Source organism: Vibrio sp. NC2 (genome assembly GCF_025195005.1).
In the GTDB taxonomy this organism is placed as follows: domain Bacteria; phylum Pseudomonadota; class Gammaproteobacteria; order Enterobacterales; family Vibrionaceae; genus Vibrio; species Vibrio splendidus.
The window spans coordinates 177,321-292,663 of the sequence record NZ_JANVFC010000002.1 but is presented as its reverse complement, the minus strand read 5'-3'; the positions used below and the strand labels follow the sequence as shown (position 1 = coordinate 292,663).

Genomic DNA, 115,343 nt, shown 5'->3' with positions numbered 1-115,343 from the left:
CATCTTTATCATCAAAACCAGTAAGTGCGTTGAAATCCTCAACAAAGGCACCGTTTGCTTTACGAGCCTCAAAATATTGCACTTCACCATTAATAGACACGTTAGGTAACACATCATAGTCAACGCCAATTAAGTAGCTGTTCCCCTCTAAGTGTTCATTGGAGTCAAATTGTGCGCCATAAACGACGTAAGGCGTGAATGACCCTAAGTGGTAACCAAGACTTGCGTACATGGATGAAGAGAAGTCGCTGATTTGCCCTTCACTGGCAAGTACAGCTTGACCAAATTCGTATTCAGCACCTAACGACCAAAGTTGGATGTGTTGGTTGTCTGCTGTTGGAAGTGAACCGATGTTTTTAATCTTCACGGTTTGGTCAAAATTGGAATCGAGGAATGACAAATTCCAACGATAATCTTCTCCACTCAATTGTAGATTGGCACCAAACATTCGATTTGTTTCAAATTCAAGCTCAGTTGTCGAATTGAAGTCGACTTCATTGTTATCTTTAATACCAAAAAATGGAGAGAGTAGTAGGGTAGCTTCATCGCTTACATCATGAGTCCAGCTCACTTTTATGCCATTGAAAGCTGTGATTCCGAGCACGCTGTTATACACCTCTGTCGGTGGCCTTGCTGTCATATAGGCTTGGCCTACATAGTAGTACTCAGAGGCAAGGAACAGTGGCAGCCTCAATCGTCCAATACTTACATCGAAGTCGTTAAACTCGTATCCGAGGTAAGCCCATTCGAGTTGAGGGTCACTCCAATCATACTGGGGCGGTTTGACAACTTGCACAGAAGCTTTGAATGAGTTGTAGAAGTAGTCTAACTGAACCCCAAATGTGGTATCGCAGTCGTAACAATTTTCATCGGTAAAACCACGATTGATGATTAAAGGGTTATCGTTATCTGAGGTTGCCCAAGAAGTAGAACCGAATCCGCTTAACGAAAAATTATCGGTAAGTTCAATAATCGCAAAAGCCGGAGAGGCAACTGAAGCACACAGTACTGACGTAATTATTCTTTTCATATTATTTCTCCGAACTTATAACGTAGAGAATGTTGGCATTTTGAGGAACCGAAGAGAGTGGGGAGTAACCAATACGGTTTGGTTTGTCATCAAGCCAGTCCACTAAGCTGTCGGTTGACGCCGTTTTGATTTCTCTTGGATAACGCGCTTTTCCTGAAAAAGATAAACCAGCCCAGTGTGCATTCATTTGAGCGGCATTTTTTCCAAGCAAAAGCTGATAAAAGTCCTCTCTTTCGGCACTGTTCTCAGGCCAATCAGACAGTTCAACACGTTTGCCATTGAGGCGTTTAGTTTTCCCTCTATAGAGCTTTCGCGCTTTGTTTATTGATATCTCTTCAAAACCGGAATCTAAAGAAAATATGGCATAATCTTCAGCGGCGTGAGCAGGGCTGAGAAGAAGCAAGCTTCCTAATAGCCCTACCGCGACTGGCAACATGACTCTGCGGGGAAGTGTTTTTATTGTTCTAATCCAATCCATGGGTATCTCCTAACAAGTCGCACTTTCTATTTGATGGAATAGCTTTTCTTTTCTTACGGGCTTCGCTACATATCCATCCATGCCTGAATCAAAGCACTTTTGAATATCATCGTCGATAACACTGGCGGTTAACGCGATGATAGGAGTTTTGCTTAAGCCTAGGTTTTTCTCATGTTCTCTGATCTCTTTGGTCGCAGTGAAGCCGTCCATAACGGGCATCATGCAATCCATTAAAATAATGTCGAAGCTACTGTCGTTTTGGTACATGTCGACGGCGATTTGTCCGTTGTCGGCGATTTCAAACGCGTAGCCGGCCTTTGTTAACATCACAGAAGCGACTTTTTGGTTAACTCGATTGTCTTCGACGAGCAGTATTCTTTCAGATTTACTCGGAACCGTGTTTTGTACTCTTTCTTCTGGCAATGTTCGCTTAGCTGCAGCATTAAGAATCGGCGTTACGGTCGCGGGTTTTTTCGTAGATTTAGTTTTGTAGGCAGCAGGAAGTGGCATCGCTTCAACGGCGGCAAGTACTTTTTCTTTTAGCATTTCAAATTTGAATGGCTTTGGTACATAGTCATCCATACCTACGTCGAAACACTTTTGAATATCATCATCAATCACACTGGCGGTTAAGGCGATGATAGGGATACGGCGCGTGGCGTTGGTCTCTTTTTCAACGCGTCGAATGTTGCTTGTCGCTTCAAAGCCATCCATGACGGGCATCATACAGTCCATCAGTATCACTGCGTAATGAGGGTTTGCGGTGAACATGTCCACAGCTTCTTGACCATTATTAGCGAACTCGAATTCAAAACCACTTTTACCGACATGAAGCCCAGCAATTTTTTGGTTGATCTTGTTGTCTTCGACAATGAGGATTTTGTGTTGGATCTCTAGAGGTTGCTGGCTTGCCTCTGAAAGCTCAGCTAAACCCTGCGTATCACAGAGCTCAATAGCTTTAATCAAACGTAAGCCGAGTAGGGGTTGTGCGACTTGTGCAGTAACGCTGTCGCCAAGATCCGCAGGCTCACTTAAGAAAGAACGTATCAAACAGATAGTGATGCCATTTTGGTGCAGCTTAGCTAAGTTATCTGCGTGGGTATTAGCTAGGAATGCATCATCTTCAGCGAAAACGACAGTAATCGGTTTATTGTGTTTCTGAGTCGCGAGTTGTTCGGTCATCGCGGAAGTGTTATTCGTTCGCTGAGTTACCTTTAAGCCATAAAGGTTAAGGTCGCATTCTATTCGTGTAGAAAGCATGTTCTCGTTACCTAGAACATAAATGTCAGCGGTTGCCGTGCTTGGTTTCGGTAGCATCATGTCAACGGGTAATTCTAAGTCGAAGTAGAAACAGCTGCCTTCCCCCTTGACTGAATCGAGCTGAATCTGGCCACCCATCAGTTCGACCAACTGTGTACTGATGGCGAGGCCAAGACCAGTACCGCCAAATTGACGTGTAGTTGAGTCATCTTCTTGAGCAAAGGGCTCGAATATTTGCTTCTGTTGTTGCTTGTCGATACCAATACCTGTGTCGCGAACGGCAAATCGAATGGTGACATTATCATCAGATTGTTCGAGTGTTTTGATCGACAGTGTTACGCCACCTTCAGCCGTAAACTTCACTGCATTCGACATAAAGTTCATTAGAATCTGTCTTAAGCGGTGATCGTCGATCATTACGCGAGCTGGTGTGTCTGGGCTGATATCAACGTTAACCGATATTTTTTGCTCTTTGGCTTTTGGCGCAACAATAGAGGCTATGTCGTATATCGATTCTCTAATCGACGCCGAGTGCGGGCTGATTAACAGCATGCCAGATTCAATCTTCGAGAAGTCTAAGATATCGTTGATCAAGCTCAGTAGCAGTTGGGATGAAGTTTCAATCGTATCCACATAATCACGCTGTGTGGGTGTGAGTGGGGTATCTGCAAGAATCTCGGAAATACCAATAACGCCATTGAGTGGGGTACGAATTTCATGAGACATATTGGCCAAGAAGCTGCTTTTCGCTTTGCTAGCTTGTATTGCGTGGTCTTTCGCTTCTTCAGCGTCTTCTTGGGCTCGCTCTGCGTCTTCTTTCGCTATCGTAAGCCTCTCTTTTGCAAGTTCTCGCTCGATGGTCAATCGTTCAACTTGCTGCGCAAATAGACTGAGTTCGTCTTTGCCTTGGATTAACTTATCCAAAGAAGGGCGAGTTTCGTCATTTTCGCTTTTTAAGAAAGCTAACACTAAATTCAGGTTGTTAGTGACTTGTCTCGCTAAGCTTAGGGTTAAGCCCATAACAATCGTTGCGAGCAGGGCAACGATTGAAATGAACAGAGTTCGCTGTATTTGTGCGTCATAGATAGCTTGCTCAACTTCTTGTTGGAATTCTTGTTTAATCACGCCGCCAAGGCTTTGTAATAAGTTAAGTCGAGCACTCATCGCCTCTAAGCCGACAGAAACTTCTTTAGGAGTCAGTTGGCTGATTGCGTTTAGGTCGAGTAGCGCGTTTCTAATCTCTTGGCTTTGAGCGAATACATCGTTTCTGAATACTTCAACCATCAGTGACACTTGATGTTCGTTGGCATTCAATGAAACAAAGCGTTCTAAGAACAATTGCTGTCTTTCACTCAAGGTTTCAATCTGTTCTGCAAGTTCTGGATCGTATTCTTGGCTGCTTTGGAATATCTCAATCAGAGAGGTACCCAGCTTAAATTCTTCGTTTGACCAGAACATCAGCCATTCCAGTTGTTGCAATGCGGTGAGGTGTTGTTGAATTTCCCGCTTGGTGTTTTCGAATGGGACTTTTTCTATTTCGAGCAGTAACTGCTTGTATAAGTCGCTCTGCCACTCAAGGGCATCCAATTTATCGTAGCTGTCAGTGGCTTGCATTGTCGACAAGGTTGCTTCGCTGAAGTCGGCAACCAGTTGATTCATTTCATCAGAAGCATCCAAAAAAATGATTGGAGACAGGTTTTTTAATTCAGCTTTTACTTGATTGCTTTGATTTTCAAACTCCTCAGGGCTAGAGGCCAGAGTGCTTCTATAAAGAACCGAGATATCTTGAAGGTACACAGATAACTGATTGGTTCGTTCAAAATCGGTCAACTGAGTCGTTAAAATATAAGCCTGTCTACCTGCAAGGAAGAGTAATAATGAAATGGGAAGTAGAACTAAGCCAAAGAGTTTATGTTTGACTGAAAGGTTATTCCAGACCGTAATCGCCATATAAGGATCCATCCAACTGTTTTTATATAAAAACAGTAGAATAAAAATGCCGATATGGAAACTTTGAAACCGCAAATTTAATAGAAGTGTGGGAGGGGTATAAGTTCTTGTGATTCCAGAGCTTATTTTGATATACGTTATTTTATTAGTAATTTATAGCGTTTGGCAGTTTGTTTAATTTTATGCTTATTGATGAATAACTTAAAAAGCGTACTAATGAGGACGATTGTTATCGAGGCTTAATTCGAAAAGAAGTTGCTTTAAAACCGTTTTTGCAGAGGGTTCTAATGTCCAAATACCGAGCATTCTGTTTAGTGCAGCGCGATACACTCTGTTTTTGAGTAGGAAGGCGAGTGTGCTCGTATCGTTGTTAAAAACGTGTGTTTGTATGATTGTGAGCTCTGGTTTATTTGCGATTTCAATTTTCTGTAGGTTGAAAGCAGGCAGGAATGAACACTCGTACCAAATCTCAATGATCTCTCGAAGTTCGATTTCTTCTTCAGGCACGTCACAGCCCTGAAATATATGATTCTCAGGAATTGCGGATAAGTAAGCAACATCAAGCTTGTCTGCAACGAATGTGTACATTTGTTTCCTTGTTACCTGTGGTATTGGGTCGAATCATCTCTCTCACTTATGATTTTGTCAATTACATCCATGTCGCGAAATGACGAATTGTGAGTAAGCGTTATGATTTAGCTCAAACTGTTTAAGTATTTGTCTGTTAAGCCAAAATATTTCAAGTTTCCATCTGGCTCTAGAACCAAACTCATGTTGGAAGTGGCGATTAAGCCGGGATCGTTAGTCGAAAAAATGACTGTTTTATTCAGCAACTTATCGCTAAACAAACGGTTAAAGTATTGCGCGTTTTCTTGCTCGGCACCGTTGAAGGGCTCATCAATGATTATCAGAGATTGCTCACAGTTGCCCAAGCCAAGGGCCAAACGAAGCTTTTGCTGAATTCCATTTGGAAGACCTTTGCACTTATCGACACTCAATTGAGTCGCTAAGCCTTCTGGTAGCCATTCGTCCAGTTCGAAGAAGCTCACCATCTCTTGCATCTTCTCTGTTGGAATGAGGCCGTTATGCAGAATGAAGTTGGTTTCTAGTGAGCCTTCAAAAATATGCAGGTTAAAAGGGATGTAGTTAATTGAGGTGCGATAACGGTAGCTATTGAACTGCTTGATGTTGTAGCCGTCAACGGATACTGCGCCTTGATAGCGATCCTCTAAGCCAGCAATGATTGAGATGAGTGTTGTTTTCCCACAACCGGTAGGGCCACAAATGACGACTTTTGCACTGGGTGGTATCTTAAAACCAAGGTTGGTTAAGCCGGTCGCCGCACCTGTGTAACGATGACTGACACCACTGCCAACAATACTACCTTGGAACAAGCGAATAGGCGGGCTCTTCTCTAAGGTTAATTTGTCATCATTCATCGACATCAAGTTATTGATCTGTGCGGACGAAGCCTTAATCGACTGGAATTTAGAAATTGAGTTGTAGATACCCATGATCGGACCTAACGCCTTCCAAACCAATATCACTGTCGCGAGCATTGCACCCGCATCAGAAGTCCCTTCCATTACTCCGATTACTGCGGTCACGATACTCGCAGTACCAATCACCTGAATCAAACTGCCGCCAGCGGCCTGAATCTTACTGTTAGTCACGGCAACGTTCTCGGCATCACTGGTGCTTTGCATATGTGAAGCACTGAATCGAGATTGAACGACACGAAGTAAAGGCAGGCCTTGGATAGTTTTGATACCACGAAGGATTTCATTCCATTGATACGAGACCATCGCATTGGCGCGCGAGCTTTTGGATGTGGCTTGCGAGTAGATATAGCGAGAATACACACAGAACACCAACATCAAGATTAAGCCACCCATCACTACAAGCGCTGCCGTACCCGACATCAGGGCAATCGCGATGATAAATACAATCACAAATGGCATATCAAAATAGCTAAGCGTTGATTCTGCGGTCACTAAGCGTCGGAAGGTATCGATATCTTTCAAACGAGCTAACTGGGAAGAGACCCCAGCAGTGGATGTCATCGCATAAGGTAGCCACAGCAGCTTAGATATAACGGCTTGCGAGATGTGCACGGCGAGATCTTTACCGGATGTGGCAATGATGTTGACCCGCATCTTTTTGAAGAAATACTCCGAGAAGCCAACAATAATGGCAAATAAGGTTAACCAATAGAGTGTGGCTTGAGAGCTCGAAGTCAGTGCGAAGTTATACACACTCATAATAAAGAATGGCTGTAACGCGCCCAGTATACTGATGACAAAGCTGAGAATGATCAGGCTTTTAAGTTCATTGTTGTAACGATAGAAAGCGTATTTTATCCAATTGCTTCTGTCTTGCGATTCCGGCGGTGGTTCGCGGAATAGACGAGAATATTCGCTAATCGAAATCAGCAAACAGGGCTTTTTACACATTGGGTATTCAATGGTGTTGTTGTTTGTGTAATCAAACAGGAGTAACTTTCCATCTTTAGTACCTAAGAAAATGGCGCTAAGGTTCTCTATCTCAATAAAGCATGGGTGAGGGTACTGATCGATATTCTCGAGAGTCTTTAGCTTGGTCACATCACAGCGGTATCCAAGACGCTCTATGGTCGCAGTAAAGCTGTCACTGTCTTTTTGTTTGGGAATAAAAGCGTCACTGAGAATAGACGGCGTGCCTTCCCATTCCAGTGCAATTAAGGTGTAAGCTAAGCCACGAATCAGCGGTGACTGACTGTAGCGTTCATCATAACCACTTGCTTCAAAGTCCAACACCCGCTGCGGAACATTGTTGAAATCAACTAGGATGCTCATTGATCACCTCCGGTAAGTTTTACGCGTTTGAGGCGGTGGTTTAGTTTGTCCATCTTATTACTGGCGATGATTAGGATTTTGTCATTGGCACGATAGGCGGTACTGGTCAGCACCACTCGTGCAAATTCCTCATCATAGACACAATCGATATCATCAAATATCAATACACGCTTACTGGCGAGTAGAGCGCGAACCAATAATAAGGCGTAGCCAACTTGGCGAGAGAATGGGTTACGCATATGGCCTTTGAGTTCTGTATAAAACCCTGCAGGAAGCCCATCGATTTGTGCCTTGATGTTCATGGTTTCACACAGTGCAAACGCCGTGTTATTCAAGCTTGGGCGGAAACAGGTTAGGTTATCGATAATCGTCCCTTCTACGAAAGAACTGGTCTTATCAACCATCAGCACGCTGTTGCGCCAAACGTTGTAGTTGACGTCATCCAGAGGCGTGTCATTAATCATGATGTCCAGTTTGTTATCGCTGTTCTGGCGAGTAATACAGTTGGCAAGGTGTGTTTTGCCTGAGCCACTTTTCCCTGTAAGTAAATAGGCTTGCCCAAGTTCGAACTCGATACGCTGTTTTTCAGAATACTTAACCGAAATACGTTCAACCTCTGTTGTCTCATGCTGATGTTCAACCGAAGCCGCCAGATCAAGCAGTTCGGCGATACGTTGTATATGGAGTTTGTTTAACTCCCAACGGCTCGCGGTGCGCATCACTTGTTGGTAAGGCGCAAAATAACGGTTGGTTAGCATGATGATCGCGGCCATGATGCCTTGGCTAGATTCCATATTGATAACGGCCGTTGCCAGTACCACAACAACACAAGCTATAGAGAGCTGTTGGATGAGCGCCAATATTAGGCTGAAGTTCGATTCAATCTGTTCGTATTTGATGTTCTCAACTTCGCGCTCTTCAACCATTTGTGTCATCAGGCTTTCAACGCGGTATTCCATATTTCGAGCTTTGATATCAAGCGGGCTTGAGATGATCTCAATGATTTTGGAGGTGGTTAACCCTTCGATGTCTGACTTATTCTGCAAGCTACCAATCTTTTGTTTGGAAAGGCTCCACGCAAAAATAGCCAAGATGACAGAGGCAATCAGAAGGGTAATGCCAGCCCATATGTTGATGAGTCCTATGATGAGGATAGTGATCACGCTGACGGCAAGGTTGATAAGCGCTCGAACCGACTCTCCACCAAAGAAAGTCTTAAGTTCAGGAATGGTTGAGATTCGTTCTAGGTATTCGCCCGGTTCTAAACGGCGGAATTTAGAGATCTCAGCCAAACAGATGGATTGAAATACCTTGTTGGTTAAGTTGGTCTCAAACTGTCTCATGATGACAGAGGAAATCTTCTCTTCCTGATTTTTTAAGTGATAGTCGAGGAAGATAGAAATCAAGATAATCGCGAACAACAAGAACAGCGTATCTTGGGCTTGGTTGGGTAACACTCGGTCAAAAATGATCAGAATAGAGAAGGGCAGTACCAAGCCAAACAGGGTCGATATTATCGTTGAGAAAGTCAGATAACACTTATCTGCCATATTTATCTTTTGCGAAAATTGCTCAGTTTGCATTACGACCTCCTTTTCTCAATGATTCCGTTGAGAGAAGGTGTTTAGGCACCAATTCTTGATTGTTTCGCCCTTCAATATCACTCATCAATTGCATGATGCTCTCTATCGATTGAATCGAAAGCACGCCTTTAACTTGCTCAAGCTTGATGGTCTCGATGATGTAGTCGTATCGAGCGCTTTCGTAATCTCTTAAGGCGCTGAACAGCTTACTTTCCGCCGCCAGCAAGTCGGTGATGGTACGCGTGCCTAATTGGTAGGCTCTTTGGATCCCTTTATAAGAGGCGTAGTTGGCGCGAATGATGTTTTCGAAACTGCTTATAGACTGCGAGAAATCGTTAATGTTGAGCACTGAGGTATTCACGCTGTTACGTGTGGTATAAAGCGAATCTTGGTAAAGCAGCTCAGTACGTTCGATGGCCGTCGATGATTTTTGATAGCCATAGTAATCAGAACCACCCGACAAGATAGGCACTGCGAGGTTTAAGCCAACACTGGTTGAGTTACTTTCACCTGTGGCTGTAATGTCGGTTTTATCGTAGTTATTGGCGTCATCATGTCGATAGCTGGCTGAAAGCGACACGGTCGGTAAGAAGTTCGAACCGCTCTCTTTTAAGCTTCTGCGGCTTCTCTCTACGTTTTTCTTTGCCACCAACAAGTCGTTATTCAGCTTTAACGCCTGATCCATGATCGTCCGTTGCTCGGTTTCGTTTATCTCTTTTAGCGGTACGCTTTCGTATATGTCTTGCGACGGAGTGATAGGGTATTGAATTTGAATAGAGAGCCCGTTGAGAATGACACGTCGATCTTTTTGCAAGGTTCTTAAACGGTTCGAAACACCTTCTTTCTGAGCAATCACTTCGTACAGCTCACTGGCTGCGGTATTTCCTAACTCCACATTGCGTCGCATTTGATGTTCACGCGTTTCAGACGATTTGAGCTCAACTTTGGTCGCTTTAATTTGGGCGTTGTTTTTCAAATACTCAAAGTATTGAGACCCGATTTCCGAAATAGTGCTTTGGATTTTGTTCTCATGCTTCACTTCTTCGATATTGAAGTCGAGCTTTGCCGTCCCATATTTAAAAATGTCGCCAAGATTGAATATGGATTGCGAAAGAGAAAGGCTGTAGCTGTTTGAGTTATAGCTAGAGGTTTCATCGGGAACGCTCGATAGTAAGGTTTCATTCTCGTTCCATGTCGTATCGGCTGCACCATTGAGTGAAGGCAGAAACTTAGAGCGACTGATCCCTATGTTGTATTCGTTCTCTTCCACACCTTTATCACTGGCGCGAAGGGATAGGCTGTTTTGCAGGCCGAGTTCTACCGCTTCAAGCAGGGTAGTCGCCGATGCCGAAGGTGTCGTGCTTAAAGCAAGCGCAGCCATGATGCTGCTAGTTAAGTTTTTGTACCGCCACATACTTGTTGATCACCTTGATTATTTGGTCACTTTTATAAGGTTTGCTGATCACGTAATCCATTCCGGCTTCGATACAAGCCTGGTGTTCGTTACTGCTGGTCAATGCGGTTGCACCTATGATGGTACAAGGGTTCTTCTCGTTTTCTTGTTCAAACTGGCGAATACGTTTTGTGGCTTCAATACCGCCCATACCCGGCATGATGCAATCCATAAAGATGATGTCAGAACGTTTATTCATGAAGTGTTTCACTGCGTCAGCGCCATCGCCAACCATTTCTGGTTCATATTCTTGCTTGGTAAGGATTCGTTTAAGTAAAATCTGCTGAACTCGGTCATCTTCTACGATTAGGAATGAGCTGTTCTCCATTTGTTCTTCTGATGCTTCCGCTTCCATAATGGTGAGCAAGTTAGGAATAAACTCATAAGGAATCGCAGGGGAGTTGATGATCTTATCGACGAAGCTGTGACACTCTTGCGCATGCTGAGTGTTGGTTACCGATAACAGCAACTTGGTATTTGGGTGGTTCTTAAGTTGAGATTTCACTGTTTTACTCAGTGACGGTAACTTGTTGGGTTCGAAGGTATCGGTGAGCATAATCGCATCGTAATCACCAAAGGTCTTCGCCGCTGAAAATAACTCATTGGCAGTCCGAATTTCGGTGATGTCCAGCCCCAAATTACTGAGCATTTTCTTCATCACATCGATGCGAACTTGAGTGTTGGCGCACAGCAGTAAACGTTTGCCGTCGAAGCGAGTCTTTTCTGTGTGGAAATTCTTCGCCTTGAGATCAAGCTCAATCTGAAAACGTTCCTGCGTACCCGATTGGAACCAGTGACTTTCGTAATACCCGTAATCTTTTAATACGCTTTTTGCTAAGTCGTCTGTGCTTGCGGTGTGGTCCTTGTGACTGCTCCAATGGAGTTTATTGAGCTTGGCTACAGAGACATCTAACGTTGAAAGGAAGTTTAGATTGATGGTAACTCGGGTATTTTCCATGTCTGAAGCCGCCCCAGATTCAATCGTCACAAATAGTTTCTTATTTGATTTGAGTTGAATGGCATTTGAAAGCTGTAGGAACAATATCCAGAACAAGCTGGTGGATTGGCCTTCTACGCGATTGGGTAAGTTGTCGGAAATAAAGCAGTCCAGTTGGCTTTCATTACGTTGTACTTTGGCACTAATATGAATCATTAATTCAGATAGCACGCTCAGCAGAGAAAACTCTTTCGACTTGCTTTCCGTACCCTGTGAAATCAATCGATTATAGTTTTCTGCTAGCTCAGATAGGGTGCTACATGCAGAGGTAATATCCTTCGCCATCAATACGCCATTTTCATCGGTTTCTTGAACCAGATATTGGACACCACCGTTAATGGTGTTGGTGATCCCACGAATCTCATAGCCGATGAGTGCATACAACTGTTTGTAGAGATCGTTATTGCGCTTTTGGTCTTCCAATTTACTGAAGATCAGTTTGAGATGAGAGTAGATCTGACGCTGTTTGGGATTGATGCTCACTTCATTTAGAAGCTCTTCAAGCCTTTGTAAATCTAACTGTTTTAGTTCTTGATACAGTGCATCGAACTCATAGTCGATTTCGCGTTCGTTAGAGCTGGATTTCTTCAGTTTCAACATGGCGACAGCGTTAGATAGAACCGTTATCACAGCCAGTATTACGACCACTATAAACAACCAAACGAAGAACTCGTTTTTCTCAGACATCAAATCGCTCGCATGGTTGTTAAACATGGTGCGGTAGTTGTCATCCATCTGTAGATAGTTGTTGGTCAGTGATAGATATAAATCGAGTACATCGGCACGTGCTTTAGCGCTATCGGTGAAACGGTTAATCGCTAATTCAAGTTGAGTGTATTCAGTAGCGCCAACCAAGCTGAACTCAGTTTTGTTCAAAGAGGCTAAAGATCGAAATTCATCTATTTCACGCTTCAAGTTAACTAGATTGAATTCGTTAGTACCACAAGTGTCGTTACTTAAGCACTGCTGCAGAGTTTGAATATCTTGTTCGATGGTCTGATTAAGCTTCTGAGCTTGTATGAGCAGTGGGGCACTTTGCACTTGCGCGACTGAATCTACTTTTGACCAAGAAAAGTATAAATAGAAAGCGAGCGCAGCCAGTACGATGCTAAACAATATGCTCAGTCGCAGGGCGGGTACAGAAATATTGTACGAAGGTTTTCCGCTCATTGATTACCTCTCATCGAAAGCATCTTCGATGGCAGACATCACTGGCTTCGCTGCGTATTCGATCACGCGACGCGAACCTGTTTTTACATCGGCGGTAAATTCCATATAAGGTGATAATTTGTATTGAGTGCCTCCTCGTTCAAGAAAGTTTCGGTCAATTTCAATCTCTGCTAAATAGAATTCGGCGTCTTCTTCTTCATAAGACGAGCGGCTGATTGAGGCGATGGTTCCCTCAACAAATCCGTATTTTGCAAAGTTATAGGTATCCATTTTCACTTTCACGGCCTGACCAATTTCGACAAATCCCATGTCTTTACGTGGGATCTTCGCTTCACCGTGAAGGGAGTTATTGATCGGTGCAATATCGGCGATACTTTCTCCTGGCGGAATTACAGCAGAACGGAAATTGAAGTGCAGTTTGTCGACCACGCCATCGACTGGTGAGTAGACAACTAGTCGATCAACCTTGTCGGAATGTTGTGGTTGTAAGATACGTTTTAGCTTGAGATCTTTATTCGCTTGAATGATTTGTGCTTGGTACTCGGAGTTTCGATTTTCAACCAAGTCACGGTGTTGTTTTTCCAGTTTGTCGAGCTGAAAACGTTCGTTCATGACCGACTCATCAAGGTTCTCAATCTCACGTACCATATTGGATTCTTGTACTTTCATGTTGAGGACGTCGACATAAGACGCCATCTCTTCTTTATAAAGCGTGTTTTTAATGTTGAGTTGTTTGCGAATGAGCGATAGTTGGTTCTCTGAACTTTTACGACGCTTAAGCATTGACCTAATCAGGGAGTTTTTGTGTTTAATATCGTGGGTAATGAGCTCTTCATTTGAACGGTTTTTAGAGAACTCTTGTCGCCATGTATTCATGTTGACCTGAACTTGTTCTGGAAATTTTTCGATATAAGAAGCGAAGTTGGGTTCTACCATGTCGCGTAAGCTTTCATAACGAATCTTATCGAGCTCTATCTGAATAATCTCAGTATTCACGGTATCGAGTTGTGTGTTGCGGTCTAGTGAGCGAATTCGTGCGATCGGCTGTCCTTCATAAACGACTTCTCCTTTTCGGACTAACATCTCTTCCAATATGCCGCCTTCTAGGTGTTGAACCTTCTCAACGTCAGATTCCAACAACAGTTCACCACGTACAGAAACGACGATGTCGATACGCGCTTGTGATGCCACGGCGATAGCGACTAAAGCGAGTAGGAATATGATGAGCAACGTTTTGTGAACACTGGTCATGGCACTTGCAAGCACAATGGTGTCGTCAGCTGTGACCTTAGAAGCCTCATTATTAGAAACGAGCGCTTTTCTTAAGTGATGTTCTATTTGGTTATTGCTCATGACTACCTCGATGACTTGTCATCTATTACTTCCTTAATGTCCAACAAGTGATTGATTTGTCGATTGACGTTGTGCAATTCAGTTTTTACATCCTCTAAAAGATCTTCTGGTGCAGGGAATTCGTGCTTACTCAAATGTTCCAATTTGGCCATTTTGGGTGGCAAGTCTTGATCGCACAGTAAAGTTAAGATGGTCTTTAATCTCTTTGAGTAGTTGTTGAGTTCATCAAAACGGTCACTTTTATGGAGCGTCTCTATGTTGATCGCTGCGTCTGAAAAGTCCTTATAAAAATCGCCTAGTAGCAATTGAAGCCCTTTGTGGTTGTTGTCGATTGAACGCAGCAAACTCGTCATGTCTATCATCATTCCACCGCTGTAATTGCTTTAATCACAATAACTAAGGATGTTTAAAGGTAGTTTTCAAATTTTTTTTGATTCTTTATGTATAAAAAGAAAAATATGAAAAATGTTGTATAAAAACTTGGTTTTTCAAAATGGTGTCCTTTAATGCCTCTAAATACGATCAGTTAGCTAGTAGCAACGGAGGCTGTAATGGCAGGCGAAAATAACCAAAACAACCAAAATGAAGATCTCAATGACGCGGTAGAACAAACGGACACGAACGACGCGGGTACGCCCTCCCAACAGCAGAATCAACAAAATCAACAAAATACGATTGCGTCGACAATAGCGACGGGTGCTGAAAACACGGATGCGGCCGACGAGGTTAATCAGGCTTTAGAAGACAATCCGAGTGGCGCAGGTAATGCTGAAGATGCGTCGGCTTCTGGTGCGGCTGTTCAAGAAGAGACGCCAGAAAGCGATGGAGATTCAGACGCAGCACAATCCAATGTAGTCGACAGTGTGGCTTCTGAAGGAGGAAGTGCTGAAAGCGCATCCGGAAGTGGTGGTGGGGATTCTGGTGCAGGCGCACAGGCAGTAGGAGGCGGTGGTGCAGCCGGATCTGAAGGGGGAGTTGATGCAGAAGGCAATCAAGACCAAGGTCAAGCAGTACAAACTTCAGCAGCATCAAGCTCATCAACAGATTCTGAAGGGTCACAAGGTGGTGATAATCTAGACTCGGAAACCGCAGAAGAAACGTTTGCAGTCGATGTTCAGGACCAAAGCGGTGAAGCAACGAATCAAGTAGAAGATGATTTTGATTCTGAAACGACGAGTGAAACTTTCCAAATCAATGTAGAAAGTGAAAATGATGCGCCAGAAGCAGAACAAGATCTGGCTTACATCATGGATGAAGATGGCTCCATAACATTCACTCAAGAACAATTACTCGAATACGCAAGTGATGTAGATGGGGACGAACTGGTTGCATCTAACGTTCAAGTTGGTGCTGATGCAACCGTTCAAGACAATGGTGACGGTACTTTCACAGTAGTTCCTTCAGCTGACTTCAATGGTGAACTTGACCTTACTTTCGACATCAGTGACGGCCAAGAAACGATTAGCAGCGCAATTGATTTAACGGTACGTCCGATTAATGACGCGCCGGTTCCTGAAGATAAAACGTTTGAAATAGAGGAAGATGGCACACTCATCTTCACTGATGCAGACCTATTAACAGGCGCTACAGACATTGAAGGTGACAATCTTACTGTTGAAGGTGTGACCTACGACGGTGGCGACGGTATTCTTACCGACAACGGCAATGGCACGTACACCTTTGCGCCAAATGAAAACTTCAATGGCGACGTAAACTTCGGCTTCGATGTGTCTGACGGTACCGATACGGTGTCAGCAAACATCGACGTAAGCGTTACGGCGGTTGATGATGCGCCGGTATCGGGCGACCTTGCTTACTCAGTCGATGAAGACGGTTCGATTCGTTTAAGCCAAGAGCAACTTTTATCACAAGCGTCAGATGTTGAAGGCGATGACCTGACGGCTAGCGGCCTTACAGTTGGCGGTGATGCAACAGTCGTTGCGAACGATGATGGCAGTTTCACCATCACGCCAGATGATAACTTCAATGGCGACATCGATATCAGCTTCGATATCTCTGATGGTACTAATACGGTTCAAGCTTCAGCTGACCTGACGGTTAACCCAGTTAATGACCTGCCAGTACTACAAGATCAACAGTTCAGCGTGGAAGAAGATGGCACACTTATCTTCACTGATGCTGACCTATTAACCGGTGCTACAGACATTGAAGGTGACAACCTAACGGTTGAAGGTGTGACCTACGATGGCGGCGACGGTATTCTTACTGATAACGGTAATGGTACTTACACATTCGCTCCAAACGAGAACTTCAATGGCGACGTAAACTTCGGCTTCGATGTGTCAGACGGCACCGATACGGTCTCTGCAAACATCGATGTGAGCGTAACAGCGGTTGATGATGCGCCAGTGTCTGGCGACCTAGCGTACTCAATTGACGAAGACGGTTCGATTCGTCTAAGCCAAGAGCAGTTGCTATCGCAAGCGTCAGATGTTGAAGGCGATGACCTTACTGCCAGCGGCCTCACGGTTGGTGGTGATGCAACCGTTACTCAAAACGATGACGGCAGCTTCACGATTACGCCAGATGAGAACTTCAATGGCGACATCGATATCAGCTTTGATATCTCAGATGGCACCAATACCGTTCAAGCTTCTGCAGACCTAACCGTTAACCCAGTTAACGACCTGCCAGTCCCTCAAGATCAACAGTTCAGCGTTGAAGAAGACGGCACACTCATCTTTACTGATGCAGACTTGTTAACAGGCGCTACTGACATTGAAGGTGACAACCTAACGGTTGAAGGTGTGACCTACGACGGTGGCGACGGTATTCTTACTGACAACGGTAATGGTACTTACACCTTTGCTCCAAACGAAAACTTCAATGGCGATGTAAACTTCGGTTTTGATGTGTCAGATAGTACCGATACGGTGTCTGCAAACATTGATGTGAGTGTTACGGCGGTTGATGATGCGCCTGTATCGGGTGACCTAGCGTACTCAATCGATGAAGATGGTTCGATTCGTCTAAGCCAAGAGCAATTGCTTTCTCAAGCCTCTGACGTAGAGGGCGATGACCTTACGGCCAGCGGCCTAACGGTTGGTGGTGATGCAACGGTTGTAGCTAACGATGACGGCAGCTTCACGATTACGCCAGATGAGAACTTCAACGGTGACATCGATATCAGCTTTGATATCTCTGATGGTACCAATACCGTTCAAGCATCAGCAGACCTAACGGTTAACCCAGTAAATGATTTACCAGTACCTCAAGATCAACAGTTCAGCGTTGAAGAAGACGGTACACTTATCTTCACCGATGCAGACCTGTTAACAGGCGCTACCGACATCGAAGGTGACAACCTTACTGTTGAAGGTGTGACCTACGATGGTGGCGACGGTATTCTTACTGATAACGGCAATGGTACTTACACCTTCGCGCCGAATGAAAACTTCAATGGCGACGTAAACTTCGGCTTTGATGTGTCTGATGGCACCGATACGGTCTCTGCGAACATCGATGTGAGCGTTACGGCGGTTGATGATGCACCAGTGTCTGGCGACCTAGCGTACTCAATCGACGAAGACGGTTCGATTCGTCTAAGCCAAGAGCAACTTTTATCACAAGCATCAGATGTTGAAGGCGATGACCTTACGGCTAGCGGCCTAACGGTTGGTGGTGATGCAACGGTTGTAGCTAACGATGACGGCAGCTTCACCATCACGCCAGATGAGAACTTCAACGGTGACATCGATATCAGCTTCGATATCTCTGATGGTACCAATACGGTTCAAGCATCGGCTGACCTAACCGTTAACCCAGTAAATGATTTACCAGCACCTCAAGATCAACAGTTCAGCGTTGAAGAAGACGGTACACTTATCTTCACCGATGCAGACCTGTTGACAGGCGCGACAGACGTTGAAGGTGATAACCTGACGGTTGAAGGTATCACTTATGAAGGCACTGATGGCGTACTGACTGACTTAGGTGAGGGCTCATACAGCTTTGCTCCAAACGAAAACTTCAATGGTGATGTTAGCTTTAGCTTCGATGTGTCAGACGGTACAGATACGGTGTCTGCAAACATTGATGTTAGCGTGACTCCTGAGAACGATCCGCCAGTTGCGGGCTCAACGTCCTACACGGTGAATGAAGATAATTCGATTACCATTTCTGATGCACAACTATTGGCAACATCTTCAGATATTGAAGGTGATGTATCGATAGACAGCGTGACGTACTCTGGTAGCGACGGTGTCCTCGAAATCAATGGTAACGGTACTTACACCTTCTCGCCAAATGAGAACTTCAGCGGTGAAATTGCACTGGATGTGGTTGTTGCTGATGAAGATGGTGCGACGGACGCGACGACCGCGGGTATCAATGTTCTTGAAGTGAACGATCCGCCGGTTGCAGGACCAACGTCGTACACCATTGACGAAGATTCAGTTCTAACATTCAGTGAATCACAAGTACTACTTAACGCTTCGGATGTGGAAGGCGATGTCGAACTTGTTGGTATTAGCTACGATGGCCCTGAGGGTATCTTCTCAGTAAATGGTGATGGCACTTGTAGCTTCGCTCCGAATGAGAACTTTAATGGCCAAGTTCAGCTTGATGTGACCATTCGTGATGAAGATGGTGCAGAAGTTGATACCGTCATCAACGTGGATGTTCTGCCAATCAACGATGCACCAGTATCGGGTGATTTGGCTTATAACGTAAACGAAGACGGTTCAATCACCTTGAGCCAAGATCAGTTGTTGTCTCAAGCGTCCGATGTTGAAGGCGAAGACCTAACCGCGAGCGACCTAACGGTTGATGGTGATGCGACGGTTGTAGCTAACGATGACGGCAGTTTTACTATCACACCAGATGAGAACTTCAATGGTGACATTGATATTCAATTCAACATCACTGATGGTACTGACACAGTTCAAGCAACCGCCGATCTTACTGTTAACCCAGTTAATGACTTGCCAGTTCCTCAAGATCAACAATTCAGTATTGCAGAAGACGGTACGCTGCAATTTACAGATGCCGACTTACTTACCGGTGCCACCGATATTGATGGCGATGACTTAACCGTTGAAGGTATTAGCTATACAGGTGGTGATGGCGTACTGACCGACCACGGTGATGGTACTTATACCTTTGCGCCAAATGAAAACTTCAATGGCGATGTGAACTTCAGTTTCGATGTGTCTGATGGCACAGAAACCGTTAGCGCTAATATTGATGTGAGTGTGACTCCTGAGAACGATCCGCCAGTTGCGGGTTCAACCTCATACATGGTCAACGAAGACAATGCCATCACAATTTCTGATGAACAGTTGCTAGCAAACTCTTCTGACGTTGAAGGTGCAGTGTCGGTTGACAGTGTCACTTACAGCGGCACAGATGGTGTGTTCCAAGATAATGGTGACGGCAGTTACACCTTCCTTCCTAATGAAAACTTCAATGGTGATATCAGCCTTGACGTTATTGTTGCCGATGAAGACGGTTCGATTGATGAAACCACTGCGGGCATCACCGTTCTAGAAGTGAATGATCCACCGGTTGCGGGTCCAACGTCATACACCATTGACGAAGATTCGGTTCTGACGTTCAGTGAATCTCAGATTCTTGTGAACGCTTCGGATATCGAAGGCGATGTAGAACTTGTTGGCATTAACTACGATGGCTCTGACGGTATCTTCACTGTAAATGGTGATGGTACATGCAGCTTTGCACCCAATGAAAACTTTAATGGTCAGGTTCAACTGGGTGTGACCATTCAAGATGAAGATGGCGCGACGGTAGAGACACAGATTAATGTTGATGTACTGCCAATTAACGATCCACCAGTATCGGGCGATTTGGCTTACACCATCAATGAAGATAGCTCCATCACGCTAAGCCAAGAGCAATTGCTAGCACGAGCAGGTGATATCGATAGCGACAACTTAGAAGCTATCAATCTATCTACTGATGAAAATGCGACCATCCAACACAATGATGATGGCAGCTACACCATTACACCTAACGCCGACTACAACGGTGACCTAGATCTGAACTTCGATATCATCGATAACGATGGTGGTTCAGTTCAAGTTGGCCTAGACATTACCGTGAATCCGGTTAATGACTTGCCACAAGCGCAAGATCAACAGTTCACGATTGAAGAAGACGGTACCTTACTCTTCACCGATGCTGACCTGCTTGCAGGCGCGTCAGATATTGATGGTGACGAGCTGTCGATTGAAAACGTGCTCTACACAGGTGCAGATGGTGTTCTTAGCGATAATGGCGACGGCACATACAGCTTTGCACCAAACGAGAACTTCAATGGTGATGTTCAATTCTCATTCGATGTCTCTGACGGTACTGATTCAACATCAGCTGTTATTGATGTCAGCGTAACGCCTGAGAATGATCCACCAGTTGCAGGTTCAACATCGTACACCGTTCAAGAAGATGGCCAAATCACGATCAGTGATGAGCAACTATTGGCAAACTCTTCCGATGTAGAAGGCGATGTATCACTGTCTGGAGTATCGTACTCCGGTGATGACGGCTCTTTTGTTGATAATGGCAATGGTACTTACACCTTTACGCCAAATGAAAACTTCGATGGTGATATTTCACTAGACGTTGTTGTCGTTGACGAAGACGGTGCAACCGCAACTACAACCGCTGGCATCGATGTTATTGCTGTGAATGACGGCCCTGAAACATCTGGTATTCAGGCTGAAGTCGACGAAGATAATTCAATCACCATTACTCAAGAGCAGTTACTTGCGAATGCGACCGATGTTGAGGGTGATGAGATAACGGCAACTAACCTACAAACCAACGATCCTGACGCGACGATTGTTGCGAATGACGATGGTTCATTCACCATTACGCACACAGAAAACTTCAATGGCGAGTTAGACTTCACATACAGCATCAGTGATGGTGAAAATGAAGTTCTGACGACACTCGACTTGACGGTTAACCCTGTCAACGATGCGCCGGAAGCGGGCGATGAAATCTTCATCCAAGCACAAGAAGACCAAACAGTTGGTGTGACACTTCGTGAAGAACCAGCACTACGTTTAGACCAAGCGCCAGAAAACGGCATCATTGAAGCGAATGTGAATGACGAATGGGTGGTACTGGAAGTAGGACAAGAAGTTCCTGCAGATACCGAAGTCCGCTTTGTTCCAAGTGAAGATGCTCTTGCTGAAGGTACACACACCACACAAATCGGTACGTTTGACGATAACGCGAGTGTGGATGATTGGGGTACAGAAGTTGACCCTTATACGCGTGAGTTCTCAGATGGTGACTTAACGGTAACCGTTCAAAGTAACGATGACCCTCTTGGTGCCTGGAATGGTAACACCCACATTGGTCACGGACTTGGTGATACAGACCGTCAAGGCCTGAGTGGTGATGAGAAACTGACTGTTTCGGTTGAAGGTCAAGACATCAATGAAATCAGTTTCCACCTAGATGGTTTGGGTGGTTGGTTCATGGAAGAGTCTCGTCATTTTACAGAAGTCGAAATCAAAGCGTTCAATGAGGAGGGCGACCTAATTGACTCGATGACTTACCACAAAGAAGACCGTGGTACTTTCGAGACAGATTACACGCTAACGGTTGATCAACCAGTGTCTTACTTTGAGCTTGGTACCGTGCAAGGTAATGGTACTTACGTCGTTCAAAACATGACAGTGTCACAAACATTTCATGATGAAGCGGTGTTTACATCGATTGGTGTAGACGGTTCAGAAATCACCGAAACGGTTGAGTTGAACATCCATGCGGGTGACAACGAAATCGAACTAACGGCTGATCTTCCGAATATTACTGTCGATACCGATGGTTCTGCCCAGTTTGCTTCGGTTGTGATTACCGAAGAGCAACTACTGGCGCAAGCATCTGATATTGATGGCGACGACCTTGATATTGAAAATCTAGAGCTGGTGGGTGAAAACTCAGAGCATGCAACACTCATCGATAATGGTGATGGTACTTGGACGGTAACGCCGGATGAAAACTTCCATGGTGAAATCGAACTCGGCTACCAAGTTACCGATGGTGAGCTAACAGACAGCAACATCATCAACATCAACTTCGAATCGGTGAATGATGCGCCAATCGTTTCTGGCCCGATTGTTCTATCGACAGACGAAGATGAAGGTATCACGTTCAGTGCGGATGACTTGCTAGCGAACACCACAGATGTGGAAGGCGATACGCTGTCTATTTCTGACATCACTTACGGTGGTGACAACGGTGAGCTAGTTGATAACGGCGATGGTACGTTTACCTTTATGCCGAATGAAAACTTCAATGGTGAAATCGACATCGACTACAAGGTGTTTGATGGTACTGATGAAGTTGCAACGCATTTAGACCTAACCGTTGTACCGGTCAATGATGTGCCAGTTCCTGGTGAGCCATTGCACACACAAATGCTTGAAAACGGCTCCATGATCATCGAAGCGAAAGACCTATTGTCTGGTGCGACCGATGTTGATGGCGACATTCTTCATGTTGAAAACCTATTACTTGCAGACCAAACGCAAGGTACCTTAACGGATAACGGTGATAATACCTTTACCTTCGAACCTGCAGAGAACTTCTCTGGTGAAGTGAATCTGACTTTCGATATCAGTGATGGTCAAGCAAGCGCGCCAAGTACTGCAAGAGTTGACGTTGAAATTGTCAATGAAGGCCCTGAGGTGAGTGGTCCAATTGAAGTCGCTGTTGATGAAGATGGTTCAATCACTATCACTCAAGAGGATCTGTTAGCGAATGCAACCGATGTCGATGGCGATAACCTTGAAGCGGTTAACTTTGCGACCAACGATCCAAATGCGGTTGTTGTAGAAAACCCAGACGGTAGCTTCACGATCACACCAAGTGCAGACTTCTTTGGTGAGATTGAATTTACTTACGATGTCACTGACGCGATTGAGACCGTGGCTGCCAACCTCAACTTAACCGTAAATCCAATCAACGATGCGCCAGACGTTCCAGACATGTCTTTCATTACGGAAGATGGTCAAGCGATTACTATTACCGAAGCTGAATTACTGGCACAAGCGACAGACGTTGAAGGTGATGAAGTGTCTGTGGTGAATGTGACGAGCGCAAGCGACACGGTAGAAGTCACAGATAATGGCGATGGAACATACACATTAACACCAGAGCAGGGCTTCTTCGGTAACGTTGACTTAGCGTTTGATGTGAGCGATGGCACTGATGTGGTTGCCGCAAACATCGACCTAAAAGTTGAGTTCGTCAACGATGCACCAGAAGCGACGCCAATGGTGGCTGATGTCGACGAAGATGGTTCAATCCTCGTTACACAAGAAATGCTGTTGGAGAACGCGAGCGACCAAGATGGCGATCAGCTATTTGCTTCTTCGCTTGAAACCAATGATCCGAACGCCAGCATTGTAGACAATGGTGATGGCACGTACACAGTGACACCTTCTGAAAACTTCAACGGTGATATTGCATTCACTTATGAGGTGAGCGATGGTGAGCTGAGCACGTCTAATAATATGACATTGACCGTGAATCCGGTGAATGACATTCCAATTGTTGCCCCAGGCATGTACCACATCGAAGAGGATGGCAGCATCCTGTTCACTCAAGAAGATTTGTTGAGTGGTGCAATTGATATTGATGGCGACGACCTAAGCGTTACTAGCATCAATTACTCTGGCGATGAAGGCACTGTCACCGACAATGGTGACGGCACGTTTAGCTTCGTTCCTGAAGAGCATTTCAGTGGTGATCTGCAGTTCAGCTTTACTGTGACAGACGGTACGGATGAGGTTGAACAAGACCTCAACGTCCATATTGAAGCAGTTGCGGATGCGCCGGATCTTGTGATAACCGATGGCGACGGCGTTAATGTTGATGACCAAGCTATTTTGGTTGAGCCAGGCGGCATTGTTGAGCTTAATATTGCGGCTGCGCTAGTAGACCAAGATCTATCAGAAACACTGACGGTAACGGTGGATGGTGTTCCAGAAGGTTCGGTTATTCAATACGATAATGAAGGCGTTCTGAATGACCAAGAAAACGGTATCACCAGTTACAACGATACTGAAATCACAGTAACGTTTGAAGGTGAAACCGCGGGATACCAAAACGCAGCGGGTTACTACAAAGTCGATGAAGACGGCAACATTACAGGTGTTGAAGTTGTCTACGAGAATGCATCACAAGTGGGTGGCGGCGGTGACCTTGTCCCTGGGCAAGATCAGTTCAGCTTCCAAGTCGAGGAAGGTGAGAGTTTTAACCTGTTCTTAATTCCAAACGGGCATCAACACAATGACTTTGACGCGATGCAAGACGGTCAGTACGAGTTCCGTGCTGAGGATGGTTCACCAGCGAACATGGATACGGTTGATCCTCAACTTGTCTTTGTTGCTGCTGATGGCACTGAAACCGTGGTGCAAGGGCAGAATGGTGACGCGATCTTCCATGGTGGTTCAAGCTCTCAGCTAAACCAAGATGGTATCGAACATACTCGCACGACGGTTAATGAAGACGGCGAACTGGTTTACGGCTTTGAAGATTTGTATGGCGGCGGTGATGCTGACTACACAGATTTCAACTTCACAATCGATGTGGGTGAAGTGAACAGCCAAATCTACAGCGGTGAAGTGACCGTTGGCCCTGATGGTACGGTGAACTTACCGACAACGGCTATCGAAAATTCACTACAAATCCAGTTACCAGAAGACTTCAACGAACAGCTTGAAGTTCATGTAACTGCAACCGCAACAGAGCTATCGAATGATGATTCTGAAACGGTCTCTCAAACCATCTACATTAATGCGACAGGCGCGCACATTGAGCACGCACCTGAAGCGCTGCCTGTTGCAGCAACAGTAGAAGAAGATGGTTCTATCACCATTACGCAAGAAGACTTGTTAGCTAATGCTCGTGATCTCGATGGCGACCAGCTGACGGCTCTGAATTTAGCAACCAATGATGAGAGCGTAACTATCACAGATAACGGTGATGGTACGTACACATTAACGCCAGATGCTGACTTCAATGGCGATGTTAGCTTTACGTTTGATGTGTCTGATGGTGATGATGTTGTCTCTACCAATCTGGAGTTAACGGTTTCACCAGTGAACGATGGTCCAGAAGCACAAGACCAGGCATTCACAGTCGGCGAAGATGGCGTGTTAACCTTCAATGACCAAGACCTATTAACAGGTGCAACGGACATTGAAGGGGACGACCTAAGTGTTGAAGGTGTAACTTACACTGGCGCAGATGGTGTCCTAACCGACAATGGCGATGGCACATACAGCTTCGCTCCAAACGAAAACTTCAATGGCGATGTGAACTTCTCGTTCAATGTATCAGATGGTACCGATACGGTAAGCGCCAACATTGATGTAAGCGTGACGCCAGAGAATGACCCTCCGGTTGCGGGTAGTACGTCTTACACGGTTCATGAAGACAACTCTATTACGATCAGTAACGAACAACTGCTAGCGAACTCTTCGGATATCGAAGGCGAAGTCGCAATTGATAACGTGACTTACAGTGGTAGCGACGGTGTTCTGGAAATCAACGGTGACGGTACATACACCTTCTCGCCAAACGAGAACTTTAATGGCGAAGTTAGCCTAGATGTTGTCGTGACGGATGAAGATGGCGCGACCGAAGCAACAATGGCGGGTATTACTGTCCTTGAGGTGAACGATCCGCCAGTTGCTGGCCCAACGTCATACACCATCGATGAAGATTCAGTACTGACTTTCAATGAGTCTCAAGTTCTGCTGAACGCTTCTGATATTGAAGGTGATGTTGAGCTTGTTGAGATCAACTACGATGGCCCAGACGGTATCTTCTCAATCAATGGTGACGGTACATGTAGCTTCGCTCCGAATGAAAACTTCAACGGCCAAGTGCAGTTGGATGTGACCATTCAAGATGAAGACGGCGCTCAAGTTGATACGTTTATTACGGTTGATGTATTACCAATCAACGACGTACCAGTATCAGGCGACCTGGCATACAGTGTTGAGGAAGACGGTTCGATTACCTTGAGCCAAGAGCAGCTTCTTTCTCAAGCAAGCGATGTAGACGGAGACGACCTTACTGCTTCTAACTTGATTGTTGATGGAGACGCGACGGTTGTTGCTAACGATGACGGCAGCTTTACCATTACGCCAGATGCGAACTTCAATGGTGACATTGACCTAACGTTCGACATTAGCGACGGTACAGATACGCTTGTTGCGACGGCTGACCTAACCGTCAATCCAGTTAATGACCTTCCACAACCACAAGACCAAACGTTCAGCATTGGCGAAGACGGCATCTTGAACTTCACTGACGAAGACTTGCTGACAGGGGCGACCGACATTGATGGGGATGACCTATCGGTTGAAGGCGTTACTTACACAGGTGCGGACGGTGTTCTTACTGATAATGGCGACGGAAGCTACAGCTTTGCGCCAAACGAGAACTTCAATGGTGATGTGAACTTCAGTTTTGATGTGTCAGATGGCACGGATACGGTTCAAGCCAACATTGATGTCAGCGTGACACCAGAGAATGATCCACCGGTTGCAGGTAGCACGTCTTACACCGTTCATGAAGACAACTCAATTACCATCAGCGACGAACAGTTACTTGCTAACTCTTCGGACATTGAAGGTGATGTGGCCGTTGACAGCGTGACTTACACTGGCGCTGACGGTGTCTTTGAAGACAATGGTGACGGTACTTACACCTTCTCGCCAAACGAAAACTTCAACGGCGAAGTTAGCCTTGATGTTGTCGTTACCGATGAAGAGGGCGCAACTGAAGCGACCACCGCGGGTATTACTGTACTTGAGGTGAACGATCCACCAATCGCAGGCTCAACGAGCTACTCAGTCAACGAGGACGAAGTTATCACCATCAGTTCAGAGCAACTGTTGGCGAACGCTTCTGATATCGAAGGTGAAGTGGCGATTGATAGCGTTAACTACACAGGCTCAGACGGTATATTTACCGACAATGGTGACGGAACATTCAGCTTCGCACCAAACGCTAACTTCGATGGAGATGTAAGCCTTGATGTTGTCGTTACTGATGAAGAAGGCGCAACCGTAGCAACCAACGCAAGCATTGATGTTCTGCCTGTTAATGATGCTCCAGTATCGGGTGACTTGGCGTACAGCGTGGACGAAGATGGTTCAATTACCTTGAGCCAAGAGCAATTACTTGCTCAAGCGAGTGATGTTGACGGCGATGACTTAACAGCGGCTAACCTGACCGTTGGTGGTGATGCGACCGTCACTGCAAACGATGACGGTAGCTTTACTATCACACCAGATGCTAACTTCAATGGCGACATTGATTTGAACTTCGACATTACCGATGGTGATGCGACGCTTCAAGCAACGGCTGATCTTACCGTTAACCCTGTCAATGACTTGCCAACGGTCGGTGAGCCACAGTTTGTGACTCAAGAAGACACCAGCTTTACCTTTACAGAAGAGCAACTGCTGCAAAATGCGGGCGACATTGATGGCGATAACCTATCGGTTGAAAATGTGGCTTCAGATAGCGGTACTTTGGTTGATAACGGCGACGGTACTTACACATTCGCACCGAATGAAAACTTCGACGGCAATGTGAACGTGACGTTCGACGTGAATGACGGTACAGCGACAGTTCCAGCAGAAGCGACGATTGATGTTCAATCTGTGGTTGATATGCCAGAGCTGTCGATTGCGTCTGACTTGGTCATTGCTTCAGACAACTTCGAGTCTGGCTCAAACGGTTGGAATACCGGTACTGAAAGCTCACAAGGCTTTGAATCAGGTGACATGCTAGGTCGTATTGGTGGCACTGGTGGCGATGAAGCTGTCAGCAAAACTTACGACATTCCAAGTGATGTGAGCGAAGTTAATATCTCGTTCAGTTTCTACGAAATTGATTCTTGGGATGGTGAGTCATTCCAAATCTTTGTCGGCGGCGAAGAGCTTACTTCGTTAGACAACTCGGCGTTCCAAACTCAAGATGGCACGACAACGTTGTACGATTCAGCGGGCAATGAAGTGGGTGAAGTTGTTCACGGCGTGTCGCAAGGTGAAGGCTTTAGTGGTTGGAACGACCAAGCACACCAAATCAACCTAACGGTACCCGTCGAAGATGGCCAACTTGAGTTAGGCTTCGGTTCAACCTTGAACCAAGGTGTGAGTGATGAGTCGTTTGGCATCGATAACATTGAAATCACAGTGTCTGACGCGGAATACCAAATCATTGGTACCGAAGATACACCTGTACCACTCGATATTGATGCCGCTCTAACCGATACCGATGGCTCAGAAAACCTTGCTATCTTGATTGAAGACGTGCCGGAAGGCAGCTCGCTTTCTGCAGGTACCGATAACGGTGATGGCACATGGTCATTGCAACCAGGCGAGCTAGAAGGGCTAGAGTTTATCCCTTCAGGTGACTTCAATGGTGATGTGGTTCTAACCGTGAATGCGACATCGACTGATGTTGATACGGGCACCACCGCGACGGCAACCCAAGATGTGACGATTCATATCTCGCCAGCGAACGATGCTCCAGAAGTTGATGGTGATATCAGTGCTGTGACAGCCGAAGACAACAGCATCACGCTAACTCAAGAGCAGTTGCTAGAGCACGCTGTTGACATTGATGGTAATGACCTATCAGCAATCAACCTAACCACCAATGATGAAAATGCGACCGTTCAAATGAACGACGATGGCAGCTTCACCATTACACCGAGTGAAAACTTCAACGGTAATATCGAATTTAGTTACGATGTAACCGATGGCGAAGACATGGTCGCGGCTGGCCTAGACTTGACGGTAACACCTGTCAATGATGCGCCAGAGCCACAAGACCAAGCATTCACTATTGGTGAAGATGGGGTTCTTAGCTTCTCTGACGCTGACCTGTTAACGGGTGCAACGGATGTTGAAGGTGATGACCTAACAGTCGAAGGTGTGACATACACGGGTGCTGATGGTGTGCTTACCGACAATGGTGACGGAAGCTACAGCTTTGCGCCAAACGAGAACTTCAATGGTGATGTGAACTTCAGCTTTGATGTGTCAGATGGCACGGATACGGTTCAAGCCAACATTGATGTGAGTGTGACGCCTGAGAACGATCCACCAGTGGCGGGTAGTACGTCTTACACCGTACATGAAGACAACTCAATCACGATCAGTAACGAACAGCTATTAGCTAACTCTTCAGATGTTGAAGGTGAGGTTGCGATTGATAGCGTGACTTACACTGGCAGTGACGGTGTGTTCGAAGACAACGGTGACGGCACTTACACCTTCTCGCCAAACGAGAACTTCAATGGTGACGTGAGCTTAGCGGTTGTTGTTACCGATGAAGAAGGGGCAACAGAAGCGACCACCGCGGGAATCACTGTACTTGAGGTGAACGATCCGCCAATCGCAGGCTCAACCAGCTACTCAGTCAACGAAGATGACGTTATCACCATCAGTGCAGAGCAACTGTTGGCGAACGCTTCGGATATTGAAGGCGAAGTGGCGATTGATAGTGTTACTTACACAGGCGCTGACGGCATCTTTACTGACAACGGTAACGGCACATTCAGCTTTGCACCGAACGCAAACTTCGATGGCGATGTTAGCCTAGATGTAGTGGTGACAGATGAAGACGGTGCGACAGTAGCCACCAGCGCAAGTATTGATGTTCTTCCAATTAACGATCCACCAGTATCGGGTGACTTGGCTTACAGCATTGATGAAGATGGTTCGATTACTCTGACTCAAGAGCAGTTGCTGTCTCAAGCCTCTGATGTGGATGGCGATGACCTGACCGCAAGCAACTTAAGCGCAGGCGATAATGCATCCGTTGTTGATAATGGCGATGGCACCTTTACGGTAACGCCAGATGCGAACTTCAATGGCGATATCGACCTAAGCTTTGATATTTCGGATGGTACTGAGTCAATTGTGGCGAACGCCGATCTGACGGTAAACCCAGTCAATGACTTGCCAACGACATCCGATGTTTACGCGAACGTTGATGAAGATAATGTCATCACTATCACGCAGGAGCAGTTACTTGCGAATGCCGCTGATATTGAGGGCGATGACCTTGTCGCTTCCGACTTAACCTTAGTGGGTGACGATGCAACGATTGTCGACAATGGCGATGGCACGTTCTCAATCACTCCAAGCGAAAACTTCAATGGCTACATCGATGTTGCCTACAGCATCAGCGATGGCGACACACCAATTGCCGCTAACTTAGGCTTGACCGTTGACCCAGTTAACGACGCGCCAATTGTTTCTGCTGATGTGGCGATAACCATTGAAGAAGACGGTTCATACACCATTACTCAAGAAGAGCTCCTACAATTCGCGACTGACATCGAAGACGATGACATGACCGCAATTATCGGAGAGCAAGGCGATGAAACAACCGTAACCGGTACAGTGTTGGATGCTGAAACTGGCAATCCAATCGCAGGTGCGGATGTTACGCTAACCGACAACGCAGGTCATTCTTACACAGCGGAGACGGATCAATCCGGTAACTACTCTGTGAGCGGTCCTGTTGTTGACCAAGGTACCGTCACTATTGAACAAGAAGGCTCTATTACTAGCAGCTTCCTGGTTCCAGCAGGCGAAGATACCAACGGTGGCGTAACCGCTATATCCGAAGTACTTGAAGAAACAGATATGCGTATCGTGGTCACATGGGGTGACAGCCCACGTGATATGGACAACCACCTATGGCTCTACGATACAGAGAATGGCAGTGAGCTAGACCATATTTACTATCGCGACATGAGCCATGATTTGGGTGAAGGTAATGTCGTTCAGCAAGATGTAGATGACACGAATGGCGGTGGTCCTGAAACCATCACTATTCCAAATTATCAAGATGCTGACATGCACTATTCAGTACACAACTACACCAGCAGAAGTTGGGATGTAGATGGTGTTGAAGATGTACAGGTTCAGGTATTTGTAGGCGATACATTGGTTGAAACCTTCAGCCCAGATTTATCTGATAACCCATCAGGTGACCATTGGCATGTATTTGATATCGTGAACGGCGTTATTGTTCCAAGCCAAGATGTAGGCAGCGAGAATGCGTTTGATTTACCAACGGCAGAAGAAGCGCTCGCGAATGAAAACGGCATTGATATCTCTGAATTGCTAACCGACGATGAAGGTGATGACTCTGGTGAGACGGGTGGAAACGAACCAAGTGTTGGAGATGTTTCCATTGAGAACGCTCTTATCACTGACAATGGTGATGGTACTTACACCATTACACCGGAAGAGAACTTCAATGGTGAATTCTCGATTAGTTACAACGTGGACGATGGCAACGGCGGGGTTACGCCTGCGGAACTAGACGTTACTGTAACAGCAGTTAACGACCTTTCGGTTATTTACGACCACGACTACACCATTAATGAAGATGGCTCGCTGACCTTTACCGATGAACAGCTATTGGCTGGTGCAACGGATATTGATGGCGATGACCTTTCTGTCGAGTCGGTTAATTACGAAGGCACCGACGGTGTGTTCACGGATAATGGCGATGGCACTTACACCTTCGCTCCAAACGAGAACTTCAATGGTAATGTCGACCTAACTTACGATGTCAGCGATGGCACTGATGTTGTATCGGCGAATATTGATGTTCAAGTGGTTCCAATCAACGACGTACCGGTAGCAGGTTCTACAACTTACAGCGTTGAAGAAGACGGCAGTATCACGCTAAGCGATGCACAACTTCTGGCGAATAGCTCGGATGTTGAAGGGGAAGTGTTTGTCAGCGATGTAAGCTACAGCGGCACTGATGGTGTATTCACTGATAATGGTGATGGTACTTACACCTTTGCTCCAAACGAAAACTTTAACGGTGACATCAGTCTTGATGTATCTGTTATGGATGAAGATGGCGCAACCGCTGAAACAACCGCAGGTATCGATGTCATTGCTGTTAATGACTTGCCGGTTGCAGGTTCAACGACCTACAGCGTTGACGAAGATAACGTGATTACCATCTCTGAAGCACAGCTTCTTGCGAACAGCTCAGACATTGAAGGTGATGTATCCGTTAGCGACGTTTCCTACTCAGGCGCAGACGGTATCTTTACTGACAATGGTGATGGTACTTACAGCTTCGCACCAAATGAAAACTTCAACGGCAATGTCAGCTTCGATGTCACCGTTGCAGATGAAGACGGTGCAACCGCTGAAACCACTGCGGGTATTGAAGTTATCGCGGTTAACGACGCGCCAGTGTCAGGTGACTTGGCTTACTCAGTGGATGAAGATGGTTCAATCACGCTAAGCCAAGAGCAACTGCTTGCTCAAGCATCGGATTTGGACGGCGATGATCTTACCGCGGCTAACCTAACCGCGGGTGATAACGCTACCGTTACGGCAAACGATGATGGTTCATTTACCATTACTCCGGATGCCGACTTCAATGGTGATATTGACCTAAGCTTCGACCTTTCTGATGGTACTGAAACAGTTGTTGCAACGGCCGACCTTACTGTGAATCCAGTGAATGACATCGCAGTTGTTGAAGATGTCGCTTACACCATTGAAGAAGACGGTTCACTTACCTTTACTGATGAGCAACTGCTAGCGGGTGCTTCTGATATTGATGGTGATGAGCTTTCAGTTGCCGATGTGTCTTACACTGGCGCAGAGGGTGTGTTCACCGACAATGGCGATGGCACTTACACCTTTGCACCGAACGAGAACTTCAATGGTGACGTAAGTCTGGACTTCTCGGTATCTGACGGTACAGAAACGGTTGATGCAAATATCGACGTAACGGTAACAGACGTTAACGATGCACCAGTGGCAGGCGCAACGTCTTACCAAATGAACGAAGATGGCACCATCACATTGAGCCCTGAGCAGTTGATTGCTAATAGCTCCGATGTGGACGGTGAGGTGTCGCTTGATAGCGTGAGCTACTCAGGTGCAGACGGTATCTTGGTTCAAAATGAAGATGGTTCGGTAACGTTCGCACCAAACGAAAACTTTAACGGCGACATCAACCTTGATGTGACGGTTATTGATGACGACGGTGCGACGGCTCAGACTACCGCTGGTATTGAAGTTATTGCTGTTAATGACGCACCAGTGGCCGGAAACGTGGCTTACTCGGTTGATGAAGATGGTTCAATTACGCTATCTCAAGAGCAGTTGCTGGCTAACGCATCCGACGTTGATGGTGATGCACTGACCGCAAGCAACCTATCTGCAGGTGACAATGCGACCGTAACAGCGAACGATGATGGTTCATTTACTATCACTCCGGGTGCTGACTTCAACGGCGACATAGACCTAAGCTTCGATGTTTCAGACGGTATCGAGACAGTCCAAGCTGGCGTAGACCTAACCGTTAACCCAGTGAACGACTTACCAACGGCTGCTGACCAGAGCTTTACCGTTGAGGAAGATGGTACGTTAACCTTCACTGACGCTGACCTATTAGCAGGCGCTGCGGATATTGATGGTGATGACCTATCTATCACGGATGTGTCTTACACGGGCGCAGAGGGTGTGTTCACTGACAACGGTGACGGCACTTACAGCTTTGCTCCAAACGAGAACTTCAATGGCGATGTAAACCTTGGCTTCACAGTGTCTGATGGCACTGAGACCGTCGATGCCAATATTGATGTAACGGTAACGGATGTTAATGATGCGCCGGTAGCGGGTTCTACGTCTTACCAAATGAACGAAGATGGCACGATTACTATTAGCCCTGAGCAGTTGATTGCTAATAGCTCTGACGTTGATGGTGAAGTGTCGCTTGAAAGCGTGACTTACTCAGGCTCTGACGGCACCTTGGTTCAAAACGATAACGGGTCTGTGACCTTCACGCCAAACGAGAACTTTAACGGTGATATCAGCCTAGATGTGGTCGTGACCGATGATGACGGTGCAACTGCAACAACAACGGCAGGAATCGAAGTTCTGGCTGTGAACGATGGACCTGAATCTGAGGATGTGAAACTAACCACAGCCGAAGACAGCACCATTCTTATCACACAAGACATGTTGTTAGCTCAAGCTACCGATATCGATAACACCGCAGATGAGCTGTCAGCTTCGGGTCTACAAATCGACCCTAGCTTAGGTGAGTTGCTAGACAACGAAGATGGTACTTGGTCATTTGCGCCAAACGAAAACTTCAATGGCGATGTGCCAATGACGTTTAACGTTAGCGATGGCCAAGAGACAATTTCAGTCGACGGCAACATCGATGTCACGCCAGTGAATGATGCACCTGAAGCACCAATGATTGAGATGCAAGGCGAAGAAGATGTGGTCATGGTGATTGACCCAGCTTACATTGCGGATCAAGTTACAGACCTTGATGGCGATGAGATCAGCATTGAAAGCATCACAGTTCGAGCTCCAGCGAATGCGACCTTAACTCAGCAACCAGACGGCATGTATCACTTAGTGACTACGCAAGACTTTAATGGCTTAGTAGAACTCGGTTATCAAGCTACTGACGGTGAAGAAGTGGTTGATGGCTCGCTGAATGTGGATGTCATTCCTGTTAACGATGCACCGTTTAACGTCGGCAACGCAATGATGACCACAAACGAAGATGGCGCGTTCACCTTCGATGCTGGCGACTTGATGAACTTGTTCGGTGACATTGATACCGCTGACCTTGTTGTTTCTCGCATTATCACCGCAGACGGTGAAGATGGCGGAGAAGTAACAGACAACGGTGATGGTACGTGGACATTCACACCAACAGGCGACTTTGCGGGTGTTTCTGACCTACAAGTTGTCGTGAGTGACGGTGAGTTCGAAACGGTTCTCGATGTTCCTGTGTACGTACGTCCTGTCGCAGATGGCGCGGTTATTTCAACTGACCATGATGGCCCATTAGTCTTCGGCGAAGATGAAACGGGTCACTTGGGACTGAACGTTGGCCTAGTCGATGATTCAGAAACACTAAGTAACTTGGTGATGACAGGTTTCCCTGTTGGATTCGAGGTAACAGATGGTGTGAATACCGTGATGATCACCGAGCCGGGTCAATACATCGACCTGTTCGATTGGGATATCTCAAACATTCAAATGACGCCTCCTGAAGACTTCCATGGTGAGTTCTTCGTAACCGTAAGCGCAACAACGGTTGATTACGGAGATGAGCCGGAAGCGTTTGAAGATGGCATCGATTCTGGTGATTTCGAAACCGTAGCGGGTGATTCCATCATCCTAACGGCGGACGACCTAATCGGTTTGGCTGAGAATGTGGATGCTGACAGCGATGATGAAGTGAAACTGGTTCATCTTGCCGACCGCAGCCAAGGTGAGATTGTCGATAATGGCGATGGCACTTGGACTTTCACTCCAGCACCAGGCTTTACTGGCGAAGCAGACATTGCGTACGTAGTTGATAAAGATGGCGTGCTTCATGATGAGCAAACTGGCGTAGTCGTGAAAGAAGGCGACTCGCAAGAGAATGCAGCACCAGAAGTTAACAGCATCACGACGACGGAAATCGCAGCGGATGCAACCTTGTCGTTCACTGATGAAGACATGTTAGCGAACCTGAGCGATGCAGAAGGCGAGAGCTTGAGCATTGAGTCAGTAAGCTTGATGGAAGGTCAGGGTGTAATTGAGAGCGATAACCAAGGTAACTATCAATTCACACCTGCTGAAGACTACACCGGTGATGTTCAAATTGGGTTTATAGCGACCGATGGCGAAAATCGTATCGAAAGCTTCTTCAATGTGGATATCCAAGGCGGAGATGAAGCTGCGGCGAGCGAAGGTTATGCCTTAGCTGATGATGGTTCACTAACTATCACTGATGCACAGCTGGTGGATGAATTGGGCGTGAGTGATTCTGCACAAGTTGTTGATGTTGCAGACGCGAACGATGCTGGCTTCTTTGCCGAATCAGGTGAAGGTGAGTGGACTTACTGGCCGAACGAAGACTTCGATGGCAATTTAGCGATGAATGTTGAAGTTAACGACGGCGGTGAAGTATCAAGCCACAGCTTAAGTATCCAAGTTGAAGATGATTCAGTACAAAGTGATGAACCACAAGTCCAAGCTGCTCAAGCAACAGAAGAGCAACAAGTGGAAGTGGCTCAACAAGCTGATGACCAAGCTCAAGATGCTGAAACTGAAGACAGTACAGCAGATGTAACCGCGGCACCGGGCGATACCATCTCTATCTCGATTCCAGATGAGGTGAGTGGTAACGAATCGGTTGATTACGCTGATATGTCTGGCTTACCTGAGGGCGCTACTGTGAGCAACGCACTGGATAACGGTGATGGTAGCTTCACAATCAGTGGCAACCTAGAGCAGCCTGTATCCGTTGAACTTCCAGAAGGTTATGAAGGTACTAGCGAGATCCAATTCCAAGGTTACGACGAATTGGGTAGTTCAATAGACGGTGCTAGCGGTTCTGTTGAAGTTGAGGTCGATGATCAATACACCATGCAAGGTTCTACGCAAGAGCAGCAACCGGACATGGCGGGTATGGAATCTGGAGGCAGCGACTGGACAAGTTCAGGTGGTCAAGATCAAGGTGTTGACTTCACGGATGACTCTGGAAGCTTCGATTCAGATTCTCAAACTGGAACCGATCAAGGCAACGACTTCGACCAAAGCTCGATTTAATCGAGAGGGCTTAGTTTTAGTCTGAACCGACATTTAGTCTAAACCAACAAGTAGATAGGGCAGCGTAAAGTTGCCCTCATTAAAGCCATGTAGAGTCATTGATGCATGGCTTTTTTATTTGTTTTGTTTCGCTAAATAAACTTGAGAACAGATAAAAATGTCCTTAATTATTAGAAGAGTTAGTTAGAAAGGAGGGACGACATGCATCGTTATGTCAGTTCACCGCAAGCGTCGAAGTACATCGTGCCACCACCTCAACATCGTGAGTTGTCGAGTGTGGATGTGCCTGAGTCCGAATTAGAGATGCGAGAAATATTGAATAATTGGTTTGCTGATGGTTTAGCACCCATTATTGAAAGTGAAGATGACTACATCTCTGCGAGCGATCACGTTCGATTTGAAAAGCTCAGCGGCACTGTTGGGATGCTGTTGAGAAACAAAGATTATTATTTTGCGGCTAAGCGGATTTTATCTGTGTGGGAACAAGATTGCCTTGAAACCACTTACATCAATTATCTCATTTTACGCAGTGAGCGAGTCACTTCTTTAAGGTAAGTGAATGCTGTGGCATTTGCCAATAGCGATTAGCCATTTAGGGGGCGTGAGCTTACGATCTTTTTGTTTTTCTACCGAATTAGGTAAACAAAACAGGCAAACAAAAAGGGCAAGCTTTGAGGCTCACCCTTAAGGTCCTTTCTTTTACTTACGTTGCTGTTTTGGCTTAACGTTATTTTCAACTGATTCTAAACTGAGTTGCAACTTACACCCAACCATCAAATTTGAGTCGTTTTTGAATCCTCTCAACCGCCTCTTTCTGCATTTGTCTAACACGTTCATTAGAAACATTTACATCCAACATTTGTCCCACCTCAGACAGCGTTTTCACCTTGTTATCAAAGAAACCAAAACGGTGGATGAGCACCTTTTGTAATTTTGGAGGAAGTGTATTGATAATTTGTTCTAGAGCTTGGGTAAAGGATTGATCTTCACAGTCTTTTTGCGGGTCAGGGATATACTCACTTTCACACTGTTCAAGTACTATCGGTGCGTGGCTGATACCAACCGTTGTTGTCACGTCAATAAACCCGCTAAGCGCCACGAGTTGGTCGACACGTTTTGCCTTAACGCCAGAGCTGTCTGACAACTCTGAAATAGAAATCTCTTTACTCATTTTTTTGCTTACATCGAGCTTTTTTGAGGCGAGGCTGTTTATTTCTTTACACACGTGGGCTGGCAATCGAACGGTTCGACCCGTGTTCATGAGTGCGGCTTCAATGTTTTCGCGGATCCACCACACTGCATAGGTTGAAAAACGATAGCCTGGTTCTGGGTCGTATTTGTCGATGGCCTTAATCAAGCCAATGTTGCCTTCCTCGATCAGGTCGAGCAGGGTGAAATTATTGCCTTTACGCTTTAGGTAACTCTTTGCGATTTTCACAACAAGTCGCAGGTTTGATTCGATCATGATGTCACGTGCTTGCTTGTCACCAGCGCGATTCAATTTTGCGTAATACACCTCATCTTCACGCGACAGCAGATCAATCCCCACAATATCCTTTAGATAGTGAGCATAAGGTTCTGCAGTGGTAGAAAATGATTCTTTAATGGGTGTGTCATCCGTGAACCCTTGAAACGCAGCAAAACTGTCATTGTTCATTTCCTTGTCCTTTTTTAGCCGACTGAACGTTTTATTTTTTTATTTTATTATTATGCCACCAAGTGATTAACGCTTGGTTTCATTAGAGTGTAGATAACAGTTTCTTCTTTACCAATAAATAAAATGCAATTTCGTATACTTACGTCACAAAAAGATCTACAAGTATTTAACCATTTTACATCTCATCGAACGTGTCGGTTTTTCATGGAAAACATGAACATGCATAGCTTATAAAGTATGTGTTATGCATTGGCGTATGTAGATAAACCGAGTGAATTTATAGGAGCGGGCGGCTATATAATTGATAGGGAAAATGAGGAGAACGTGGCAAGAGTCGAGGTTCCATGTTGCCAAAGTACCTCAGCTCTTTAACCTGTTCAGCTGACATTGTTTGCTGCGTAAAACTATAAAACTATTAGTGGAGACTAAAAGCTGTTACGGAATACTAAAAGCTATTACAAAAGCTCAGTGAATTGACTAATAGGTGCTGAGCACCTCATCGATTTGTTTGTTGATGATCTTCATTTCGCTGTAGATAACAGAAAGATCATCATCTTGAGGTGCAAGCTTATTAAGTGTGTTTTGCTCGACTCTTTCTAAGGCCACGGTGGCGGTTTCTTCGCCGAAGCTGGCTAATATGCCTTTTAATGTGTGCACGGTAAAATGAAGCTTGCCCCAATCCTGTTGCTGTACCAGTTCTTGTATCTCTTCTAATGAATTGCCATGGTCTTCTTGATACACAGACAACACAGCGAAAATCACTTCTTTGTCATTATCTAAGTAGGCATTTAGGGCATCAAAATCTAGCATATAGACTCCTGTCGGCTGTATGTTGAAAATGGGCTGGGCGGCTTAGTAGAAAAACCAGATCTTAATGAATCACTGAGCCATTGGCTCCATCTTGGTGGAAGCTCTAACTGTGCGAGCTGTTTCAAGTATTCGTGTCTAAGGTTTTCTTCTATATGAGCTTTATGGACGGCATATATATAGTCAAGTTTCGCCGCAATTGAATATGGGTAATTGTGAATGTAGTCCTTTAGTTCTTGGATGGAATCGGAATTTTCGATATTTACACAAGTAGAAGGGTCTACATCTTGTGATTCGAGTTGATGGTTTATTGTCTCCCCTCGAGCTTTTAAGCATTCTGCAACTAAGCGGTACAGGGAGTACTCGCCAAAGTGAGTCAGAAGAGGCAGCAATTGAAGCAATAAGTGAGTGGGTTGGTTGTAAAAGTTATTTGCTAACAGTGTCGAGGCTCGAATCACTTTCTTGTGAGCAACTTGAGGGCTGTTCTCAATGAGTAAAATATTACTTTGAAATAGGGCAAGGCTGGCCAGAACTTGTTGCTGTTGTTTTACGGGAAGTTTGAGGTTTACCAACTCTGTGAATTGATTAGCATGTTCCAGCAGAATACGTTTGTACTTTAATTGTGTCTCACGTTGGTAGGTCGCCTTTAGTGAACTGAAGTGAGCGCTAATGGAATGAATAATATCAATGTCGGCAGACGATATATGCGTCGCGTACATCTCACCAAGCTTGATAAGCATCAGGGTGTTGTCGACGTTTTCTGCCAAGTCGATTGCTCTTATCGCACGGTGACTGATGCTAGGTGTCATTTCAAACGCTCTTATGGCCAGTTTAAGTGCGGGCAGTAACATATTATGTTTTTCATAAATGCAGCTTAAACAATCAATAACGTTTAATGACAACGGCTGAGCAATCAGGTAATTGTGGAGCTTTTCTATGGCTAGGTTCGGTTTACCCAAGCTGTCTAGAATTAATGCCTCTGCGACTAATTTGGTCGGGTGCATTTTCGTGTTCGAGTTGTTGATTGTGCTTGAAAGCAAATCCCATTCTTTGCCTCCAATTAAGTGTTCAATCAACGTCGCTTCAAACTGAACGCTATTGCCATTCGGGGAGATCGCTAACGCTTGTGTCAATCGTTCCAGATTAGTGATCGGATATAAGTCATTCAGTTGGGTGAGTTTCTTCGAAACGGACACAGCACTTTGAATCTTCTTGCCTAAAGATTGAGTATTGATCGGTTTAGAAACAAAGTGATGTGCTTCGCCAGAAAGGGCCGTCAATACGGTTTCCTGACGCATATCCCCAGAAACAAGAATCGTGGCGACTGTATGATCGATGAGCCTGTTTCGATAGAGGATCCCCAAAAGCTCAAACCCCGTGAAGGATTGTTCTAAGTGGTAATCGATGAGGAGTACATGAAAAGAGTGCGTCTCGACCGCCTTGATGGCTTGTCGATAATCGGTCGCAATAAAGATGCAATCATGTGAAATGCCCAAGCTCGAGAGTTGCTGCTTAATAAGTATTGTTGCGCTCTTAGAGTCGTCGACAATCAAAACCCGCAGGTCTGTTGGTAAGGTCAAATCCATTTTCCTCAATACCAAATGTTATGTTTAATTTAGGTGTCAGGTTGCACATTGTCAAGGTGCCTATATCACATACAAACACTCAATAAACTATTGGTAATTAAAGAGTATTCGATAACATTTATGAAAGCCTTCAAACGCAGGCTGCGTTTACCTTATTTTTGTGGGGTTATCCGTGTTTTAGAAATAAAAAAGAGGTAAGCCGATAAGCTTACCTCTCTGTTTTCTTACTCGATTTTTTATCCGAAATGTAGCCTTTTTTGAAGCTTTACTAACTAAAAAACTAGCGCTAATCACGCATGTTAAAAATCAATACTGCCGCTAGAGCCAAGAACGCCGTCATCATTAAGAACACATCGTTGTAAGCCATGATGGCAGCGTCACGTTGCATTGTACCAAGTAAGCTTGCTTGCGCTTGTTGCATCGCCGTTGCGGCATCACTTCCTGACTGAATGAAAAACGCTTGTTGTTGCTGAAGCGTCTGCCAACCAAGTTGACTCACAGAAGGTAGCGACTCCTTGATGTGAGCCAGATGCTCACGGGTTTTGTTATCCAATAGCGTAGCGATAATCGCGATGCTGAAAGCGCCACCTAAGTTTCTCATTACGTTGGTTAACGTTGATGCGTCTGGCGTGTCCATTTTGCTGATGTTTTTCATGGCAACCAAAGACAGCGGAACCATAATAAATGGGCTACCGATAGCGCGCAGAACCATAGACAAAATCAGCTGTTGGCCACCAAAATCGATTGTCATGTGCGTATTCACGTAACAACTGAAACCGAACATTGCGAAGCCAAAGGTCACCAAGTACTTAGGCTTAATTATCTGTGTTAGCTTGGGCACAATTGGGAATATCAGAAGCTGTGGGAAACCCATCCACATTAGCACTTCACCAATTTCCATCGCGTTATATTGCTGAATTTGAGTGAGATACATCGGCAGCACATAGATAGAGCCAAGCAACGCCATCCCCAAAATCAAATAGGCGATACAAGACATAGCAAACTGCCCATCCCGCAATAGCCGCAGGTTAACCAATGGCTTTTTGTGTTGGAGTTCGTTTATCACAAAGTAAACCAAACTCACCGCCGAGACGATACTCAAGCCAATAATAAAGCTCGAACTGAACCACTCTTCACGGTTACCTTCTTCTAGTACCACTTCCAAGCAACCTAGCCCTAACGCCATGGTCGCGATACCAAACCAGTCGGCTTTTTTCAGGGTGCCAAGGTCGAGCTTTTCATCATCCAAACCATATCGGATCATGGTGATCACAAGCAAAGCAGGCGGAATATTGATGTAGAAAATATAGTGCCATGAAAAGTTCTCCGTCAACCAACCACCAAATGTTGGGCCGATCGATGGAGCAAAGGTCGCGGTTACGCCAAACAGTGCCATACCCACAGCACGTTTGTTAACAGGCAATAACTGAATCACTAACGAGAAAGCAAGCGGGATTAAAGCGCCACCACTGAAGCCTTGCATCGCTCGGAATACGATCATCGAGGTCATATTCCAAGAGAACGAACACAACAAAGATGAAATGGTGAAAATGGCCGTCGTCCACGTGATATAACGGCGTTTACCGAGCGCTTTAGAAAGCCAACCACTGAGTGGGATAGCGATCATCTCTGCGACAAGATAAGACGTAGAGATCCACGAGCTTTCATCTAAGGTGGCAGATAGCGCACCTTGAATATCTTTAAGAGACGAGTTGGTGATCTGAATATCCAAAATCGCCATAAACGCGCCAATCAAACCGCCAAATAGGGCGATCCAATGACGTCTTGAAACCTCGCCATCATCATTAGTGTGGGTGACAACACCAGCGTTACTCATGGTCTAGCCTCGTTTATCGATGGTCGCTACCACAGACAAACCAGGAAGCAGTCGACCTTTCAATTCTTGCTGATCTGGAATGATGATTTTCACCGGTACACGTTGAACGATTTTAGTGAAGTTACCTGTCGCGTTTTCTGGCGGCAGTAGCGCAAACTTTGCACCAGTCGCAGGGGAGAAGCTGTCGACAACGCCTTCGAGTGGTTGTCCCGGGAAGGCATCTAATTCAACTTCTACGGATTGGCCTTTGTGAATGCCGCTTAGCTGTGTCTCTTTGAAGTTAGCTTCAATCCACACTTGGTTGTTTGGTACCAAGCTCATAAGTGGTGCGCCTGCTTGAATCAGCAAGCCTTCGCGGACGCTACGTTTACCAATCACGCCATCCGCTGGCGCGTAAACTTTGGTGTAATCAAGGTTAAGTTGTGCTTGATCTCTTTGTGCTTGAGCCTCAGTCACGGATGCGTTTGCTTGTTCGATTTCACTCGCAATCACGATTAGTTGATCATTACTTGCGACAAGGTTTGCTTTCGCTTCTTCAAGTTCTGCTTGGGTGACTTTTTGTTGTGCGACCATGCTGTCGACTTCATCTTGCGAAGCATAGTTACGCTTTAATAAGCTACGAGAACGCACGACTTGTTGGATTGCACGCTCGTATTCAGCTTGCGCGGAATCAACACGGCTGTCAGCTTGATTTATTTGGCTACGTTGTAACGTTTGTTGAGCGATAAGGTTGTGTACGCTTGATTGAACGACGCTTAAATGCGCATTCGCCTGAGCAAGTGCAGATTGGTAATCACGATCATCAATTTGAACCAACAAGTCACCTTGTTTAACCGATTGGTTATCACTCACGTAAGACTTAACAATATAACCCGACACCTTCGGGCTAATATTAGTGATGTCGCCTTGTAGGTAGGCATTGTCGGTAGATTCAAAGTATTGGCCATAGCCGTACCAATATCCGGCGCCAGCTAGACCTAATGACAGCATGATCGCAGTAGCAATAAGTGGGGCTTTTTTACGTTTTTTTGTGCTTACTGATTGCGAAGCGTTGTTGTTCTCTGTCATTTTTTATTTCTCATTTTGTTCTTATTTAGATGTAACGAATTGTAAATGAATTCGATTGATTGATAAGATAGGAAAAAAAGGAAACACTGTTGCAATAATCTTACTAATAGGGCTTTGGGAGAAGTACGATGGACTTAAATGCTGTGACTGTTTTTACACAAGTTGTTGATTGTGGGAGTTTCACGCATGCAGCTGAAGCATTGAACATGACCAAGTCGACCGTCAGCCGAAAGCTTGACGAGCTAGAGCAGCATCTAGGTGTGAGGTTGATCACTCGTTCGACACGAAGTTTAGTTTTAACGCCAGAGGGTGAGCGCTTTTATCAGTCGAGTATGCAGATGCAAGAGATCATGAACCAAGCTGAGTTAGAGGTTTCTGCCAATCAGGATTTGATCCGAGGGCAGTTGAATGTTGTGTTGCCTGTCGAATTGGGACATCAAGTATTAGCCACATACATCCACAGTTTCCTAAAAGAGCACCCAAACGTGACTTTGAACTTAGAACTGTCGAATCGAGAAGTCGACATCATTGCGGAGGGGATCGATCTTTACGCGCAAATTGGTGAGCTGGTGGATTCGAGCTTGGTTTCTCGCTACCTCACAACATCGAAGCGTGTATTGGTAGCCAGCCCTGAGTATTTAGAGCAGTTCGATGAAATCTCTTCACCCGATGATCTTGAACCACCATTCAGAATGATTGAGGTGGTGAACAAGGCGGCGCGTCTACCCAAGTGGCATTTACAATTAGAAGGCGGAGAGTCGATTTTGATCGATCTACCGTGTCAGTTGCGGGTGAATACCATCACGGCATGCCTAACAGCGTGTGTGGATGGGCTCGGCTTGGCGGTACTTCCTGAATTCATTTGTCGGGAACACTTCAAGACAGGTAAGCTGATTCGTTTGTTACCTGAATATGAGATGCCAGAAGTTTCAGTAAGCCTAGTGTATGCAGACAGGCAGTTGATGCCGAAACGTAAAAAGGTCTTTATCGACTATCTACTGACTGCCTTTCAAAATAGGAAGCACAAGTAACGGGCTGAACATTAGCGGGTAAATAAGTGCTTAGGCTTCCTATTAATCGCTTTTGCCTAAAGCGTATCGAAGCTAATGATAAGTTGACTGCCAATCGACGACTTGTCCATTCGCCAATATAGCTTTGACCGACAGGGCCGCAATATCAATGTTATCGTGACGAAAGGTCTTGTTGGAGAAGTTGGCAATGATCTTACTCCCGTCACTGAACTCGGTTTGTTGAACTTCGCCGCTTTTGTCTAACCAGTCGAAATCGACCAACTGTTTATCCCATAACTGTTCGTGCATCGGTTCAAAGCCATCTTGATAGTGTTTCAATGCTTTGATTCTCGTGCTTGAACTTGATAAAGCTTCATCTCTGGTCAAGTGAACCATCGGTGGTGTGTTGTACAGCATGGCGGTTAAGTCACGTTCTGCTCGTACATTAGTGAATTTAAGGCTGTCTGAGTGCCAATGGTGCGTATTGATCACTTCATCGTGGAAAACGGCTTGGTATAACGGAATTCGGTATTGAGGCGAAAACAGTAGCGATTTGTAGGAGTCTTTAACCTCGGCGGGTTTAAAGAAGAAGTCAGGCTTGTGGTCTGGGTACCAACGACCTAAGTAATAGGGAGATCGGCGATTCTCTTTCATGTCTTTATCTGTCCAGCCAAAACCAACCGTTTCTAAGCCGTGCACAAACGCGATGCCTTTTGTTGTTAGGCTGTTGCCGTCTTCAGATCCTAATACTAACGATGGTTGCTCGCTAAGCCACTGCATTCGGTTATTGAAGGCAGAAAGTATATCCGACTCACTGGTGTTATCGCGGTAGTCCTCACGTGCCATTGCCGTCGCATCAACATCTAAGAACAAGCTGTTGAAGTTGCCGAATTTCATAATGTCTTGAGCGCGCTGCTTTACGTAATCTAAATGGCAATTCGGATTGAGATAGAATCCGTTACCTCGAAACCCTTTTTTTAGGCTGCCATCCGCTAATTCAATGGCACAACTTTGACGCATCGGCTCTGGTAATTGAGCGGTTAGCCAGTTGTCGTTCAGCTTCGCAGGAATGGCTGTGTTGTAGGAGTCATAGGTGCCGACCAGATATCCTGACTGTTTTGCCAGACCCACAGCGTTAGGTTGATAGAATGCTGGCATCCAATTATCAAATCCGAGCCAAAGTTTGTTTAAGCCTGCCTTATTTAGGTTGGTTACCATGCCTGAAGACAACGCTTGTCCCCAAGTGTCTGACGAGTTTAGGTAAGGGGAAGCGTGCTCTAGCAACCAGTTCTTCTTATTCTGCGCTGCCACGTATTGAGCTTTAATCGTGTTGTTTTCGAGTGTCGGATTACCGATTGGAAATAACACCTGCAACGACTGGCTAATAGAGTTCAACAATAACTGTTTGTGGTACTGACTGAACCAATTTTTACCCTTGGAGAGTGATGAAAGCTCTCTTTTTGCTTCCTTGGAAACGTTGAGTTTAGAGCCCTTTAGATACCAGCTTTTCAATCCCCACCAGTCGCTTACATCTTGGACGCTTAGTGGATCTTTGCCAAACAAATAAACGTGGCTCGCGCCGATCAACTTACTCACATCTGGATTGCGCTTTTGCTTTGCTACAAGTGTTTCAGACTGGTCATTATTGATGCGCCAATCTCGGTACTGTTTGGCACCATCTAACCACGAGTCTCCGAGGGTGATACTAACAATAAAAGGCTGTGACTGATTGAGCATCGTAAATTGGTGTGATGCCTTCATATCAATTTTGGTCTTTGTATTTGAGGAAGCATTAGAGGATGCATCTGAAAAGAGCAGTCGATTGTTGGTTGCATTAATCATCTGATAGCTAATGAAGTGGTCGTTATGTTGTGCTGTCCAAAAAGGCATCTTTAGGTCTTGAGTGGTGTTGCTTCCAGAATGGTTGTCGACTAGATAACTCCCCCAAAGCTTGTTATCTGTAGGTACACGCATGCCTTCGCTAAAAGGAAGAAATAGGGTCTGAGTTTGTTTTTCTGCAAGATCAAACCACGCCAACTCTACGGGCTGGTTACGTTTCACCTGTATATTTGAAGGGAAGCTGAACTGAAAAGTGAGTTGATCTTGATTAAGCTCTGCCTCAACGTTTATCCCACTAGGTACTAAGGTCCAAGTTGCGGTCCTTGCTGAGTTAGTTTTATCGGAAAGACCAATGACTAGATTCGTCACTTTCTGTGGTTGGCTATCAACGGTGAGAGCGCCGCTGTTAACGCTTAAGCCGTTCCAATCTATCTCTAAAGTATTCGATGAAATAGAGACGGTATTGTTGGTAGTGGTGTTAGCGCTGACGCTGCTATTACTGGTTAGCGTTATTTGGCTCGCTTGTGCATTGGATGAAAACAGACAAGCTGTTGTTAAAGCTACAATGGCACAAGTAGAAAGATTGAGTGGGTGACGTACACTGAGCATATCAAGATTCCGTAAAAGGTAAGTACGGTTATTACACCCAAGTAGCGCTAGTGCTTTGTCACCTATATGTCTCTATTTTCTGCATTACCTAGTTTCGAATCTTCTTCTGCATGCATTCCATTAGAAAGGCACCGCGACACGCTGTACATATTGGACTTCAATCGCACCTTGGTATTCAAACATTTCAACCGAGGCACTCAAATGTTTAGCATTAGTCCCTAGCGGGCTTTCTGTGGGAACGGGTGCTTGTGCTGTCTTGATTGGCACTTTGTAACCTAACAGGTTGTAGTTAGCATCAAACCATTGCCAACTCACATTGGCGTTAGGGCAGTTGTCGATCACCTTCGGTGGCGTGATCACGATATGTGGTTCGCTGAGTTTACTTTCGAGTGTTAACCATCGCTTGCTGTTGTCTAAAGCGACAACAATAGGATAGTGGTTCGAACCTACCCTTAGTTGATAAACACCAGATTCGGGTTTGATAAACATTTCACTGGTCTCAATCTCTTGATACTCATTGTTAGAAGCGAGTTGTCCATCGAGAAGGACTTTACCTTTAGGGGAGACCAGAGAGATAGGTTGTGTTTGGATTTTTATGTCTTCACTGAGTTGTTCTGCAGCGACTTTGATTTGATAACCTTGCGATGACAAGCCGTAGCGTCGAATGAAGCTAACTTGAATGTGATGTTTCGTCTCAGTGTTTTGTCTTAGTGAAGTTCCGCATTGAGTTTGGCTCAGTATCTCTTGTTTAACTGGCAACCAAAGCTCACTATCGAGCGTTTGTTGGTCGAGTGCGATTTGAAGCTCTTGCCACGCAACTTGAGGTTGTTCATCAAGTAGAGATTGATACGTATGTTGTAATGGCGTGTTGGTAAACCAAGCGGCGTGACACGCAAACGGCAAAGCGCAGATCAATGCGATTAACGAAGTGACTCTCATTATGATTCCCCAGCTAAGCGGTAACCAACGCCGCGATGTGTTTCGATCTTTAGGGGTGGAAGCTTCTGGCGCAAGCGTAGGATGTGATTATCCACGGTTCGGGTACTTGGAAAGGCTTGATAACCCCAAATCTTATTGAGTAACTCATCACGATGAAACACACGACTTTGGTTCTGAACAAACAAGACCAATAACTGGAACTCTTTAGGTTTTAACGTGATCGGGCTTTCATCCAAATAAGCGATTCGTTCAGACAAGCGGACTTCAATGTTGGCGTAATTTAGTTGGCTCACCCCTAACGGACGAAGTTGGGTAATGACTCGAGCAAGCAACTCCTCGTTTGAGAAAGGTTTAGTGACGTAATCTTTGGCACCTGCCATTAAACCTTCAACACGTTGTTGAACTTCTACTTTAGCGGTCAGCACAATCACAGGAAGCGCTTTGAGGAGTAGCCAATTCGGCAGGTGTCGCAAGCTGTCACCGTCTTCGAGTTGTCGATCCAGTATCACTAGATCGGCGCGGAACCATTGCTTACTGGCACTCTCTGAATCCTTCGCCCAAAGGCATGGGTAACCATTGGACTCAAAGAAGCTGACGAGGCCTTGTCCAAGCAGATGGTCGTCTTCAATCAGCAGTAGGGTGTTCATAAGCTATTTCCAAAATACATCGGGTTGGGTTACGAAGAATAATGAGACGGCCATTCGCTTGTTTCATCAAGTGTTCGACAATAGTGAGGCCAATGCCCATGTTGTCTTGTCTGTGATTGGTATTCGGTGTTGCTCGAGATACGAACCGTTGCAGAAAAGAAGGGAAGTGACCTTCGTCTTGCACCTCAATCCTGAGCTTATCAGCGAGTTCTACCTTGACCAAAACCTCACCTATACCGTGCTGTTTAGCGTTCTTAATCAAGTTATCTAAGCAGATGGTTAGCCAGTAATACGGTAGGTTAAGTTCAGCATCACTTGAATCACATTGATACTCGATATTGTGCTTTTCACATACATGATCGAGCCACTCTTCTAAGGATGCGTTCTGCTTTAATAAAGGCTCCGACTGATCCGCACTTAGATACACTTTACTGTTTTCAGTGAGCTGAGATAGCCGTTGATAGTCGGATATTAAACGCCAAACCGCATTTTGAGTTTCATCAGAAAAGTCATCGTAGCGATTTCTAAACATCTCGACGGTTAGACCTAGGCTAGTAATTGGCGTGCGCAGTTCATGAGTAAGAAGCTGTAAAACGAACTGCCTCTCTTTTCGTTGTTTTGTTCTTAGGTATAAGACTCTACCGAGTCCGGAAAGCAACGTTAACAGCAATGTAAAGATCAAGGTTTTCATGATCAGATTGTCATTGCTAGGCTCGCTTAAGCACACGTTGCTGTAACGAAAAGTACAGGTTTCACCCGTCAAAGATACCTCTTGCCGCTCTGCAATAGGTTGCCAAACATCTAAGGGAATGGCTTTCCAGCCTTGCTCGCCACTTAACCAAAGCACATCGTCCTGTTGCCAAGCTCGGTATCCACTGAGCAGTGCTTCTCTGCCTTGTGCACTTAGGTTTTCTAGCTTGCTATATAAAGGGTGCTGAGGGTTGGTAAGACTCAAAAATGGGCGTATCTGCTCGGTCACATCTGGGTAAGCGGCTAAATAACGATCAGCAAAACTGCTACCTGCAGGGTGTCGTTTGGAGTGTGCTGCAAACCAAATGGAATCCAATGCTTGTTGCTGACACAAAGCGAGCTCAAACTCGATGGCGTCATCTAACGAAGGGTTATTGCTTTCAATCGCTCGGCAGTGATCTTGTATTGACGCTAACGCTGCGATGTCGTCCCAATTGAATTGGTTGAAATCAGGATAGCGGCTACGTTCATGAAGCAGAACTTTCGGATACTGAGCCAACTCTTGTTGAGATACTAGGATTGGGGATGATTGCCAGCTCAGTTGATACAGGGTTTGCCACTTGTCTTGCAAACTTTGGGCATTGGCTAGAGTTGGGAGCCAAAAGATCAAGCCAAGGGCTAAGGTAAACCTGCGCATCCAATCATTCTCGTTAAAAGTCGTGGGGCGAGTCTAAAGAGTTTTGGACGTGATTTGTAACCTGAATGTCAACAAGTGTTCCTTTAACAACAAATTGTCGAGTGGGTCATGTTTTATAAGAATAAATTAAAAATACAGTAAGTATCATTTGAATGGGTTAAACTAGATAATTGTGTACTTATTGTCATTATTGGGCGGGTGGAGGGGACTATACTGGGCTCATACCTAATCAGAGGAACCACCATGAAAACACTCATTAAATCAGTATTGGCACTTAGTATCTTAACAGCGGGCTCGGCTCAGGCATTCGAATTAACGAGTAATGATATTCAAGAAGGTCACCCAATGGCGAAGACGTTTGAATATTCAAGTTGGGGCTGTGATGGCGAGAACTTGTCACCGCAGTTGATGTGGAAAGATGCTCCAGCAGGAACCAAAAGCTTTGCAATCACGGCTTATGATCCAGATGCACCAACTGAAAGTGGTTTCTGGCATTGGGTGGCGTTTGATATTCCAGCGACAGTGAGCGAGCTACCTCGCGGTGTCGATATCTCTAAAGTGGGTGGCAAAGAGGGTCGTATAGATTATGGAACGGTAGGTTTTGGTGGCGCTTGTCCTCCAGAAAAAGATGGCATGCACCGTTATCAATTCACGGTTTGGGCATTGCCAACGGATAAGCTCAACCTAGACGAAAACACGCCATCGGCTGTGGTTGGATTCACGTTGAACAGCATGGCTTTAGATAAAGCGAAACTGACTACAACTTACACACGTTAATGGCTTATGTACGTACATAATAAGTAAACAAGGGGATGTGATGAATCATCAATATCAAGTAACGATCTTTCGTGCAGAGCAGTTACAAAAACTGCGCAATGTGAGGATTCTATCCCCTAGTATCATTCAGATCATTACAGGCAGTAAGCGCCTGTTTTGGAAAGACTCAACGGCAGAACTCTCACATTCAGAGCTGCTGTTGTGTGAGGCATCAGCGTCATTGAGTTTTGAGAATATGCCTCACAAAGGACGTTTCTTGTCGCGAGTATTCAGCTTTCAATTCCAACCATCTCAATGGATGCTTGATTTAAGTGAGGAACGCTCTAATGATCTGGGGCTGCCTTCAGTTAAAGCGAATAGAAACTTACAAGACTCACTCAATGCGTTGTTCTCGTTTGATACACAGAGCATGAGCAAAGAGACTCAGCAGTTTTGGTTGCAGGGCTTATACCAGCAATTAGCCGAAAAAGGGGTGTTGCATCGATTGTTTGTCAGTGCCAACGTCTCTTTTAGCCAAAAGCTCAGCCATTACCTTTCACATTCACCAGATGAGAAGCATCCGTTAGAGTCGGTAGCAGAGCGCTTTGCGATGAGCCGCGCCACGCTTATCCGTAAATTGAAACTTGAAGGCATGCAATATCGTGAGGTACTGGCTGAAGTTCGGTTGAGTCACGCGCTTTATCTGATGCAAAATGGACAACAGAACGTGGCGATGTTGGCTCAGTCTTGCGGTTACCAATCGGAAGGGCGTTTTAGCCAGCGCTTTAAAGGCAAGTTTGGTTTGTCGCCAAGTGAATACATCAAAACCGTCGTCAGCCATAGAGTCGCGAGCAAATAGAGTCGCGAGCAATAAAGTCGCGACATCATAACCATTCTGTTTGTCCTAAACGCTCACTTTTTTGTCTCGTGCTGCCAATGCCGCAAAAATCGTGCACGCAAATGCAACAGATGCGATCAGCAGAATAGGAACGCTCCAAGAATCGGTTTGAGCATGAAGCTTACCCACCAGCGTTGGACCAGTGGCTGCCAACGCATAACCGATTCCCTGAGCCATACCCGACAATGATGCGGCTTGGCTGCTATTCGATGTTCTCAGGCCAACAAAAGAGAGCGCGATAATAAACGTAGAGCAGTTGGCTAATCCAAAGAGTCCCACCCAAAAGATCGCAAACTCAGGCAAATACAGCAGCCCAATTAATCCAATAAATACACTCGAAGTACAAAGCGTAATGAGCCATTGTTGGTTATCGCTCTTACCTAAGAACGGCAGTAACAGCAATCCCGGAACCATCGTCGAAAATTGTAGAAATCCATAAATGTAGCCCGCGTCAATTTCGCTGTAGCCAAGGTCGTTCAAGATCTGTGGCAGCCAACCCGCCAAAGAATAAAACGTGAATGAATTCAGCCCAAGAGCCAATGTTACTTGCCATGCAACGCCACTCTTGATCATCTTTTTCATCGGAATCGGCGTTTCTTGATGCTTGTTACTGGCCGTAGAAGAAGAGCGCTTTCTGACTTTAGGTAACCAGATCATCAGAGCTAACATTGGGAACACTATATTCATTAACAGTGCTAATTGCCAACCCGTGATGGTGAATAAGGTTAGATTTGAAAACGGTACCATCAAACTTGAGCCTAACGTCGAGCCGATGCCCATCGTAAAGATGTACAAAGAGGTGACCGTCGCAATACGTGTTGGGAAGCTAATTTTCACTACAACGGGCAACAACACGTTACCAATCGCGATACCAATACCGATCATCACAGTACCTATATACAAGGTAGTAATAACTCCAAAAGATCGCAGAGTGATCCCCGTCGTAATCAGAACTAAGCCTAATAGTAAGCTAGGTTCTAGGCCTATTCGTTGAGATATCTTGGTGACTAATGGTGAGAACAAGGCAAAAGTTAACAATGGCAAAGCCGTTAAGAAGCCAGCAGCAGAAGACGTTAGGTTGAGGCCTTCCATAACCTGAGAAAGCACAGGAGCCAAGCTCGTAAAGGGCCCGCGAAGGTTAAGAGCCAAGAATAGAATCCCGAGCATGACGAAAATGCTGTTACGAAGTGAGGCGCTCATAGATTGCTCTACTGTTTGCTTATGACAAGAAGTGCTAGCCTACAGGCCATTGAATGATTACACAAATACCGTTTAAATAGCGTTAAACCAAGTGATTGAACGAGAGCAGATTGCTCTATGCCAGAGAAGGTAACCCATGACTGAATTGAAACTCGATGCTGAGTTAAACCTAGATAGCGAATTAAGCTTAGACAGCGAATTAGACATAGATAAGCTTATTGACGACTTTCCGCTCTTGGAACAACTTGTAGCGCTGGAAGAGGTAAGTTGGTTTAACCCAAGCATTACAACGTTAGAACAGGGTTTACCTTATGTGGGGTTAGGCGAAGAAGACATTCACGACGCGAGTTCGAGGTTACAAAGGTTTGCTCCCTATCTTGCGAAGGCGTTTCCTGAAACTCAATTGACCAATGGCATTATTGAATCTGAACTTATCGATATTCCTTCAATGAAATCAGCGTTAGAAGCCCGTTATCAGCAGCCAATAAAAGGGCGTTTGATGATGAAAAAAGACAGTCACTTACCGATCTCGGGTTCAATTAAAGCGCGTGGCGGTATCTATGAAGTATTAACGCACGCCGAAAAACTTGTGATTGAAGCGGGCTTGCTCAGTGAAAGTGATGATTACAGCAAACTGCTTGAACCTAAGTTTCGTGATTTCTTCAAACAATACAGCATTGCAGTAGGTTCTACGGGGAATCTAGGAATGTCGATTGGCATCATGAGCGCCAAGTTGGGCTTTACAGTTTCGGTACACATGTCGGCTGATGCAAGAGCGTGGAAGAAAAATAAACTGCGTGAGCACGGTGTCAACGTAGTCGAGTACGAACAAGACTATGGCGTCGCGGTAGAACAAGGGCGTAAAGAGGCGGAGCAAGACCCACGTTGCTTCTTTATTGATGATGAAAACTCGCAAACCTTGTTTCTTGGTTACTCAGTGGCAGGAAAACGACTAAAGCAGCAATTTGAACAGCAACAAATAGTTGTCGATAAACAACACCCATTATTTGTCTACTTGCCATGTGGAGTAGGTGGCGGGCCCGGTGGTGTTGCATTTGGCTTGAAGATGGCATTTGGCGACCATGTGCACTGCGTTTTTGCTGAGCCGACCCATTCACCTTGTATGCTTCTTGGCGTTCATACGACTTTGCATGACCAAATTTCAGTACAAGATCTTGGCATCGACAATCTAACGGCTGCTGACGGCTTAGCGGTGGGTCGTGCTTCTGGCTTTGTTGGTCGCGCGATGGAGCGCTTGCTTGATGGTTATTACACATTAACCGATGAACGCATGTATCAATTGTTAGGCGAACTGAACCAAGCAGAGGGTATTCAACTTGAGCCTTCAGCACTCGCGGGCATGCCGGGAGTGATTCATGTTGAGCAGAATAGAGAATATCTTGATCGCCTAGAGATTGATGAGTCGACACTAGCGGATGCGACACACCTTGTTTGGGCGACTGGTGGTGGTATGGTGCCAGAGCAAGAAATGGCTGCTTACTTGGAAAAATCGTCGGTTTAGCCCTAAAGCGTTTGTAAGTTGATCGTTTATAAACTGGGTGTTTATAAATGTAAGCTGTTAAACAGATAAGTCAGGAGAGAAGAGTGTTGTTTATCGGTTGAACGCACTCTTTTTTACTCCGAAATCCTGTTGTTATTCAAACAATAACTTGCGCAGATCGTTATCCAAAACACATATTTTATAAATTAAGCTTCTTAGATGTTCTAACTATCAGTTAGGTTGAGTGGCATTCAACTTGATAGGGATTGAGCAATGCAAACGGATAAAGTGATGCAGACAAGACACATAAACACACCAGAAAAATTACTACAGCGTTTAGATGCGATTGGGGAGTCTTTGGAAGCATCCGGTAAGGCTCATGCTTTATTGGGATTGGGCTCAGTCGGTATTGAGACAGAACGACTTGATCAGTATTCAGATGTCGATTTTTTCGCGATAGTACAAACAGGGCACAAGCAGTATTTCTTAGACAGCTTGCATTGGCTCTCTGATATTCACCCAATCGACTACGCGGTGAGAAACACCGTCGATGGCTATAAAGTTCTGTACGCTGACGGAATATTTTGCGAGTTTGCGGTGTTTGAACCCCACGAGTTAGCGCATATACCATTTGCTGAAGGGCGCATTGTTTGGCAGCAACCAGAATTTGATACGCAGTGTTGTGTTCCAATAGTAAAAGGGGAGTCAGACGCTAACTCCCAAGAGTGGATCATTGGTGAGGCACTAACCAACCTCTATGTCGGCATGTCTCGTTATAATCGAGGCGAAAAGCTGGCTGGAAGTCGGTTCGTTCAATCTTACGCACTTGATCGTTTGATCGATCTTGTGGATCAAACTGAACATTCTGAGCCTGAATTCGTTGATGAGTTTATGTCGGATAGAAGGCTAGAAGCGCGCTTTCCTAAGTTTGCCCAATTGCTACCAACTTTTACTCAAGGTTACAAGCGCACGGCTGAATCGGCACTTGCCCAACTGGCGTTCCTCAACACCCACTTCACAGTCAACCAAGCCATGTGTGACCGAATCACTGAGCTGTGTTCCGTTAAAGATTAAGCCTATAACCTATTAATCTTAAGACCTATTTTCTTGGTGCGCGTAAATAACAGTTGTCGCTCGTCTGTATTGTTGATAGGTTTTAACCATGAAATTTAATTCTGCTTCAACTTCAATTTTCTTTTGGTGGTGCTCTCAATAGAGCAGCACGGAATACTTACATTCTTTAGCTGCTGGACGGTAGCTAAAGAATGTCATCAAAAATGTCGCCTCTTTTTATCTCCAGTAGCCTTTCTAACTTGGAGATACCTCATGAAAACCAATTCAAACAGCCATACCAACAAGCCTGAAATCATTCTTACTGGCGATAGAGCAACTGGGCCTTTGCATTTGGGACATTACGTCGGTTCACTTAAACAGAGAGTCTCTTTGCAGCATATTCACGACCAAACGATATTGGTCGCTGACATGCAAGGGCTTACCGACAACGCCCATAATCCTTCGAAGGTTTCTTCCAACATTCTCAATGTAGTCGCTGATTATCTTGCGGTGGGAATCGACCCGACCAAGACCACGATTTGTCTGCAATCACAGTTGCCGGTGTTAGCTGAGCTCACCATGTTCTACAGCAATCTTGTTTCTATCGCTCGCTTGGAACGCAATCCAACGGTCAAAAGTGAAATTCAGAACAAGGAATTTGGACGATCTATTCCAGCAGGCTTCCTCACTTATCCAATCTCACAGGCGGCAGACATCACTGCTTTTAACGCGACTTTAGTGCCTGTTGGTGATGACCAACTGCCGATGTTAGAACAAACCAATGAGATTGTAAGAAAGGTTAACTCGCTTGCTGGTAAACCAATCTTGAATGAATGCAGGTCGCTTCTCAGCAATGCATCTCGCCTCCCTAGTACTGATGGTAAAAGTAAGATGTCTAAATCGATGGGCAACGCCATTAATTTGGGTGCAACAGAGAAAGAGATCAGAGCTGCAGTCAAATCCATGTATACCGACCCAAACCATCTGCGAATCGATGATCCAGGCAAGGTAGAAGGCAATATCGTGTTCACTTATCTTGATGCTTTTCACACAGACGATAACTATGTCAGTCAACTAAAAGACCATTACCAAAGAGGTGGGCTAGGCGATGGACAAACTAAGAAAGTGTTGGAAGAGTGTCTGCAAGAGATGCTTCGTCCTATTCGTGAAAGAAGATCTGAGTTGCTAGATGACAAAGCGCAGCTCATCGATATTTTGCGAAATGGTAGCGAAGTCTCTAGGGAAAGAACGCAAAAGGTACTGTTCGATGTAAAAGGCGTCTTTGGTCTGAATATTTTGTAAGTTTGAGAACTATTTTGAACCCAAAGTCATGCTCGGACGATTTAGCGTCTTTGGGTTCTCGTTTGATGAGAAAGGAGGTGATCTGAAAGCATGCTATCTATCGAAACTATCCAGTAGTAAATTTAACTAACCATCAGATTTCATTTATTTTTCTGACTGTATGTCTCAATTAGCTACCCTTCATTAATTATGTTTTGAATTAACATCGCATATGCAACTAAGTTAATTTCATTATGTGTAATATCTATCGTTAAGATGTGCGCTCATCGAGTTGATGAATTTATAAAACATAATTATAAAGGTGATGTATGCGTAGTACACATTTACTAATGCTATTTCCGATAGCTTTCACGTCTCAAGCTGCCAACGTTGTCGACTATTCAAAAGTTGATTTGTCTAAAGTGCTTAATAATACAAAACAAGGGTTTACAGCCGTAAGTGAGCCGCTTTCTTATCAAGATATAACCCAAGTCAACATAGATACAACAACGCTGTTACGTAAGAAGCAATTCCATTATGGAGTACCTGTCTACGGACAATCTGTGGTCGTGGATCTTTCTAAGCAAGGTATTGAAACAGCCGTTGATGGCCAAGTCTTAACAGGCATCGAGTCTGATATTGGTTCAACACTACCGCTGATTAACGCTAAACAAGCCGTTGAAATTGCGAAATCAAAGCACAAAGGTATTGCAGCAGCGACCATTCGTGACCCTAATACCGAGCTTGTTATCTGGCTTGATCAACAGGAACAAGCACGCCTCATCTACAAGATTGATTTCTTACAAAGCAAAGGAATGGGGCCTTCAAGACCAATTACGCTTGTTGATGCGAAATCGGGAGAGTTACTCGATCAGTGGGAAGGCATTGCTTTCATTGAAGCTGAGGGGCCTGGTGGAAACGAGAAAAGCGGTCGTTACTACTTTGGTTCAAATACGGGATTTGGAGGATTTCAAGTTAACTCGAATTGCCAAATGGACAGCCTGAATGTTGTCACTCTGAACATGAACAATCAGCAGAGTTCAGGACAAATACATCGGTTTAGTTGTAACGGTAACAATGGCGTGAACGTTAACAATTATCGCGCAGTGAATGGTGCTTATGCGCCTATGAATGACGCTCATTATTTTGGACAACGTGTATTCGACATGTACCAAGATTGGCTAAATACACGTCCGATTAAGCAAAAACTCACGATGCGTGTTCACTATGGTTCAAACTATGGGAACGCATTTTGGGATGGTCGCCAAATGACATTTGGTGATGGCGACCAATCTATGTACCCGTTAGCGACATGGGATGTAATTGCCCATGAGGTGAGCCACGGTTTTACTGAACAAAACTCCGGACTTGAGTACCGTGGAATGTCAGGCGGTATGAATGAATCTTTCTCAGATGTGGCCGCTGCTGCATTAAGTGAATTTGTGCACGGTAGCTTCAATTGGAAGATGGGCGAGCATGTAATGAAAAATAGTGATGCAATGCGTTACTTCATTCAACCAAGCCAAGATGGTATATCTATCGACCACGTCAACCAATACTATAGCGGCATTGATGTACACCACAGTTCAGGGGTCTTTAATAAAGCGTTCTACCATTTGTCGACAAGTAATAACTGGGGTATTAAAAAAGCGTTTAAAGCCTACGCGACGGCTAACCAGCTTTACTGGACACCTAACTCGGATTTTCAACAAGGTGCTGACGGTGTCTGCAAAGCCGCTAAAGATCTTGGTTATGAAACCTCAGCTGTAAGTTCAGCGTTTAGTCAGGTAGGTATTGATGTTCAAAACTGTGGTGCGGGCCAGCCAAATCCAAATCCTAACCCGCCAACTCCGAGTGTTGTAGAGCTAGAGATCAATACACCAACGCCCATACAAGGCGAAATTGAGAATCAACAACAATTTGTGCTTAAGAACGCGCCGGCTGATGAAGTGTGGATTCAGACTTATAATGGCTACGGCGATGTCGATATGTACGTTGCAATCGGTCGAGCAGCAACGATCAATGACTATGATTGTTCTTCGACCAATCAGGGTAACCGTGAATACTGTGGTTTTAGTGGGATACAGGGAAGTGACGTATACGTGATGGCTGCTGGGACTCAAGGTTCGATGGATGCGTATGTTGCTGTGAGTGCTGACATAGAAACTCCTCAGCCTGAGCCAGAACCAGAACCACAAGGCTTGTGTGACAACCTTCAAGAGTGGAATCCAAACTACTACTACCCTACTGGTGCGGCTGTTCAATATTATGGCCACCGATTCACCGCATCGGCGGACAATTGGGGTGCAGATCCGTTCGATAATTATTGGTATTGGGTATTTGAAGGTGCTTGTTACTAGTTAAAACGGTTTAAAGTGACGTAATACCTATGATAAGGGAGCGCAGTCAGTGCTCCCTTTATTCGTTCAAAGTGAGAAGTGAAGATGTACGCTTATCTTGTGTTAGTAAATCTAACATTAGAGTATGTAACTTAGCGTTATTCAGCATTTAATATTCAGCATTTAATATTCAGCATTTAATATTCAACATTTAGTAACGACGAGACAAGGACGATTAAATTGGAAATCAGTCATTTAGATCATTTGGTATTAACCGTGAAAGATTTACAAGTTACGGTCGATTTTTACCAACGGGTACTTGGAATGAAGCCTATCGAATTTGGCGAGGGCAGGTTGGCGTTGTCATTTGGGACGCAGAAGATCAATTTACACCTCAGTGGTAGCGAGTTCGAGCCAAAGGCGAGGCGTGTGCAGGTCGGTAGTGCAGATCTCTGCTTTATTACCAATACGTCAATTGCTGAAGTCGTCGAACATATCCAAGCGCAAGGCGTCGTGATAGAAGAGGGACCAGTACAGCGAACCGGAGCAACGGGAAAAATTGTCTCTGTTTATATTCGAGATCCTGATGGCAATCTGATTGAAGTCTCGAATTATTAGTTCTAGGCCTGAAATCGTACGCTTTTGTTTACTCTTCAAGAACATGACATTTCGCTTTTACGCTGCTAATCACTGGATGTCGTCAACCAAATAAAATACAATCGAACAATGTTTTATTAATTCGTGCTTTATCACTATGATGAGAAACTTACTCATATTCATCGTTAGCCTGTTTTTCTTAACAGCTTGTTCTTCCACGAGTAATAATCAGCTAGACGACAATACATTGAGCAACGAAGACGCAATGTCGAAAAGCTTGGAAGAAGAGAGCAATATCGATGTTGCAATTGATACAAGTGCTGAGACAAACGTTGAATCTTCCCATGAGTCGTTCGTTAATCATCAACCAATAACTGATCATGAATCAAACTCAAACCTTGATTCAAATAAAGACACGATAACTCACGCCAATGCAGAGCCAGAATCAGTGGAACCTTCTCAAGTAGCAGCGACAGATACAACTCAAAGCGATGCTAAGAGTGGCGGTGAAAAAGGTATCGGAAGCTATTTTATTCGTCATAACCAACCGACTAAGACCGTGATTAAATCACTAGAGGGCGTGACAGATGCATTAAACGTCATGACGTTTGGGATATTTGCCACCGGTAATGGTTAAACCGTTAACCAAGAATGCCAACCTAATAGATAGAATGAAACGTGAAGGCGAGCCCAGTGGTTCGCCTTTTTTGATCCTAAATCTGGCCATCACTGTGCTTAATAATCGAGTTCACTTATCTGAGCGTTTGAGTCAAGTGACGGTTAACGAAAATAGGAAATTATTAGTTCTGGAAGGGACTCGCCGAATTTAACGTGTTTGACTTGTTATATGCATCAGAGGTTCTAATACTCATCCGAAAGTAAGCAATGAAATCTAATCTTACAAAGACAACTCTTATATTCATATGTGAGCATAGTAAGATGTTTGCTGTTAGGTTCGGTTTAGGTTTAGTTATCAATATTCTAGGGAAGAAAAATGAACAACAAGAGTGTGTTTTTAAGTGTCGCGATGGTGATGTTGTCAGCTCATGCAAATGCATCAGACGCGAGCCATGAGTCTGTATCAGATGGTGTTATTGCAGAACAAAGAGCGAAGCTTTCTGAAAATACCCAAGGACAAGGTTTTGGACCGCAAGCCCCACGAGATTTGGGTTCATTGAAAGGAACAAATACCAGACTGTTTTCGGATGCCCCTGACTCAACAGCAATGAACTTATGTAATATTCACTTCCATAAGAACGCTGAGCACAAAGGCGGCGAGTTTACTCAATACGCTGGCAATGGTGATGGGAAGGGCTTCCAGAGTGGTTTTAAATACACAGGTAAGTTGAGTTCAGCTGAGCTGAAACCATTTGAGGGCAAGGTTTGTCCGAGCGATCATGGTTCTTTGCATTCAGGTGACACCATCGAAGTGCATTATGTGTACTCGACAGCACAAGTTGAACCGGGTGAAACACTGGGCGCTTGTTTTAATGATGCGATTACCAATCCACAATTGCGTGTTGAAACTCAAGTCTATGTATTAGTTAATGACGACAAAGCTCTCAACTTTGAAGCATTAGCGAAACACTCTAAAGTCAACGGTTTAAACCAAGCACCAAACATTCCACAAAATACGGGCTCAGCGATTCAATACGCAGGCTCTACAACGGGTCCTGGTTACAATGAGCAAGGTTCACCTTTCCAAGTAACATGGAGCGTTAGACCACAAGTCGCGAAAGTAAATATCGCGACAGTGGGTAGCTGGTGTGAAGGTAATGACTTTAACGAAGATCACGCCCACGGTGTAAGAAATATAGTCGTAAACCCAGAGTTACTGTCTCCAATCGCTAACTAATCTTGTCACGTTGATTTTCTATCATTGTTTTCGAAGGCGAGCCTCTAGGTTCGCCTTTTTTGTGTCTTAACGAAAAACACTTTGGTGACTGGTGACTGGTGACTGGTGATTGGTGACTGGTTTAAGTTGAAGTTTATGCTTGGGGTTAAGGCTGGGTTTAGGTGCGGTGGGGAAATTACGTGTCACACTTATTCAAAACATGAGTTGTGTTAAACGCGCTTAGTCAAAAACGTTCTTTACCCGAATCGAAGCTCCATGATACGTTCATGATCAATTATGTTCGGTTATAGATAAGGACAGTCTAATGTCACTAGAAGGTGCGATTACATTCTTTATTGCCATGTTTATATTTGGTATTACTCCGGGGCCTGGCGTATTTGCCATTTTAGCTCGAGGCATGGTTAATGGTTGGCGAAAGTGCATCACTCTTTCGTTAGGGATGATATGCAGTGATCTTATTTATCTTGCACTTGCCTGTTTCGGTCTAGCAACGATTGCCGAGAATTGGTCGATTGCGTTTGAGGTGATTCGCTACGTTGGTGCAGCTTATTTGATTTACTTGGGCTATAAGATGTTTAAGAGCTTACCTGAAGTGCAAGGCTCAGCGGAACTTGCGGCCAAACAGAGCCAGAAATCCGAACTCGCGAGTTTCGCGCAAGGCTTTTTGATTTCAGCTTCAAACCCTAAAGTGATTCTGTTTTATATTTCGTTCTTGCCGACTTTCATTGATCTGACTATTTTACGCTCACAAGATATCGTATTGGTTTCCGCGTTAGCATCTGTCGCTCTAATGTCTGGTTTAATGCTTATCGCTGTAGGCGCGGGTAGAATGGCAGGTTTGCTAAAAACGCCACGCGCGCATAGAAGATTAAATCAAAGTGCTGGTGGAATAATGATTGCTGCTGGCTCATATTTGGCGATAAATCGATAAATATGATTCTTTAAACAGGAAGGCGAACCGATGGGTTCGCCTTTTTATTATCGGAAAGTATCCAATGTTAGCTTACTATGCGTCTACGAAAATCACTTCACCAGTAAGAAAACCATCGACCGAACGCTCAAACGCTTTGCCAACAAGCTTGCTCGGTACAGGTTCAAAACCTGGCATCATTTCACCGTAAACATCCCATGCTTCAGCAAGAACGGTCGGGTTAATGACATTGATACGTGTGTTTCTTGGCATTTCATAAGCGACAGTCTTAACGAAGGTATCAATTGCTCCGCTAGTGGTTGCATCAGCAATCGCAAAAGGAATGGGTTTAACATTCAAGATACCGCTAATCAGAGTAAATGAACCGCCATCAGCAATGTACTTTTGGCCGATGCGAACAAGGTTGATTTGTCCCATCATTTTGCTCATTACCGTGGTCATCCATTGATCGTCAGTCATATCCGCAAAGGTATTGTATTCGCAGAGGCCAACGGTGTTCACGACCGCATCAAAGTGTCCCACGTTCTTGTACAGCGCTTCAATTGATTGAGGAGCAGTGATATCGACGATATGGTCGACATCGCCAGAGCGACCCGCTGTGATTACGTTGTGATTGCCCAAACCCATTAGTGCTGCTTGACCCATCTTGCCACGTGCGCCAATTAGAATGATTGTTTTCATGTTGTTCTCCGATCTGTATGTGTTTCGTTTCGATGGAAGAACTTTAATCAAATAGCTAAACAAGTAGCAACAAAGCTTAATTGTGAGTGTTACTGGTTTTTCTTGTTGAGTGTACACTGACATGGAATCCAACTTCACCGAGCGAGTGCGTGTGAGCAAACTAGACCGATTAGACATAAAGCAACTTAGAGTTTTCCAAGCTTTAATCCGTGAAGAGAACGCCTCCAAAGCCGCGAATCAATTGGGGATGACCCAGCAAGCTGTTAGTGAGCATTTGAAGAAACTGCGAGAAGTGTTTGATGATAGGTTGTTTGTGAGAAAAACCAACGGCTTTGTTCCGACCACCTTCGCACAGGAGTTGTCTGTCGGTGTCGATCGTTTACTGATCGACTTCAATTTATTGTTATCTAAAACAAACTTCGTACCAGAGAAAGCAAAAGGGACATTTGTTATTGCAGCGACAGATTACGCACAGCAGATCATTTTGCCGAGCTTAATCGCGCAATTAAGGGAAAAAGCACCGAACTTAAAGCTGATTGTGCGTGATTTTGAAATCGATAATCTGCATGAGCTAATGGAAAGCGGAAAGGTCAATTTAGCTATCGCGTTTCCGGACTACATTCCAAGCAGCTACAAAGTAATCAAGCTGTTTGAAGAGCACCATGTGTGTGTTGCATCTCCTCATGCTTCAATAGCACAAGCCACACCTTCATTGGAGGAGGTGGCTACTTATCCCACCATTATTGCTTCACCATCGCGTCCAAATTTCAAAGGATCGATTGATGAATGGTTTGGTCAGTTTGGGTTAAAGCGCAACGTGGTGGTCTCCGCACCGTGTTTCTCCATCGTGCCCATGTATTTAAACACCACAGATTCTATTGCGTTCTTGCCATCCAGAGCTATTGAAGGGTTCAATTTGGTGACGATCCCAATGGAGCAATCCCCAGAGAGTTTTGATGTGATAGCCGCATGGCACCCAAGGTATAACGATGATCCGCTACAAAAATGGGTGACGTCTTTGTTAGAAGTCGATTAATGGGAAGAGTGTTTTTGTATCGCAGCGAACTAAAGAAGGCTCTTATTGGGCTGTCTATGTGATTGGATTAGATTCGATTAGATTAGGTATTTCGACCTGGACCGACGCTAATTTAATTGGTGTTCTTGCACTTATTTGTTCATCGATATTTTTTCTTCTAACCTGAACTCCAACTACTTGATTTCCAGTTAATTGACCTTTATTGAATGATTTTGCGTGTTGCATAAACGTGATCAATATATGTTTTTTGTATTCTTCGGCTAAAGTTATCGGGCTTTTTACAGATAAAGGAATAGAGGCGAGCTCTAACACGAGATAAAACGTGCGAGCTTTGGTTTCGCTTTTTGAAACCTTTAGAGAACTTTTAACAAACTTGCGTCGAGACAACTTAAATGAAGAAAACAATCCTATTTGCCGTTTTTATTATGTTTGGCATTGCCGTCGCTGCGAGTATGGCGTCAACTTATTTCATTTCAAGCGAAAAAATTGATGAGATAATATTGAACAAATCTCAAGTTCAAGCTGAATTTTTGGCTGGGAATGCAGGGTATATCTTAGAGAATTCGGACAATCCAGTTCAAGATTTACAAAAGCTGGTGGGCGAGCTGAAACAACGTTCTGATGTCACTTATGCCATTGTTATTGATAGTAACGTAAGTGCAATTGCTCACAGCGACAAAAATAAACTGAATAAAGTTTATGAAGATAGCTATACCGTTAAAGGCGCGACCCAAGGCGTACAACAGTATTCAAAATGGTACGCTGACGTTCAACAAGTGTGGGTGTTTGACATCATGGCACCTATCTACGTCAACGGTGAGCTGTATGGTACTTTTGATATCGGTATCCCGATCACAGAGGTTAGCCAAGCAACGAATGGCATTATTAGCTACCAGCTCGCTTCAATGGTTTTCATTTTTGTTGTTTGTCTCGTTGTTCTATCACTTCTTCTTAGCAAACTGATGCAACCTCTCTTGGTATTGAAAAATACATTGCATGATATTTCTGAAGGCGATGGTGATCTATCAGTACGTTTGCCTATCAAAGGGAATGACGAAGTTGCTCAAATCTCATCTGCTTTCAATGTGTTCGTTGGCAAGGTGCACGAGATAATTACGCAAACAGTGAATACGGGTGTCGAATTAAATAAGACCGCTATTGGGCTTCGTGAACAGTCGCAGCAAGCATTGCAAAGAGGGCAAGAACAGAACGAACAAACCATGTTGGTCGTGACGTCTATGAATGAAATGATTGCCACGGTTAATGAAATTGCATCTAGCGCGGCTGGTGCTGCAAGCGCGGCAAACATGGCAGCGAGTGAAACTCAAGAAGGTCATAAGACGATTGAGAAGACCACGACTTCAATTTCGAACCTTGAAGCTGAAATGAATAGTGCTTCTGACATCATTGTGAGCCTTGCTGATAATACTCAGTCGATCGGTACTATTCTTGATGTTATTCGAGGTATCTCTGAGCAAACGAACTTGCTGGCACTTAATGCTGCAATTGAAGCTGCGCGTGCTGGTGAGGCTGGCCGAGGCTTTGCGGTTGTTGCTGACGAAGTTCGTAACCTAGCGACAAAAACCGCGCAGTCTACCGATGAAATTGACACTATGATCAACCAACTTCAAACCGAAGCTAAGAACGCTGTTAGTTCGATGAGTAATAGTAAGAGCTTAATTGAAGAGGGTACGACTGAAACTGAAATGGCTCGCCAAGCTTTGGAAAAAATTTCCACGCAAGTTTTGGCTATTCTCGATATTAATACGCAAGTCGCAACGGCAACGGAGCAGCAATCAGCGGTAGCGAATGAAATTAATATGAATATGGATACGGTTAATAGCTCAGTCAAAAACGGTTTGAGCGCAAGTGAGAAATTAGAGCAATCAAGCCAGCACCTGGCAGAGTTATCACAAGTTCTCGATCGTTATGTCGGTTCATTTAAAATCTAGAATTCCCAACATACCTCTTTAAGAGGTGTGTGGGTCTCCAGTTATTTAATAGCGCTTATGTCATACATGAGCGCTATTTTTTTGCGATATGCAGACGCAGATACTCCGATAGAGCGCAACAGAAATTAATAATGTACCTGCAGTGTAATATCGTGACAATTTGGCCTATTTAGAACAAAGCGATCAAATAACACAGTGACAGCAGGCAGTTACTTTTATTTTCGCATGCGTAAGGTCAAAAAATCGACTAAACAACAGCTCTGACGTGACACATAAGGTGTTCCGCATCTCATCACGATGTATAGTTATTGATAGTTCATTCAGTAATTGTATCTGTAGTTATCAGTTGATGTGGGTGTTATGAAGAAAAACGGATTTACTTTAATGGAATTAATCATTGTGATCGTGATACTTGGAGTATTGGCCGTTACAGCAGCCCCGAGGTTCCTCAATATTCAAGAGTCAGCAAGAGAAGCGGTACTTGAAGGTGTTGCTGGTGCGATGGAAGGGGTAATCACGCAAGTTACGTCTAAAGCCATTATTGTTGGGCTTAATCCGGACGCAACAAACCCAGGTGATCAGAGCAACTATGTAATCGATTTTGGCATTGGTAGCGTTGAAGTAGATTGGGGAACACTTTGCCCTGAAAGTGAAGGCGAATCAGGAGATGCGTTAAATATGCTCGATTTCCTAACTTTGTCGGATGATGACAGCATCATCTCTGAATTAGGTAACAGACACACGGTTGTGGGATATACTCAGCCATTTAGTCAAGCTGACCTGAACAGCAATAATATTACCGACGATGCCTTACCTTCAGGTTGTTATGTTATCTATGATTCTTTTGGCGGCAGGACAAGTGGAGACACATGTCCAGTAGATGGTTGTGAGTGTACAGTTCGTGTTATGAACGATGAGTGTTAAACCAAGCACATCATCTGGTTTATAGAAATACAATAAAAAAGCGCGTTATTGCCGAGTAGCAATAACGCGCTTTTTTGTATTAGCTTAATGATTTGTCTTAGTTTACCAATGGAGCACTTGCTGGTGGCAAGTCACGCTTCTTAATCACGTATCGCAAGCGAATTAACATCAGCGTCGCTGAAACACTCAACCCCGTCAGAATACCAATCCAAAAGCCTTCTTCACCCATTGCAGGAACAATGTGGTCTGTTAAGCCCAACACCATGCCTAGTGGTAGTGCTAAGCCCCAGTATGAAGCGATAGCTAAGATCATCGGGATCTTAGTGTCTTTATAGCCACGCAGTGCGCCGTTAGCAGACGTTTGCAATGCATCGCTGAATTGGTACATCGCCGTAAAGGTCAACAATACTGCAGCCGTAGCGCTTATTGCAGGGTCGGTGGTGTAAAGCCTAATGATCCACTCAGGGAACAGAAGGAACATCGCAACCGAAAGTAATGAAATCAACGCCGCAACCAAGATACCGACTTTGCTGCGTTCAATTGCGCCTAGTTCGTCTTTCTCGCCTAGTGCATGTCCAACACGAATCGTAATGCCAAATGAGATGCTCATAGGAATCACGTAAGTTAGGCTCGAGATGTTAAGTGCAATTTGTGCGGCAGCTACGTTCTCTGCACCAATACGGCCAATCATCAGTGCGATTACTGCAAAGATGCTGCCACACACCGCGATATTCATCCCGATAGGTAAACCTAATCTTAGAAGGTGAAGCATCTCTTTTGCTTTTGGCTTCGCGTCTGCAAAGCTGATAATGGTTTTGTAGTGATGATGGCCTTTGATGTAGGAATACAGCATTCCCGACATTAACCAATACACCAAGCTTGTCGCCCAACCACAACCTACAGCGCCCATTTCAGGGAAGCCGAACTTACCGTAGATAAGCACGTAGTTGACCGGAATATTCACCAACAAACCAACCACCGAAATGATCATCGGCACTTTGGTGTTGTTCATGCCCTCACAAAAGCCATTCAAGGTATAGAACAGGGCGATACCCGGCACACCAAAGGCTAGGGCAAACGCATAGTCACTGCCGATAGGGATAATCTCAGCGGCAACACCAATCCATTCTAAGATCGGTTTCGCACTCACTAGATAAGCGATGAGTAATACGCTAGCAATTAATGCCAACCAAACCATCTGGAAGAATTCAACAGAGATACTTTGAAAGTCACGTGCACCGCGGTGGTAAGCGACAACGGGCGTTAGCGCCATAATCACGCCACGCAGTAGCAGTAACACTGGGATCCAAAGGCTGGTGCCAAGTGCAATAGCGGCGAGATCGGCAGGGCTTACTTGGCCAGCCATTGTCGTATCGACAAATCCCATCGCTTGGGTCGCTATTTGAGTCAAAATGATTGGAACCGAAAGATGCATAAGCGCACCCGATTCACGAGTAAAAGGACGAAGTTTCGTTAGCATGGAAGTTCACAACACCAATATAAATACACGAATGATGGCAGGATGGCCGGTGTGCATTTTAGGATGTGCCCCGTTGGGCGGGCGACAATATAAACACCTTACCGTATAGGGTCAAGCATTGGATTTATAGAGTTTAACTTGCTTTGATATTCGGATAGGTTCTGAAGGTCAAAACACAGCGCCAACGCACGTAAGTTAATGATTTATTGGGAATCATACTCGACCGATAAATTCTATATTTACCACGCTAATCACTAAGCTAGCGGTATAAATGATTGTTATGGAAAGATAAAGGCTAGTACAATTGGTGGCATAAGGAACTAGATAGTAAGACTCTGTACTTAGATACGGGATTTTTTAGTTTAATGGCTGTAATATTTTTGGAGAGTTTATGCGACTAATATTAGTTTTTGTTGGGTTGCTAGTATTTGTATCAGTAACCTTATTGAATTTGCATTTATTATACTTAAAGCTTGTTTCAGGTGGTGAGTTTTCGGTAATTCTTATAGCTTTTGCTGTGATATCACTTTTAATTCCCTTACTTCCTGAAGTTCAGAACTTTTCAATTGCTGGTAACTCGGTGACTTTCAAAGAGGTAAAGAAAGAAGCTGAAGATGCAATTCTTGAGCTAAAACAGTCTCAAATAGATACCATGAGTATGCTCTTGTTGGCTGTTACTAAAAGTAGTGGTATGAAAACTCTGGATTCTGTCTTCTTAGAAAGTGAGAATTTCTGGAAGCTATATGAAAAAATTGTGCAAAATAGTATTGAAAGGCAACTATGTATCGATATATTGGCTGTACTAGATGACCTTATGAAGTCATATGTCTTTCTATTTGTTAACTCCAGTGAAGATGCAAGCAAAGCGTTTTCCTATGAGGAGGCTTTGCTCCCAGAAACTTCGCGATTACTCGAAGTTATATATGATGACAATAACATAACTCACAAAGACTTAGTCACAAAAGGACTCTTAGACTATCAGAGGTTATATGACTTAAAGGACAGTCTTAATAAAAAAATATAACAACCAACTTGGCGCTATTTATCTTGTTCATACCATCACTTCTTAGCTTCAAACCTAGTGTGCATTAGCTTCCTACTGCCACAGAGCCAACAGAAACACAAAAAGACCATTCCCAAGCGTTACTTTTAGAAGCAAGCCAAGAGGGGCTCCACCTTTTGGCGCTTTATTGCAACATCCCATAATCAGTTCCTAAGTCATCGTTGGTTTCACTTAACCTTAAACCTTTCCCTTACGGTAAGGTCAATGCTTTCTTAGTCATATAATCTGAAAAACAAAAAAGCGAACCAAGTGGTTCGCTTTTGTTTATCTAAAATCTACAAAAATTAGTCTTCGTAGTTGTCGATGCTTGGGCAAGAACAGATTAGGTTACGGTCGCCGTATACGTTATCTACACGGTTAACTGTTGGCCAGTACTTCGAGTTCTTCGTTGCTTTCGATGGGAAGCAAGCCAGTTCGCGAGAGTAAGGGCGATCCCATTCTGCGCCTGAAAGGTCAACTTGAGTGTGCGGTGCGTTCACTAGAGGGTTGTTGTCTAGTGGCCATTCACCGGCTTTCACTGCTGCCATTTCGTGACGGATTGCGATCATCGCTTCACAGAAACGGTCTAGCTCTTCTAAATCTTCAGATTCAGTTGGCTCAACCATTAGCGTGCCTGCAACTGGGAAAGACATCGTAGGCGCGTGGAAACCGAAGTCCATTAGACGCTTAGCAATATCTTCTTCGCTGATGCCTGTGTCTTCTTTAAGTGGACGAATATCGATAATACATTCGTGCGCTACGCGGCCGTTAGTGCCACGGTAAAGAACAGGGTAGTGAGGACGTAGTTTTTCCATCACGTAGTTCGCGTTCAGAATCGCTACTTTAGTCGCGTCTGTTAGGCCAGGTTCGCCCATCATTGCGATGTAAGCCCAAGAGATAGGTAGAATTGAAGCACTACCTAGATCTGCCGCTGATACCGCGTAGTCAGAACCTTGTACACCGTTTTCGATGTGACCTGGTAGGAAAGGTGCTAGGTGCGATTTAACGCCGATAGGACCCATACCCGGACCGCCACCACCGTGTGGGATACAGAATGTTTTGTGTAGGTTCAAGTGAGATACGTCTGAACCGATGAAGCCAGGTGAAGTTAGACCTACTTGAGCGTTCATGTTCGCGCCGTCTAGGTAAACCTGACCGCCCGCTGCGTGTACTTGTTCACACACTTCTTTCACTTGCTCTTCGTATACGCCGTGCGTAGAAGGATAAGTGATCATGATGCTTGATAGGTTCTCTTTGTGCTTCTCGATTTTCGCTGCTAGGTCTGTCATGTCGATGTTGCCATCTTCATCACACTTAACAACCACTACCTTCATTGAAACCATAGACGCTGTTGCAGGGTTAGTACCGTGCGCAGAGCTTGGAATCAGACAAACGTTACGGTGAGCTTCACCGCGGCTTGCGTGGTAACGTTGAATCGCGATTAGACCCGCGTATTCACCAGATGCACCAGAGTTAGGCTGTAGTGAGAAATCGTCGTAACCGGTGATTTCACATAGCTTCTCTTTAAGATCTTTCGCTAGAGCTGTGTAGCCTGCTGCTTGATCAAGAGGTGCGAATGGGTGAATTGAACCAAACTCAGGCCATGTTACTGGAATCATCTCAGCAGCAGCGTTCAGCTTCATTGTACAGCTGCCCAGTGGGATCATGCCGTGCGTTAGTGAGAAGTCTTTGTTCTCAAGCTGTTTTAGGTAACGCATCATTTGCGTTTCGCTGTGGTGCGTATTGAATACTGGGTGAGTTAGGAACTCTGATTCACGACGGCAGTTTTCTGGAATTGCGGCAAACTCGTTTGATGCAATGTCAGAAGAGAGTGCTTGAACGTCTTCTTTCACGTCGAAGATTGCGAACAATGCGTTCACGTCGTCGATCGTTGTTGTTTCATCTAAGCTGATACCGATCTTACCAACAAGTCGACGAAGGTTGATGTCTGCTGCTTGCGCTTTCGCGTACAGTGCATCTGTCTTGTCTTCTGTGTTCAGCGTAATAGTATCAAAGAAGCTGTTGTTCGTTAGCTCGTAACCCGCTTTAGTCAGGCCAGCCGCTAGGATAGCTGTCATGTGGTGTGTACGACGAGCAATAGTTCGTAGGCCTTCTGCACCGTGGTAAACCGCGTAGAAAGACGCCATGTTTGCTAGAAGTGCTTGAGCTGTACAGATGTTTGATGTCGCTTTCTCGCGGCGTATGTGTTGCTCACGAGTTTGCATTGCCATACGTAGCGCTTGGTTACCGTGAGTATCGATAGATACACCGATTACACGACCTGGCATTGTACGCTTATGCTTTTCACGAGTACCCATGAATGCAGCGTGAGGACCACCGTAACCCATAGGAACGCCGAAACGTTGCGCTGAACCGATGACTACGTCTGCGCCCATTTCGCCCGCAGGCTTAAGTAGAGCAGAAGCAAGTAGGTCAGTAGCAACCGTTACCAGTGTTTTGTTTGCTTGAGCTTTCGCAATGATGTCTGTTAGGTCACGCACTTCACCCGTTGTACTCGGGTATTGAAGAAGCGCACCAAATACGTCTTGCTCTGGAAGTGTTTCAAGAGCACCAACCATTACTTCAAAACCGATGTACTCAGCACGAGTTTTAACAACTTCTAGTGTTTGAGGGTGAACATCGTCAGCAACGAAGAATACTTTGCTCTTGCTTTTGCCAGCACGCTTACACAGTGTCATTGCTTCGCCAGCCGCTGTCGCTTCATCAAGAAGGGATGCGTTCGCGATTTCCATACCTGTTAGGTCCATTACCATTTGTTGGTAATTGAGTAGAGCTTCAAGACGACCTTGAGAAATCTCTGGTTGGTATGGTGTGTAAGCTGTGTACCAGCCTGGGTTCTCTAAAACGTTACGTAGAATAACGTTTGGAGTGAATGTGTTGTAGTAGCCTTGGCCAATGAAAGTACGTTTCACTTGGTTTAGGTTAGCGATCTCTTTAAGAGAGGTCAGCATGTCCATTTCGCTCAGTGGCGCAGCAAGTGTCATTGGTTTTTCAAGACGGATTTGTGCAGGAACCGTTTCGTCGATCAGAGCGTCTAAGCTAGTCGCGTTAATCGCTTGAAGCATTTTTTGCTGGTCTGCTTTATTAGGGCCGTTATGACGAGCAACAAACTCGTTTTGAGTACCCAAGTCTTTTAGTAATTGGCTTTGAAGTAATTCAGTCATGATATGTTCTACTTTCTCTTTGGAGCCGTGAGCTAGCCCCTAAAATTAAGCTGCTCTAAAGAGCAGCTTTATCGTAATGAGGAACCTATTAGTCTTCTTCGATAGAGCTTAGGTATTCTTCCGCATCTTTAAGGTTGTTTAGTTCAGACGCATCAGACATCTTCACTTTAACAATCCAACCACCTTCATAAGATTCTTCGTTAATCAACTCTGGGCTATCTTCTAATTCTTCGTTGATTTCTACGATTTCGCCAGAGATTGGTGCGTAGATATCAGAAGCTGCTTTCACTGATTCAACTAGAGAGAAGCTTTCGCCAGCTTCGATTTCGTCTCCAGTGTCAGGCAGGTCAACAAACACAACGTCACCTAGCATCTCTTGAGCGTGCTCAGAAATACCGATAGTCACAGTACCGTCACCGTTGTCTTTTACCCACTCGTGGCTGTCTGCAAACTTTAGTGTATTGTCCATTGCTTATTCTCCAAAAATTTATGAGGTTTTAATTTAAATCTTAAAAACGGTTTAACGGTAAAGAGGGAAGCGCTTGCAAAGCTCTTTAACTTGCTTGCGAACACGTTGCTCAACTTCAGCATTGCCTTCAGGGCTTTCAACTAAGCCATCAAGTACATCGCCGATCCATTCACCGATAAGTTTGAATTCTTCAGTGCCAAAACCACGAGTGGTCCCAGCTGGCGTGCCTAAACGGATACCAGAAGTAATCATAGGCTTCTCTGTATCGAATGGTATGCCATTTTTGTTACATGTGATCCCTGCACGCTCTAATGCTTCTTCAGTTACGTTACCTTTCAAGCCCTTAGGACGAAGGTCAACCAGCATTAGGTGCGTGTCAGTTCCGCCTGTCACAATGTCACAACCGCGAGTTTGCAACACTTCAGCAAGAACTTTTGCGTTATCGATCACTGAATCAATATAAGTATTAAATTCTGGGCCAAGAGCTTCGCCAAACGCCACTGCTTTAGCCGCGATAACGTGCATTAGTGGACCGCCTTGAAGGCCAGGGAACACTGCAGAGTTGATCTTTTTGTTGATGTCTTCGTGATTAGTAAGAATCATACCGCCGCGTGGGCCACGAAGTGTTTTGTGCGTTGTTGTAGTAACAACGTGTGCGTGTGGTAGTGGGCTAGGGTGAGCACCTGTCGCGATAAGACCCGCGATGTGTGCCATATCAACCATTAGGATAGCGCCAACTTCGTCAGCGATTTCACGGAACTTAGCGAAATCAATAACGCGTGGGATAGCACTACCACCAGCAATAATCATTTTAGGTTGGCTTTCGATAGCTAAAGCGCGAACCGCTTCGTAATCGATTTCTAGAGTTTCGCGGTCTACGCCGTATTGAACGGCGTTGAACCATTTACCAGACATTGCAGGGCGCGCACCGTGTGTAAGGTGGCCACCAGCGTCAAGAGACATACCTAGGATAGTGTCGCCAGGTTGAAGTAGCGCAAGTTTAACTGCACCGTTTGCTTGAGCGCCAGAGTGAGGCTGTACGTTTACGTATTCACATTTGAACAGCTGTTTAGCGCGTTCAATCGCGATAGCTTCAACTGTATCTACGTGCTCACAACCACCGTAGTAACGACGGCCTGGGTAGCCTTCTGCGTATTTGTTGGTTAGGCAAGTGCCTTGAGCTTGCATTACTGCTTTAGAAACGATGTTCTCAGAAGCAATAAGTTCGATTTGTTCGTTTTGACGAGTGTTCTCTGCTTGGATGCCAGCAAATACTGCGTCGTCAGTACCAGATAGGTTCGTAGTGAAAAAACTGTCTAAGCTATGGTTTTGGTAAGCGTTCATTGTCGAGACCTTTCATTAAGCTAATGGTGATTATTTTTATAGTCCATTAGGTCTTACGTTGATTTCTGCATCGGTATCGTTTGCGCTATATAGGTATAGATAAACGTGAATTGCGTTATAAATATACTCTTACAGCGTCTAAGCGATTGTTGTAGGGTCAATGCAGCACGAATTGTTTCCCAAAAAGTTCGGGTAAAAAACAGCTTTTACAAATGTTAAATCTATCATTTGCTGCAAGCCGAAGTAGCATCTCTTCATCTAACAAGTCGATAACATAGCTCCGATAAAATCAATTTTCAACAAAAATTTCCAATAGGAAACAACTTTTCTTGTTTTGCTACGGGGAGCACGCTTTATTTCTCTGTGTGCTCTTTAATCAACAAAGCGCTTCATGCAACAATGAAATTAATAGACAGGAAGCAAGAATTTAGTGAGGGACCTATGTCAGAAGACATTTATGATGAGTACCCATCTTTAACGTTGGCGAAGGAAACGTTAGACCAGAATATCGAACCACTTAGGCTTGGCCAACGTATTAAAGATATCCGCGGCAAGCTTGGGATTACGTTAGAAGAAGCGAGCCAACGTACTGGTTTAGCTCGCTCTACGCTCAGCAAAATTGAGAATGAGCAAATCTCACCAACCTTCCAAGCGATGCAAAAACTAGCGATGGGCTTACAAATAAATATGCCCCAACTGTTTGAGCCACCAAGGAAAAAGGTCGCAACAGGGCGTCGTGACTTAACTAAGGCTGGTCAAGGTAAACCTCATCCAACCCCAACGTACGAGCATGAACTGCTTGCAACAGAGCTGTCTAATAAGAAGATGATGCCCTTTAAGAGTCGCGTGAGAGCGCGTACTTTTGAAGAGTATAACGATTGGGTACGTCACGACGGTGAAGAGTTTTTGATGATCATCTCTGGTGATGTGATGTTCTACTCAGAATTCTACGAACCTGTGCCAATGAGTGAAGGTGATAGCATGTATTACGATGCCAATATGGGTCACATGCTTATCTCGACCAGCGCAGAAGATGCGCTCATTTTGTGGGTGACAGCAAAATAAATTAACAAAGTTGGAATTTCTTATAGTGAATGCAACCGTTTGCTATTGTTTCTAACGTTAGCCAACAGACGCGATATTGATGTGATAATCATCAATATCGCGTTTTTGTATGCATCGAAAAATTGTTTTTAAATTGTTAAATGTCACATTTTGAACTGTTTTACTATTGTTAAGGGTGTAAAACTGACTCAGGCTTGTTTATTATAGTGAACACGGTTTACTCATGTTGATTGAAGTTTACTGAAGTGAATTCTTAGAAAGTGACTTGTAGAGCTTTTGTACAGCTAACCTGATTTATCAAGCTAACGATATAAGCCTATATAAAAGACATCACTTTTTACTATCTACTGTTTCTAAGGTTAAGACGTCAAGGTGACTAACGCGAATACGCTGAGGTGACTAATGATGAGACTTATCGTTAGAGGCGACTCTAAATAGAGATATAAGCGGCAGACTCGACTTTGGACAGCCTGCAACGCTTCATGGAGAAGAAAATGACTCAAGAACACGCTAATCAAGACCTACTAACAACACCACTGCATGCACTTCATGTTGAAGAGGGTGCAAAAATGGTTCCTTTCGCTGGCTACGATATGCCAGTTCAGTATCCACTAGGTGTAAAGAAAGAGCACTTACACACTCGTGATGCTGCCGGTCTTTTTGATGTTTCTCACATGGGGCAACTTCGTCTTCATGGCGCAAACGCAGCAGCTGTCTTAGAATCTTTGGTTCCTGTAGATATTATTGACCTTCCTTCTGGTAAGCAGCGCTATGCGTTCTTTACCAACGAGCAGGGCGGCATTATGGATGACCTGATGGTGGCTAACCTAGGCGATCACCTGTTTGTTGTTGTGAACGCGGCTTGTAAAACACAAGATATCGACCACCTAACTGCGCACCTTCCAGCTGACGTAGAAATGGAAGTGATTGATGATCGCGCTCTATTAGCACTTCAAGGCCCTAAAGCGTCTGAAGTTCTTGCTCGTTTCCAACCAAGTGTTGCAGACATGCTGTTCATGGACGTTCAAAAAGTCGATATCGACGGCGTAGAGTGCATCGTAAGCCGCAGTGGTTATACCGGTGAAGATGGCTACGAGATCTCTGTACCGAACGATCATGCTGAAGCTCTAGCGCGTAAGCTGACTTCAGAAACTGAAGTTGAGTGGATTGGCCTTGGTGCTCGTGACTCACTTCGTCTTGAGTGTGGTCTATGTTTATACGGTCACGACCTAGACACAACAACTACTCCAGTTGAAGCTAGCCTTCTATGGGGTATTCAAAAAGTTCGTCGTACTGACGGTGAGCGTGCAGGCGGTTTCCCAGGCGCTGATATTATCCTTGAGCAAATCGCAACGAAAGATGTTCAACGTAAGCGTGTTGGTCTAGTTGGTCAAACTAAAGCACCAGTACGTGAAGGTGCTGAATTGTTCGATGCTGAAGACAACAAGATTGGCGTTGTAACAAGTGGTACTGCTGGCCCTAACGCAGGCAAGCCAGTTTCTATGGCGTACGTTCGTACAGACCTAGCAGCAATTGGCACTGAAGTATTCGCTGACGTTCGTGGCAAGAAGCTACCAATGACAGTAGAAAAAATGCCTTTCGTACCTCAGCGTTACTACCGTGGCTAATCTCTTTTAAGAGAAAACACCAAGTTTAACGAAAGCCTATTGTTTGCTTCTCTGTATTTGAGGGGGTTAACGGTAGGCTTTTTTGTTTTTCGCAACGTATAAAACTTAGGATGATTGGCTAATATAAGTTGTTTATAAATCTGTTAATAAATGAGAGGTGTGGCCATATCGTTACAAATACTTACTATACTCAAGGTTATGCCGTGTTATGGTGCCACATATCATTTTTATAAATAAGTCGTAGTGGTTACAAGGAGTTGACTATGAATGTGAACTATACAGTGAGTCCGGTTCGTAAAGCCGTTTTAGTGCTATTGGCACCGTTCATTTATACATCTAGTGTATTGGCGACGGAAAACACGGTCGAAAGTACTCCTGATGTTGGTGTCACTCCTTATATCGTGAATGGTAGCAATGCTTCGGTCATTGAGTTTCCTTCGATAGCAAGCTTGTTCATTGATCGTAGTGGTTATGATGGTGTTTACTCAACAGACCCTTACTGTGGAGCGACTATTCTTAACCCAACCCATATTTTAACGGCAGCGCACTGTATCTATGGTGACGAGAATGCTCAGCTTTTTACTACGGTTGTTCCCCAACTAGAGAATACGTCTGAATTTCCGAATGGTAATATTCAGAAAGCTCGAGTGGCAGAGGTTTATTATCGCAGTGATTATTCGAATAGTTTAAGTAAGTTATTACCAAATGACGTTGCTATTTTAAAGCTTGAAACATCACTCAATATCGGTGCGAACATAATTCCTCCTTCCTCTGAACTTTATAGAAGCTCTAGTAGTCAATTTGTCGCTGTTGGTCATGGAGATACGGCAACAGGTCAAGATAAGACTAACCGTCTTCAAAAAGTTGACCTCACATATGTTGAAAATAATGTTTGTGCAGGTGTGTTTACCGATGGTGTATCGTTAACGCAAAAACAAATATGTTTTAGTGGTGCTCAGGGAGCCTCAAATTTGTATGGTGGTACTTGTCAGGGTGATTCTGGTGGGCCGGTATATTGGTGGGATGGTTCTGCCTACCAACAAGTTGGGATTACCAGTTTTGGTCCAACAGTTTGTGGTGGTAGCTCTACTGTGACATCGGTATTCACTGAAATCTATGACTACAGAGATTGGATTACAGATGTAGCTAATGGTGTAATTAGTAGTTCTGAAACGGTTCGAATTTCTGCAACAGATGCTAAGCGAACGGCTTATGTTAATGCACGAACTTCATCTGGCTCTGGTGGCAGCGGGGGCAGTGTATCATTTGGCTTGTTAGGTGCGTTGATGTTACTAGGTGGGTTTAGACGAGCGATGTCTCGTTAGATTCTTCATGTTAGTTAAACAAACGGCCAGTCATTCAACTATGACTGGCCGTTTTTGTTTTGTTCTATTCGTTTAAGCCGTTGAGAGTTTGGTGCTACTCGTTGATATTAATAGATTAGACGCACAAACCAGAGGACACTTTTCTACTGTACCTTTCTAGAATTTCATCCATCTCTTTTATTGCATCGTTGATGTCTTTAACACCGCCTTGCGCGACATCTTTTTCATTTTGGTTCAACGCAGAAAAAGCCTGTCTTAATTCCTTGTCTTCCAACATGTTCCCGTGCAACAACACTTCTTTGTAAGTGAGTAGCCTATGCTGTACCGCGATAATTTGATTGCGGGTATTTTCTGATTCTAATGCGTGCTTTATGCAAGGAAATGCCAATGTATAGCGATTCGCAATTTCCAATTTGACGTCTTCATTATTCGCAATTTGCAATTTTTCTTATTTCCCAACACTTGAATATTCAAGTTTACTAGCCTGTACGCTCACGACCGATCTAAGTGTCAAAGTTTATGAAACGTAACGTTTTTTAATAATCGAATAATATGCCTTTAATAGCGTATGTAAACCGTTGCGAGTCAATATGGTCTGCTTCTTGCTGAAATTAGGTCATAACTGTCTATTGAGGATAAGCTTATGTCACAAGAACCCATAATCATGGCGCTGATTGATCGCAGGAAGCTCGCTAATTTGTCCCAGGAAAAATTAGCCTCAAGTGCGGGAATGAGTTTAAAAACCTATCAACGAATCGAACGTGGTGAAGCTGATATAAAAATGTCGCAGTATCGTTCTATCACCAGAACTTTAAAAGTGACCGATTTGGATGTGGTACTGGATGTTGTTGGCGCATCACAAGCGACAGCGGAAGACGTAGCGGCGGTCAGTCGTTTACTGACCAGCGAAGAGCGCATGTTGTTAATCAAGCTGATTTTGTCGGTCAAAAAACAGCAGTAGAGTTTTGTTCCATTAGGTTATTTTGGAATACCTAGCTTTCTAATACCTAGATCGCGAATGCTTAGCGTTCGAACTAATAGGCTTCGAATCAATACTTCGAACAAATGCCTGCAAATAAATAGCGTTAGGTATTCGTTTTTGTTCAAGAAAATAGAGTTAGAGCGGTTGTTTCATGGGTGACGTGTTCACTGGGTGACATGAAACAATTATTCTACTCTTCCGCGCAGTAGCTTGGTGGTGCTTCTTTGTTTCTTTCCTTCTAAACGTCTTTTCTGAGAGCCACGCGTCGGCTTAGTCGCTCGTCTTACTTTTTGAACTTTTGTTGCTTCCAAGATCAGTTCTTTCAAACGCACCAAAGCGTCATCACGGTTTTGTTCTTGAGTTCTATACTGCTGCGCCTTAATGATAATCACGCCATCTTTAGTGATGCGGCTATCTTTGTGTGCTAGCAGTTTCTCTTTATAGAAATCTGGTAGGGTGGAGTGCTTGATGTCAAAACGCAAATGTATCGCACTTGATACTTTATTGACGTTTTGGCCGCCTGCTCCTTGTGCTCTGATCGCAGTTAACTGGAGTTCCCAGTCTTGAATCGAAACAGAGTTAGATATTTGTAACATAAACATCCATTTTGAACGGTAATATGGGGTCATGATACTGAATATTGGTTATGGTATCAGTAACTTTCTCAAAGAGTGGTAGTAGTGATGAAAATAGATTTAACGGCATATGATGGATTAATCTTTGATATGGATGGTACGTTGATCGATACAATGCCAGCACATGTAAAGGCGTGGCAGCAAACGGCTGAAGAATTCGGTTTTCATTTTGAAGCGTCTTGGCTGCATAGCTTAGGTGGCATGCCGAGTTATAAGATCGCGGGTGAGGTGAACAGTAAATACGGGTTATCGCTCGATCCACAAGCGGTTTCTACGTTTAAGATGGCGTCGTTTGCTGCGATTGAAGACAAAGGAGATATCATCCCTTGTACCCATTCTCTGTTATTAGAAAATTTAGGTAGCAAGAAGATTGCCGTCGGGACGGGTAGCCAACGTAAAAGTGCAGAACAATTGTTGGACAAAACAGATATCTTGAGCAAGCTCGATATCCTAGTGACAGCAACAGACGTTAAGAATCACAAACCCAATCCAGATACCTTCTTAGATGCGTGTTTTGGTATGGGATTACAGCCAAAGCAGTGTGTTGTGTTTGAAGATACGAACTTAGGTAAGCAAGCTGCTCATGCTGCGAACATGGATTGTATTCTGGTGGTAGAAGGGAACAAGTTAGAGTTTTACCCGGCCCCAAGCTGATCGAGTGCCTAACAAGAGTGCTTGTACTGTCTATTGTTAGGCTATTTCACTCATTTCTTTGTCTAGGAATAAGCATACATTGTTTCTACCTGCTGCTTTAGCTTCGTATAACGCTAAATCAGCGCACTTGTAGTTCAGCGCGGGATCATTGGTGATGTTAGTAATGCCGCCACTCACAGTGACTACGTTATCGAGTTCAAGGCTGACAGCAATTCTCAGCCTGTTGAGAACGTATTCAGCTCCTTCCGTTGTGGTGTGAGGCAGAATAACACCGAACTCTTCGCCACCAATGCGAGCAACAAAATCTGTTTCACGGCATTCACGCTGAAGTACTTGAGCGACTGTTTGAATGACTCGATCACCGTAATCGTGCCCAAATCTGTCGTTAATGCGTTTGAAGTAGTCAATATCCAAGATAGCTAAGCAAGATTGCTCGCGAGTAGGGTAACGATTAACACGAGAACATTCGTCACGAAGTTCAAGGTCAAATTTTCTTCGATTCCAGCAACCAGCTAATGCGTCTTTTTCACTTAGATTTCTGAGCTTTTTTTCGAGTTCTTTGTGTTTACTAATATCGACAAAAGAAGCGACGTAAAACTGAATCACATCTTTCGAATCTTTGATGGTTTGGATTCGTAATATCTCAGTGATCAAAGACCCGTCTTTACGGCGATTGACCACTTCGCCTTCCCAAACTCCCGTCTTGGTGATAATGCTCCACATCTTGATGTAGAACTCTTGATTGTAGCGACCAGAAGCAAACATCGAAGGCTGACGTCCTTTTACATCTTCCAAATCGTAACCACTCACGCGAGTAAACTCTTGGTTTACTTTGATGATTCGGTTATTTCGGTCAGTAATTACCAAGGCTGACATGCCATTCATCGCGGCTTTAGCCAGTTGGCTATCGATGCTGTTCTTTTTATGGTTACTGTTCCAAAGCACAAAACCTGCTGAGATCATCGAAATTAAGAAAGATAAGGTGATGATCTGCACGAATATGGCTTGTTTTTCTTGTCGGTATTGGCTGCTAAATTGTTGGTTTTCAACATGAAGAACCAAATAAATTGGTCCTTTAAATTGCTTTATTTTAGGGCTGATATCTGAGTGAAAATACCAGTTTTTACCATCAAAGTAGCTAGAAGAGGTATTTTCTTGAATGGCTTTCCAAAGCTCTGGGTAAAGCTTCGCATAGGTTTTATCTGAACGAGATTCAATAAGATGCCCAAACGATTCTTCGATATCAGGGCCCATGATGACATGTCCGGTTCTGTTAAGAATGACAGGGACGGCTGATGATGTACCGATTTGATAAAGAAGGCGGTCGTAGACCTCGAGCATATTAAGGTTAGCAATAAAGTAGCCAATAATACGATCTTCTGAGGCGACGGGTGTCATTATCCTTAGGGCTGGCATCAAAGGGTGGACGACTTCACCATTCTCAATCTCTAAATCGATACCGTTGGAGCTTACTTCTCCAATCTTCAGTCGGTGGAGATCTTTAAAGTAGCTACGAGCTGATTTGTTCTGCAGTTTATTCTCAGGAACTATTGTCGCTTTATTGTTGTTGTAGTTGATACGGTAAACCTCGTTACCTTCTAGGTCGAGGTAGCGAAGTTGAGAATAGTATTGTTGTCCGCGAGCTAACATCACCCACAGATCTTGCAGAGCTTGTTTATGAACAATTGATGGTTCTTCAATTGCGCGAAGTAACGTTTGAGAGTCTGCGATGGAAGGAACAGAATTAGATATTTGCTCAACAATAACGGCCAGTTCGTGAAAACTGTATTCGATTTGGTTTTGGCTAGACTGCTTAATATTTAGAGTATGCTGAGCATCAATTCTGTCAAGTTCAGAATTGATGTAGAGGGCAGGGACTAATCCTAGGGCAAATATGGTGCATAGAAATTGGCTGACTAGTTTTTTTATACTCGTATTCATCACTGTCCTCAAAGAATCAGCGCAATACTATATATTTTATGGGGTTTTTAATGTGATCTTAACCCAGAACTTAAAACAAGATTTGCATATAACTACGATTTTAGTGCAACTTTTTGCATTTAAGCTTGATTGTTGAGCAATCACTTCGTTAGGAAATGATTGCTCAATATAGAACGCCGCTCTGAAACTTGAGCCCAATTAATCGTGATTAATTGCCGTTTATCTAGCTAAGGGCACCTAGCTTAGGCCGATAATATTTCCATTGCTATCAATATCTAATGACATGAAAGCCGGTTTATCAGGTAAACCTGGCATGGTCATTACGTTGCCGCACAAAGCGTAGATGAAGCCGGCACCAGCACACAGTTTTAACTCTCTAACGGGTACGTCAAACTGAGTGGGTGCACCCTTTATTTGAGCTTCTGTTGAAATCGATAATGGCGTTTTTGCCAAACAAACCGATAGGTCGCTATAGCCGTGTTGGTTGAACTCAGTCAGTTGCTTTCTTGCCAGTGGTGATAGCGAAATACTTGCTGCGCCGTATCCGACTTCAGCGACTGCCATCAGTTTCTCTTCTAAGCTTTGCTCAGAGTGGTACAAAGGCTTAAATTTACTCTCTGTTTGGCATGCTTTTACCACGGCGTGAGCCAACTTAATTGCACCTTCACCACCTTGACCAAAGGCTTCACTTACTTCAACGCTGACACTTGGGTCAAAGTCGATGATCATTTGTTTCAAAGCATCGAGCTCTTGAGCTGAATCTTGTGGGAATCGATTGATCGCTACGACAGTAGGTACTTGGTATCGTTTAACGTTGTTGATATGCCATTTAAGGTTCTCAAAGCCTGCTGTGAGCGCGTCTTGATCGTCATTAAAGATTGAATCAGGTAATGGAGTACCCGGTCTCAAATCGTATAAACCAGAGTTGGCTTTTAATCCGCGTAATGTTGCGACAACTACGGCGCAATCGGGCTTCTTGTTCGACGCTTTCACCTTGATGTTACACGCCTTCTCAAAACCCATGTCTGAGCCGAAACCACCTTCAGTTACCACAAAGTCACTCAGCTTTAACGCTATCTTATCAGCAATAATAGATGAGTTACCGTGTGCGATGTTAGCGAAAGGCCCCGCGTGTATTAGAGTAGGAACGCCTTCAAGGGTTTGCATCAATGTTGGTTCAATAGAGTCCTTCATCGTTACTGTCATAGCGCCCGCGACGTTGAAGTCATCTGCGGTTAGTGGCAAGCCTTGTCTACTGTAAGCAAGTACCACTCGTCCGATGCGCTTTCTTAAGTCTTGAAGGTCATCTGCTAGAGCGAGAATAGCCATCAGCTCTGAAGCGGCTGAGATATCAAAACCATCTTCACGTTCAAGGCCATTAATTGTTTTGTCTGCTTCGTTTTTGCCTACTGTGATCATGCGCAATGCACGGTCATTATGGTCCAGTACACGTCGCCAAACGATTCTACTAGGATCAATGTTGAGTGCTTTTAAGCCTGAACGTGCTTCAAAGGCTTCTAATCCTTCACGGTGCTCATGATACAAGCGTGCATCAATGGCTGCAGAGGCGAGGTTATGAGCGGCCGTCACGGCATGAATGTCGCCAGTGAGGTGAAGGTTTAATTGCTCCATAGGGGCGACTTGAGAGTAACCACCGCCCGCTGCGCCGCCTTTTACACCAAATACTGGGCCCATTGAAGGCTGGCGAATGCAGGCCATCGCAGATTGGTTAATCTTTGCGAGGCCTTGTGCTAATCCAATAGTAGTGACGGTTTTGCCTTCGCCAAGAGGCGTTGGTGTGATAGCGGTCACCACGACCAATTTACCATCTTGTTGGTTGGCGAGGCGTTCAAGTGATGTCAGAGACACTTTAGATTTGTATTGCCCTAATGGCTGATGTTCGTTGTGTTGTAGGCCAGCTTGTTTGGCAACTTCACTGATGTTTTTAAGGGGAGTAGAGCGACAAATATCAATATCAGACAGCATATTTGATCCTTATATCAGAACCGAAAGGTGGTACGTAAACGTTTGCGTGGCGATAGTACTGTATAAATTTGCCAAGTAAAGGCAAACCACACGAATTATGTGCTGGAAGATAACAGATCTAAAGAGTCATTGCGCGAGATCAAATCTTAAACGAGCAAAATATTCGATCTGACTACCTTAAGCTGCAGTTATATTAGTGCTGAATACAAAAAGGGCTGCATATAGCAGCCCTTCAGGAATGGATAATCTAGCTGGTCATCAACCTCAATGAGTTAACAACCTGGCATGGTTGATTAACGATCCCAGTATGTTTCTTCTAAGCTATCTTCGCGTTCAGGTAGCGCACGAGAAAGGCGAGGAGAGTGCTGAGTCAACACCTCATAGCTTACACGGTTTGCGTACTTACAAATTTGAGACAGTGAAGAGTAAGTTAGACAAGCGTGTTCGTGCTTCTCAGAGTTCGGCACGTTAACGTGGTGGTAGCTGTTTGCTGCCATGTCGTGAAGTAGTGCTGAAAGTGCACCATCACCAGCACCGTTGGTGTTCTTAATCTCAAGTGGGCCGCCTAAGTAAGGGCCAATGTGAGAGTACACTTTTACTGGGTCTTTACAGTCTTGCTTACGCATCGCGCGGCTGAATTCATATTTATTGAACTCAGGGATGTTACCCGGTAACAATGGCAGTGTAGTTTCGCGTTTCGCTGGTTCGTCAGTGTAGCCTGCCATGTACAAGCCGACAGGGCCTGCAGTGCAGAGAACTAAGTCAACCCACTCAAGAGCTTTGTTCGCAGCCAATAGCGGATCTTTTTCACCCGTTAATGCTTCACCTTCGTCTTCGTTCATTGCGACGATGGTTACGTTTTCTTTCAGGTATTCTTGCCACCATTCAGCGTTACCTTCGATCACGTACTTCGTGCCAAGTGTCAGTACAACTGGCACATTGTACGCTTTCGCGTATTCAATCGCTTTTTGTACCGCTTTTGGCATCGGATCTTCAGGCTTACCGCGCATTAAGTATGAAGACACAACTAATGCAGACGCTTTTTCAAAAATCTGTTCAGGAATACTTTCAGGAAGCAGCTGGTTCATGTGTCCTTCGTTGATCGCAAACGTACGTTCGCCATCTTCGGTAATGAGCGTGTAACAACGACCAATGGGACCATCAACGGTTTGTAAGTGGTTTAAGTTCATACGAGAAGAAGTGCGGCAAAGGTAGCGGTAACCAAATGAGCCAACTTCAATCTTCTTAGACATTACGCCAAGTAGGACAGATTTGCTGTCTGCAAGAACAGAATAGTTGTGCAGTGTGTTGCCGATAGTATCGCCAGGGTATTGATGCGTGATCAAACCGCGCTCAACTAACTCTTCATACAGCGCATCTGCTTTACTTTCTTCCAATACCAGTGAGTGGCCTTTACTCAGCTCGTATTTTTCTAGGAACTCGTTGTCAACACGGGCTTCGATATCAACAATCGTTTGACCTATACCGACAACTGTTGCGCGGTGTAGCTTAGGTGTTTGTTGAATTTGGTTGACCAACGGATCACGGGCGTGAGTTGGAAAGTAGTGCTTAGATTTACGCTGTCCAGGAAATTTCATATGACAAATACAGTGAAAAAATTTTGCCGCATGATATCACATTTTGTTTCTGTTTCTTTCATTTTTATTACATTTTGAATCACCTGCGCAATGTCTGTACAGGTGATTCAGCTTACTTTTGCTTCAGACCATTCGTGTGAGACTACTCGACTGGAACGAGTGTTGCTGGATCTACGTAAGCCTTTGTACCCCATAGCGGAACGGTTGAAAGGCTATGTTTGAAGCTGCCTTCTGTTTCTTTGGTTGTGTAAGATAAGTAAAGCAGCGATTGATTCTCAGCATCGTAGATACGACGAACCTTCATCGTTTTGAAGAAGATACTTTTCGACTGCTTGAATACCACTTCACCTGATTTACTTTTGTCTATTTTAGCAATCATTTCTGGAGTGATTTCGCCTGTTTGACGACAAGAGATAGAACTATCGCTTGGATCGGAAAGACTCAGGTTTGCTTCGATTGATGCAATGTGACAAGTCACTCCTTCGATCTTATCATCATCTAAAGATGACATTTTGATATCCTTCATTGTGAAGAATCCAAGAGAGACGTCGCCAACCTCGTTGTCCGAACAGCCTGCCAACATTGTGATGATACCTGCTGCTATTAAGGCTTTTTTCATAAGAAGTCCTTTTTATTTATATAGTTCTGTTTACTATAAGGATATTGAAAGCTTGAATACGAGTGTAGAGCTTTTCACCGAGTTCTTAAAGGATGTTATGAGAGAATGAAAAATATGAAGCATTTAAAGTACTTGTTGGCGTTAGTCATGCTCTGTATCCTTTCTGCATGTAGCTCGGCTCCTACGCCGACCATATGTCTCCCAAATAACTGTGATATTTGGGGTTACTAATCTTAGGTACTAAAAGAATGAATAACGAAATACCTGAAAGCGCACATAAGAAAAACCAATGGCTGTTTAGCCAACTCGACATTGCTTATCCCGCAAAGGAGAGCTTGCTAGGTCGAGAACTTTATCAAAGCAGACTCCCATCCAAGAATTACCAACTCCTCGCTCAAGATCAAATTCCTTCTCAAATTGATGAACTGCATAAAGTCGATTTCCATAAACTGACGGTACTTTTTTCACTTAACCAAGCCAGTGTTTATCACGATGAAACCGAAAGGGCACATATGCTTGAGTTCTTGAGTCAGATTATGTTGTCTGATGAGCATGTTTTATACATTGGAACTCAAAATGGTGATGTTGTGGCGAGTGCTATTGTCACAGAAGTGGAAGAGTCTCTGTTGATCTCCGACGTGATTATTGAAAACGGTCAAGATATCAACGGCTTTGCTAAGCAGTTACATGATTTTTGGGCACAAGATCATGCTTCTCACGATAAAGTGTGGGTCGAGAACTAAAGATTCTTTGAGAAAGCGTTAATCTAAGTACAATACCCCATCTTTTATAAAGGGTTTTGTATGTACAAGCTATTGATATCAATCGCTGTATTGTGTGTTAGCGCTTTTTCTACAGTCAGTTTTGCTAACGACTGGGATATCAAACGCATCCTAGTTTTACACTCATACGAACCTTCTTACCAATGGACTGCTGATTTTCAGAAAGGGATAGACAGTGCGTTCAGCCAATCTCAAACCGAAGTTAAACTCTCAATCGAGTATTTGGATACAAAGCGCGTCCATAGCTCTGAGTACTACGACTCTCTCGCCGATTACTTACAAGCCAAATACGCAGGTTATAAATTTGATGGGGTTATTGCGACTGACGATAACGCGGCTAATTTCCTTGAATCACTGAGTGCGTTGATTGACCGTGCGACACCTATTGTTGCGGCGGGTATCAACGACATAAGCACCGATATGTATGCGGTGTCTGATAGAGCGACTGTGCTTTATGAGAACGATCAGATAGACGTCAATATTAAGCTGATCTCTAAACTAAGACCTAATCTAAAGAACCTCTATTTCATCAATGATTACAGTGTCACTTCTGAGCTAATCCGTAAAGATATAAGCCGTATTATGGCAGACTTTCCATCGATTAATTTGGTCGAAATACGCGATTTGTCGCTCAAGCAAACAAGTGAGTTCTTGAAAAGGGTATCTGCTGACGATGCAGTCTTACTGAGCCACTACAATACTGAGTTAGATCAAGGTGTATATCATACCTATCAAGAGGTCGCGGAAACCTTATCTGCATCGAGCGCCGCACCAGTGTTTGCGTTATGGCAGTTTAATATAGTCGGTGATGTACTCGGAGGTTATGTAAACCACTCGCGTAGCATGGGTGAAGAGGCCGTTAGTGCATTGGATAAGTATGTGCCTCTTAATTTTTCTACACCTTTAGTTCCCGGTGACAACAAGCGTTTTGTTTTCAATTATCCGGCGCTTAAAAAGTTTGGCATTGGTGATAATGTACTGCCGACAGGTTCTGTGATTGTTAACGAGCCTTCCTCCTTTTTAGAAAAGAACTTTCAATTGTTGTTGGGCTTAATCATGGTCATTACAGGGCTGAGCGTGATTATCGTGATGCAATTTATTACCCTGCGCCAAAAGAAAGAGTTGGCAAAAAAGAACAAGCGAATCCTCGCTCTACAGAAGCAGACTTTGAATGTTCAAAAGGACATGATTCATGTGCTGGGTGAAGCCATTGAAACTCGCTCTGGCGAGACGGGGAATCACGTTAAGCGTGTGGCCAAGTTATCCGCATTGCTTGCCAAGTATCGTGGCTTGAGCCATCGCGAGGTCGAGATGATTGAGATCATCAGCCCAATGCATGATGTCGGTAAGATTTCGGTTCCGGAATCTATCTTAGATAAACCAGGTAAATTGACAGACCAAGAGTGGGATGTAATGAAACTTCACACCACTGCGGGCTACAATTTACTGAAGAGCGGAGCGGGTGATATTACCAACCTCGCGGCAATCATTGCTAACGAACATCATGAGCGTTGGGATGGCGCTGGATACCCTAATGGCAAGTTAGGTGAACAAATTCACTTGTTTGCTCGTATCACTGCCGTAGCCGATGTATTTGACGCATTGCTTAGTGCTCGTTGCTACAAAGATCCATGGCCATTAGAGATGGTGATCGACTTGTTCGAGAGAGAGTGTGGCTATCAATTTGATCCTCAATTAACCAAACTGCTACTGAAACACCTGCCCGAGTTTGTCGCTATCCGAGATTCGTATCCCGATACTGGAACTGTAGAATATGCGTCTGTACCTTCGATTGAAGTTAAGGTACTAAAAGAGTCGGTTGTTAGCTAACTAACTCTCGCTCTATCTGAATAGTCTACAAATCTTGATTTCTTTATCAATTCAGTCTAATCCGACTAGGACGTGGCAATTTATATTTTCCACTGAAATTAAGTCGTTTATGTAAACCTTGTAGTATTTGGTTTTGTAGAATCTGGGTTAATTTGATGAAAGCTGTTGCTTATGTCGAGCCATAAGGTGATCAAGCCCATATTTCGCGAAGAGAAATAAGCCTGTGTCCGTAAACTGTTATCTTAATCATCCCGCGCATTGAAAGAACACTATAGGATAAAACTTGAATTCAATACGAGTGAGAGAGCTATGCGGTTAGAACAGACTAAATGTGTAATTTTCGATTGTGATGGAACACTCATCGATAGCGAAAAGCTGTGTTGCCAAGCCTTGGTGAATGTATTCACCGGCTTTGGGGCGGAGCTAAACGTTAATGACTGCTATGCGCACTTTCAAGGTGGAAAGCTGGCCGACATCTTAATGGATACACAAGAACGTTTAGGGCTATCTATCTCGATTGATACGCTTGAGCCGTTATATCGTATTGAATTAGAAGCTTTGTTCCAACGTCATTTAAAGCCGATGGATGGTGCCATCGAGCTCATTGAATTCCTAAAGCGACAGGACATCGAATTTTGTATCGCTTCTAATGCGCCTAAGTCTCGGGTTGAATCTTCATTGGCAATGACAGGAATGCTCGATGACTTTAAAGGTAAAGTGTTTTCAGCTTTTGATGCCAACAGCTGGAAGCCAGAACCTGACTTGATTATGTATACAGCCATGAATATGGGCTTTTTACCCAATGAGTGTATCTATGTGGACGATACTTTGAAAGGAATTGAAGCGGGTGTTCGTGCGGGTATTCAATCATTCCGATTGCGCCCAAGTATTAATGAATCAATCGTAGATCCCGAAGCCGACTCATCAGAGGTAGCGGCTCAGGATATCTACAGTTTGGAAGAGATTTCGGTTTGGATTAATGGCAAACACTGCTCAAGTGGTGGAATACCGAACCCTGCAGCTTTGGTGGGGTAGAGCCTAGCTGAAGGCTGACTACCTTACTAAATTGTTTAGTGTGAAAACCGCAAGAGGCACAAGTAAACTTTTCTCCACTTTCTGAGAGTAGATATTCGTCGTGTTGGCATAAAGGGCATGTAATGTCGTCGGTGTTTGGTGTTTCTGTTTTATTCATTATGTGTCACCTGCAGCAAGAGGGTAAGCGAAAAAAGACCCGTTTAATTAGATTACCCCTAAGCTCGAATATTAGACAGTTTTGACACTTGATAATCTCGCCTTTGCGACTTGCTTCATGGTAATGATAATCTCATCGTTAAAGACCATGTGTTTCCTGTTGTTATTAAGGGAAGTTGTTATTAAAGAAAATTTCTATAAACGTGCGTCGCTATAAACGGGCGTTACTATTGGCAGACGTTGCTATTAACGAACGTCGAAAAAAAGGACTCATGATGAGTCCTTTTTAGTTTCGCTGAATTTAACTTGGTCAGCCTAAGTGATCACTCGTATCTAAGTGCGGTATCTTGCCAAAGTTTTAGACAAAGAAACTGATGCGTCTGTCAGTGTCGATACGCCATTTGAAGAGTTTTGAGCCACTTCTTTAATCACATCGGATTGACTGCGAATATCGTTAAGCTCAGCTGCGATGGTATTCGCTACGTTGCTTTGCTCGTCCGCTGAGGTTGCAATCTGAATACTCATATCCATTAGCGCTTGAGCTGAGTCAGCAATCGAGTTTACATCGTCCCCAATGTTTGAAATCAGTTGGCTACTAGTTTGCGCTTGGTCGACCGTTTGCTCGGTGATCTTAGCGATATTTTGGCTCTCTTGCTGTAAGCGTTCAATCATCGCTTGGATTTCAACCGTAGCCGACTGAGTGCGGCTTGCCAGTGTTCTTACTTCATCAGCAACAACAGCGAAACCACGGCCTTGTTCACCCGCACGAGCAGCTTCGATCGCCGCGTTCAGTGCAAGCAAGTTAGTTTGCTCTGAGATTGCGTTGATCGTCGTGATCACTTCATTAATTTGGCTAGTGTTCACATTCAAGCTGGTAACTGAAGATGAGGTTTGCTCAATCAAAGAAGAGAGCGTGGTGATCTCTGAGATGGCTTGTTGAACTTTCGTATGGCTGTCGTTGATTTGCTGCGCGTCTTGTTCAGTTTGTTCAGTTGAACGTGCTGAAATGTTAGAGACTTCATTGGCTGAAGCGGTCATTTGATCCATGGCAGTAGCAACAGAGTCTAGAGACGCATTCTGGCTCATGATTTGTGTTTCACTGCGCTTCATCTCAGTTTCGAAAGAAGCCGATGTTTCGCTTAGTGTCGCTGCACTGTGGTTTACGTTGTTGACTAGCTCACTAAGCGTGTCCATTGAACGGTCAAGTGCACAACCAATCGTACCGAACTCATCACGTCCTGGGTGGAAACCAAGGCGTGATGTTAAGTCGCCATCACCAATTTTTTGAGTAGTTGAGTAAAGCACCCACAATGCACCGCCTAGAAAAGTCGCCACCCAGTAACAGAAAAGACCAAAAGGCACACACCACAAAAAGCTCAGTAATAAAGTGTACAGTGCTTGCTGCTTTTGATTCTGTATATCGTTAGCTGAAACGGTAAGTGAGTAGTAATTGCCATCTTGTGCGAGTGCTGTGGCAGTCACCGAACCATTGTTTGAAATAGTGGTTTGTTGAGCGCGAGTTTGCTGGCTAACAGAGCGAACAGAAGCTGGGGAATCTGATGCTGATAAAATGCCTTGCAGTTGATACTCGACCTGCTGTTTTGCAGTTACGTCAATGTGTTCCATTTTGTTGACGTAGTTGAGTCCAGCGAGGCTTGCCAGAGCGGCAAAAAAGATTAAGAAAATGACCCAAAACTTGTCGTTGATCGACATCTTGATAAACAGTTTGTCTATCGTTCGAAATTGTACTTCTTTCATAAAAACTCCACGGTAAATCCTTTACCGTGGACTCTAAATAACCGACCTCAATAAAAATGTGATGCTAATCGACTAATTGTGAAAATTAATGATACCAACATATCGTTTATGAGACATCTATCAAGTATTTTTGTTCTCTATGGGTTTATTAGCCCAGAGAAGGCAATAGCCCTACTGAAATAAGGATTTGAATCGCAATGATAAAAACGCCTACGCTGCCAACTAAAAATAGCGCTTTACTTCCACCTAACACTTGGTAAGTCGCTTCTGTGCCTTGAGGTTCTACAGAGAAATCCGTGTAACGAATCTTGTATACCATCACTGTCGGCAGCAAAATTGCGAGTACTGAAAGTGCTATGGCTGCGTAGCCCAGAGCTGTAATGAAACCCTGTGGGTAGAACAAGGCAAAACCTAATGGCGGTAAGAAAGTGATAGCGGCCGTTTTAACGCGTTTTGCACTGCCTAGTTTCTTGCTCAGTGAATCCCCCATGAATTCAAATAACCCCAAGCTCACACCAATAAAAGAAGTCAGCAGTGCAAGGTCTGCGAATACGCCAACGATAACGCTAAGGTTTGATTGATGAACGGTTTGTGACAATGAGACTAACAGTGCGCCCAAACTTGTATCCGACAAAAGCTGCTCTTGGCTAATCACACCTAGAGTCACACTCTGCCAGAAAACATAGATGACCAAAGGCAGTGCAGAGCCAATAATCATGACCTTACGTAGAGAGCGAACGTCACCATCTAGGTATCGAACAATTGAAGGGATGCTGCCGTGGAAGCCAAAAGAGGTAAACACAACTGGGATAGCTGCAACAATCAGCCCTTGCTGTAAAGGCATGCTCATTAGATATTGAGAGGTGATGTTCGGTGCTAGGAAGCTGAGTACCAGTACCATCGCAATCAGTTTAAATCCGAATAAAACGCGGTTAACTTTATCAACACTGTGCGTACCAATCGTCACAACGCCAGCAACTAACAGTGTGAATAGCAGGGTTGTGATTTGGCCATTAAGCTCAATGCCTGCAATATCCGAGATACGTTGATTAAACTGCGCACCACCGCCCGCAATGTAGGCTGCACATAAAGCGTAAAACAGAAACATAACGGCGAAGCTCGCAATCCACTTACCTTTTGTCCCTAAAATTTTGTCAGCTAGCGTGTGTAGGGTTGCGTCAGAATCAGCGAATTGATGTAGCTCAACCATTAACAATGCAGTAAAGGCCATTAGAGCCCATAAGCCAAGCATTAGAAAAAGTGAGGTTGAAAAGCCAATACCTGCAGAAGCAAGTGGAAGAGCGAGCATGCCAGCACCAATAGTGGTGCCTGCAATGATCAAAGTACTACCAAAAACCTTTGATTTATTCATTGTATATAATTCTTTACGTTAGGGTGTGTTTTCATTGTAATTCTTCTAGCTTAAGCGCATAAACCCAAAGAATATCTCGATTTTTAAGTATTCTGATTGAGTTTAATTCCAAATGCAATGCCTAATGTAATTAAAAATATCCACTGTAAACTATATTTTACAATTGGTGGATTGGAATCACTTAAATGCCCGAAGCAAACGTTTGACCATGATCGGCTTCAAAATTTGTAGAGTAATTTGTTGTACTTGGTGTAAGGTGACAGTACATATGTCGTTCGCGTATACCCCTTTAGCGTAAACAAGCGCTAATGATCGCGAGTAGCTTCAAGCTATAAATATGGAATGGGTAGAGTAGAGTGCGTTCATCAAAGTGACATAATATAAGTCCAAGATGGTGCACTAGTTAATCGGACATCATGTCCGCATCAAGGAATAGAGGGGGCACTATGAGTGACCAATCTTTTAATGACGAAAGTCTTGAGTTGTTAGATGCCATGGAAATTGGCATTGATTTATCTGACTACGAGCAGGCGGTTAAACAATTAGCAGAAGAACTTTTTAAGTCTTCGAACTAGGTTTTACCTGAACTAAAGGTTTCTTGTAGTTCAACGTTCTCAAATTAGACAATTCTTAAACTGAGCAAATCTCATTCGCTCACACGTCATAACAAAACTATCCTCATTAAAGTTCGCGAAGATAAACGAGTACGTTTACTATGTTACTTAGTTCTCGATACTTTAATGAGGTTCAATGAACTTTCTCGCACATCTCCACATCGCTCAACACTGTAAAAGTAACTTAGCTGGTAATCTGTTAGGTGACTTCGTTAAAGGCGACCCTAATCAACACTATTCAACCTCGCTTTCAGACGGAATAAGACTTCATCGATTCGTGGATAGTTACACAGACCGCCACGATGTATCCCGATCGGCAAAATCGCTTTTTTTAGACCAAACGCGTCGCTTTGCACCTATTGCACTGGATGTATTCTGGGATCACTGCTTAGCCAATCATTGGACTCAGTTCTCGCAGCAGACGTTGGAGCATTTTTGTTTCGATAGTCATCAACAGATCTTTGAACATCAAGAGCCACACTGGCCTGAGAACTTCATTACGATTCATCAGAAGATGGCTGAACAACGTTGGCTGGAAAGCTATCAAGACATGTCTTCCATAGAGGTGGTATTGCAACGTATGGCGTTGAGAAGTCCCAAGTTAGGCATGCTCAAAAATTGTTACGACGACCTCGAACGTCACTATGATACGTTGCAGTGTCACTTTAATGAGCTGTATCCCAACGTTTTAGAAGAAGCGAAGCAGTTTAATGCACTTCAAATGAAGAAAAATCAAAAGGAAAGGTAAACAGCGTAATGCAGGTTTGCTACAATCCGCGCCTATTTAATCTTTGAGCATCATACTATGTCTGAATCTACCCAATCTTTTAACCAACTAGGATTGTCTGAGCAACTTCTTACAACGCTATCAGAGCTAAACTTTACGGCTCCGACTAGTGTTCAAGAACAAGCTATTCCATTGGTACTGGAAGGCAAAGATGTACTGGCTGGTGCGCAAACGGGTACCGGTAAAACCGCGGCGTTTGGTTTGCCGATTATTCAAAGATTAATCGAGACTAAAGACAATGTTATTCCGAACCCTAAGCTCGTTCGTGCACTTGTGTTAGTGCCAACGCGTGAATTGGCACAACAGGTGTTTGATAACGTAACGAGTTATGCGAAAGGCACCGATATTAAAGTTGTGGTGGCTTACGGCGGCGTTAGCATGAAGGTTCAAACCGATAACTTACGTGGAGGCGCCGACATTCTTGTAGCGACGCCTGGTCGTCTTATTGACCATATGTTCACCAAGAACATTATGTTAAGCCAAACGGAAGTGCTGGTATTAGACGAAGCAGACCGCATGCTAGATATGGGCTTCATGCCTGACATCAAACGCATTCTTTCTCGCATGAACGACGTACGTCAGACGCTGTTCTTCTCTGCGACGTTCGACAATAAAATTAAAGCACTTGCACATCGAATGATGCAGTCACCAAGCGAAATTCAAGTTACGCCAAAAAACAGCACCGCTGACACCGTTACCCAGATGGTTTATCCGGTTGATAAATCGCGTAAAAGTGAACTATTGGCCTATTTGATTGGCTCAAAAAACTGGCAACAAGTGTTGGTGTTCACGAAAACTAAGCAGGGCACTGATGCTCTAGTTAAAGAGCTTAAGTTAGACGGCATCAAAGCGGCATCAATCAATGGTGATAAGAGCCAAGGTGCGCGCCAAAAAGCACTGGATGATTTCAAATCAGGCAAGGTGAGAGCGTTGATTGCAACCGACGTGGCAGCTCGTGGTATTGATATCCAGCAGCTAGAACAAGTTGTGAACTATGACATGCCATTTAAAGCTGAAGATTACGTTCACCGCATCGGACGTACTGGCCGTGCAGGTAATACCGGTTTAGCGATTTCTTTGATGAGTCAGGATGAAGCGTACCTATTGGGTGACATTGAACGCTTACTTGATACTCGCTTGCCTCAAGAGTGGCTAGAGGGCTTTGAACCAAGCCTAGAAAAAGATATAGCACCCGATCGCGGTGGTCGCAGTAAAAGTCGTTCATCAGAAAAACGTAAGATCAAAGCGAAGCTTAAGATTCACCAAAACCGCGGTAAAGCACGTCGCTAACAAGCTGGACAAAGCTCCAGTTTAAAGATCTATACATATAAAAATGCGCCGTTACAGTTGGTTCTGTAACGGCGCATTTTTGTTTCAAGTAAATCAATTTACGACCACGGAAGATAAAAACACTAGATTAATGATGTTCTTGATTACACTTCCATACACAGGGCACTTCATAAATTAGCTCTTCTAAGCTAATTGGGTTTAGCACCCATTGGTCTTCGATTCTAAACTTGCTGACCATCTGCGTGTTGAAAAGCTGCCAATGCTTAAGTAGGGCATCTTCGGGTGAGGTGACCATATCGCCTTCATTCCAAGTGCTTTCCATGAAGGGAGTTAGGCATACCGCTCCGTGTGCATACATGATCATTTGCCACTTAATCTCATAAATGTTGATCAAGTTCTCTGGATTCGCATCGTTATATTGTTCAGCTAACATGTTGATTTCTTTTTCGACATCGCCAACATTGTCGATAAAGTAATCGACCAAGTTGTCTTTTTGGCGAACAGAGTCAGTGATAAGTTGCATCGGTTTTCGTGAGTGAATCATGTTGCTAAAGAGGCGCATACTAAATAAATAGATAGTAATGTTTGGTGCGACGCCTTTTGGTAACTCTTCCACTATCTTAGCAATATAAGACTGAAAATAGGCATGTAAACAATCGCTTATCGCATGCCAGATTTTTTCTTTGCTGCCAAAGTGGTGGCGAATAAGGCTATGCGATACACCTGCTTTTTCACTGATGTTACGAAGCGAAACGCTATCATAACCATGCTCACAGAACATATCCGCAGCAACACCCATGATCAAAAATCTCGTCTCTTCAGCGTCTTTTGCGCTTCTTCTGCCTTGTTTCTTTTCAGTCATCTTCATTTCACACATTTACCTGATTACCACATTCTACACTGTTTTTACTCAAATAAAAAATACTGCACAGGTGGAAAGTAAAGCTTGTGGATTACGGAATTTTGAATATACTGCCCACCTGTGTAATAAATCATAATAATTAAATGGAGAGACATCATGCAGTCCAATTTGTCTATCAATGCCATATCGAGCAAGCGCATGGGAGCTGTGATTGCAGCACTATTGCTCGCAGGCTCTTTGACCGGATGTAATAAGGTTCAGTCAGAAGAAACGGTTCAAGTTGTTAAGCCTGTAAAGCTGTTTGAGATTCCTTTGCAGACGGATATCGAGCTTGATAGCTTTATCGCAAAAGTGGATGCAACCGACCGTGCTGCGCTTTCCTTCCAAGTAGGAGGCGACATTGAAACCTTCGATGTTCGTATGGGACAAGAAGTGAATAAAGGTCAGGTGCTCGCCGTATTAGATGCGACGGATTACCGTATTGCGGTTGATGCAGCACAAGCCAAATTTGATCTTGCGAATAGCCAATACAAACAAGCTTCTGAGTTGTACGCGAAAAAGTTAGTCAGTACCGATTACTACGATCAAGCCGTGAACACCTTTACTGCCGCTGACGTTGAGTTGGACCAAGCAAAAACAAACCTTGGCTACACCACCTTAGTTGCTCCATTCGATGGCGTGGTATCGATGGTGTTTGGAAAACAATATCAATTGATCGCAGAAAAGCAGCCTGTACTGAATATTTTGAATCACAGTGAGATGGACGTGACGTTTTCAATTCCAGTATCAAAGCTTGAAGACCGTTCTATTCAAGACCTAACGAGCTCAAACATGTGGGTTGTGATGGATAGCCACCGTGGTATTCGTATCCCGACTCGCTTTAAAGAAATCTCTACACAACCAGATGAAGACACCAACAGCTACCAAGCGGTTGTATCTATCGAAAAGCCGGAAGGCATCAATTTACTTTCTGGAATGACAGCGCAAGTTGAAGTTCAGAAGCATAAATCTGACTACGGTATTGGCATTGTTGATTCAGCTTGGTTAACCAAAGAAGCTGACCATGGTGAGCTATGGCGCTATAACCCTGACTCTCAATTGATTTCTAAAGTACAAGTCCTTCTTGATGAGCAAGGCAAGGTTATTGATGGATTGTCGTCTGGCGACCTTATCGTTGAAGCGGGTGTGGATGTGTTATCCGATGGACAGCAAGTAAAAGCTTGGTTACGTGAGGGCGGTATTTAATGAACCTTTCCAAATTATCAATTGTTGTCGCGTCGGCTATGTTGCTTCAAGCCTGTAACAGTGAAGCCGTACACCGTGAACAACCCCCTCTGTTAGTTTCTACCTTTGAAGTTGGCGCGCCGCTGACTGATCAATTCAGAAGTTTTAATGGTCAGGTAATGCCCGCTGAATTGACACCCTTGGCATTTAAGCTCGCAGGCGAAATCCAACAAGTCTTGGTAGAAGCCGGTGACAACGTCGAAAAAGGCCAGCTACTTGCGACCTTAGACAACGCAACGTATCTCCAAGATCTGACTGATGCTAACTCTCAATTCAAACTGGCGAGCAAGCAGTTGGCCCGTGGTACGGAGATGTTTGGTAGCAAGATGTTGTCGCAGTCAGTGCTAGACCAACTAACGGCTAACTATAAGCTGGCATCGGCGAATTTGGCGGCTGCAAAACGTAAGCTAAGTTACACAGAGCTTTTAGCGCCATTTTCCGGGACCGTTTCTACCGTGGACAAGCAACGTTTCGAAAACACGACACCGGGTGAAGCACTATTGAGCGTGTACCAGAACGATAAGGTGTATGTACGAATTCAAGTCTCAGATTCGATCTTGGCATCGATCAGTCCAGACATGCGTTCAAATAGCTATCGTCCTGAGGCGACCTTTGGCGGTCACACTGGGCAATATCCACTGACGTATTTGGAGCACACCAGTGAATTGCACCCGCAATCGCGTACTTACGAATTTTGGATGCAGATGCAACAACCTAAAAACGAAATCCTGCCGGGCACCAGCGTTACGGTGAACGTGGATATGGCGAAAGCCGGCTTGAGCGATGTTCAAGGCTACCAATTACCAATGACAACTTTAGAAGCGGGTTCTGAAGCGAATCAGTTTTATGTGTGGAAAATGGAAGACGGACAAGCATTCAAAAGCGAAGTAGAAGTCGACAAGATCAGTGGCCAAGGCGCATTAATCGCTCACGGTGTTGAGCAAGGTGATCGACTCGTAAACTCGAATCTAAGAAAACTTCGTGACGGAATCAAATTGTCAGGAAAAGAAGAATGAACATCGCAGAATATTCAATAAAAAACAAAGTAATCAGCTGGTTATTTCTCGTCATATTGGCCATTGGTGGCGTGACGTCTTTTGGTAATCTATCCCGTTTGGAAGACCCAGCTTTTACCATTAAAGATGCAATGATTATTTCAACTTACCCTGGCGCTACGTCAATGGAAGTTGAAGAAGAGCTGACTTACCCGCTTGAAAAAGAGATAAGACAGCTGCCTTATATCGACAAGATAACCTCAACGTCGTCGAATGGTATGTCTCAAATTATGGTGAGCATGAAGATGGACTACGGTCCAGACGAGCTACCACAAATCTGGGATGAAATGCGTCGTAAGATCAACGATCTACAGCCCACGCTTCCTAGTGGTGTTAACTCAGTTCAGATCATTGATGACTTCGGTGATGTGTTTGGCGTGATGATCATGCTGACGGGTGATGGCTACGATTACGTTGAGCTTAAACAATATGCTGATTATCTAACCCGTGAAATCGAATTGGTCGACGGTGTAGGCAAAGTAAGCATTGCAGGTGACCAACAAGAGCAATTGTTTGTTGAGATGTCACTTGAGCGTTTAGCGGCGCTGAACCTAGATATGTCGATGGTAACGTCACTGCTATCACAACAAAACAGTGTGGTGGCAGCCGGTGAGGTAATGCTCAATGGCCAAAACCTAACGATCAAACCGAATGGCACTTTAAGTACTGTTGAAGAACTAGAAAACTTAATCATTCATGGCCGCGATACAGGTAACCTGATTCGCTTGAAAGATGTCGCTGAGGTCACTCGCGGAATCCAAGAAAAACCGGGCAATGTATTAACTTACAACGGCAAACCAGCAATCAACCTAGGCATTGCGTTCTCGTCGGGCGTAAACGTGGTGGAAATTGGTAATACGCTTGATGCAGAGCTTGAGCGTTTAGAAAGCATTAAGCCAGCCGGTGTTGAGTTGAATTACTTCTACAACCAAGCGCAAGAAGTGGACAAGTCCGTTGCTGATTTCTTGATTAGCCTCGTTGAAGCGGTGGCGATTGTTATCATCGTACTTTTGTTCGCGATGGGCTTACGCAGTGGTTTGATCATTGGGTTGGTTCTGCTACTGACGGTGTTTGGTACGTTCATCTTGATGGACTACAACGATGTCGAACTGCACCGTATCTCGCTGGGTGCCTTGATCATCGCACTCGGTATGCTGGTGGACAACGCGATTGTTGTGGTTGAAGGTATTTTGGTTGGCTTGAAGAAAGGAAAGACTAAGCTTCAAGCAGCAAAAGACATCGTGACACAAACACAGTGGCCACTGTTAGGTGCGACCATTATCGCTATCACAGCATTTGCGCCTATCGGCTTGTCGAAAGATGCGACAGGCGAGTTCATGGGTTCGCTGTTCTGGGTACTGTGTTTCTCACTGTTTTTGAGTTGGGTAACAGCACTAACACTAACGCCATTCCTTGCTGAGATGCTGCTTAAAGAAGAAGACAAGGTTGATGAAAACGTAGACCCTTACAAAGGCATCTTGTTCGTTGTATTTGGTGCGTGCCTGAAAGTAGCGCTTCGATTTAGATGGCTTACTGTAGTAAGTATGGTCGCGCTATTAGCGGTTTCCGTTGTCGGTTTTGGTATGGTGAAGCAGCAGTTCTTCCCGCCATCAAATACGCCAATGTTCTATGTAGACATGTGGATGCCAGAAGGTACGGATGTACGTGAAACGATCAAACAAACTGAAAAGGTTGAGAGCTACATTCGTCAACAAGATGACGTGGAGTTTGTGACAACAACGGTTGGGCAGGGTATGCAACGTTTTGCGCTGACATATCAACCAGAGAAAAGTTACGAAGCCTACAGTCAGCTACAAGTTAGAACAACTGACCGTGACACCATGTTCGAAGTCCTAGAAGAGTTAGACAAGGACTTAGCCAACAAATTTGAACAACCTACGTTCCAATTCAAATTGATTGAGTTTGGCCCGTCACCAGCTTCAAAAATCGAGGCTCGTATTAGTGGTGCCGACCCACAAATCTTGCGCAGTATTGCGGTTGAAGTGGAAGATATCTTGTTAGCGGACCCAGGCTCTCGAAATGTTCGTCACGACTGGCGTGAACGTACCAAAGAGCTCGTGCCACTGTTTAACGAATCAAAGGCTCGTCGTCTTGGTATTTCAAAGACGGATCTGTCCGAGACGTTACAAATGGCGTTTGGTGGCTACAACATCGGTTTACTGCGTGATGGTACTCATATGTTGCCTATTGTTGCGCGTTTACCTGAAGCAGAACGTTTTGATTTTGAATCACTGAACAATGTGAAGATTTGGAGCCCATCGCTACAAACCTACATTCCAGTTGAACAAGTGATTGATGGTGTAGAGCTTCAATGGTCTGAACCACTGATTCAACGTCGTGATAGAAAACGTACGCTAACCGTACTGGCTGATCACGATGTGTTGGGTGATGAAACGCCGGCGAGCTTGTTTGCTCGTGTTAAACCAAAGGTAGAAGCATTAGAGCTACCAGCAGGTTACAACATTAGCTGGGGTGGCGAGTACGAAAGTTCGAAAGATGCACAAGAATCTCTATTTGGTTCACTGCCAATGGGTTACTTGTTGATGTTTATCATCACCATGCTTTTGTTTAACTCGCTTCGTAAGCCACTTGTGATTTGGTTTACGGTACCACTTTCTATCATTGGTGTTTCGATTGGTCTGCTAGGGACTAATATGCCATTCAGCTTCACGGCGTTCCTTGGCCTACTGAGCTTAAGCGGCATGATTTTGAAAAACGGTATCGTCCTGCTTGACCAGATCAACACCGAACTCTCAACAGGTAAAGACCCATACCTAGCGGTTGTAGACAGCGCGATCAGTCGTGTACGACCGGTATCTATGGCAGCACTGACGACTATCTTGGGCATGATTCCCTTGGTATTCGATGCATTTTTCGGCTCAATGGCGATTACCATCATGGCAGGCTTAGGCTTTGCTACCGTACTAACGCTAATAGTAGTACCAGTGATGTTCGCTATTCTATATAGAATCAAACCGTCCACTGCGGGTTATTAGGGATTGATATAAAACAGATTCTTTTAAGCCAGCCCAGTCAAATTCGACTGGGCTTTTTTATTCGTGTTGTCCCGTCCTGAAATGTGTTAACACATGAGAGTGGCAAGCGGATACGAATAGGGAAGTATTAAAAAAGCCGCTAACCAATGGTCAAGCGGCTTTAGGAAGAATAAGGGGCAGTTCTAGATTGCGAGGCGGAGATCTAACTCAATCGGCTTTGGCATGGCTAAGTGATAACCTTGATACATATCGAAGCCTAAATTTTGCATCGCTGCGAGTTGTTGTTGGGTTTCTATCCCTTCGATTACCGTCTTCGCACCGATTTGAGTAGCAAGCTTTAGGGCCAACTCCATTTCACTTGTGTCACCTTGTTCAAAATCCAACATCACAGAGCGATCTATCTTGATGATATGAGGATTAATATGGCGAACCCGCTGTTCTGTTGACGCTTGTGTTCCGAAATCATCAACAGCGATTTGAAAACCATTTTCCGCTAATGAATGGGCCGCGTCTTTCAAACGTTCTTCACTCTCTACATTAAGCTCGACCAACTCCATCACAATTTGTTCGCACGATAAGTTAAGCTCATGCAGGCGTTTAGCTAGCAAGCTGTCGCTCACTTTCTCTGCAGCAAATAGCTCGCCAACATTAGGAAGAACATTCAAGAATAGGTGTAAATGACGGATAGTCGACTGTGCGAAGTTGCGTATATGAATGGCTCGGCTCAGCCTCTCGACATTAATTTTGTCTGTGCATGAGGTTTCGTCGGAATGAAAGAAGTGATCAGGGCGAACAATGGCACCTTTGCTGTTCGAAATTCGAACTAAAGCCTCTACACCTATCTGAGTCATAGAAGAATCAAATATAGGTTGGTAGACACTTCTAAGTGTTAGGTCTTGATATTTCGCAATAAACTGCATATCGGCATCCACAGATATGCAGCTAATAAATTCACTTCTGTCTGATAAAATCATAGTCGCTAATAAAGGTGTTTATTTAATGACGAGAATATACGTCACGGCTGTCACAATATTGACAGGTGTTACTAAATTGTCAATTAATAAAAATTCATTTGTAACGTCAATATTTAAATTAATATAACTAACGAAAAATCAGCATGATAAATGACATTAACCATTAAATTTACTTATCATTGGCTGTGTTTGATAGTTCAAGTGAATCTAATGGCTGAGTAACGTCTCACATATTAATCCCAACCAATATAAGGCTAGAACGCTGATACACCAGAGAAAAGTAGGGTTAATGGCTTAAATTATGGGGGAGTGTCAAAGTTATAAAATAGATTGACTAAGCGAGTTACACAGAAATGATATCTATCTCTCAAAATCGAGACTGTGATTCGATTGGCTATTAATAATTAAAACAGGAAGTTCGAATAATTAATGAACAGGGAATGAGTTGTCTTTTATAAAATACTGGGATGAAGGTCTAACAATTTACTTTCAATATTGAATGAAAAAGTTGACCCGTATTATCACTGCCATTGAAGTACCGCATAAAGTTGCAGATATTTACGTACTAATTGATGATTTCCTGACCGTTTTAACGGGTGGCCAAATTTAATAAAACAGGGGCTAATTTTAAAGTTAATATTCAAATCAGCGGCAAATTGAGACTCGCTCTCTCTTAGGGTGATGCCTTGTTGGCTGTATTCAGTTATCGCGTCTGGGAGTTCTCCCATCCACCAATGCAATAGTTCACCGCTGTTTTTACTTCGGGTTATCCAATGGTCGGAGACAATGATCAAAACGTCATTGGGTTGGATTGCAAATCCATACTCTGATTGCCAGTTATGAATGTCCAACATCAACTTTCTACGACAAGTTTTTCCCGCGCTCACCATGTGGTGGCTGATCATCCAAACTGTTCCTATTTCAGAGGAGATTCGGAAGTGTCTAGGGGTTTCACCAGAAGAAAGCATTTCGAGCGGGCTGATGTTGCTTGCATGATTAAAGCTAACGAAGGTGTGCTCCATTCGTCGAGCAAAAGCTTTTCCTATATGGTGCTCACTGATCCCTTGATTGTGTACCGTAGGATAGTGGCGTTCACAAAGCTTTAGGCAATCGTCTTGAAACTGGTTGACGCTTTTAATCACTAGATCTAATAACAATGAAGTCCCTTATACACAGTTACTATCTTATTGATGGGCAATAGTACGGTAATTGCAGTGCCATTACCTATCGTCAAAGTGCCAGTTCATGATCCCTCTATCAAAATTAGCCATTGCAGAGCGTTTTTATGGATAGCACTGGCGCTCTACGGGTCTGTAATCTAAATTATGAGAAATAATAGTGAGTTAGCAGGCTCATGGTGACTTAGTAAAGTTATCGATAGTTAACCTAATCTTAGTCAGCTAATCACAATTGTTCTACTTACTCTTTATTTGGACACATTCATGACCATTCAATTAGATTCGAAACAAAAGTCTGAGCTCACTCATACATTACAAAAGTACCTGCAAGATGAACTCGATGTAGATCTTGGTCAGTTCGACACGGAATTCTTGGTCGACTTCATTAGTAAAAAGTTTGGTGCGGTTTACTACAACAAGGGGATAGAAGATGCTCAGAAAGTCATGGAACGAAAAATGTTAGATATCTCAGATGAGCTCTATGAAATTGAACAAATCGTTGAAATATAGACACAGCAAGCGATTGTTCGACAAAGAAATTTGTCAATAAAGCAACTTGTTCAAAAATTTTGAATAACTTGTTTAATTTGAAATGATGTAACTAATGTAAAGCTTGGTAAATAATATGTTACACAAACTTAGTGTAGGGTACGCTTTTCAAAATTACACGACTCGTTAACATTCGGAACAGATGCATGGACAACAACGTTAAAAATTACAATCCCTTAGCAAGAGCAATGCATTGGATTTCAGCACTCGCAATATTTGGCTTATTTGGTGTAGGCCTATGGATGGTTGATCTTTCATACTACAGCGAGTGGTACAAAACAGCGCCAGACTACCACCGTTCGGTAGGCATTCTTTTGGCTACAGTTACTGTTCTCCGTTTGCTTTGGAAACTAGTTACCGCGTCACCTAAGGTGGAAGGCAAAAGTTATGAAGTTGCAGCCGCTAAGATAGCGCACGGCTTTATGTACATTAACCTAGCGGTTTTATTTATTTCAGGTTATTTGATTTCAACATCAGATGGCCGTGGGATCGACGTGTTTAATTGGTTCACTGTTCCAAGTATGGGTGAGCTATTTGAAAACCAATCGGATCTCGCAGGAACGATTCACTACTATGCTGCATGGGTACTGATCATTATGGCATCAGTGCACGCCTTAGCGGCGATAAAACACCACGTTATCGACAAAGACGATACGCTACGAAAAATGATAGGAGCTTCAAAATGAAAAAGTCAATTATCGCTACAGGATTAGCACTTGCTATGGCAATGCCTTTCGCTGCGAACGCCGCTGATTACGTGATTGATACAAAAGGTGCGCATGCTTCAGTTAACTTTAAAGTTAGCCACCTAGGTTACAGCTTTATCCAAGGTCGTTTTAACACGTTCTCAGGTGATTTCTCATTTGATGAAAGCAACGTTGAAGCGTCTAAAATAAACGTAACGGTTGATACTACAAGTCTTGACTCAAACCACGCAGAACGTGATAAGCACATCCGTAGCGGTGATTTCATCGATGCAAGCAAGTTTTCTGATGCTACATTCAACAGCACGAAAGTGGTTGATAAAGGTGACGGCAAACTTGAAGTAATGGGTGACCTTAAACTTCATGGCGTAACTAAGCCTATCGTTATCGAAGCTGAATTCATTGGTGCTGGTCAAGACCCATGGGGCGGTGAGCGTGCTGGTTTCGTTGGTACAACTCGTCTAGAGCTTGCTGACTTCAACATTCCAGTAATGGGCGCTTCAAGCTATGTAGATATGGATCTGCACGTTGAAGGTGTAAAGAAGTAATCTAGCTTTCTAGCTTTCTAGTTTTCTACCTCTCTGACAGGTATCAACATTTTTTAGAAACATCAAAAGTTTGGTCGATACTAACAAGGTCAGCAGTTAGCTAGTTGGCAATAGGGAAAGTAGCAAAACCGCTAGAAATAGAGAAAGGCGCAAAGTTTTCACTTTGCGCCTTTTTTATTGAGGTAAATGGCCACGCGTTTAGGTCTGTTTTGTGTCAAACCTTTTACTGCGTCTTAAGCCACCATTTACTTCTGCCAGTCAACGTTGCCATGACTGAGTTATCTAATTGAACTACTAATCCCTAATAGTTCAACTTACGATTAGTTAAGCCGTTTCTAGTTCAGCTTGAGGAACCACGTTTAGTCGGTCACCGTAGATTGGGCGTAGTGCTTGCATCACTTCAATGCGAGTTAACACACCGACCATTACGCCATTTTCTAACACTGGCAGCATATGTGGTTGGCTTACTTTCATCGCTTTTGCACGCTCTTCTAGAGAAAGAGAAGTCAGGCGAGTTGCGAAGCCCATGCTTGTAGTCGGGTACAGTTGTTCTTTGTCGATGCATAGGAACTCAGCAACGTCGACTAACTTGTCGTTTGCATCGATTGCGACAACGTCACGGCTCATAAGGTCTACGACTTTCTGACCTTTTGTCGGGATGTAATCTTGGCACCAAAGATCAACCATTACGTCGTGAACAGAGAAGATACCCACTAGACGACCTTCAACATCGCAAACAGGAGCGCTAACAAGTTGAGCGTCTAGAAGAGAGTCAATCGCGACTGATGTAGGCATTTCTACGCTCAGTGTAATTGGTTGAGTGTTCATGATTTGCTTGATAGTCGTTGCTGTGTTCATAGTGATTTCCTTAACTGACGTAATTTCTGTTGTTTGAGTAATTGCTGTAATTTTTGCTGCTTTCAGCTGCGGGCGACGGTAAATGCTCCAATTGGCTAAGCCGACCAATACTGAACCACCTACAATGTTGCCGATTGTCACTGGTATTAAGTTTGCGGTGACAAATTTCATGATGTTTAAGTCTGCGTACTGAGCAGGCGTTGCTCCGATTTGCATCCAAAAACTTTCTGGTGCGAATGTTTGAATCGTGATGCCTAGTGGAACCATGAACATATTCGCCACACAGTGTTCAAAGCCTGAGCTAACGAACATTGCAACAGGTAATACGGTCATCATTGCTTTGGTCATGGCGTTCGCAGAGCTGAACGTTAACCAAATCGCTAAACACACCAATAAGTTACAAAGCACACCCAAAGCAAAAGCTTGAACAGGGCTGTGGTGTAGCTTGTGTTGAGCAATGTTCAGAGCGTTTAAGCCCCATTGACCGCCATCCAGTTGATATAAGCCTGCTGCGCTTACCAAAGCCAATAGGAACATGGCACCGATGAAGTTACCGACGTAGACCTTGCCCCAGATAGACAGCATCTTAGTGAAGGTGATTTGCTTGTTAGCCCATGAAATGCTTGATAACACTGAACTGGTAAACAGCTCGCCACCGCAAATCACAATCAGGATTAACCCCATACTGAATGCAAGACCGCCGGCTAAACGACTCAATCCCCATCCAGCATCAGCGCTACCCGTGGTCACCGTGATGTAGAATAAAAAAGCAAGCCCGATGAATGCGCCAGCCATGATTGCCAAACTCAATGTCATGCTGCTGGTTTTATTTGCTTTGCTTAATGCAAACTTCTCGGCTTCCGCCATCATTTCTGTTGGCGAGAACAGTTGCTGATTTTCAGAAGTGCTGGTTGCCATATCCCCCCCTTGAACAATCCGTCATGTGTAATTCCTAGTGTTAATGACTTGGTTAATCCGTAATGGTTAATCAGTAATGTTTTGCAGGGCTCGTTTGTGTCCTGCCATTCCAGATTAGGGGGTTGAGGGGTAGAGGTAAAATTGATAATTTTTAGAAACCACATCAAAATTATTGATATAGATTTGGTTACGCGTAGAATGAAATTAATTGCTCATCGGCTTAATAAAAAACGAGCAGCAGGACATAAGTTATTAAAAGAATTAAGGATGAATTTTGCGTTATTCATTAAAGCAACTCGCGGTATTTGATGCAGTGGCGGATTCCGGGAGTGTTAGTCAGGCAGCAGACAAGTTGGCGTTGACTCAGTCAGCGACAAGTATGTCTCTTGCACAGTTGGAAAAAATGCTCGGCAGGCCTTTGTTTGAAAGGCAGGGCAAGCAAATGGCTCTTACTCATTGGGGTATGTGGCTAAGGCCTAAAGCGAAGCGTTTACTGCAAGATGCGCAGCAAATTGAGATGGGTTTTTATGAGCAGCATTTACTAAGTGGAGAGCTCAAACTCGGTGCAAGCCAAACACCAGCGGAACACCTTGTTCCTGACCTCATCAGTATTATTGATAACGACTTTCCTGAGATGCGAATCTCGCTCGGCGTACAAAGTACCGATGCGGTTATTGACGGCGTATTAGATTATCAATATGACTTGGGTGTTATCGAAGGTCGTTGTGATGACAACCGAGTTCACCAAGAAGTGTGGTGTACGGACCATTTAACGGTGGTTGCATCGGCTCATCACCCGTTTGCGAAGCGTGAACGAGTCAGTTTGGCACAATTAGAACAAGCAAAGTGGGTATTACGCGAACATGGTTCGGGTACTCGCAAAGTTTTTGATAGCTCTATTCACCATTTAATTGGCGATCTCGATGTTTGGCGAGAGTATGAACACGTTCCTGTTTTAAGAAGTTTGGTTGCAAACGGCCCATATTTAACGTGTTTACCTTATCTCGATGTCGAACAGTTTGTTGAGTCTGGTCAACTGGTCACATTAAATGTCCCTGAGCTTGAAATGGAAAGAACCTTGTCCTTTATTTGGCGTGCAGATATGTCTGAGAACCCACTTGCTGAGTGTATTAAGCGAGAAGGTAAGCGCATGATGAAAGGCAAACCATCGGTTCTGTAAGGTAGATTTGATAAAAGGCGAGGGGCTGTTGACCTTTCGTGGTTAAGTTTTGTTCGAGGTAAAATCGTTTTAGGCGCGGCGAAGAGTATGTAGCCTAGTCATTCTAAGCAAATATTCTTCAACAAAGCATAAAGCGATTTTAGCCGAACCCTTCGGGCAGCCCTTGTGGTTCATTTCTACTGCGTTATCGGCTTTTCATGTAGGCTAGCTACACGTCAAAGCCTCTGTCTTGTATAAATTTCCCACAAAGGCTGCAAAATCGACCTCGAAAGGCCAATAGACCCTGATAACTAATTGTGTTGGATAAGCGATTTCGGTCTCTATCTTGTGATAAATGTATGTTCGCATACATTATTAATGTGATCGCGATCGGCTAAAAAAGGGTGTTCTTCCCATAATATGCTTACTTGATTTTAAGTGAGGCTAAATCCGGTTGCGATGAATTACGTAATTAGGCTTTAGAAATAGTATGAGTACATTAGTCGCGATTTCATTAACAACAGGTATTTTGTCAGGTCTATGGGGATGGATTGCTATCTCTTTCGGCTTATTGTCATGGGCAGGTTTCTTAGGTTGCACCAGTTATTTTGCTTCGCCAACAGGCGGCGTAAAAGGACTAGCCGGTAGCTTATTGACTAACATGACAGGCGTATTCTGGGCAATGGTGATTATCGAAAGCTCAACCTTCGCAGGTTTAGAGATTTTAGGCTACATGATTACCGCTATTGTGGCTTTCTTTATGTGTATCCAAGCGAAACAAGCGTGGCTAGGTTATATTCCAGGAACCTTCATTGGTTGTTGTGCGACGTTTGCTGCAGGTGGCGATTGGCAACTTGTAGTACCATCTTTACTGCTTGGTGGTGTATTTGGATACTTGATGAAAGCAACGGGGCTATGGCTTCACGAGAAATCGACTCAATCTTCGGAAGTGGTTGAACAACACACTAAGCAAGCTAAGGCTTAATTCGTTAATCTAACCTTAATTCGTTAACCTAACCTCAGTTTAGTCACTGTAAACTCTTGCAAGATAACCCCCAATTAATTTGTATATCGATTTATACAGGCACACCACTTGGTGTGCCTTTTTTGGTTTTGGTTAAGCCAATCAATTAAAAAAATCATCTGCAGAAGAACCAATAGCATCTATCAATTAAAGCGCTTAGGTGTTCCCGTTTGCCATGGTGATGACACGTTTTAGCGTCCACCTTAATAACAAGGGAATACAGTCTTGTCCTTGATTCTCACAATGAGACACGATCGCTAAAGCCAGATCTGGTTTTGCGTGTTTCTTAAGAACTTTAGCCACGACTTTTTTTGCTGGGATAGGGTGATCGTAAGGAATCTTAACCATGTCTCTGAAAAAGTTCTCAAACCCATTCATATATAAGTAGTGCTCGATGTCTCTGTCAGGCAGTTCTGTGAGGCGATGTCGCTCTTGATCATTCCCAAGTTTAGATAGCACTGTTGCTGCATATTTTTTACCAGCCGCATCACCATCGGTGACGACATGCCAATCGATGCCAAACTCTTGCGCGACTTTGATCAATGCCTTAAGTCCTGATTGAGCGAACTCAATAATCTGAACGCCTTCCGCAGCAAGGTTATACCCACATTGGTTGGCTAACTCGTTAAACAACCATACTTCAGTCTCACCTTCTACTAATAACCAACAGCGAGCATACAGAGCACCTGAACGATGGAAACGAATATGAAAACCAATTCGACGAAGCTCATCTTTGCTAAAGTGGTTCATGTTGAGTTGGTTAGCGATGGTTTTATCGGACTGACGCACCAAACGACGAATCGATTGAAGTGGTACAGCAGCAAGTAGATCGCCACTGTTGGTGGTAAGGATTTTTTGCATGGGTAATTTCTGCATCAAGCTCCAAGCCCTTGCTAGGTGCGTTGGGTGCAGTCGACCCTCTGGATCTTCAAGGATCAAAAGAGGGCGCGCACATCGTCTTAAGTCTGTCGGCCCTTTGGCCTGTAGATAAGCGTTAAGTAAGCCCATGAATAACAGCCGAGTTTGTTTATTCTTGGTCTCCTCGACCAATTGATGAATGCTCTTGTCGTTCGCTCCAGCTGAGTACAGTAGCCCGTCACGCGGTTTTCTCGGATTCTTACGTGAGACACTCTTAAATGAGAAGTAGTGTTCTATTAAGCTTTGCATTGACTCAAGACTACTGCGCATTTCACCTTTATTAACATGTCCGGGTATCGCCATAAGACGGCGGCAGGTGTTGTCGATCCGCTTTTCTATTCTTGCCTGACGGCCATTGCCATTGCCGCCGTTTCCATTCGTGCCATGACCATTGGTAGTGTGATTATGTCCGTGCCCATGCCCGTTATTTGGATTGTTGTTCCCATTTCCGTTTGCATTGTTAGCGTGGCCGTTATTAGCGTGAACATTAGTCGGCAGGTGAGCATTGTGGTTGAGTGAATTTCCGTTGAAAGGGCGATCAAAGTGCCTTGCGTCTCGTAAACGGATCACAGGATGTAAGGTCATTAATTCTTGAGCGAGCTTTTCTGAGTGATGGAGTTTGAGCGGATTACCGTCTAAACCTAAGAATGCGTAGTTTGTGGTCGTTTCATATTGTTCTAATGTGGCACTGATTCGATAATAGATACGATAGACGCCAAATTCGTCTTGAACCCATATAGGTTTAAGCTTGCGATAACGACCAGCGTTGAGTTCGCTCTTGTCATTGGCTTTTAATGCGAGAACAATTTGAAGATGTTGAGACTGTGGATGTGAAACCGAGTAATCGACATGAAAATCAGTCATTTCGAAGTGATATGGCACACCGTCTGAGGGCAGAACGACGGAAAGGGCATCCAATAATGAAGACTTACCCCAGGTATTTTCACCAATAAGCGTGGTTAGCTCGTCAAACGCGAGTGACATGCGCTTGATACCTCGAAAGCCAGAAATCTCGATTCTTTCTAGTTGCATAGGCTTACTCCTAACGGAAGGCTCTGCTAATTGTTTGAAAGCTAACAGATATCTTTAATCATAATCGAAAAATACCAATCCGGTATGCTCACCTGTCACAAAACCCGTTGTTTATTTATACGGATCAAAATGGGATTTTTGATCTATCTCGAGAATTTTTTTGCAGTGCAGTTTCATAAAATTCACGATTCTGTCATGATTCTCGACCTAGTATGAAGGGACAAAGAGAGAAGAAAATATGACTAAAAAGAATAAGCCGACAAAAATAGTGTTGGCACACATCAACGACACCCACTCATACTTTGAACCAACCTCGTTACAGCTATCACTTAAAATGAACAACCACATCATTGAACCTTATGTCAGTACTGGTGGCTTTGCTCGAATTTCAACACGCTTTAAACAAATAGAACAAGATGCCCAGCGTCAGAAGCTTGGAACCCTGTTCCTACACGCTGGTGACTGCTTCCAGGGGACTTTGTACTTTTCTTTATTCAAGGGAAAAGCCAACGCCGATTTGTTGAATGCCCTTAATATAGATGCCATGACGCTCGGAAATCACGAGCTAGACATGGGTAATGAGCCCGTTGCGATTTTCGCTAAAAGAATCAAATTCCCACTGTTGGCCGGTAACTGGAATCTATCGAATGAGGATATCAATAAAACTCATACCTTAGCGGACAACGAAATTGTTAAGCCTTATCTGACTGAAACGCGAAGTGCTTCTTTTATAACGAAAGAGTTTGATGGCGAGAAGGTTGCAGTATTCGGCTTAAGCATCGACAAAATGGCAGGCATTGCCAATCCAGATATCGATACACCATTTGAAAATGCTTTAGAAACAGCAAAAGCGACCATTGAGCAGATTCATAAAGCTGGTATCAACAAGATTGTGTTACTTAGTCATCTTGGTTACGAAGCTGATTTAGAGTTAGCAGCCAACGTAACAGGTATTGGCGTCATTGTTGGTGGCCATAGTCATCGCTTACAAGGTGATTTCTCTGATATCGGCTTAGTTAAAGATGATGATTACGGCGTGAAAGTCGGTGACACCTATGTTGTGCAAGCGGGTTTCCACGCCATGAGCCTAGGACACTGCGAAATCGAGTTCGATGCTGAAGGCAAAGTGACGCACTTTAACGGTAAGAACGAACTGCTGTTAGGCCGTCGACTGTTTATAGACGCGAAATTGAGTGAAGTAGGGCAAGACGATGCCCACGACATGGCATGTGAGTTTTTAAATAATCATCCTAATATTGCAGTGTGTAAGAAAGATCCTGAGCTGCAGAGCATTCTGACGGATAAATACCAGCCGCGAGTACGAAAGCTTCAGCAACAAGTTATTGCTCATGCCGATACAAAACTGCGCCACATACGCATCCCGGACGAGAAAGGCCCGAGCCAACTAGCGCCCTTGGTTGCTCAATCATTTCACTACCTAATGAACAAAAAAGGGCATCAGGTTGAATTTGCCATTCACAACGCAGGTGGTGTTAGAAATTCACTGAATAGCGGCGATGTCTCTGTTGCCGATATTGCCGGAAAACTACTACCGTTTGCCGTACCCATTGGTGTGTATGAAGTAAAAGGTGAAACGATCACAGGCATGCTTGAAGGTGCAATCAACAATGCATTGGATAATGGCGTTGTAGGGACAGGTTCAGGCAGCTTTCCTTATACGCATAACCTGAGGTTTTGTTACCACAAAGAAGCGCCTTTAGGGCACAGGATTCACCATCTAGAAATCCACTCTGATGAATCGGGTTGGCAGACTGTTTCTCGCAACCGTATTTACCGAGGCGCGTCGTCAGCCTATACCATGAAAGGAAAAGAGGGCTATAACGCCGTCTTGGATATGATAGGTGATGGCATGGTCACGACCGACTCAATGGCAGACTGTTTCATCGAGTTTCTACAAGACCACCCAGAGTCACTGCAATACAACGAGCCGTTGAATTGTTTGGAGTGTTTTAGATAGTCACAGGTAATACTTGTGATTGGTGTTATTAGTTTCGTCTATTTATAAATTTGGCATTGTTTATGCTTTATTCCTGCAGGTCGCCTTCTTGTGGAGATAAGCATGGATAAGAAAGATTGGTTAGATGCGGTAGCAGTGGTTGGTTGGGTATCGGTTTGGTCCGCGTTAGTGTACTTGGTACCCGCTGCAGGTTTATAACGTAGCGTGCCTTTAAGTTAACTGTAAGACAAAGCGCGTACAAGACTCATTCGTTATTTGTATCATGAGTAACGGTATTAGGGGTTAACCCTCTCAGTAGTATTCTCAGAATCAATACGAATGTCGTTTTGACAAGCCTATAGAAATAAATGAGGAGCGTTTTGCTCCTTTTTTATTTATTTCCGAAAATTTTTCTAGACGAAACAAAGATAGAGGAATATTATCCACGCGTTTGGGGAGTAGTTAGCGCAAGTTTACATATCGTCATCTCGTTAGGCCAAGAGTCTATCCGGTATGTAAAGGTGAAATCCCATATTTCACTTCAACGAGACCAACGCAATCACAATCAAGATCCATCGTGGAACT

At 44.3% G+C, this 115,343-nt stretch carries 75 protein-coding genes and 1 pseudogene (1 of these 76 only partly in view); 38 read left to right on the top strand and 38 right to left on the bottom strand.

From position 1 onward, the window contains the following. From NX845_RS04890 to NX845_RS04845, 10 genes are all read right to left on the bottom strand, one after another. Positions 1-1,030, bottom strand: the 5' portion of a protein-coding gene (locus tag NX845_RS04890) for a sulfate ABC transporter permease (protein WP_065681421.1). 38 nt of this gene lie to the left of the window's left edge; 1,030 of the gene's 1,068 nt are visible here — the first part of the coding sequence; it begins with the start codon at positions 1,028-1,030; the stop codon falls past the left edge of the window. Position 1,031: 1 nt separating this feature from the next. Next, positions 1,032-1,508: a hypothetical protein gene (locus tag NX845_RS04885; RefSeq protein WP_017080103.1), complete on the bottom strand. Its 477-nt coding sequence runs from the start codon at positions 1,506-1,508 to the stop codon at positions 1,032-1,034. A gap of 9 nt (positions 1,509-1,517) precedes the next feature. After that, positions 1,518-4,718: a response regulator gene (locus tag NX845_RS04880; protein WP_065681422.1), complete on the bottom strand. Its 3,201-nt coding sequence runs from the start codon at positions 4,716-4,718 to the stop codon at positions 1,518-1,520. A gap of 213 nt (positions 4,719-4,931) precedes the next feature. Continuing rightward, the gene (locus NX845_RS04875; protein WP_065681423.1) at positions 4,932-5,306 is read right to left on the bottom strand and encodes a hypothetical protein; all 375 of its coding nucleotides are present in this window, start codon (positions 5,304-5,306) and stop codon (positions 4,932-4,934) included. A 107-nt stretch (positions 5,307-5,413) separates the two neighbouring features. Then, positions 5,414-7,552: an ATP-binding cassette domain-containing protein gene (locus NX845_RS04870; protein WP_065607293.1), complete on the bottom strand. Its 2,139-nt coding sequence runs from the start codon at positions 7,550-7,552 to the stop codon at positions 5,414-5,416. Further along, entirely contained in the window at positions 7,549-9,135 is a 1,587-nt protein-coding gene (locus NX845_RS04865) for an ABC transporter transmembrane domain-containing protein (RefSeq protein WP_054541148.1), read from the bottom strand. The genes NX845_RS04870 and NX845_RS04865 overlap by 4 nt, the downstream gene beginning before the upstream one ends. Next, positions 9,125-10,549 carry a TolC family protein gene (locus tag NX845_RS04860; RefSeq protein WP_102449448.1) on the bottom strand — a complete coding sequence of 475 codons (1,425 nt, stop codon included), beginning with the start codon at positions 10,547-10,549 and terminating at the stop codon, positions 9,125-9,127. The genes NX845_RS04865 and NX845_RS04860 overlap by 11 nt, the downstream gene beginning before the upstream one ends. Next, positions 10,524-12,755, bottom strand: coding sequence for a response regulator (locus NX845_RS04855; protein WP_065681426.1), 2,232 nt, complete (start codon positions 12,753-12,755; stop codon positions 10,524-10,526). Before NX845_RS04855 ends, NX845_RS04860 begins: the two co-directional genes overlap by 26 nt. A gap of 3 nt (positions 12,756-12,758) precedes the next feature. Next, positions 12,759-14,108, bottom strand: coding sequence for an HlyD family type I secretion periplasmic adaptor subunit (locus tag NX845_RS04850; RefSeq protein ID WP_017092939.1), 1,350 nt, complete (start codon positions 14,106-14,108; stop codon positions 12,759-12,761). A gap of 2 nt (positions 14,109-14,110) precedes the next feature. Then, positions 14,111-14,473, bottom strand: coding sequence for a hypothetical protein (locus NX845_RS04845; RefSeq protein ID WP_016793662.1), 363 nt, complete (start codon positions 14,471-14,473; stop codon positions 14,111-14,113). 186 nt (positions 14,474-14,659) lie between these two features. Between NX845_RS04845 and NX845_RS23445 the strand changes: the two are divergent. The 3 genes and pseudogenes from NX845_RS23445 to NX845_RS04835 form a co-directional block, all read left to right on the top strand. Then, positions 14,660-16,147 (top strand): annotated as a pseudogene (locus NX845_RS23445) (tandem-95 repeat protein); the annotation flags it as partial. After that, positions 16,121-36,754, top strand: a complete 20,634-nt coding sequence (locus NX845_RS04840) for a tandem-95 repeat protein (protein ID WP_405054867.1) — start codon at positions 16,121-16,123, stop codon at positions 36,752-36,754. The pseudogene NX845_RS23445 and the gene NX845_RS04840, both read left to right, overlap by 27 nt. 201 nt (positions 36,755-36,955) lie before the next feature. After that, positions 36,956-37,309, top strand: a complete 354-nt coding sequence (locus tag NX845_RS04835) for a hypothetical protein (RefSeq protein WP_065681427.1) — start codon at positions 36,956-36,958, stop codon at positions 37,307-37,309. Positions 37,310-37,514: 205 nt separating this feature from the next. Here the strand turns inward: NX845_RS04835 and NX845_RS04830 are convergent, their stop codons facing one another. The 5 genes from NX845_RS04830 to NX845_RS04810 all read right to left on the bottom strand — a co-directional run bounded on the left by NX845_RS04830 (position 37,515) and on the right by NX845_RS04810 (position 43,709). Then, positions 37,515-38,411 (bottom strand): RNA polymerase sigma factor RpoD/SigA, encoded by an 897-nt coding sequence (locus tag NX845_RS04830; RefSeq protein WP_260256590.1) that lies wholly within the window; start codon positions 38,409-38,411, stop codon positions 37,515-37,517. 477 nt (positions 38,412-38,888) lie between these two features. Next, entirely contained in the window at positions 38,889-39,221 is a 333-nt protein-coding gene (locus tag NX845_RS04825; RefSeq protein ID WP_017079133.1) for an Hpt domain-containing protein, read from the bottom strand. Continuing rightward, a complete protein-coding gene (locus tag NX845_RS04820) occupies positions 39,215-40,804 on the bottom strand; it encodes a response regulator (RefSeq protein ID WP_102446689.1) in 1,590 nt (529 codons plus the stop codon). Before NX845_RS04820 ends, NX845_RS04825 begins: the two co-directional genes overlap by 7 nt. A gap of 286 nt (positions 40,805-41,090) precedes the next feature. Continuing rightward, positions 41,091-42,641: a DHA2 family efflux MFS transporter permease subunit gene (locus tag NX845_RS04815; RefSeq protein WP_004730582.1), complete on the bottom strand. Its 1,551-nt coding sequence runs from the start codon at positions 42,639-42,641 to the stop codon at positions 41,091-41,093. Positions 42,642-42,644: 3 nt separating this feature from the next. Then, positions 42,645-43,709 carry an HlyD family secretion protein gene (locus NX845_RS04810; RefSeq protein WP_017094011.1) on the bottom strand — a complete coding sequence of 355 codons (1,065 nt, stop codon included), beginning with the start codon at positions 43,707-43,709 and terminating at the stop codon, positions 42,645-42,647. A 128-nt stretch (positions 43,710-43,837) separates the two neighbouring features. On the opposite strand from NX845_RS04810, the gene NX845_RS04805 reads away from it, so the two are divergent. Continuing rightward, complete coding sequence (locus NX845_RS04805) at positions 43,838-44,740, top strand: LysR family transcriptional regulator (protein WP_017094012.1); 903 nt, start codon at positions 43,838-43,840, stop codon at positions 44,738-44,740. 72 nt (positions 44,741-44,812) lie between these two features. Here NX845_RS04805 and NX845_RS04800 read toward each other — a convergent pair whose 3' ends face one another. The 4 genes from NX845_RS04800 to NX845_RS04785 all read right to left on the bottom strand — a co-directional run bounded on the left by NX845_RS04800 (position 44,813) and on the right by NX845_RS04785 (position 50,140). Next, positions 44,813-47,167, bottom strand: a complete 2,355-nt coding sequence (locus NX845_RS04800; RefSeq protein ID WP_260256588.1) for a glycoside hydrolase — start codon at positions 47,165-47,167, stop codon at positions 44,813-44,815. 120 nt (positions 47,168-47,287) lie between these two features. After that, a complete protein-coding gene (locus NX845_RS04795; RefSeq protein WP_260256587.1) occupies positions 47,288-48,106 on the bottom strand; it encodes a DUF2861 family protein in 819 nt (272 codons plus the stop codon). Continuing rightward, on the bottom strand, positions 48,106-48,753 hold the full coding sequence (locus NX845_RS04790; RefSeq protein ID WP_260256586.1) for a response regulator transcription factor: 648 nt from the start codon (positions 48,751-48,753) through the stop codon (positions 48,106-48,108). Before NX845_RS04790 ends, NX845_RS04795 begins: the two co-directional genes overlap by 1 nt. Further along, the gene (locus NX845_RS04785) at positions 48,731-50,140 is read right to left on the bottom strand and encodes a sensor histidine kinase (protein ID WP_260256585.1); all 1,410 of its coding nucleotides are present in this window, start codon (positions 50,138-50,140) and stop codon (positions 48,731-48,733) included. The genes NX845_RS04790 and NX845_RS04785 overlap by 23 nt, the downstream gene beginning before the upstream one ends. Before the next feature lie 243 nt (positions 50,141-50,383). Between NX845_RS04785 and NX845_RS04780 the strand changes: the two genes are divergently transcribed. Continuing rightward, on the top strand, positions 50,384-50,917 hold the full coding sequence (locus NX845_RS04780) for a YbhB/YbcL family Raf kinase inhibitor-like protein (protein WP_029222229.1): 534 nt from the start codon (positions 50,384-50,386) through the stop codon (positions 50,915-50,917). A 40-nt stretch (positions 50,918-50,957) separates the two neighbouring features. After that, a complete protein-coding gene (locus NX845_RS04775; protein WP_260256584.1) occupies positions 50,958-51,755 on the top strand; it encodes a helix-turn-helix transcriptional regulator in 798 nt (265 codons plus the stop codon). A 45-nt stretch (positions 51,756-51,800) separates the two neighbouring features. Here NX845_RS04775 and NX845_RS04770 read toward each other — a convergent pair whose 3' ends face one another. Further along, positions 51,801-52,994, bottom strand: coding sequence for an MFS transporter (locus NX845_RS04770; protein ID WP_102503714.1), 1,194 nt, complete (start codon positions 52,992-52,994; stop codon positions 51,801-51,803). A 136-nt stretch (positions 52,995-53,130) separates the two neighbouring features. Here NX845_RS04770 and NX845_RS04765 point away from each other — a divergent pair, with 136 nt between their 5' ends. The 8 genes from NX845_RS04765 to NX845_RS04730 all read left to right on the top strand — a co-directional run bounded on the left by NX845_RS04765 (position 53,131) and on the right by NX845_RS04730 (position 62,551). Beyond that, positions 53,131-54,516 (top strand): D-serine ammonia-lyase, encoded by a 1,386-nt coding sequence (locus tag NX845_RS04765; RefSeq protein ID WP_102503713.1) that lies wholly within the window; start codon positions 53,131-53,133, stop codon positions 54,514-54,516. Positions 54,517-54,768: 252 nt separating this feature from the next. Next, on the top strand, positions 54,769-55,569 hold the full coding sequence (locus tag NX845_RS04760) for a hypothetical protein (RefSeq protein ID WP_260256583.1): 801 nt from the start codon (positions 54,769-54,771) through the stop codon (positions 55,567-55,569). A 252-nt stretch (positions 55,570-55,821) separates the two neighbouring features. Next, the gene (trpS, locus tag NX845_RS04755) at positions 55,822-56,850 is read left to right on the top strand and encodes a tryptophan--tRNA ligase (RefSeq protein WP_260256581.1); all 1,029 of its coding nucleotides are present in this window, start codon (positions 55,822-55,824) and stop codon (positions 56,848-56,850) included. A 308-nt stretch (positions 56,851-57,158) separates the two neighbouring features. Then, positions 57,159-59,189: a M4 family metallopeptidase gene (locus NX845_RS04750; RefSeq protein WP_260256580.1), complete on the top strand. Its 2,031-nt coding sequence runs from the start codon at positions 57,159-57,161 to the stop codon at positions 59,187-59,189. 219 nt (positions 59,190-59,408) lie between these two features. Beyond that, positions 59,409-59,786 (top strand): VOC family protein, encoded by a 378-nt coding sequence (locus tag NX845_RS04745; protein WP_260256579.1) that lies wholly within the window; start codon positions 59,409-59,411, stop codon positions 59,784-59,786. 136 nt (positions 59,787-59,922) lie between these two features. Then, a complete protein-coding gene (locus NX845_RS04740; protein ID WP_260256578.1) occupies positions 59,923-60,402 on the top strand; it encodes a hypothetical protein in 480 nt (159 codons plus the stop codon). Between the two features lie 357 nt (positions 60,403-60,759). Beyond that, positions 60,760-61,620 (top strand): delta-class carbonic anhydrase, encoded by an 861-nt coding sequence (locus NX845_RS04735; protein WP_108111280.1) that lies wholly within the window; start codon positions 60,760-60,762, stop codon positions 61,618-61,620. A 304-nt stretch (positions 61,621-61,924) separates the two neighbouring features. Then, positions 61,925-62,551: a LysE family translocator gene (locus NX845_RS04730; protein WP_017087761.1), complete on the top strand. Its 627-nt coding sequence runs from the start codon at positions 61,925-61,927 to the stop codon at positions 62,549-62,551. A gap of 75 nt (positions 62,552-62,626) precedes the next feature. Here NX845_RS04730 and NX845_RS04725 read toward each other — a convergent pair whose 3' ends face one another. Next, a complete protein-coding gene (locus NX845_RS04725) occupies positions 62,627-63,232 on the bottom strand; it encodes a short chain dehydrogenase (RefSeq protein ID WP_102441176.1) in 606 nt (201 codons plus the stop codon). A gap of 151 nt (positions 63,233-63,383) precedes the next feature. Between NX845_RS04725 and NX845_RS04720 the strand changes: the two genes are divergently transcribed. The 3 genes from NX845_RS04720 to NX845_RS04710 all read left to right on the top strand — a co-directional run bounded on the left by NX845_RS04720 (position 63,384) and on the right by NX845_RS04710 (position 67,144). Then, a complete protein-coding gene (locus NX845_RS04720) occupies positions 63,384-64,268 on the top strand; it encodes a LysR family transcriptional regulator (protein ID WP_215515016.1) in 885 nt (294 codons plus the stop codon). Positions 64,269-64,693: 425 nt separating this feature from the next. Then, complete coding sequence (locus NX845_RS04715) at positions 64,694-66,220, top strand: methyl-accepting chemotaxis protein (protein ID WP_215515015.1); 1,527 nt, start codon at positions 64,694-64,696, stop codon at positions 66,218-66,220. Positions 66,221-66,580: 360 nt separating this feature from the next. After that, a complete protein-coding gene (locus NX845_RS04710) occupies positions 66,581-67,144 on the top strand; it encodes a type II secretion system protein (protein WP_102566637.1) in 564 nt (187 codons plus the stop codon). Between the two features lie 97 nt (positions 67,145-67,241). Here the strand turns inward: NX845_RS04710 and NX845_RS04705 are convergent, their stop codons facing one another. Further along, positions 67,242-68,624 carry an MATE family efflux transporter gene (locus NX845_RS04705; RefSeq protein WP_215514920.1) on the bottom strand — a complete coding sequence of 461 codons (1,383 nt, stop codon included), beginning with the start codon at positions 68,622-68,624 and terminating at the stop codon, positions 67,242-67,244. 391 nt (positions 68,625-69,015) lie between these two features. Here NX845_RS04705 and NX845_RS04700 point away from each other — a divergent pair, with 391 nt between their 5' ends. Next, positions 69,016-69,648 (top strand): hypothetical protein, encoded by a 633-nt coding sequence (locus tag NX845_RS04700; RefSeq protein ID WP_017094270.1) that lies wholly within the window; start codon positions 69,016-69,018, stop codon positions 69,646-69,648. Positions 69,649-69,971: 323 nt separating this feature from the next. Here the strand turns inward: NX845_RS04700 and gcvP are convergent, their stop codons facing one another. From gcvP to NX845_RS04685, 3 genes are all read right to left on the bottom strand, one after another. After that, positions 69,972-72,851, bottom strand: coding sequence for an aminomethyl-transferring glycine dehydrogenase (gcvP, locus tag NX845_RS04695; protein ID WP_260256576.1), 2,880 nt, complete (start codon positions 72,849-72,851; stop codon positions 69,972-69,974). Positions 72,852-72,939: 88 nt separating this feature from the next. After that, positions 72,940-73,320 (bottom strand): glycine cleavage system protein GcvH, encoded by a 381-nt coding sequence (gene gcvH, locus NX845_RS04690; RefSeq protein ID WP_004730871.1) that lies wholly within the window; start codon positions 73,318-73,320, stop codon positions 72,940-72,942. 51 nt (positions 73,321-73,371) lie between these two features. Then, positions 73,372-74,664 carry a serine hydroxymethyltransferase gene (locus tag NX845_RS04685; protein WP_017059848.1) on the bottom strand — a complete coding sequence of 431 codons (1,293 nt, stop codon included), beginning with the start codon at positions 74,662-74,664 and terminating at the stop codon, positions 73,372-73,374. Positions 74,665-75,105: 441 nt separating this feature from the next. Here NX845_RS04685 and NX845_RS04680 point away from each other — a divergent pair, with 441 nt between their 5' ends. The 3 genes from NX845_RS04680 to NX845_RS04670 all read left to right on the top strand — a co-directional run bounded on the left by NX845_RS04680 (position 75,106) and on the right by NX845_RS04670 (position 78,682). Further along, the gene (locus NX845_RS04680) at positions 75,106-75,729 is read left to right on the top strand and encodes a helix-turn-helix domain-containing protein (RefSeq protein ID WP_017082298.1); all 624 of its coding nucleotides are present in this window, start codon (positions 75,106-75,108) and stop codon (positions 75,727-75,729) included. A 494-nt stretch (positions 75,730-76,223) separates the two neighbouring features. After that, positions 76,224-77,357 carry a glycine cleavage system aminomethyltransferase GcvT gene (gene gcvT, locus NX845_RS04675; protein ID WP_029405843.1) on the top strand — a complete coding sequence of 378 codons (1,134 nt, stop codon included), beginning with the start codon at positions 76,224-76,226 and terminating at the stop codon, positions 77,355-77,357. A gap of 263 nt (positions 77,358-77,620) precedes the next feature. Then, the gene (locus tag NX845_RS04670) at positions 77,621-78,682 is read left to right on the top strand and encodes a trypsin-like serine protease (protein ID WP_017094274.1); all 1,062 of its coding nucleotides are present in this window, start codon (positions 77,621-77,623) and stop codon (positions 78,680-78,682) included. Positions 78,683-78,797: 115 nt separating this feature from the next. Here the strand turns inward: NX845_RS04670 and NX845_RS04665 are convergent, their stop codons facing one another. Then, complete coding sequence (locus tag NX845_RS04665; RefSeq protein WP_215514918.1) at positions 78,798-79,124, bottom strand: hypothetical protein; 327 nt, start codon at positions 79,122-79,124, stop codon at positions 78,798-78,800. Between the two features lie 201 nt (positions 79,125-79,325). On the opposite strand from NX845_RS04665, the gene NX845_RS04660 reads away from it, so the two are divergent. Beyond that, a complete protein-coding gene (locus NX845_RS04660) occupies positions 79,326-79,643 on the top strand; it encodes a helix-turn-helix transcriptional regulator (protein ID WP_102456606.1) in 318 nt (105 codons plus the stop codon). Between the two features lie 206 nt (positions 79,644-79,849). On the opposite strand, the gene arfB is transcribed toward NX845_RS04660, so the two are convergent. Next, entirely contained in the window at positions 79,850-80,260 is a 411-nt protein-coding gene (gene arfB, locus NX845_RS04655; protein ID WP_017094082.1) for an alternative ribosome rescue aminoacyl-tRNA hydrolase ArfB, read from the bottom strand. Between the two features lie 87 nt (positions 80,261-80,347). Here arfB and NX845_RS04650 point away from each other — a divergent pair, with 87 nt between their 5' ends. Then, positions 80,348-80,953: a beta-phosphoglucomutase family hydrolase gene (locus NX845_RS04650; protein ID WP_102459150.1), complete on the top strand. Its 606-nt coding sequence runs from the start codon at positions 80,348-80,350 to the stop codon at positions 80,951-80,953. Positions 80,954-80,989: 36 nt separating this feature from the next. Here NX845_RS04650 and NX845_RS04645 read toward each other — a convergent pair whose 3' ends face one another. From NX845_RS04645 to NX845_RS04630, 4 genes are all read right to left on the bottom strand, one after another. Next, entirely contained in the window at positions 80,990-82,894 is a 1,905-nt protein-coding gene (locus NX845_RS04645; RefSeq protein ID WP_004730910.1) for a diguanylate cyclase, read from the bottom strand. Positions 82,895-83,131: 237 nt separating this feature from the next. Continuing rightward, entirely contained in the window at positions 83,132-84,880 is a 1,749-nt protein-coding gene (locus NX845_RS04640; RefSeq protein WP_215514917.1) for a formate--tetrahydrofolate ligase, read from the bottom strand. 293 nt (positions 84,881-85,173) lie between these two features. Then, entirely contained in the window at positions 85,174-86,478 is a 1,305-nt protein-coding gene (locus NX845_RS04635; protein ID WP_004730908.1) for an inosine/guanosine kinase, read from the bottom strand. Between the two features lie 142 nt (positions 86,479-86,620). Further along, a complete protein-coding gene (locus NX845_RS04630) occupies positions 86,621-87,097 on the bottom strand; it encodes a CreA family protein (RefSeq protein ID WP_017088239.1) in 477 nt (158 codons plus the stop codon). 248 nt (positions 87,098-87,345) lie between these two features. On the opposite strand from NX845_RS04630, the gene NX845_RS04625 reads away from it, so the two are divergent. The 3 genes from NX845_RS04625 to NX845_RS04615 all read left to right on the top strand — a co-directional run bounded on the left by NX845_RS04625 (position 87,346) and on the right by NX845_RS04615 (position 90,744). Beyond that, complete coding sequence (locus tag NX845_RS04625; RefSeq protein WP_029222120.1) at positions 87,346-87,840, top strand: hypothetical protein; 495 nt, start codon at positions 87,346-87,348, stop codon at positions 87,838-87,840. A 60-nt stretch (positions 87,841-87,900) separates the two neighbouring features. Beyond that, on the top strand, positions 87,901-89,709 hold the full coding sequence (locus tag NX845_RS04620; protein WP_215514916.1) for an HD domain-containing phosphohydrolase: 1,809 nt from the start codon (positions 87,901-87,903) through the stop codon (positions 89,707-89,709). A 309-nt stretch (positions 89,710-90,018) separates the two neighbouring features. Beyond that, a complete protein-coding gene (locus NX845_RS04615; RefSeq protein WP_029224226.1) occupies positions 90,019-90,744 on the top strand; it encodes an HAD-IA family hydrolase in 726 nt (241 codons plus the stop codon). A 489-nt stretch (positions 90,745-91,233) separates the two neighbouring features. Here the strand turns inward: NX845_RS04615 and NX845_RS04610 are convergent, their stop codons facing one another. Both NX845_RS04610 and NX845_RS04605 read right to left on the bottom strand, forming a co-directional pair. Continuing rightward, complete coding sequence (locus NX845_RS04610) at positions 91,234-92,658, bottom strand: methyl-accepting chemotaxis protein (RefSeq protein WP_102503469.1); 1,425 nt, start codon at positions 92,656-92,658, stop codon at positions 91,234-91,236. Between the two features lie 148 nt (positions 92,659-92,806). Then, on the bottom strand, positions 92,807-94,030 hold the full coding sequence (locus tag NX845_RS04605; protein WP_215514915.1) for an aromatic amino acid transport family protein: 1,224 nt from the start codon (positions 94,028-94,030) through the stop codon (positions 92,807-92,809). Positions 94,031-94,476: 446 nt separating this feature from the next. Here NX845_RS04605 and NX845_RS04600 point away from each other — a divergent pair, with 446 nt between their 5' ends. The 3 genes from NX845_RS04600 to NX845_RS04590 all read left to right on the top strand — a co-directional run bounded on the left by NX845_RS04600 (position 94,477) and on the right by NX845_RS04590 (position 96,721). Beyond that, complete coding sequence (locus NX845_RS04600) at positions 94,477-94,605, top strand: hypothetical protein (protein WP_004730901.1); 129 nt, start codon at positions 94,477-94,479, stop codon at positions 94,603-94,605. A 175-nt stretch (positions 94,606-94,780) separates the two neighbouring features. Further along, the gene (locus tag NX845_RS04595) at positions 94,781-95,392 is read left to right on the top strand and encodes an ACP phosphodiesterase (RefSeq protein ID WP_215514914.1); all 612 of its coding nucleotides are present in this window, start codon (positions 94,781-94,783) and stop codon (positions 95,390-95,392) included. A gap of 57 nt (positions 95,393-95,449) precedes the next feature. Next, entirely contained in the window at positions 95,450-96,721 is a 1,272-nt protein-coding gene (locus tag NX845_RS04590) for a DEAD/DEAH box helicase (RefSeq protein ID WP_102503471.1), read from the top strand. A gap of 127 nt (positions 96,722-96,848) precedes the next feature. Here the strand turns inward: NX845_RS04590 and NX845_RS04585 are convergent, their stop codons facing one another. After that, entirely contained in the window at positions 96,849-97,589 is a 741-nt protein-coding gene (locus NX845_RS04585) for a TetR/AcrR family transcriptional regulator (RefSeq protein ID WP_260256575.1), read from the bottom strand. 150 nt (positions 97,590-97,739) lie between these two features. Here NX845_RS04585 and NX845_RS04580 point away from each other — a divergent pair, with 150 nt between their 5' ends. From NX845_RS04580 to NX845_RS04570, 3 genes are read left to right on the top strand one after another with little or no spacing between them, the layout of a single operon-like run. Further along, positions 97,740-98,828, top strand: a complete 1,089-nt coding sequence (locus tag NX845_RS04580) for an efflux RND transporter periplasmic adaptor subunit (protein ID WP_102482788.1) — start codon at positions 97,740-97,742, stop codon at positions 98,826-98,828. Further along, complete coding sequence (locus NX845_RS04575) at positions 98,828-99,883, top strand: efflux RND transporter periplasmic adaptor subunit (RefSeq protein WP_260256574.1); 1,056 nt, start codon at positions 98,828-98,830, stop codon at positions 99,881-99,883. Before NX845_RS04580 ends, NX845_RS04575 begins: the two co-directional genes overlap by 1 nt. Beyond that, positions 99,880-102,939: an efflux RND transporter permease subunit gene (locus NX845_RS04570; protein WP_017095581.1), complete on the top strand. Its 3,060-nt coding sequence runs from the start codon at positions 99,880-99,882 to the stop codon at positions 102,937-102,939. Before NX845_RS04575 ends, NX845_RS04570 begins: the two co-directional genes overlap by 4 nt. Positions 102,940-103,121: 182 nt before the next feature. Here the strand turns inward: NX845_RS04570 and NX845_RS04565 are convergent, their stop codons facing one another. Both NX845_RS04565 and NX845_RS04560 read right to left on the bottom strand, forming a co-directional pair. Beyond that, positions 103,122-103,859, bottom strand: coding sequence for an EAL domain-containing protein (locus NX845_RS04565; RefSeq protein WP_029405125.1), 738 nt, complete (start codon positions 103,857-103,859; stop codon positions 103,122-103,124). 575 nt (positions 103,860-104,434) lie between these two features. Beyond that, positions 104,435-105,070, bottom strand: a complete 636-nt coding sequence (locus NX845_RS04560) for a hypothetical protein (RefSeq protein ID WP_260256572.1) — start codon at positions 105,068-105,070, stop codon at positions 104,435-104,437. A gap of 285 nt (positions 105,071-105,355) precedes the next feature. On the opposite strand from NX845_RS04560, the gene NX845_RS04555 reads away from it, so the two are divergent. The 3 genes from NX845_RS04555 to NX845_RS04545 all read left to right on the top strand — a co-directional run bounded on the left by NX845_RS04555 (position 105,356) and on the right by NX845_RS04545 (position 106,892). Next, positions 105,356-105,601: a DUF2164 domain-containing protein gene (locus NX845_RS04555; protein WP_004730892.1), complete on the top strand. Its 246-nt coding sequence runs from the start codon at positions 105,356-105,358 to the stop codon at positions 105,599-105,601. 185 nt (positions 105,602-105,786) lie between these two features. Then, positions 105,787-106,326: a cytochrome b gene (locus NX845_RS04550; RefSeq protein WP_004730891.1), complete on the top strand. Its 540-nt coding sequence runs from the start codon at positions 105,787-105,789 to the stop codon at positions 106,324-106,326. Continuing rightward, complete coding sequence (locus NX845_RS04545) at positions 106,323-106,892, top strand: YceI family protein (RefSeq protein ID WP_004730890.1); 570 nt, start codon at positions 106,323-106,325, stop codon at positions 106,890-106,892. The genes NX845_RS04550 and NX845_RS04545 overlap by 4 nt, the downstream gene beginning before the upstream one ends. A gap of 324 nt (positions 106,893-107,216) precedes the next feature. On the opposite strand, the gene focA is transcribed toward NX845_RS04545, so the two are convergent. Further along, on the bottom strand, positions 107,217-108,668 hold the full coding sequence (gene focA / locus NX845_RS04540) for a formate transporter FocA (protein ID WP_004730889.1): 1,452 nt from the start codon (positions 108,666-108,668) through the stop codon (positions 107,217-107,219). Between the two features lie 274 nt (positions 108,669-108,942). On the opposite strand from focA, the gene NX845_RS04535 reads away from it, so the two are divergent. Together NX845_RS04535 and NX845_RS04530 are read left to right on the top strand one after the other, a co-directional pair. Next, positions 108,943-109,848, top strand: coding sequence for a LysR substrate-binding domain-containing protein (locus tag NX845_RS04535; protein ID WP_017064628.1), 906 nt, complete (start codon positions 108,943-108,945; stop codon positions 109,846-109,848). Between the two features lie 469 nt (positions 109,849-110,317). Beyond that, positions 110,318-110,812 carry a DUF1097 domain-containing protein gene (locus NX845_RS04530; protein WP_017079195.1) on the top strand — a complete coding sequence of 165 codons (495 nt, stop codon included), beginning with the start codon at positions 110,318-110,320 and terminating at the stop codon, positions 110,810-110,812. 195 nt (positions 110,813-111,007) lie between these two features. On the opposite strand, the gene NX845_RS04525 is transcribed toward NX845_RS04530, so the two are convergent. Continuing rightward, entirely contained in the window at positions 111,008-112,801 is a 1,794-nt protein-coding gene (locus NX845_RS04525) for an ATP-dependent endonuclease (RefSeq protein ID WP_102450659.1), read from the bottom strand. 238 nt (positions 112,802-113,039) lie between these two features. Here NX845_RS04525 and NX845_RS04520 point away from each other — a divergent pair, with 238 nt between their 5' ends. Further along, the gene (locus NX845_RS04520) at positions 113,040-114,779 is read left to right on the top strand and encodes a bifunctional UDP-sugar hydrolase/5'-nucleotidase (RefSeq protein ID WP_260256571.1); all 1,740 of its coding nucleotides are present in this window, start codon (positions 113,040-113,042) and stop codon (positions 114,777-114,779) included. Positions 114,780-115,343 lie beyond the last annotated feature (564 nt).

Bases quoted from the DNA above. Each gene is read 5' to 3' on its own strand.
- NX845_RS04670 (WP_017094274.1), top strand. From the start codon at position 77,621: ATGAATGTGAACTATACAGTGAGTCCGGTTCGTAAAGCCGTTTTAGTG.
- NX845_RS04850 (WP_017092939.1), bottom strand. From the start codon at position 14,108: ATGAGCAATAACCAAATAGAACATCACTTAAGAAAAGCGCTCGTTTCT.
- NX845_RS04625 (WP_029222120.1), top strand. From the start codon at position 87,346: ATGAATAACGAAATACCTGAAAGCGCACATAAGAAAAACCAATGGCTG.
- NX845_RS04870 (WP_065607293.1), bottom strand. From the start codon at position 7,552: ATGAGCATCCTAGTTGATTTCAACAATGTTCCGCAGCGGGTGTTGGAC.
- NX845_RS04830 (WP_260256590.1), bottom strand. From the start codon at position 38,411: ATGAACAATGACAGTTTTGCTGCGTTTCAAGGGTTCACGGATGACACA.
- NX845_RS04845 (WP_016793662.1), bottom strand. From the start codon at position 14,473: ATGATGATAGACATGACGAGTTTGCTGCGTTCAATCGACAACAACCAC.
- NX845_RS04640 (WP_215514917.1), bottom strand. From the start codon at position 84,880: ATGCTGTCTGATATTGATATTTGTCGCTCTACTCCCCTTAAAAACATC.
- NX845_RS04525 (WP_102450659.1), bottom strand. From the start codon at position 112,801: ATGCAACTAGAAAGAATCGAGATTTCTGGCTTTCGAGGTATCAAGCGC.
- NX845_RS04805 (WP_017094012.1), top strand. From the start codon at position 43,838: ATGGACTTAAATGCTGTGACTGTTTTTACACAAGTTGTTGATTGTGGG.
- NX845_RS04605 (WP_215514915.1), bottom strand. From the start codon at position 94,030: ATGAATAAATCAAAGGTTTTTGGTAGTACTTTGATCATTGCAGGCACC.
- NX845_RS04520 (WP_260256571.1), top strand. From the start codon at position 113,040: ATGACTAAAAAGAATAAGCCGACAAAAATAGTGTTGGCACACATCAAC.
- NX845_RS04705 (WP_215514920.1), bottom strand. From the start codon at position 68,624: ATGCTAACGAAACTTCGTCCTTTTACTCGTGAATCGGGTGCGCTTATG.
- NX845_RS04795 (WP_260256587.1), bottom strand. From the start codon at position 48,106: ATGAGAGTCACTTCGTTAATCGCATTGATCTGCGCTTTGCCGTTTGCG.
- NX845_RS04630 (WP_017088239.1), bottom strand. From the start codon at position 87,097: ATGAAAAAAGCCTTAATAGCAGCAGGTATCATCACAATGTTGGCAGGC.
- NX845_RS04685 (WP_017059848.1), bottom strand. From the start codon at position 74,664: ATGAACGCTTACCAAAACCATAGCTTAGACAGTTTTTTCACTACGAAC.
- gcvT (WP_029405843.1), top strand. From the start codon at position 76,224: ATGACTCAAGAACACGCTAATCAAGACCTACTAACAACACCACTGCAT.
- NX845_RS04820 (WP_102446689.1), bottom strand. From the start codon at position 40,804: ATGGATTTGACCTTACCAACAGACCTGCGGGTTTTGATTGTCGACGAC.
- NX845_RS04550 (WP_004730891.1), top strand. From the start codon at position 105,787: ATGGACAACAACGTTAAAAATTACAATCCCTTAGCAAGAGCAATGCAT.
- NX845_RS04875 (WP_065681423.1), bottom strand. From the start codon at position 5,306: ATGTACACATTCGTTGCAGACAAGCTTGATGTTGCTTACTTATCCGCA.
- NX845_RS04545 (WP_004730890.1), top strand. From the start codon at position 106,323: ATGAAAAAGTCAATTATCGCTACAGGATTAGCACTTGCTATGGCAATG.
- arfB (WP_017094082.1), bottom strand. From the start codon at position 80,260: ATGTTACAAATATCTAACTCTGTTTCGATTCAAGACTGGGAACTCCAG.
- NX845_RS04570 (WP_017095581.1), top strand. From the start codon at position 99,880: ATGAACATCGCAGAATATTCAATAAAAAACAAAGTAATCAGCTGGTTA.
- NX845_RS04855 (WP_065681426.1), bottom strand. From the start codon at position 12,755: ATGAGCGGAAAACCTTCGTACAATATTTCTGTACCCGCCCTGCGACTG.
- NX845_RS04765 (WP_102503713.1), top strand. From the start codon at position 53,131: ATGACTGAATTGAAACTCGATGCTGAGTTAAACCTAGATAGCGAATTA.
- NX845_RS04610 (WP_102503469.1), bottom strand. From the start codon at position 92,658: ATGAAAGAAGTACAATTTCGAACGATAGACAAACTGTTTATCAAGATG.
- NX845_RS04735 (WP_108111280.1), top strand. From the start codon at position 60,760: ATGAACAACAAGAGTGTGTTTTTAAGTGTCGCGATGGTGATGTTGTCA.
- trpS (WP_260256581.1), top strand. From the start codon at position 55,822: ATGAAAACCAATTCAAACAGCCATACCAACAAGCCTGAAATCATTCTT.
- NX845_RS04530 (WP_017079195.1), top strand. From the start codon at position 110,318: ATGAGTACATTAGTCGCGATTTCATTAACAACAGGTATTTTGTCAGGT.
- NX845_RS04815 (WP_004730582.1), bottom strand. From the start codon at position 42,641: ATGAGTAACGCTGGTGTTGTCACCCACACTAATGATGATGGCGAGGTT.
- NX845_RS04800 (WP_260256588.1), bottom strand. From the start codon at position 47,167: ATGCTCAGTGTACGTCACCCACTCAATCTTTCTACTTGTGCCATTGTA.
- NX845_RS04645 (WP_004730910.1), bottom strand. From the start codon at position 82,894: ATGAATACGAGTATAAAAAAACTAGTCAGCCAATTTCTATGCACCATA.
- NX845_RS04775 (WP_260256584.1), top strand. From the start codon at position 50,958: ATGAATCATCAATATCAAGTAACGATCTTTCGTGCAGAGCAGTTACAA.
- NX845_RS04700 (WP_017094270.1), top strand. From the start codon at position 69,016: ATGCGACTAATATTAGTTTTTGTTGGGTTGCTAGTATTTGTATCAGTA.
- NX845_RS04810 (WP_017094011.1), bottom strand. From the start codon at position 43,709: ATGACAGAGAACAACAACGCTTCGCAATCAGTAAGCACAAAAAAACGT.
- gcvH (WP_004730871.1), bottom strand. From the start codon at position 73,320: ATGGACAATACACTAAAGTTTGCAGACAGCCACGAGTGGGTAAAAGAC.
- NX845_RS04620 (WP_215514916.1), top strand. From the start codon at position 87,901: ATGTACAAGCTATTGATATCAATCGCTGTATTGTGTGTTAGCGCTTTT.
- NX845_RS04680 (WP_017082298.1), top strand. From the start codon at position 75,106: ATGTCAGAAGACATTTATGATGAGTACCCATCTTTAACGTTGGCGAAG.
- NX845_RS04825 (WP_017079133.1), bottom strand. From the start codon at position 39,221: ATGCTAGATTTTGATGCCCTAAATGCCTACTTAGATAATGACAAAGAA.
- NX845_RS04835 (WP_065681427.1), top strand. From the start codon at position 36,956: ATGCATCGTTATGTCAGTTCACCGCAAGCGTCGAAGTACATCGTGCCA.
- NX845_RS04650 (WP_102459150.1), top strand. From the start codon at position 80,348: ATGAAAATAGATTTAACGGCATATGATGGATTAATCTTTGATATGGAT.
- NX845_RS04600 (WP_004730901.1), top strand. From the start codon at position 94,477: ATGAGTGACCAATCTTTTAATGACGAAAGTCTTGAGTTGTTAGATGCC.
- NX845_RS04860 (WP_102449448.1), bottom strand. From the start codon at position 10,549: ATGTGGCGGTACAAAAACTTAACTAGCAGCATCATGGCTGCGCTTGCT.
- NX845_RS04790 (WP_260256586.1), bottom strand. From the start codon at position 48,753: ATGAACACCCTACTGCTGATTGAAGACGACCATCTGCTTGGACAAGGC.
- NX845_RS04715 (WP_215515015.1), top strand. From the start codon at position 64,694: ATGTTTGGCATTGCCGTCGCTGCGAGTATGGCGTCAACTTATTTCATT.
- NX845_RS04730 (WP_017087761.1), top strand. From the start codon at position 61,925: ATGTCACTAGAAGGTGCGATTACATTCTTTATTGCCATGTTTATATTT.
- focA (WP_004730889.1), bottom strand. From the start codon at position 108,668: ATGGCAACCAGCACTTCTGAAAATCAGCAACTGTTCTCGCCAACAGAA.
- NX845_RS04615 (WP_029224226.1), top strand. From the start codon at position 90,019: ATGCGGTTAGAACAGACTAAATGTGTAATTTTCGATTGTGATGGAACA.
- NX845_RS04885 (WP_017080103.1), bottom strand. From the start codon at position 1,508: ATGGATTGGATTAGAACAATAAAAACACTTCCCCGCAGAGTCATGTTG.
- NX845_RS04770 (WP_102503714.1), bottom strand. From the start codon at position 52,994: ATGAGCGCCTCACTTCGTAACAGCATTTTCGTCATGCTCGGGATTCTA.
- NX845_RS04585 (WP_260256575.1), bottom strand. From the start codon at position 97,589: ATGAAGATGACTGAAAAGAAACAAGGCAGAAGAAGCGCAAAAGACGCT.
- gcvP (WP_260256576.1), bottom strand. From the start codon at position 72,851: ATGACTGAATTACTTCAAAGCCAATTACTAAAAGACTTGGGTACTCAA.
- NX845_RS04785 (WP_260256585.1), bottom strand. From the start codon at position 50,140: ATGCGCAGGTTTACCTTAGCCCTTGGCTTGATCTTTTGGCTCCCAACT.
- NX845_RS04760 (WP_260256583.1), top strand. From the start codon at position 54,769: ATGCAAACGGATAAAGTGATGCAGACAAGACACATAAACACACCAGAA.
- NX845_RS04595 (WP_215514914.1), top strand. From the start codon at position 94,781: ATGAACTTTCTCGCACATCTCCACATCGCTCAACACTGTAAAAGTAAC.
- NX845_RS04555 (WP_004730892.1), top strand. From the start codon at position 105,356: ATGACCATTCAATTAGATTCGAAACAAAAGTCTGAGCTCACTCATACA.
- NX845_RS04660 (WP_102456606.1), top strand. From the start codon at position 79,326: ATGTCACAAGAACCCATAATCATGGCGCTGATTGATCGCAGGAAGCTC.
- NX845_RS04580 (WP_102482788.1), top strand. From the start codon at position 97,740: ATGCAGTCCAATTTGTCTATCAATGCCATATCGAGCAAGCGCATGGGA.
- NX845_RS04565 (WP_029405125.1), bottom strand. From the start codon at position 103,859: ATGCAGTTTATTGCGAAATATCAAGACCTAACACTTAGAAGTGTCTAC.
- NX845_RS04590 (WP_102503471.1), top strand. From the start codon at position 95,450: ATGTCTGAATCTACCCAATCTTTTAACCAACTAGGATTGTCTGAGCAA.
- NX845_RS04750 (WP_260256580.1), top strand. From the start codon at position 57,159: ATGCGTAGTACACATTTACTAATGCTATTTCCGATAGCTTTCACGTCT.
- NX845_RS04780 (WP_029222229.1), top strand. From the start codon at position 50,384: ATGAAAACACTCATTAAATCAGTATTGGCACTTAGTATCTTAACAGCG.
- NX845_RS04880 (WP_065681422.1), bottom strand. From the start codon at position 4,718: ATGGCGATTACGGTCTGGAATAACCTTTCAGTCAAACATAAACTCTTT.
- NX845_RS04865 (WP_054541148.1), bottom strand. From the start codon at position 9,135: ATGCAAACTGAGCAATTTTCGCAAAAGATAAATATGGCAGATAAGTGT.
- NX845_RS04710 (WP_102566637.1), top strand. From the start codon at position 66,581: ATGAAGAAAAACGGATTTACTTTAATGGAATTAATCATTGTGATCGTG.
- NX845_RS04575 (WP_260256574.1), top strand. From the start codon at position 98,828: ATGAACCTTTCCAAATTATCAATTGTTGTCGCGTCGGCTATGTTGCTT.
- NX845_RS04635 (WP_004730908.1), bottom strand. From the start codon at position 86,478: ATGAAATTTCCTGGACAGCGTAAATCTAAGCACTACTTTCCAACTCAC.
- NX845_RS04740 (WP_260256578.1), top strand. From the start codon at position 59,923: ATGATGAGAAACTTACTCATATTCATCGTTAGCCTGTTTTTCTTAACA.
- NX845_RS04725 (WP_102441176.1), bottom strand. From the start codon at position 63,232: ATGAAAACAATCATTCTAATTGGCGCACGTGGCAAGATGGGTCAAGCA.